Origin of the sequence: Acetobacter sp., from assembly GCF_047723915.1 — a bacterium.
In the GTDB taxonomy this organism is placed as follows: Bacteria; Pseudomonadota; Alphaproteobacteria; order Acetobacterales; family Acetobacteraceae; genus Acetobacter.
In genome coordinates this window covers 1-115,343 of the sequence record NZ_JBDOBQ010000005.1, presented here as the reverse complement: position 1 = coordinate 115,343, position 115,343 = coordinate 1, and the positions used below count along the sequence as shown (strand labels likewise).

The window sequence follows — 115,343 nt, the reverse complement described above, 5'->3', positions numbered from 1 at the left end:
ACATGCTCAACCGGTTGCCCCCTGTTCTGCCACCGGAGAATCAGGCCGGCCTGCCCTGTTTCAGCAAGATCGGTTTCGGCGACGACATCAAATGGGGTCAGCGTGACTTGTTTGTCCACACCGTCCTCCCCGATGAACACCAAGCCGCTTTTCTTCATCTTGTAGCCATCTGGCATGATAGTAAACGGCCTGAAGGCGTGCTCTGGAGGAGCAGGGCGCTGCACGAGCGATACTATGTCGATACCCAGATCGTCCGGCGTTGAAACACCGGGGTTCCACCAGTCGGGAAGGTTATCCGGCAGATCGATACCGCTTACCTGGCCGCCGCATTCTCCAGTCATGTATTTGCGTTTCTTGATGTCAGCAGCGACATCCATCGCCTCGTTGATTCCGGCTTCACCCGCGTTAGGCCAGATCGTGACATCTCGGGCGAGGAGAGGTTCGATGCACGTCTTCGCTCCGACAGCCACCACAACGTGGTCAGGCAATGCTGCCTGGACGATGTCGGCAGCATATTCGTCGAGCATGCAGATCACAGGGGCATCGGGCTGTGATGTCAGTTTATCTAGCCGATAAAGAGGTATCCCGCCTCCCGTCGCCTTGCGGACTATCTCAAGGGCTTCGTCCTCAGAAACGAGATGCCAGCGTTCCCTGCCGCCGCGCCGCCCGAACACGATAGCCTGCCGCCGCATTATGCCGGTTTCGTCTGGAACCCGCAGGATGCCGAACAGCGGGCGCGATCTTTCGCTATAGTAAACGTGAATGGTCTCGGGGGCTGGCGTCATAAACGAGAAATCGTCCAGCGAAGGCACGCTATCGGGCGCCGACGGGACTAGCGTCTGATCGTCGCCTGGATGCACCGGTGCTACGGAACTATCCGTGTTTATCGGAACTATAACAGCGCTACGCCGTGTCTCTAGCGTCGGGTTGCTAGTCGCGCCGGCATCAACAGGTGTCGTCGTATTCATCGTCATCTCCATTTTTCTGGAGAAAACGCTTGACCCGCCGCCCGAAGAACCCATATCGTTAGCTATCAATCTTCGATATGCGTTTGCGTGTGCAGTCGTGTTCTTCGGGCGCTGGTCTATCTCTGTGGCGGAGATGGGTCAGCGTTTTCTTTTTGTCTGATTATCAGGTGTCAATCGGCGAGAATCTCAGACCTGACATCAGGGTAGATTTCTCGTGCGGCGCGGATCAGCTTCGACAGGGTAATGTCCGGCTTCCAGGAGCGTGGGCCGCGCTCACAGACCCAGGCTCTCATGACAACATCACGAAGCATCTCTTCTGCTATAGAGTGTGCATCTCGGCGCCAGGCCAGATCAGGATGCAGCTTGCAGAATTCATCGGCGCACATGACCGAGAGAGCATCGATTAGATCATTGATCGTATCATTATCGTCGTCGTCGATGCGGCTAATATCGATGCTCCACGTTCCGCTGCCGGTCGTCAGAACCAGATCGATGATCGCTGCCTCTGGCAAAAAACCAATCCACCAGATCGGATTTTCGTCAGATCGATATGATGGCAACCGGAGGCCGGATGCGACGGCGATACCGATCAGCCGTCCGAGTTTGTCAGGAGCGGGCGTCACCCGGTCGGTGAGAAGGATGAAATCGTTGTTCATGGGGATCGTTCCTTTCTGGGATCACTCACTTTCAGGCTGCCGCTGCGCTGGCCCGCTCCGTTTTGCGAGGGCGTCCGATCTTCGGGGTTGATGCGCTGGGACGAACGACCTGCTTCTCGATCCAGGCGTCGAGGTCAGAGCGGCGATAACGGACAGACTTCCCCATCTTGATCCAGGGCGGGCCAGCGCGCCCCTTCCGTCCGCTTACACGCAGATGCTGAAGAGTGGAGGGCGAGATTTGAAGAATATCCGCTGCCTGCTCCTGAGTCAGAAGCTGGCATGAGTCACTAGCGTTGAGAGTCATGTCTCACTCCGATCCAGTTTAGAGTTATTGGTGCAGGTTGATGCTTACACATGCAGCATGCGATACCTGAGGTCATGATGGCGTAAACCAGAAATAAAAGTAAACGACATATGTTGTTCATCTGATGATACAAAAGTGGCTCATCTTATAGTTCAAATATGCTTCAGGCTTGACGCTTTCCTTGTTGCGCTCTTTTTGCATCCCATCAACGCATTTCGAAAAACGGCAATAGAAACAATCAACTAACCAGATTTTATGTCGAAAGGGTGAAGGCACCCGCGCGGTATCAAATCGAATGGAATTTCACCCATTCCAGGCGATCTGTAGGCGGCTCGGTTTGTGAAATAAAATTCATAAACCGGCTTCTCGTTACCCTGGAGGGCTGGTGGCCGGGTAAAATTGGATGGTGGATGCAGTTAGGTGCGTCTCTAGTGCCGCTAGGAGCAGTTAGGTGCAGCTAGATGTCGTCAGTAACATCTGTGTGATGCTATCGTTTTTTAGAAGAACGGAAAATGAACATCTGAGATGGAATCTTGCGACAATTTGCGACAATCGACCTGCTAGGCAGGGGCAGTTCAGTCCATCTTGGTGCAGCTTGGCACAAAAAATATCGTTTCAAATCAACAACATGATAGGATAAGTCATTGATCGGAAAGGGGGCTATTTTTGGTTTGCTAAACCGTTGTACGGTGTCAAGCCGTACCGTGGGTTCGAATCCCATCCCCTCCGCCAATTTTTCCTAAAAATCATAGCAAAAATAATGACTTAAAGATTTTTGAGTGATCTTTATCTCCTTATTCCCCCTCTTAAAACGAACGCTTGGCCTGTCGTGGACTCTACAGGCATGCCTTTGAGCGCAATACGCACGGGCACGTAGGCGCGCCAGCGCCTGGAGCGCGGCCGCCTGTTTTTCTCGAGGTAACCAGCCAGTTCCTTTGTTTGCCCTGCCGGACGTCCAAGGCAGCTTTCACCCGCGCATGAAAGCGCCCTTGTCATGATACGTAGTTCCCTCAGGTCATGCCGGAACGTCTGTTCTGGGTCCGCAGGCAAAGCATGCCCCTCTGCCCATAGAACTTCCTGAGCAACACTCAATGAAAATGCAGCCTTTTCACCGTGCTGCCCGGAGCACGCGGCTAACGCCTTCATGGCTGGAGAAAGCATTATGCTCCCGGCCGGGCCTGTCACACCGCCATTGTCATGTCGAACGATATGGAAGCAATTGTCTTGCGAGACATGGCCATAGCGATGCACATAGCAATGAGGGGCCGTGAATACAGTCAGACAAACAGGCCCAGTATAAGAGCACTCTTTTCCGGTATGCGGGCAAAATCAGGGTCATGCGTCTCTGGCGCATATGCTCCGCAGAAAGAGCTGCTGAGGGTCTGTTCCGGCAACCGGTCATACATACCGTAGTATCGGGTGTGACCAGGTACCTGGAAAGCTGCCGGTCACACCAAGAGCGGGCAAGATCTTTATTGTGCGCCTGTACGGTGTAACGTCTGCAGGGATGGGCCACGGGCAATGACCTGCATATCCACCGCCGGGTCTGGTTCTGCCAATGTGCGCAATGCCTCCAAACCCTGATGGAACAGCCTGACGGTTACGTAAGGCCCGCTGGATGAGCGCCAGAGTTCAAACGCCAGTGTTGTATCGGGAGCGGTTGGATCGGGTTGGTCGGCAAAAGACCAGTTCAGCCCGTAGAGTGTTGCCAGCACATCCAGATTGGTGTCATGCCCGGAAAGAACGAGCAGTTTTGTCTGCTCTGTGGCTGCGGGCAACACGGTGCTGGGTTTGCCGGCCAGCACGTCCTGCACAACCGATGCCATGCTGGCCCCTTTGTGGGCGGCCAGCGTAGGCAGGCGACGGACCAGCCAGCTTTCCTGCGTATGGAGGGGGAAAACCTGTTCAATCAGGGTTGCAGGGCTTTGCTGGCCAAAAGGTTCAGCGTGCACGGACATCCCTTGCGTGTATTCCAAAAGCAGATTTTCCGCCGCTGTTCCACCTGTTGCAATACCCCCTTCAAGGTGAGGTTTGTCCTTTTTCCATACCAGTGTGGTTGTGTTGGCGCTGAGGCAACGGGGCTTGTCCGTGGTGCAGGCCGTGGGGGCCAAAACGGCCTGCAACGTGTTCATGCTGTGGCCAACAGCGGCGGGTATGGCGCTGACCCTCTGGTTGAACTCGCGCGTAATGGCGCTTTGCTCCTGCACATTCAGCGGTGTGGCCGGCCCCGCAAAAATGGGGTCTTCCTGTGCAGCCGCAAGGGAGAGGGACCGCTCCCCGCATGATGGCGCCAGATGTTCGGCCCATATGCCCCCACTCTCACGCGTGCGGTGGTCCTTGGCATCGGCCCATATGACTACGCTCCCCGGTGTTGGGCAGCCCGTCGCCGGGAGCAATCCCGCCTGAACATAGTGCTGGCGCACCATACCCACCATCTGCTCCAGTGCCTGCCTGCCGTGTTCCGTAAGCTCCCCCGGAGCAACAGGCCACTGTGCCCAGACATGGCCAGTCTGGCTTTGCAGGGTTTGCGGCGGCTTGGTTGGGCTGCGTATGCCATGGCGGGCAAGCAGCACGACCCGCTCCAGCACGGCCTCTTGCTGCGTGTCCGGGGCTGGAGGGGCGGCAAGGGCCGGTGAGCTTGCAAGCAGTGCGCATAACAGGGGCAGATATCTCATGGAATGGTCACCGCAAGGTTGAAGAACGCGCTACGTCCGGGATTACGCCAGTAAAGAGGGGCATCGCCATAGCTCTGGTTGCCCGCAAAATTGCTGATGGCCCGGTTATTGAACAGATTGCCAATTTTAAGGCTGGGCGTAATTTCGCGGAAGATGCCGCCAACATTGCGGATGCGCCAGCCCAGAGCAAGGTCGGCGGTCACGTTGCTGCCAATTTTATACTGGTTGGCAAACTGCGTGTTGCCTGCTGCATTGGTGGTGCTGTCCAACCCCCAGTGTTTGCCCACATATTTGCCAATAATGGAAAAATAAGCCCCCCGCTCGTTTTCGTAGAGCAGCCCAAAGGAGGCCAGCATGTTGGGACTGGAGGCAACATGTACATCGGTATGTTTGTACTTCGCACTGTTGACACTGTAATTTCCGTAAACTGACAGGCCATGGCCGATAACATATTGCGCTTCCAGTTCCAGCCCTTTGTATATGGCACCGCCGCTGTTCACATAGGTTGATGTCGTGCCATAACCCGGCACGGAAATCTGCGCTGCTGCAATATAGTTTGAAAAATCGATGTAATAGGCATCTGCCGCCATCATCCATTTTTTATCCCGGTAAACGGAACCGACCTGATAATTCATGGTTGTTTCGGGCTTTACATTGCCAACATTCCCGACCTGAAAAACGGAGATGGGAGGTGCCAGAAAGCCGCGGGCAATCTGCCCATACGCACTCCACTGGTTCATAATACGCTGGTTTATGGCAATGGATGGCTGCCAGGATGTAAAGGTCTGCGTGGCGTTCAGGGGCTGTTTGGTGGATTTGTTCAGTGCTGCATCGTAATCGCGGTGAAAGTATGAGTATTTGATACCAGGCTTAATGGTCATGCCCCGAAGCGGGTGTATGTCCAGTTCCAGGTAAGGCTGGAGCGTGGTGTTGGTGTCCGAAATATTGTAGCTATACGGGCTGCCCGTTTTACCTGGAACCGGGATGGCTCCTTTGGAAAGGTCCACGGCATAGCTTATACGCCTGTCTTTCTGCACATCGGCCCAGACACCAAGCTGCACGTCCACATAATGTGTTTTTGCAGTCAGGTTCAGCGTATCCCCATAATTGCGGAAATGGGCATCGGCATATTTTCCGGGAATATCCGATTTATACGTTGCCACTTTTTTGCCTGCGGCGTTGTAAAAGGTCACGCCATTGGCGTCGAGCGAGCGTTGGCTGGAATCGGTTGATTCCGTATATTCGTGCTCAAACCCGGTTGTGTAGACTGAATTTCGTAGACTAAGCCAGTCACTCAGCCGGGTTTTAAGGGCAATATAGCTAAAGTCAGAAGTATAGGTACTAGGGTTGTAACCATAATAGCACTGTCTGGTCGGGTCTTTGCACAGGCCGTAGTTTTTACCGTATTTGGCATAATCTTCCAGCGTTGCCCCTTGAGTGGTGTACTGCCATTCCTTGTTGTAGGTCGTCTGAATGGTCAGGCTGGTCTCATCCGCCAGCTTAATTTCGTCCTTGAACAGAATATTACTACGTTTTTCATAGGAATTGGTCAGGTATCCGTCTGTCTCTTCATGCTGCATGTCCAGAACGGCTTTGCCAAAACGGGTTTTGCCGCTATCCAGTTCCAGACCGCCCGCACGGGTATTAAAGCTGCCATATGTGCCATAAAGCTGGGCACCCGCTTTGCTCGGTGGTGTTTTGGAACGGAAGCCGACCGTGCCGCCAAAAGTTGCGTTGCCAATGGTGGAGGCCGTGCCGGGGCCACGGTCAATCTGTGCCTCACCCAGAAAATGTGAGATAAATAAAGACGATGTCGTATGATGAAGGTCCGATGCATCTCCAAATGGAATGCCATCATACGTCATGTTGTACTGTCCGTCCTGAAAACCGCGCAGGCTCATGGTTTCAGCTTTACCCATGCCAGGACCATTGGGGTTTTGGGTCCATATGCTGGGTTGGAACTTGATAATATCATCCACACTGGCCAACGGAATAATATTGTTATTGATAAAATTGCTTTGGATGCGCGACGTAGGTTCCGTAATATCCAGAGGCACCACCGCAGGGGACAGGCGCATGGCCCGACCCAGAACCGTGATATGTTCGTCTGTATTCTGCTCTTTTTTTGCGCTGGCGCCATGTATTCTGGCTTTGGTGGGAACCGTGGCGGATTTGCGCACGATCAGCATGTTTTTCTGGTGCGCATCGACATCCAGCCCCGTGCCCTGCAACAGGTGGGTCAGGGCAGCATCCGGCTCCATGGTGCCATAAACCGGGGTGGCGGTGGCTTTGGCGGCCAGGGCGCTATCCAGTGCAACCTGCTGCCCGGACTGACGACTGAAGGTTACAACTGCCTGATTAAGAGGCCCCGCCGGAATGGCAAAATGAACCGGAGCCGCCAAAGCATAGGAAGCAGAAAGAACGGATACGCTGCACAGACACAGCGCAAGAGAAGAAACACGGACAGAAAAAAATCGCACGGTAGTCGCCCTGCTTGTGACGGAACATACCGTTAAGAGTCAAAACTGCCACGTTTTCCGCTGGTTTTTTTTGTGACACAAATAAGACAGAACAAAAAGCACCCCGCCCTTTAATAGAGCAAAAGGGTTTGCGGAGTTTGCGTTAATCTGACCCCCAGAATGGTTTGTGCCGCCATGGCAAAATCTTCCGGCTGGTTCAGACGGAAAACACCTGTCAGCTTACGGTTGGCAAGCACTGGGGAAACATGGATCTGCCTTTGGTTGTAGCGGTTGAATGTGCTGGCAATGCTGGCCATGCTCTCATCCCGCGCTTCCAGGCGGCCAATGCTCCATGCATTCTGTGCGTCCATTTCCTCAGGTAATAAACTGCGCACTTCGGGGGGAAGGTTTCCGCTCAGACTAATCTGAGCACCAGCGCTTAAGGTCCACCACTCATCCGAATGGTGCCTGCGTAAATGCACGGTGCCCGATATACTTATGGCCGTAACCTGCGTTGGGGAGCAGGTTAAAAGCAGGCACCCCCGTGGGGCAAAAATAAGGTTACCTGCTTTGATAATCATACCTGTACGGCCCAGCACACAGCAACGCCCGGCAACAAGGCGGCTGCTCTGCAACCCCATTTTAAGCGTGGAATAACAATCCAGCGTAATGGTGCCAAATGCCGTGTGCAAAGGGGCTGAAACAGCGTTGGCGGTTGCGTAAAGGCTATTGGCCTTGCCCTGCCGTTTGGGCGTGGCAAGGAGCAAGGCAGTTGCCGCTGCGGCTGCAAAAAAGCGACGACGCGGCAGGCCAGGCAAAGGCGTGGGATGGGCGATACCGGGGGCTGCGGGGCCGTGCAGCACTGCCAGCCTGCCACTTGCCTGCCAGACGGCCTTTGCACGCAGGAAGGCTCCCTTGTGTCGTCTATCCTGATCCAGCCAGTGTTGCAGTGCCTGCTGTTCGCTTGCGGAAAGGGGGCCTTTGTCTAATCTGGCCGTCCATCCTGCTGCCGCCTCTTCAGGACTGGCGCTTGCGAGAGTGGGCGAGACGCGGGCGTCTCTCCTCATCAACGGTCATCTCCCTCTCTGATTCCGAATATTCTTTGGACAGAAAAACAAGTGCGCGGGCAAGCTGTTTTTCTACAACGTTTTCAGAAATATTTAGGTGTGCGGCGCATTCCCTCTGGCTCAGGCCACGGGCCCGGCGCAGAATAAATATGTCCCGGCAACGGGCCGGCAGCTTTGCTATGGCTTTTTCCAGAAAGCGCATTTCCTGTCGGGCATGCACAACCCGCTCAGCCGAAGGCATGGTATCTGGCATGGTCTCGGCCTGCATAAGGGCAAGGCTTGTTACCGGCACCACGCGCGCGCTCCGGTAATGCTGCATAACCAGATTGCGGCAGATGGACATAAAATAAGCGCGCGGATTGCCAATACCCGCCCAGTCGGCCTCTGCTATGGTCACATAGGCTTCATGGATAATGTCATCTGCATCAATATCCGCATAGCGGCGGAGCCTTGCGCGGATATGGTTTTCGTGCGGGAGAATATGAGTGGCCAGCCAGATACTGCACTCGTCTGTATTGTTGAACAATCGAACCCTGTGCCCGCCAGTGTGGTTGATTGGCAGGCATGTAGCAAGTGCATGAGTTACGCAGTGTGACAGTTGCATGACAAAGGACCGAACGACCGCACCGGAACGCGTCGCCAATGAAGGCTACGGGCTCGACGGCATCAAGCACAATGGCTCTGCTTTGAGGGATGTTCGCCCTTTGTCAGGGTGTCAGGGTGTCAGGGTGTCAGGGTGTCAGGGTGTCAGGGTGTCAGGGAAAGAGCCACAGCTTTTTCCGCAACATCGACAATAACGTGAATCTTCATGATCAGTGCGCCGCAGGATCGTCCGATGGCCAGATCTTCATCCCTTTTTACGGATACCCGCGCTACACTGGTGAGCGCGGGTGATCGTGCTGTCGATCATCATGTATGCTTTGTCGTGATCGATGGCCAGATGCCGGAAAATCCGCTCGATCATACCGCTTTCTCACCGCCGACACAGTCGTCTGTGCACGTTTTTCCAGCCACCGAACCGAGCAGGAAGGTCACGCCAGGGAATACCCGCACGATATCCATACAGTACGGCTTCCACGAACAGATGGTTGTCCGCAATCGTGCCGCCGACATGACCTTCCCGACCGGGAAGAAAAGCCTTTATCCGCTCCCACTGGTCGTCGCGCAAACCGTATCGCCGCATCCGTCTGCCTCCCCAAAAGCCGGGAAACAGTCAGCACAGAGAACCAGAAATTACACCCCTCATGCGACACTCCCAAGGTTTAACTGACGACATGCCACACGACGACAATAATTTAGACAATCAATGCGCTCTCATCCGAACAGGGCTATCGTTACCTGGGTGTCGTCCGAATGATGATTACTGAAGGCGATCCCAAGCGGCATCCTATGGTTCCACCGACATTGAACTCGTAACGGCTCTGCACTTGTTATCTGAGCGTTTTAAGATTGTATCAGGTGGCCGACGAGATCATGAAACATATGCAATATTTCCAGAACAAAGCCATAAGGCTTGCGTCGAACCGCAGGCTGTCACGCACGCACGTTGTATGCCTTGCCTGTTGGTTACAGTCAGTTTCCGCTCCTGCATAAGCAGGGTGACAATTCCGCTGCCCTGTCAGCAGGAATCGCCTTCGTTCTGCTGGTAATGAAGGACGGATTTTTTGCACCAGAACCGGAAAAATGCTGTTTTCGGGTACGTGCCGCAGGTTGCATGCGCTTTGAGATATTTTTTTTCGATTAAACGTCATTCGCATAGATAATATAGAAACTTTCACAAAATATCAGGGCTGGAAATACGTTGCCCGGAGGCGCAAAAGCCGTGCGGGTAAGGATATTGCTGGGGTGTAGGGCTAGACAGGCCCACTGAAATCTTTCCATTTCGCTAATAGCGCACAAGCAATGCACCCAGAATATTTATGTATAAAGAGATAACAAGAAGCATATTATTAATTAAAAATCTTTATTATAAGTATTAACAACACATAAACATTGTTTTTTTGTCTTGTTTTGTCGATTTATCTCTCCCTTATTAGGGGTTCGGGATACGAGATGGAGCGTCAAAAATGACCACATGGAGAGGGCGCGCTTGCTCTTTTTTTATGTCAAAAAATAGAACCAAAACGGTACTGTTTTTTGAAATTCAAATAGTCACGCTTGCTGTATTCTCTGCCATGGAGATAAAAAGCCCGCACGCTTATGCACAGGCCACAAACCCCTATAGTGTAGCAGCAGGAACGACAGGATATATCGCTAAAGGCACAACAGTTCTTTCTGATTCAGTGAGTATTTATGGGACGTTGACTGTCGATGGTGGTTCTCTTCTTACCACAATCGACAATACAGGCAGCTATAAAGTTGGCCTTATTTACGTCAACGGAAGCCTTGCGGATCATTCCACAATCACAGTCATGAATGGCGGCTCCGTTTCCACCACGGCGAGGGGGAATATCGTGGCCGGTCTGGACATAGGCACGATTGGTACGCTGACAGTAACCGGCGTGGGTTCAAGCCTATCATCCGGCTTTCTCCAGGCCGGTAACAACGGTGATGGCACGATCAATATTCTTGATGGAGCAACGGCCAGGGCTACCGTAACCCTTGGTGCCAATTTCTCTGGTACCACCGGTGCGATCAATCTCTCAGGAGCCGGCTCAACCCTGACAACGGGCATGCTTTACATCAATGCTGATGGCGATGGCGTGGATACCATTAGTGATGGCGCGCGGGCTATTGTTAACACGCAGGTTGTTTTCGGGTCGCAGGGTGGGACATATGGTGAGCTGAATATCGATAGCGGTGGCACGCTGTCTGTCGGGGGTGTCAACCGTATTGTCGATAATGAAGGCGCGGGCGGCAGCTATCTGTTCAGGATCGATAACGGCACGCTGGAAAATATCCAGTCAGATCTTGTTACGTCGGTTAATATCAATGTCGTTAATACCGCAACCATCCAGACAAATTCTTACCTCACCGCTCTTTACGGTCAGATGTATGGCACGGGGAGCCTGAACAAGACGGGTGCGGGTACGCTGCTTCTGACAGCGGACAATACCTATGCGGGTGCCACCACCATTGCGCAAGGTGTGCTGCAACTGGGAAATGGCGGCACCACGGGTTCGATCGCGGCATCCTCGGCCATTCATGATAACGGCTCCCTGATTGTCGATCATAGCAATATGGTTGCCCTGTCACAGGTTATCGATGGCACCGGCAGCCTGACACAGAACGGTACAGGCACTCTGCTTCTGAGTGCGGACAATACCTATACCGGGGCAACCACCATTGCACAGGGTGGGCTGCAACTGGGCAATGGCGGCACCACGGGTTCCATTGCGGCATCCTCGGCCATCCATAATAACGGTTCCCTGATTGTCGATCACAGCAATATGCTGGTCCTGTCACAGGCTATCGATGGCACCGGCAGCCTGACACAGAATGGTACAGGCACTCTGGTTCTGAGTGCTGACAATACCTATACCGGGGCCACCACCATTGCACAGGGCACACTGCAACTGGGCAATGGCAGCACGACCGGCTCGATCGCTTCCACCGCCATTCATGATAACGGCTCTCTGGTTGTGGATCGTAGCGATACGCTGACACTCTCAGAGGTTATCGACGGTACAGGTAACCTGACACAGAATGGTACAGGCACTCTGGTTCTAAGTGCTGACAATACCTATACCGGGGCCACCACCATTGCACAGGGTGGGCTGCAACTGGGCAATGGCGGCACCACGGGGTCGATCGCGGCATCCTCGGCCATTCATGATAACGGTTCCCTGATTGTCGATCATAGCAATATGCTGGCCCTGTCACAGGTTATCGACGGCACCGGCAGCCTGACACAGAACGGCACAGGCACTCTGGTTCTGAGTGCGGACAATACCTATACCGGGACTACCACCATTGCGAAGGGCACGCTGCAACTGGGCAATGGCGGCACCACAGGTTCGATTGCGGCATCCTCGGCCATTCATGATAACGGTTCCCTGATTGTCGATCATAGCGACACGGTAACTCTCGCACAGGTTATCGATGGCACGGGCAGCCTGAGTCAGGCTGGCAGGGGTACAACAGTGCTGAGTGCCGACAATACCTACACAGGAGCGACAACCGTGGAGAACGGCACGCTGGATGTGGAAGGCTCCATTGCCTCTTCAGCCGTGACGGTGCTGCGTGGCAGCACGCTGGCTGGGACGGGTTCTGTAGGGAATACGCTGGTCGCAGCCGGGGCGACCCTTGCCCCAACAGGAGTTACTGGCGTGCTGGGCGTGCAGGGAAACCTGCAGATGGCCGATGGTGCAATCCTGTCGGTGCATGACAACCATCACCCTTCCGGCACGACAATGGTGGTGAACGGGCAGACCTATGAGCAGCTCAGCTCCGGCACGGTGGCGGTGACAGGTTCCACAGCGCTCACCGGTACGCTGAATGTGAACGTCATTCCCGGCACGTTCCTCAAATCACATCAATACTATACGCTTATTTCATCCACCGGTGGCTTTTCCGGCAAAGCGGATATGCTGCGGAGCAACCTCAACAATCTCTACACCTTTCTGATGCCAAGCCTTTATTACAGTGGCGATGATCTGGATCTGCTTATGTACCGGAATAACGTGACATTCTCCTCCGTAGTGCAGACCCGCAATCAGCGCGAGGTAGGGCGGGTGCTCGATACCCTGCCTGAAAGCAATGCTCTTGTACAGGGCATGGAAAGTCTGGACGCGGCAGGCGCGCGGCAGAGCATGAACGCCCTTTCGGGCGAGGTCTATGCCTCCGCCCGCACAGCGCTGATACAGGATAGCGTGTATGTCCGTCAGGCTGCGCTGGACCGTCTGGAGACAGCCGACTGCCAGGAGGGGGGTATGGGTGGAGCCATCCACACCGCGTCACTGGCAACAGGGCGTAAGGATGAAGGCTGCCTTGCCGGGCAGGCTGTGCTGTGGGGCGAGGCCTATGGCGGGCTCGGGCACAATAATGGCGATGGCAACGCCGCCAGTATGCACCATTCCACTACCGGTTTTATCATGGGGCTTGATACCCCCATCATGGATGGCCGGTGGCGGGTAGGAGGCCTGTTCAGCTATGGCCGCTCCATGTTCGATATCGGCAGCGGGCGCGGGTCTTCAGGGCATAGCAACAACATTACCGTCGGGGGGTATGCCGGCACGCACTGGGGCGCGCTGAGCCTGAAGCTGGGGGCCGCCTACACGTGGAACATGCTGAGTCTGCAACGCAATGTAGCGTTTTCTGACTATTCCAGCCGGCAGTCCAGCAGCTATTCCGGCGGTACGGTCCAGGCGTTCGGTGAGCTTGGCTACCGTTTCCACACCACGTATGGCACGGTCGAACCCTTTGGCCATGTTGCCTATGTCAACCTTGCGACCAATGGCTATCAGGAGGAAGGCGGGGCCGCGGCCCTGCAGGGGCGTGGCATGAATACCGGGGTAACGTTCTCCACCTTCGGGGTGAAGATGTTCAAAACCGTGCGGGCTGGAAACCTGCTGCTGCTGCCGCATGGCTCTCTGGCCTACCGCCGGGCATTTGGCCTGCTTACTCCCACCAACCACACCATGCTGGCCTCTGCTGGTGGAAGCGATATGGATGTGGCAGGGGTCGCACTTTCGCAGGATTCCGCCGTGGTGGATGCCGGGGTGAGCATCCGGCTGACGGACAGGATCGATATAGGGCTTTCCTATATCGGGCAGTATGGCAACCGGTCGGTTGAAAGCGGTGCTACGGGGAGCGCGCATTTCAGATTCTAGCAGATCAAGGGATCGAAGAACCGTTTCTTAAAATCTGTAACGCCTGATTTGTGGCGTTATGGATGATGATTTCAGTTTCTGTGTGGCGAGTTTGGCTCTGCGTCCGTGACCAAGCGAGGGGCATTTAGACATGGTCAGAGCTGTATGAGCAGGCGCATTCCCGCCTGTTCGTGCGACATGTCTCCGCCTTTGTTTTTCGGTTGCCGATGAAACGACCCGCCCTACCCGCCACCGCCCCCCCCAAAAGCTCGCGCACCAGACACGCAAAAGACGTGCCCGCACGCACGCGAACCCGGCCGGAAGGCGGAAAACCCCGCACCTCCGGGCAGGAGGAGCAGGCTGACAGGCGCCATGAAATTCTGGAAATAGCAGCAGAGCTGTTCGCCGAACGGGGCTACAGCGCCACATCGATTCGCGATATCGCGGAACGGGCCGGTCTGCTGGCAGGGTCGCTCTACTATCACATCCGCTCGAAAGAGGCCTTGTTCGTTGAAATCCACAATACGGCCCTGGCAGCGGCAGCCAGACGTATCCACAACGCGCTGGAGGGCGTAACAGACCCTTGGGCGCGCCTGCAGGCGGCCTGCCTGGAAATGCTGGAAATCCAGCTCAATTCAGGCTCCCTCACCCTGCCGATCATGAATAACCTGCGCAGCGTGCCTACGAGCGTCCGCGATGTCCTGATCCAGCAACGTGACGATTTTGAAAAAATCTTTCGCGGCCTGGTCGCGGATCTGCCCCTTGATCGCAATATCGACAAAAACCTTTACCGCATTCTCCTGCTCAGCCTGCTGAACTCGGCCGATGGCTGGTTCCGCGAAGGGCGTCTGTCGCGTGAGGAAATTGCCGTGCAGATACTCAGGATTTTTCGGCATCAGTCTCCGTCACCATGACAGAACCCCCAACCAGACCGGTGGGATGGCGAGGTCGAAGAAACGCCTGAAAAACACGGCGCCCTTGCCGCAGCGCTCACGCGTGCTTTGAATTTGTAATGGTTTTGTACCGGCCAGGGCGTGATGATGCCACTCATGCATGGTCTCGTCGGTTGCCTGATACGAGGTTGCAGCGCTCACACGACTGGCACAAAGCCATTACAAGTCCAGTTTACAGTAACCGACACAAGCAGCCCCCTCCTTGAGGGTGTCAGAGACCCTGCGGCCTGCTTTATGCGCCACCATTATTTTTAAGAATACTGGTATTGTTTTTTATTCTATTGGTAATTTCAGAAAGCTTGTTTGTATAGGCCTGCCTGACATTGGCAACCGCCCGGTCAACAGGTTCCTTGGGGTATTTCTGGCATTCATCACGGATCGCCTTGGACAGACCTTTTGTAACCTCGTCAGGCGAGAGGGATTCCCGCATCTTGTCCCCGGAATAGTCACCGTGTTCCGCATTAAGATAATCGATGCACGACGCATGGGCATGCGCCGTGGTTTTCTGCATCAGCGCCCGGTAATCATCGTCTTCTTCCTGTGCCACTGCGGCATGTGAGCCTATGCCAAAGCTTACGGCCGCAAGGATCACCATCAGTTTGCGCATTGCATTCGCTTTCCCTGTTGTGACGCCATGATGCCCGATCAGGAAGACAATGGCAAAAACCTGCGGGCAATACCGATCACGCACCCGCACGTCACCCCTACGCTTGCCAGACAGGCATGCAGTCCCGCATCGTTTTTTTGATAAAGGGCCTTACGCAAGTAAAACATGCGAATATTTTCAAATATTCACGTGCTATCGCTCTTATACGCTCACACTATTTTCTGCATCATCGGTCATGACTCCACAACATGGAAGCCACTTCGCCCTGCGAAATACCAGCCCACCAGGCCACAGGCGGTCACGAGGTTTTACTGGGCGTTTGCCAACCAGCAGACTCAATCATGCCCCCTTACCGTTAGGGCCGACCTCTGGAAAATCACTCTAACCGGTAAAGGGCAGACTCGCCGCCTGCCACCCAAAGTATTGGCGCGGCAGATGTCTATAGCCTAGCCCTAAACCAGTTAGGCCAGACTTTGATAAAATCGATCAGATATAGTCGGCAAGCGACATGTTCTTCATTTTCGCAATGAGCTGGTAAGACGCTTCCAGATTCGTGCTCAGTGCGGAGGATTCCGTCGCCACCTGTGCGATATCAGCCCCCTGAATGTCCGAAACCTGGGCTTTCAGCATGGTCTGCACACTTGTCAGCGTGCTCGCGCTGGATGTCAGCCCGCTCTGCGTCGTGCCAACCGTCGATTCCATTTCCACCAGTTGGCTGATGGTTGTCTTGAGCGAGCTATTCAACTGCGTGACGAGATCGGAATACCCGGCGCTGTTGGAAGACAGCCCGCTCATGGCAGACACGATCATCATATCGCGCATCAGATCGCGGATGGGCGACCCTGTCGACGTGCTGGACGCAGTGGAACTGGTGCTGTTCTGGGTGGCAACAATCCCCATCAGGGACGAAGTGCCGCTCCCTGTAATAACCGATGTCGCAAGACTGTCCGCGTCGTCGGAGGAGACGGACAAAGCGCTCGAAAATACCGACGTGCCCGAACTGTTATCCGCGGCGGCTGTCGTTGCGTTCTCCAATACGGTGGATGCACCCGACGTACCCAGCGTGGAGACCATGCTGGAGATCTGCGTTGCGAGAGAACTGGTGGCCAGGGACGACGCGCCACCGGGCACAGGAGCCTCGGACGAGTCCTGCCCGGCAAAAATATAGCCCAGACCGTTGGATGTGTTCAGCGTATTACCGAGCACGGTCAGGGCATTCTGCGCCTCTATCGCAACGGAAGTCACGGCCGAAGACTGCGTGGTACCCGTGATACTGGTCAGGTTCGTAGACAGGGCCTGAGCCTGCGTAACCATGCTGGTCAAGGCCGTTGCGGTAATGCTCAGATTGTTTTGCGCGGTGGAGATATTGCTCTGCCATGCAGTAATCTGGGTAATTCTGGGGGCAAGGGCAATAACGGTCGAACGCGACGCCCCAAGCCCTGCATAGGTCTCGGACAATGTACCGCCCGATTGCTCCCAGGTTATATTCTGCTGCTCCAGGGTCATCTGCTTGATGGCGGCGGACAGGATGATCGAGGTGCCGCTACTTCCGTACTGGCCGACAGAGGTGCTCATGACAGGACCTTCCCGTTCTTAGTTGATCGCATCCAGCAACGCGGTGAACATGGACTGCACCGCCGTCACGACTTTCGCATTGGCGGTATAGGCGTTTTGCAGCGCGACCACTTTGGACATTTCATCGTTCACATTCACCCCCGAAACATTCGACACATTGGTCTGAAGCACGGTCTGGGTGGTGGTGGCTGATGTCAGGCTGGTAGTGGCGCTGCCAATGGTCGCACCCTGGTTCGACGTCAGGGCGGTTGCCAGAGCCACCAGGCCCTGCGCCCCAGTATAGCCCGTAGACTGGCTTCCGTCTGGTCCCAGGCCACTGGACGGTGCTTCCAGCGTACCGCTGACAGCGGTCGAACCCGTTCCAAAAGTCTGGCTGAGCACGGTCGAGATCAGCGACGTGTCTCCCGTCTGGGTGGTGCCGTCCGAGGCCGTCGTGGTGGTCAGCAGCGATGGTTTGTCAACATAGGACTGGCTGACGCTGATAGCAGAGGACAGGTTGACAATACCGTCGGGCGTTCCCTTTGTCGTATCGGAAGACTGCGCCACCGTCGTACCCGTCGCATCGGTACCGTTCGAAAACAGGCTCATGCCAGCGCTCGAAAACCGGTTGATCAGCGTATAGGAAAAGGAATCGAGCTGGGCCTGCATCTGCGGGTATGTGGTGTCACGCAGGGTGATGTTCGCGCCCAGGGTTCCACCGGTCAGGGATGAGGTAATATCCTTGCCACCCAGCGTAATCCCCGAAATAGCCGAATCCGTGTCCCCGGCCTTGTAATAGGATTCCGCCGTGACGGAGGAATCCGAGGTGGAAAGCGGCCAGGTGGAACTGGGCAGTTTCACCGTATTGTCGTTCAGCCCCATCTGGTCGGGGCGGGTCGGCAGCTCGGTACCGTTGGCCGTGCGCACGACCATGTCGCCGCTTGAGGTCTCGGAAAATGTCACGGAAAGCTGGGACGACAGGCCGGACATCAGCTCAAGACGCTGGTTTTCCAGATCGGCCGTATCCACACCCGTGGATTTGAGCGTCATGATCTGTTTGGAAAGGGCCCCGATCTCGGTCAGGCTCGTATTGATGCTCGACACGCTTGAGACGACATTGTCTTCCGCGGTCTGGCGCTGCGTCTGATAGGTCTCGGCCAGTGTATGGATATTGGTGGTCAGGGACTGCGCGGCCGTAATCACGGCAGACTGGGCACCACTGTTCAGCGGGGTCGATGTCAGGGTGGTGAGATCGTCGCTGACGGTACCGAGCAGGTCGGACAGGGTATTCGAACTGCCCGAGTCCGAATCAGTGGTTGTGCCTTGCACGGCGGATACGGCGGAAAGCGACGTGCTCATGGCCGTGTAAGACGCCACGCTGGCGTTCTGGGTGTACAGGGCTTTCTGGAGCGCCGCATTGATGCTGAGCTGTGTCGCGGCAACCTTGACGCCATTGCGCTGGCCCGCAGGCACGTCGGAGACCACGTTGGAAATCTCGGCCACATAGCCCGTCACGCCCGAGTTCGAGACATTTTGAGACGTTACGGACAGCTGATATTCAAGCGCGTTCAGGCCGCCGGTCGCGATTGAAAGTGATGAAAGCAGATCCATTCTCAAATTCCCCGCGCGTGAGCACCAAGCCCACGGCTCCATATCACCCGACGACACTCAAAAAAAACTGCCGGCCCGATCCGGGCCATATAACCCGTCTGGCTATAGTCAAATAGTTTCCAGAAAGTTACCGAAACGGAAAAACCATTCCTGTTTCTCGCACATACCGGCGCAGGCGGGCAAGCCATTACGCGCCGCGTGTCAGGCCGGAATCAGGACGTCGGGTCGGTTGTGATCTTGTCGATCGCATTGGTCCGGCGCGTGGATTCCGTCTGCACCAACTGGAATATCAGGTCGTGTTCGCGCTGGATTTCGATCAGCCGCGTCGTTTCAGCCACCGTGTTGACGTTGCTCGATTCCAGCATACCCTGCCGGATTTCCTTGTTGACTACGGGGTGTGTCTGCGTGGTCGGCCTGAGCAGGTAGCTGCCCTCGGGCACCAGGGTGTTGATATTATCGACCGTCACAAGCCCGATGGAGCCGATCGCGCCATCCTGGGTCGAAATCGTCCCGTCCGACGCCACGGACAGAATGTCTTCCTGCGGCTGGATGACAAGATTGCGCCCGTTCGAGTCAAGCAGCGGGTTGCCGGACCCGTCGACAATGGTGCCATCCATGCGGCGGTGGAACTGGCCGTTACGGGTCAGCCGCACACCCTGGGTGGTACGCACGGAAAAATAGCCCTCATTGTTGATGGCGAAATCCGTCAGGTTTCCGGTCTGGCGCAATTCGCCCTGCAGGTGGTCCTGATAGGTCGCCTGATCCTGACTGAAGGATTCCTCCTTGCTGCCCGGAACGCCCTGTGCGTCCTTCTGCTTGACCAGATACTCGGAAAAAAGCTCCTTCGAGGCCTTGAAACCATCGACATTGGCATTGGCAAGGTTATTGGCCGTGACATCGAGCGCGCGTGACAGCGCATCGATCCGGGACAAGGCGATATAGGTCGTGTTGTCCATATTCTGTCTCCAGAAAGTGCGTCGGGCTGCCGCCGGCTCAACGCCCCTGCCCCGCCCCATGGGCTGGCGGAATGCAACAGGGCCGTGCTGCTATGAATATAAGGAATAGTCCAATAGCCCCGACACGGCAACCAATGCCGCAGGCTGCGGCCCTGTCCCATACAAAAAACTTGCCATCGGGCCGGCATCGTCTTACCTGTGGGGAACGAATACGCCTGCCATGCCGCAGACAATAACGCGGCAGGCACGACACCCTTGATCCACATCTGTCACGTTGGGCAGGCCGGATAATGCGGCCAACCCGGAGGACTGTCATCCGATGATGCGTTCCCTTGATATCGCCGGCACGGGCATGCAGGCCCAGACGACGAACGTCGAGACGATTTCCAACAACATCGCCAACATGACCACCACGGGTTACAAGCGGCGCCGGGCGGAGTTCCAGGACCTGATCTACCAGGACCTGCGCCGCGCCGGCACCATGAGTTCCGATACCGGCGATCTTGTGCCTGCCGGCGCGCAGGTGGGCCTTGGTGTCCGCACCGCGGGCATTTACCGGATCAACGAACAGGGCACGCTCGAACAGACCGGCAACGCGCTGGATCTGGCCGTTGAAGGGACGGGATATTTCCGTATCACCCTGCCTTCGGGCGAATATGCCTACACGCGTGACGGCACGTTCTCCCTGTCTTCGGACGGCACGATCGTCACCGCCGACGGCTACCCGCTGACACCTGACATTTCCCTGCCCAACAATGCCGAAAACATCACCGTCGACCAGACCGGTCAGGTGCAGTACACGGTTTCGGGGCAGACGACGGCGCAGGTGGCAGGACAGTTGCAGCTTGCCACTTTCCAGAACGAAAACGGCCTGGCCGCCATGGGCCAGAACCTGTTCACGGAAACCACGTCCTCCGGCACGGCCAATCTCGGCACGCCGCAAAGCGTGGGCTACGGGTCGATCCGGCAGGGATTTCTTGAGGAATCCTCTGTCAACGTGGTGACCGAAATCACGGACCTGATCACAGCCCAGCGCGCCTATGAAATGAACAGCAAGGTCATCACCGCGTCGGATGAAATGCTTCAGACCCTGACGAATCTGAAATAACCATGCTGTGGCGCGCTGCGATCGGGGGCATGGCCTTTATGGCCTGTGTGGCGCTGCACCCCGCCCCCCTGTCTGCGGCAACCCTCCGGACCGCCACAGTCATTACCTCCGACACCGTCAAACTGTCCGATCTTTTTGCCGATCTGGAACCGGGCCAGGACAAGGTTCTGGGCCCGGCACCCGCACCAGGCGCCAGCATTCAGGTCGGTGGGGGCCAGTTGATTGCCATTGCCGATCAGTATGGGGTCGACTGGCTGGACCAGTCCGCCTCGGCACTGGCAACCATTACCCGGGCGGGGCGGGTGCTGGACAAAGCCTATTTTGCCGATCTGGTTGAAAAAAACCTGCCCGATATCGGGGCTGGCGCTGTCTCGGTCGATCTTTTCGACTTTCACCCCATCATGGTGTCCCCCAGCGATTCCAAGCCGGTGGTGCTGTCCGACCTGAACTGGGACCAGCATAGCGGCCGGTTTTCCGCCACCGTCTATCGCGCACAGCCCACGGGCGACGTCACGCAGGATTCCTTCATGCTGACCGGGGCCATACATGCTGCGCGCAAGGTTCTGGTCTTCTCGCATGCCTTGCAGACCGGGGCCGTCATTACCCCGGCCGACGTGCAGATCAACGATTCCTATACCGGCACCCCGAACGCCAAAACCTACGCGAACGAAGCCGATGTGGATGGCATGACGCTCGCCAACACGGTTCTGGCAGGCGAGCCGGTTCTGGACCGGGACCTGCACCGCACGGTGCTGATCCACAAAGGCGATCCGGTTCTGATCGCGTTTTCCTCTCCCGGCATCCATCTGGCAGCAACCGGCCGTGCGCTGGAAGACGGCGGAGCGGGACAATATGTACGCGCCCTGAACCCGGCCACGGCCATGATTGTGACAGGGCGGGTCATCAACACATCGGAAATCGAGGTCGATGCCGGATCGACCGCCATTCCGTCCGATTCAAACACCCTGCGCCGCCTGACCGCATCTGCCCGCGCCAATTCGCGGTCAGACATGTCAGTGCGGTAGCCGTTCAATGCGTGGGAGCTGACCATTGGGTAAACACCGCCTGTCTGGTGCCGTTGTCACGGGGCTGCTGTGCCTGTCCGGCTGTTCGGGTCTGGCCGACCTGAGCGAAACCGGCCATCCACCGCGCATGACCAAGACATCGGACCCGACCCAGGCCCCCGATTACCGCCCCGTGACCATGCCCATGCCGCCGCTGCAGCCGCCACCTACGGAAGTGGGCAGCCTGTGGCGACCGGGAAGCCGCGCCTTCTTCAAGGACCAGCGCGCCTCGCAGGTTGGAGACCTGATCAAGATCAGCGTGCTGATCGCCGACAACGCGGCACTGACGGACAACACATCGGCTGCGGGCAGTGGATCGGAGAATTTCGGTATTCCCAGCTTTTTCGGCTATCAGGGGTCCCGCCTGAGCAGTTCGACGGCACTGGATACCAGCAGCGCCAGCGCGAACACCGCAGCCGGCACGATCCGACGCAACGAAACCGTAACCCTGTCTCTCGCGGGCACGATTACGCAGGTGCTGCCCAACGGTAATTTCGTTGTCGTGGCCCGGCAGGAAGTCCGGATCAATGGCGAATTACGACAGTTGATGGTCAGCGGTGTCGTCAGGCCGCAGGATATTACCGAAGACAATACCGTAACCCACGACAGAATAGCCGAAGCCCGGATTTCATACGGCGGACGCGGCCAGCTCAGCAAATTGCAGACCCCACGCTACGGCCAGCAGATTCTTGACAGTATCCTGCCGTTCTGAGGCATAATGGTTTTATGATGTAAGGTGGCCCGAGTTAGGGCCAGGCTGCCAAGGCCAGCGCCGCAGCGCCCGGCATGGCCAATCAACGTCCTGTCATTCCGAGCCGACCAGGCCCCGCAGCCATAACAGTTCTGCCCTACGCCGCGCCCCCCAATAAACTGACGCCGGAACAAGCCCAAATCCACCATGGGGGAACACCGTGCCGCTCGGCAGGCTGCGCATGCGGCCCGGACATTATCCCTACCCGGAAATACAACCCCGACCTTCTGTAGCAGATGAATACCCACGCGAATAATAAGGCTGGGACACCCGAGACTTCGCCCCCGTGTTGCAGGGCCGGGTATAGTGCAAGCGCACCCTTTCTCAGTCGTTTTTCGTCCCGCACCACCTGACGACCACTGTCGGGCTGCTGTCGCGCAAGACATAAAAAAATCCCCCCAGCCGAAGCTGGAGGGATTTTCTGCCTACACACCAGACACAAGGCCTGAAGTGTAAAAGCGCCTTACTGGAACAGGGACAGCAGGTTCTGGGACTGCGAGTTGGCAATCGCCAGCGCCTTGATGCCCAGGGACTGCTTGGTCTGCAGCGAGGTGAGCTTCGCGCTTTCGGCCGTCATGTCGGCATCGGTCAGAGCGCCCGCGCCAGAGGTCAGGTTGTTGGACAGCGTGGTGCCGTAAGCGGACATGCTGGTGATGACGTTCGCCTTCGCACCCAGATCGGAGGTGACGTTCGTCATGGCAATAATAGCCTGCTGCACGAGCGCGACCATGCCAGCCAGACCCGTCGTACCTGCAACGCTGAAGTTGTTGGTATTCAGGGTGCCATCGGCAGTCACGAACACGTTGCTGGTCGCATCCGCACCCATGGAAGCGCTCGAACCAAGACCCAGAAGATCGGTAAGAGAGTTCTTGGTGGAGATGGAAGATGCGCCGCTAACCGTCACAGAAGCAGAGGACAGCTGGGTCTTGTAGCTGGAGCCCAAGGAGGTTGTGGCATACCCGGTAATGGTCTGCTGGTCGCCCTGCAGGCCGGTCACGAAGCTCAGAGAGGAAGAGGAAATACCAAGACCATCGCTGGTGCTGGCGGACAGCAGGTTGACGCCGTTCAGGGTGGCGTTACGGGCAATAGTATCAATTTCAGCCAGATCGCTGGTGATCTGTGAGCTGATCTGCGCCAGCGAAGTAGCGGACTGGTTATCACCCAGCGAGGTGACCTGCTGCTGCACGTCCTTCAGCACGCTGAGGATGCTGTTGGCGGCGGTATTGGTGGAGCTGACGATCTGGGACGCAAAGGTCAGGCCATCGTTCACAGCGCTCTGGCCAGCAACGTTACCAGTCATCTGCTGCGCAATGCCGTAAGACGCGGCGTTGTCGGCGGAGGTGGAAACCTTCTGACCGGTGGCGACTGCGTTTTCGGTCTGGCTCAGGGCTGTCTGGGTCGCATTGAGGGTTTCAATGGCGATCATTGAGGAGGTGTTGGTGTTGATAGAAACGCTCACGGGGTCTTCTCCATGCTGTTGCGGACCGTTGGTCACGCCCGCTCAAGGCCCAATAGAGGCGCCAATGGCTAAGAGAAAGTTACCAGAACGCTTTTTTCGCTCTCGCCGTGAATTTTTTTGCCACTCCAGGGAACCGGGACACCCGGCCATATTCATGACACGCATATCGCCCCGGAAATGACCACGCTTCAGGGACGAAATGACGATCAGCGCCACGCATGCGTGGCATCAAAAACGACGGGAATCGGGTACGCAGGTCAATACGCTTGGTCTTCAGGACGCTCTGTCTTCAGGGCGCCCGAAGACAGAGGGACAGGCACAGCTTATTCCTGCGGACCATTGCTTAACCGCACCACCAGGGTGACGGGATTGCCCGCGGCATCCGTGCCCACGGAAAAACGTGACCATTTTCCCGGCGTAAAAACCCACGTGCCGGCAAAGCTCGCTACAAATGGGTGCGGTTTGCAGGGTGCTGCGGGCTGGGACCCATCCTGCTGCTGGGTATCCTGCTGGGCGCACTGGGCGATATCCATGCCCATGGGAATATAGATGTTGGCGTCCATCTGCGCGGTACGCCCGTGAATCTGGATCGTGCCCTCTACCCCGGTTTTTTCACCCGTGGCGGTCTGGCCGCTGCTGTCACCGGGTGTGCCGCGCGTTACGACATCGGTAAAACGGGTGGCATCCGATGCGCAGACCTCGCCCGAGGCAACGCCGGTTGAAAGACCGGCCCCCACCCCTTCGGCCTGCCCGGCATAGGCATGCACCTCCACAATATGAACCGGACCGGCAGGGCAGGGAATCCCGTCATCCCCTGTCTGGGCCAGACCGGTGCTCCGGGCAAACGCCACATGCGCGCCGGCCGTCATGGCCAGCGTGCCCCCCACCAGCACCATGACCAGAAAGATCCTGCGCAAACCCGGCAGCGCCGCAGTCCCGTGCACCCTGTGCGCCAAGCTCCGCATGTTCACCCTGTCGCACCCTTTATTCTGCTGATCGGCACGATCCGATCATCCGACTGAAATACCAACACCAGGCAGCACCCGCCATGGCCCCGGGCCGCCAGGGACAACCCGCCGCGCCAGATGCACCAGATGCCGGGTCTGCGGACCGGCCCCACGCCATGCGGCATGACATGGCCGGGCCGGGCCGGACGGAATGGCCGAAAATATACACTCCGTCCCGTCCGGACAGGCCTGTTCGCGCCTACCATTTCACGTCGTGGCAGGACCATCAACCGGCAGGCCCAAGATTCTGGCGTCACGCACCATGCGGGCGGAAAAGCCTCTGGCCTTATGGGGCCGCAATGCGTAAACTGCAAACCGGTTATAATCCGCCGCGATAACGCGGTTGTCCGGGTTTTCAGCCATCGGGCTGATGGTCAACATATTATAGAGTACCGCCATATATGATTAGCGATGTCACACGCAGTCTCGATGCGCTGAACGCCTACGGGCAGACCCAACAGAGCCTGCAATCCACCGGCACGGGGCTGGATACAGGCAGCGCCACCCAGACCCCCGATGCCGTGTCGGGCTTTACGGACGTACTGAACAACGCGCTGACCGGCGCCATCGCCACCGGCAAGACGGCCGAAGCCCAGACCGCGACCGGCCTGTCCGGCAAGGGCAGCCTGACGGATATCGCCACATCGGTCGAGGAAGCCAAACTGACCCTGCAAACGGTCACGACCGTCAGGGACAGGGTTGTTCAGGCGTACCAGGACGTCATGAAAATGTCGATCTAGGCCACGACATGCAGCATACGGTCGATGTTCATGAAATTTTGCGCCAGACGCTGCTTGTCGCGGTAAAAATGGGGGCGCCGTCGCTCCTGGCCTCACTTTGCGCGGGGCTGCTGGTGTCCCTGTTCCAGGCCATGACACAGGTGAGCGAGGCAACTCTCTCCTTCGTGCCGAAATTCGTGGCCGCCATGGCCGCGTTGCTCATGACCGGCTCGTTCATGTATTCGACCCTCAATACCTACGCGCATACCATTTTCGACCAGATGATTCTGGTTGGCGGGTCCTGATGACCACGCAAGTCCCGCAGTTACGCGGCACTGGTGGCCGCCTGCCCCGACGGATGGGGCCAGACAGCCGGGCCAGCACGCGGGAATGACCGGGGTGCCGTATATCCCCGGCGGGTCGGTCGCGGTTCTTGCCGCCTTGTTCCTTATCATTCTGTGCCGTATCAGCGCCCTGGTCATGACATCGCCGGGGCTGGGCGATACGACATCCCCCATGGTGGTCCGGGCCGGGCTTGCGCTCTGCATTACGGTAGCCGTGCTGCCGGTCCTGCAGGACCGGCTGATGGACGTGGCGACCCACGCCATCCATGTCCCGTTCCTGGCGGTTGCCCTGATCGTGGGCGAACTGCTGTGCGGGGCGTTTATCGGGCTGCTGGCCCGTCTGGTGTCCGAAGCCATCGCCATCGCCATGCAGATCATTGCCGTGTTTACCGGGCTGAGCAGCGTGCTTCAGCCAGACCCCGAACTGGGGGCGGCCAGCACGGCCATCAGCCACATGGCGTCATCCCTGGTGCCGGTCATTTTCCTGTCCACCGGGCTGTATGCACTCCCCCTTGCCGCCGTCACGGGGTCGTATGCGCTGTTTCCGCCCGGACATATGCCCATGATCAGCGACATGGCGCTCAGCGTCACGCACGCCACGGCCCAGACCTTTGCGCTGGGCCTGCAACTGGCCGGGCCGTTCATCCTGATCGGCACATTATGGCCAGCCATGCTGGGGGTGCTGAACAGGCTGCTGCCGGCCATTCAGGTTTATTCCCTCGCCATGCCGGCCCAGCTTCTGGGGGGTGTTTTTCTTCTGGCCATGCTGATCCAGGTCATGACAGGGGTATGGCAGGCAAGAATGGGCGACCTGCTGCTGGGGCTTCCCGGCATTGGCGCCGCCACACCCGGCCACTGAGGACACCCGACCATGGCCGAAGATGCGTCGGGGGGTGGCGAACGGACACAGGCCCCCACAAGCAAGAAACTGGAAAACGCGCGCGAGGAAGGCAATATCGCCCAGTCGCGCGAGGTGCAGATGTTCGCGGTCCTGGGTGCGTTCCTGCTGGTTTTCGCCCTGACCGCGGCCTCTACCGCGCGCGTTTTCGTCCAGAACATGCACGGTATTGTGGAACACTTCGACCAGATCCCGACCGACATGACCTCGATCGCCCGGGTGACGCGACAGGCCGGCCTTGAAGGCGTGAAACTGGGCATGCCACTGGTACTGGCAAGCCTTGTCACGGTGCTGGCATGCGGCATGCTTCAGACCGGGCTGCTGTTCCGCCCGCAGGGCCTGATACCCGATATCTCGCGCCTGTCGCCCATGAACGGCATCAAGCGGCTGTTCGGCATTACCAACGTGATCGAACTGATCAAGAGCATGGTCAAGTTCAGCGTTTTCGCCTTTCTGCTTTTTGGCGTGGCGAAAGGAACACTCGCCATAGCACCGCAGGCCGAGCGCTGGACCATGACACGCCTGACGTCCGAACTGGTGTCATGGTTCATGTACGCGACACTGACCGTGCTGCTCGTGCAATGCGCCATCGCCCTGCTGGACGATCTCTGGACGCGCTACCACAGGCTGAGCAAGCTGCGCATGAGCTTTCAGGAAATCAAGGACGAAACACGCCAGACCGAGGGGGACCCCCAGGTCAAGTCCCGCCTGCGGGTGCTGCGCCGCAAACGGGCGCGCCAGCGCATGCTCCAGGCTGTCAAGACGGCCACGGTGGTCATTACAAACCCAACCCATTACGCCGTCGCCCTGCTGTATGAAAACGGGGCCGACCACGCGCCCCGGATCATTGCCAAGGGAGCGGACGACCTTGCGGCACGTATCCGCCACACGGCCGAGGATGCCCGGGTGCCGGTCGTCTCCAACCCGCCCGTGGCCCGCGCCCTATACACCATGCCGCTGGATTCCGAGATCCCACCGGAATATTTCCAGCCCGTGGCGGCCATCATCGCCTATGTCATGAAGCTGAAAACCCCCGGCTCCCGCGCGGCACCCCGCCGCTGAATGCCCCGGCGGACCGGCACGCCTGCCCTACGCCGGAAACAGCCCGCCAAACCACCAAACAATGCAGGAAAACCTTGCGTTTCGTGCCGCACGTGCTAGTCAAAAGGGCAATAAGGCGTAGATGTCGCGTTGGGAATGTATTCAGCCGCCATTCCGTGCCGTAAGACGCTCGTCTGGTTCACCCCGAAACCGGGGAACCCGATGGCGGGACGGGACATACAGCAGCGCGCGCAAGGCAGGGATAACTCATGTCGGTCTTCAATGCCCTTTCCACGGCTGTCAGCGGCATCAACGCGCAGTCCACGGCGTTTACGAACCTCAGTAACAACATCGCCAACAGCCAGACCGTCGGCTACAAGGCCAACACCACGGCATTCCAGGATTTTGTGGCCGGGTCCCTGACAGGCGCCGCCTTCGCGGAAGGTGTGTCTGACTCGGTCGCCGCCGTTACTGTCCAGCACGTCAATAACCAGGGCACGGCCTCAAGCAGCACCGACACCCTGGCCATGACGATTTCGGGCAGCGGGCTGTTCGATGTCTCGAAGGAGACGGGTGCCACGACGTCCGGCACCACGCAGTTCCAGCAGCAGCAGTATTATACCCGCAACGGCGAGTTCTATGAGAACAACGCCGGGTACCTGGTGAACACCGCCGGGTACTATCTGGACGGCTATAACGTGGATGCCACCACCGGTGCGCTCAAGACCACGCTGGAGCCGATCAAGGTCTCGGACATCGCCTTCCGGCCGACGCAGACCACAACCCTGACGACAACGGCCACGCTGCTCTCCAAATCCGACAACAGCGGCACCGCCACCTCGGCCGTCGCCACGGTGTACGACGGCAACTACAACCAGACCAACCCCACAAGCAATTCCGGCGCCGTGCAACTGAACTGGACGCAGACCGGAACCAATACCTGGACCGTTACGGGTACGGCCGCGACCTCGCCCAGCGGTGTCGGCACCGTTACGGTCAGCAATGCAGGCCCGTATACCGTCACCTTTGACGACAGCGGCAGCCTGGCATCGATCACCGACAGCAGTGGCAACAACGTCTCCTCGACCCTGAGCGGCGCGGCCGCCACCATTCCCATGACCGTGACATATGGCGACGGTTCCGTGCAGTCGATCGATATGAACCTGGGCACGATCGGCGGCACCACGGGCACGACAGTGTCCACCACCACGACAAGCTCCCCCACGCTGGTCAGCGACAGTGTAACGAGCAGCAACTATACCGGCCTCAGCATCGAAAGCGACGGCTCGATCATGGCGTCTTTCGACAATGGCGACACGCAGCTTATTGCCAAAGTGGCGCTGAGCAACTTTGCCAATGTCAACGGCCTGAACGCCGTGGACGGCCAGGCCTACACGGCGACGGCTTCATCCGGCAGCGCCCAGACCGGCCTGATCGGCGAAAACGGCACGGGCACGCTTTCGGTCGGCTATGTCGAATCGTCCACCACCGATCTGACCAGCGACCTGTCCGCCCTGATCGTCGCGCAGGAAGCCTATTCGGCCAATACCAAGGTTGTCACGACCGCCGATAACCTGCTCCAGGCCACCATCGCCATGAAGCAGGGCTAACAGCTACGCGCTGGCCCGGCGGGGCTGCCTGATCAGGACAGGCCCCGCCGTACACCCGGACGAAAACCCGACATTCTGGACCGAGCGCCCTGCCCGCAGGCCTGCAGGCCCACATGGCTGGGTGCGAGGCGGTGTTGCGTGCGGATTTTCGTGGCATCCCGCTGTTTTAGCTGCCAAAAACCGGAATTCCCGCCTGCAGGCAGGTGCTGTCTGCCGTCCCCGCTCCCCCATGAACGGTTCCACCAGCCCGCAACTTTAGCCTGCGCCTGACAGAAACCATTGAGTAGGCGCGGTCCAGTAGCTAGACTGCGCGCTGGTGCGTTTATTCAACCATTCCCGGAGCCAACCAGACATGAGTGAGACTGTTACCGGCGGCGTGCCCGCTTCCTCCGCGGGGGAAGATCACAAGGAGACAGCGTCCGCTGATTCAGCCTCTAACCTGCGTAAACGCAAGGTCATGTTCCTTGGCGCGGTCATTCTTGCCCTTGTCGTGGCCGGGGTTGCCGTAGGCAAATTCACCAATCTGTTCCATTCCATCCGCAGCGATGTCACCAAACAGACAAAGGAAGCGGGCAGCATGCTGCACCCGCCGATTATTCTGGGTATCCCCACCCTTGTTTCCAACCTCGACAGCGGAGATGGACGGACAGTCTACGTCAAACTGACCGCCAAGGTGGAAATTGTCGGCGCGAAGGATGCCACGTCCCTTCAGGACAGCGTTCCCGTCATTCAGGATATTTTCCAGACCTACCTGCATGAAACACGCCCGCAGGATATTCGTGGCAACGGCATTTACAGACTGCGCGAAGCCATTTTGCGCCGCCTGCAGGCTGAACTGGCCCCCCTGCAGGTGACCAATCTCTATCTTGTCGAATTTCTTGTCCAATAAGCCCAGACGCCGACAGCCCCACCACCGTCGCGCCAGATCGGGAAATATTGCGGAAACGACATGCAAAGTACAGACGACAGGACAGATGATGCCGAACACGACGCCGACGCGCATTCGCCGGCGGATGCGGCCCATGACGACACCATTACAGCACCCCACAGCCCTGCCGGGCATGAGAATGATATGATGAGCGGGCACGTCCTGGACCAATCCGAGATCGACAGCCTGCTGGGCAATACCTTTGCCGGACTTCCCACCAAGGAAGAAACCGGCATGGAGCGCGTGATCAAGGCGGGGTTTGTGGCGTACGAACGCCTGCCCATGCTCGAGATCGTCTTTGACCGGCTGGTGCGGCTGCTTTCGTCCACCCTGCGCAGCTTTACGAACGACAATGTCGAGATCACCATGGAGAGCATGCGCTCCATGTGTTTTGGCGACTACATGAACGCCGTGCCGTCATCCTCCCTGTTCGCGGTTTTCAAGGCCATGCAATGGGAAAACTACGGCCTTCTGGTCGTGGATTCCTCGCTGTCCTATTCCATTATCGATATTCTCATGGGCGGGCCGCGCGGCACCGGCCATGTCGGGACGGAAACACGGCCACATACCGCCATCGAACGCGCGCTGATCGAAAAGCTGATCGTGCTGACACTGAACGACCTGTCGGCCGCGTTCAGCCCCGTCTGTGCGATCGACCTGTCGTTTGAGCGACTTGAAGTCAGTTCACGCTTTGCCGCAATCGCCCGCGCGTCGAACGCGGTGGTCATGACCAAGCTCCATATCGATATGGAAGACCGCAGCGGCAATCTTGACCTGATCATCCCCTACGCGACGCTTGAGCCTGTGCGCGACCAGCTGTCACAGCAGTTCATGGGCGAGCGGTTCGGTCGGGATTCCATCTGGGAAAGCCATCTCATTTCCGAAATTCTGGAAACGGATGTCGAAGTCTCCGCTGTGTTCGAGGAAAAGACCGTTGCCCTTTCCGAGGTCCTGAACCTTAAACCGGGCATGCAGATCACCTTTCCCCACCAGACGGGAACACCCCTGCATGTCAGGTTGCAATGCGGCCATACCCAGCTTTTCGAAGGTCGACTGGGGCAGCTCCATGGCAAGGCCGCCGTCAAGGTGGAAAGAAGACTTGTCCCCGCGGACAGCCCGCACAACCATACCGCGCCCGCAACCGCACCCGCGCCATCCGTACCCGACGCCCCTGCGGGCAAAGCCTAAAAGCACCCGCTTACCGTATTATAACCGGCCCGCTACGGCAGGCGGACCAGACTGGAGACCTTCAGGCAGATGCTGACACAGATTCAGATGATCATAGAGATCGTTCTGTCGTTCTTCCTGCTTTTGGGAATAATCTATAGTTTTTACCTCGGCCGCATTCTGTCCAATCTCAAACGGGACCGCGCAAGCCTGCTGGCTCTGGTCGAGAAACTGGAAAGCAGCGTAAAAAGTGCTGAGGAAGGGGTTGAAAAACTCCGTGTCGCGGGAGAAGTCAGCGGCCGCCCGCTCAGCCGCATGATCGAGCAGGCCAAGATGGCCGGGGTGGAACTCGACAGCGTTGTCAGCAAGGCGGACGCGACAGCCGACCGGATCGAAGCACTGGTCACCCAGTTGCCGTCGCAGGAAAAGCGGCTTGGCAACCTGATCGATCGGGCCAGTGCGATCCGGATCACACTGATCAAGGAAGCCGAGACCCTTCTGGCCGAAGCCGGGCCTGAAAGCGCCGACAACCAGCAGGACACCAACGCCCCGGCCGAGGACGACAGGACACGTCCCACCCCTCCGCAGACCGGGCATGGCGCGGCAGGCGCTGGGTCCGCGAACCCGCAGGCGCTTGCAACCGCCGACAAAACGGCTCTCTCCAACGCTCCCCTGCGCAAGGAACCCAGTATGCAGATGCTGGAAAAAAACTTTCTGGCCCGCACGGATGAGACAGAGCCCTCCACAGCGCCAATCCTCAAAGTCAGCAACTCATCCGGTCGGTCCAGAAACCGGGGCCGCCGCTAAGCCCGACCGAACGCTCTGGACATCATGGCCGCGAAAGACCCGGCCCTGAACAATGCTCGCAATACGCCCCCCAACGGCAGGGCCGCGCATGGTACCGGTACTTTTCGCTGCTTTGGGCAGAAGATGTCTGTTTAAAAAGCCGGGCTGACCGGATTTGCCCGGTCCTTGCAGATCAAGACCCAGGCAAACAGCGGTGACAGAGCATTTTTCAGGGCTATGGGCTGACCCACCTACTACACAACCTGGCCCTGCGCACCCTCGCTCCCCACGCGGCAGATGCCGCCTACCAGTACCCACCCGTGACATGCCTGGGCTGGCTGGGCCCCGGGTCCGCGGCGGATGACCAGGCGCTCCAGTCCCATGCGGCTGTATCACGCCTGTTTTCGGCCTCCATCTCGGGCATTTCGGGCACGGCAGAAACCACCTTTTTCCTGACCATGACCGTATCTATGCTTTGCAGGGCCCTGTAGGCGTTTTCCGACCCCATATAGACACAGCCGCACCCAATGGGGTCAGCGTAAAGATAGACCGGCCCCACGGAAGAGGGCCGGTACGTGACCATACCCGGCGGGAGCGTGTTCATCATGGCGTAGCGCGCTGTGGTATCAGCGGCATGTGCGATAAACCCGGCCTGCGCCAGTTTTCTGCCTTCGTCCAGATAGGGTTTTGCGGGTGGGGTGCAGCCAGCAAGTGCTACGCACAACGCCAGAGCCGCCCCCGCTCCTGCAAGACCCGGCACCCTGGCCATCCCGCCAGAAAAACGCTCATGTGCACGCAACTGACAGTTCTCCATGCCGGACATTAGACCGCTCTGCTTCGATGGACAGGCCCAGGCACCGTCAGGCCGGAAAAACGGACCGCCCGGGCCGTGACAGGTATAATCCCCGCGACCCCTGTCACAGGCGCCGCGTTATCAGACGTCACTACGCAGTGCCAGCGCACCATGGGCCTGAGTGTCCATGGTATACCGGCCCGACGCGCCGTAACCCGTCCCCGCATCCTGCACCGCGTCGACAACAATCAGCTTGAGCAGAGCGTTTTGGGTGTCGATGGCGTTTCTGAGCAGGACACGGTTCCTGCTTGCCAGATCCGCAAAACGGCGGGCGGCATCGTTTAATTTTGGCGAGCGGGCCAAAGCCGGTGAAGATGACGGCGCAAGCGCGTCCTGCGGGTTCCCGACGGCTGCAACTGCGACATCAACGTCCGGCGTACCCGTACCTGCAACCGTCCCGCGCCCTTCCGGCTGGGAGACAGGCGCGGCAGTATCCGCCGCCAGGGCATGCTCGAGTTTTTCCATATGCTGCTGCTTGGCTTTCAGCAGGGCTACGGCCTCGGACAGTTTTCCGTCCACCAGCAGGCTGTTCTCTTTCTCGATCACCTGACATGCATCGTCGAAGCAGCGCAGAAGCCGGGCAGACGCCTTATCCAGATCCCTGCTCATGACTGGACCTGCGAGACGGCGTTTGTCTGGTCCTGCGACTGGGGTGCCGATTGAATAGTCGACTGGACATTCGACTGGGAATTCGATTGGGCGCGCATGCGCACCGGCGAGGATGCCTGGGCCTGCTCCTGCATTTTCAGCATCTGGGTATAGAGCGTGTCAGCCATACCGATACCGCCGTTATGCGCGATCTGCTTGCCCAGTTCCGTGACCTGCAGGGAACGGAACTGCTTTTCCGCATCGCCCCCACCGAACACATCATCCGAGTTGTCCACGGTGTCGAACATGGGTTGCAGCAGTTCGCCTATGGTCATGCCCTCAAATTCGACGGCCGCCTTGCGGGCCTGTTCCATCTGGCTCGCGCTCAGCCCCGAGGACTGCGCGCCCTCAGCCTTGACCGCGGCGGAAAGAGAGGAGGTGACACTGTCTATGCTCATGCTCTTGCTACCTTACCTCAAGATCGGCCTGGAGTGCGCCATCGGCCTTGATGGCCTGGAGAATACCGATCATGTCGCGTGGACCCATGCCCAGCGCGTTCATGCCCGATACAAGGCTGGCCAGTGTCGGCCCTTCGCGCAGGATACCCAGACGGTGCGAATTATCCGTACTGGCATTGATCTGGGTTCTGGGCAGCACAACGGTCGTACCATTGGAAAACGGCCCGGGTTGCGAGGCAACCGGGGTTTCCGTCACCTGAATGGTCAGGTTGCCCTGGGCAATGGCCACGGTACTGATACGGACATTATCACCCATGACGATGGTGCCGCTGGCTTCATCCACAATGACCTTGGCCATGGTATCGGGCTCGACCCTCAGATCGCCAATACGGTAGAGCATCTGTGCCGCGTCGCGCCCGGACAGGTCCACTGCGATGGTGCGCGGGTCGTCCACGCGGGCAATCCCCCGGAGGATGGAACGGTTCACGGCGTCTGCAATGCGACTGGCCGTGGTGAAGTTGGGGTTATGCAAAGACAGGTGAATGACACCGTTCGACCCCAGCACCACCGGCACCTCACGCTCGACCACCGCCCCGTTGGCAATATGCCCGCTTGTGGGAATATTCTGCGTGACAGTACCGCCAGCCCCACCCGCCGAAAAAGCATTCGTCACCAGCGATCCCTGGGCCACGGCGTACACTTCACCATCGGCCGCCTGGAGCGGCGTGACAAGCAGGGTGCCGCCGGCAAGATCACGCGCGTCACCCACGGCTGAAACCGTAACGTCAATCCGCCCGCCCCCGTGCGAGAACGGCGGCAGGGTTGCCGTTACCATGACAGCGGCCACGTCATGGGTCTGGAGCTGGATTTCGCGGTCGCGAATGTTCACGCCCAGCCGGTTGAGCATGCCGATCAGCGTTTCACGCGTGAAGATGGTGTTGGTCAGACGATCGCCCGTACCCCGCAGGCCGACCACAAGACCGTAGCCGACAAGCTGGTTGTCCCGCACGCCTTCGTAATCGACGATATCCTTGATCCTGACGGGAGCGGCCCTGGCGGTATGGATACCACTCAGGCCTGCCAGCAGGCACACCGTCACAAGCAGGGCAAAGGCCCGGCGTGCAAGACAGGCCCCGACGGCGCGACCGACACGGATACTCCTGACATTGCGACCCGCACCCGGCAGGCCATGGCAACGCCGATCAGTACTCGCCTTGAGGCGATTCCTCATAAACAGACTACCCTTGCGTTCTCGCTGCATGGTCTGGGAACCACGCCACACCCTGTGTGCAGGATACGCCGACTGGCCCTGACATTCAATGCTCATGGCCATGCGGATCGCACCGCGCGGCCCGTACCGCCCGCAAAAGACGCGGGCCACGACAATAAGGCATATTCAGGATCATATGGAATTTGGTATGGAACATGGCGACAGACCTCTCCCATGGAGTGGCACCCCCGGGCCCGGCTCAGTCGAACAGCCCCGAACAGGCCGCCTCCAAGGCAGGATAATGACGACCATGACCGGCAAACCCCACTGGGCGGCGCAATGACCCGGCTCCACCCCATGTTGCATGATATGCCACACGGCTGAACGCGCGATGTCGTTTTCACCCTTCCCCCGCCGGGCCGGACCTCTGGGTCTGCTTGCTGTGCTGGCAATACCCATGCCGCAGGCTGTCGCCCGCTCGCCCGACGCGGAACTCTGTATTGCCGCGACCGCACAGGCCGAACGGGCCATGCACATTCCCGACGGATTTCTGGCGGCCATGAGCCGGGTAGAAAGCGGCAGGCCCGACGGCGGCGTGGTGTCCCCTTGGCCGTGGACCATCACGGCCGAAGGGGTCGGCCATTACTACGCCACCCGGCGCGACGCGCTGGACGCCGTGGAACTGTTCCACCTGCAGGGCATTTACTCGCTCGATATCGGCTGCATGCAGGTCAACCTGCAACAGCACCCCGATGCGTTTTCATCGCTCGACCAGGCGTTCGACCCCACGCGAAATGCCCTGTACGCCGGGAATTTCCTGCTTCAGCTACATAACAAGATGGGAAGCTGGCCGCGCGCCGCAGCGGCCTATCATTCGCAGACACCGGGTATCGGCACACCATACCAGTGGAAAGTACTGGAGGCATGGGCGGTGCCGCAGGACGGACGCGCCCTGCCGGACCCGCGCGCGAAAGACCACTCCCCCTTCGGCATGATGCCGCAGCACATGCCCACGAACACACTCCCCCCGACCCAGGCACCACGCCTTGCGCGGGCCATGCCGGCCAACGCCCCGCAGACGCAGAACCCGGTCATGGTAGCGCAGGCCCCCAGCGGAGCCGCAGCCGCACCCGTCATGCCGCCAAGAATGTTCCGCCCCTTTACGGGCACGCGCCATTACACCGAACCCGTCGCCCGTCGTCCCGTTACGGAAGGCACCCATGGGCGCACCCTGGCCTCTTACCGCGCCAACCCGGTGCAGCGGCCTGTCATCCCGCCTGTCCGGCAGGACGATGAATAAGCTCGAACCAGTCCAGACGACGGATACCCGGCCCAGAGCAGCCTGCTGCGGAACTCTCCGGGCTGCCTGACGCCACACATAAAACCCGGCTCCGAACCGGCGCGGGTCAGCAAAGCGGTATTCCTCCCGGCTGCGCGAGACGCGCCAGCCGGGAAAGCGCACAGATTTTATTTCAGTGACCGGCCTCGGTTTTCTTCCAGTCCGCCACCCATTGCTGCAGGGCCGCCCCAACTTTCTTGAGAACGGGCACAAACGATTTTTCCTGCGAGCGGAAAATACGCATGGTGGGGTACCAGGCCGAGGTCTCGCCCTCATCTCCCCAGCGCCAGCAGGCATCCCAACGGCTTACAAGCCACACCGGCCGACCCAGCGCCCCGGCAAGATGCACGGGAGATGTATCGACCGAAATAATCAGGTCCAGATTTTCCATGATGGCGGCCGTATCGGCAAAATCCCGCACATCCCCCATGAGGTCGAACACTGCCTGGCCATCCCAGCGTGCAAGCTCGCTTCGCGGAAAACCAAGCTGAAGATTGACCAGCGTAGCATCGACCGGGCTCAGGGCGGCACCCATGTCTGCCAGACTGGTCGAGCGCCGCATATCCGTCAGCACGTCCGATGATTTCAGGCGCCTGTCCCCCGCCCAGACAAGCCCGATCCGCGGCCTTGCGGGCGGCAGGACTGTCGCGAATCTTGCAATATCCTGCGCGTCCGCCCGCAGATAGGGCACATGCGCGGGAATATCCTGCTCGGTCTTCACGCCAGCCAGATACGGCAGATCCGGAATGGGGGTGGCACAGTCATAGGTCGCTGTTTCGTCAATATCCTCAAGGGCGACCACATTCAGATCGGGAAAGGACATGCGGAGCAGACGCACGAGTGTACGGAACACAACGACGGTAACCTCGGCCCCCTGCTCGTGCAAAAAAGAGACCGAGCGGATGAACTGCAACGTATCCCCGAAACCCTGTTCCTGAAAAACAAGGATTTTCCTGCCCGCCACTCTGTCACCCAGGTGCAGGCGCGGCAGGGCCAGCACCCAGTCCGGCATGTTTTTGGCCGCAAGTTCACGCCTGAAACTTTGCGCCCAGCCTTCCCCCAGTCGCCCGGACTTGAGCAGCGCAAAACCATGACCGATAACAAGAGCGGACATGCCAGGGTCGATTTCCATCCCCCTCCGGTACCATTCGATCGCCTGTTCGGACTTGCCAAGACGGATAAGCGCACAGGCCATGTTGTTCATGAGCGCGCCTGTCGCTGGGCCCTGCTCCAGCCAGTATGTCAGAATTTTCAGAGCTTCAAGCTGATATCCCGCATCCATGAGGGAGACAGAAACATGCTCGCACAGATTCACGCGTTTTTTTGGATATTTATTGATAAGATCAATAAAAAGCTGCATGCTGGCATTGACGTCGCCCGTAACCAGCAACGTGTCAGCCAGCCACATCGCGGCCTCCAGGTTCTGGGGCTCCCGCAGCACCACATTGCGCAGAAGTTTGACAACGATGTCATGACGGGCCGTATGCTTGACGATCAGGGCCGCAGCCACAAGACAGAGCGCAGTATCTTCCAGGTTCTTGGACACCACCTGCAGAAGAAGACGCAAAGCGTCGAGATGCTGCTCTTTAACAAAAAGAGGATCACAGACCTGAACCAGTTTCTGCGTCGTCGGGGCCTGTAGCAGGTCGGCTTGTGCAGCGTCGATGTCACCATCCGGCAGCCGTCCCGCATCTGCCTGAGCAGCCGGTATCGCCTGTGTGTCCTGCATTTCGCTTTCCGTGGTTGGCGCCATATCCTGCGTCAAAGCCCTGCCCCCTGTTTTTTACCTGCCGCACCATGGCGTCGGCCCTCAAACCACCTGACCTGCCGCACACCACTGCATCACGCACCTGCGCGGTATCGCAAGAGGCAAGTCGCCATGCCTGTCCGCTTATCGGTCATTTTCTTTCCTTGCTCAACGGTGGTGATACCAGTAATTTCGCGCTCGAATGGCTGGCCGCAGGCATGGCCAGCCCGCAGCACGCCCGACATCCGCCTTGCCCGACAGACAGCGGTGGAACGCCGCGCAACTAAAGACGCATGACCAGGAAGGAAGCGTGGTTCTTGAATACGGCTGAAGGCACATCAGGCAAAAAGCCGGGCGGCGGAAAGCTCGCTGAAACCACGGCTATGGCCCGGGGCAAGATTTCATCCGCGTCACGCAGCCTGACACAGTCGGCCGATACGCTGCGCGCGGGCGGATGGAAAAACGTGTCATGGCGCGGCATGCTGCCCGGCACCGACGTGGGCCTTGCCCTTGGCGTGCTGCTGCTGCTGTCCATCCTGATCGTGCCGCTGCCGACCTTTATCCTGGATCTGGGGCTTTCGCTCTCCATCACGTCCTCTGTCCTTGTCCTGATGGTGGCGCTTTTTCTCGAACGCCCGCTCGATTTTACGTCTTTCCCCACCCTGCTGCTGCTGACCACGCTGCTGCGACTGTCGCTCGAAATCGCGACGACACGCCTCATTCTCAGCCATGGCAGCGAGGGAACCTACGCCGCCGGCCATGTTGTGGCCGCCTTCGGCGGGTTCCTGATGGGGGGCGATGTCGTGATCGGCGGGATCGTGTTCAGTATCCTGCTGGTGGTGAATTTCATGGTCATCACCAAAGGGTCGGGCCGTATCGCCGAAGTGGCGGCGCGCTTCTTCCTGGATTCCATGCCCGGCAAGCAGATGGCGATCGATTCAGACCTGTCGACGGGCGCGATCAACGACCGCACCGCCCGCCAGAAGCGCAAGGATCTGGAGGACGAAAGCACGTTCTACGGCGCGATGGACGGCGCGGCCAAGTTTGTCCGTGGTGACGCCATAGCCAGTATCATCATCACCGGCATCAATATCGTGGGCGGGCTTGCCATCGGTGTCCTGCGCCACGGCATGCCGGTCAGCGAAGCCGCCAATACATTCACCACCCTGACAGTGGGCGACGGGCTGGTCTCGCAAATCCCCGCCCTGCTGGTCTCGACTGCCGCGGGTATCGTGGTGACAAAGGGCGGCACGGACGGATCTGCCGACGTCACACTGGTGCGCCAGTTGAGCGGCAACCCCAAGCCCCTGGCCCTGGCGGCCACGCTTTCAGCCATTTTCGCCCTTATGCCCGGCCTGCCGGCCCTGCCCTTCCTGCTGATTGCCGCCGCCGCCGGAACCGGTGCATGGATGCGGCATAAAACCCCGACCCAGGATACGGACGGCGATGTCACAGCCGTTGCCACGCAACCGGCCGCACCCTCCATTGCCGATGTGCTCAAGCTCGACCTGTTGCGGCTGGAACTGGGCTTTGGCCTTCTGCCCTTGACCAGCGGCGACGATTCGCAACTGACCGAGCAGATCAAGGCGCTGCGCCGGAGTGTTGCCACGGAAATGGGTTTCGTAACACCGCCCGTGCGCATTCAGGACAACATTCTCCTGCCCTCGGACAAATACGTCATCAAGCTAAAGGAAATCGAGATTGGCGCGGGGGAAGTCAAACCCGGACGGCTGATGGCCATGAGCCCGGCCGGCATGGCCCCGCCCCTGCCGGGCGACAAGACCACGGAACCAGCTTTCGGGCTGCCCGCCGTATGGATCGACCCGTCGCTGAAAGCCAAGGCCGTGGCGCTGAAATGCACGGTGGTGGACCCCGCCAGCGTTATCGTGACGCATCTGAGCGAACTGGTGCGCCAGAACCTGCCCGACCTGCTGACCTACGTGGCAACCCAGTCGCTGCTGGACGACCTGCCCCGCGACCAGCAGAAACTGGTCAACGATCTCATTCCCTCCCAGGTCACGCTCAGCACCGTGCAGCGTATTCTGCAATCGCTGCTGGCCGAACGGGTTTCCATCCGCGATCTGCCGACCATTCTGGAAAGTATTCAGGAAGCCGCGGGCCTGGGGCTGCGCGGCGTACAGGCGCTGACAGCCCATGTGCGGGTACGCCTGTCGCGCCAGATCTGCAACGCGCTTGTCGGGCCTGCGGGATATATTCCCATGATCACGCTTTCGGCGGAATGGGAGTCGGAATTCATCTCGCACATGACCGGCCCGGCTGAAGAACGCCGTCTGGCCATGCCGCCCTCGATGCTGAACCAGTTTGTCGTCAAACTGCGCGATGTGTTCAATACCGTTTCCACCAACGGGGAAATGCCAGTCGTTGTGGTCTCGACCCCTGTGCGGGATTCCATGTACGCCATTGTAGAACGCGTGCGCCCTGCCGTATCCGTTCTTGCACAATCCGAAATCTATCCGCGCGCACGGATCAAGACAGTCGCAACCATTACCTGAGACGCAACACCCACACCGCGACAGAACTGTCTTTCAGGAACCCGTATCCAAAACCAACCTGCAAAACATTCCACGGCTTTCTGCAAGTCTCTGGTGAATTTTTTCAAAAAAACCTGAAGAACACGGAATTTTTTAAAAAATCCACCATCCAGAAAAATTTCTGCTCTTTTCCGGTCCACTATTTTCTCACACGTCTCTGCGGTCTTCCGGCAAATAGGCACGGCCTATGCGGCACAACCCTGTCAGCCGAACAGGGCTTCGTCATCTCCGCCAAAAGCGTTCAAGCGGTAGGCCATTTCACCATGGCAGGGCAGGTCGAGACCTGTTTCCTCCACATCCTCTGCCACGCGCAGGCCGCCTGTCAGGGCCGCGACCTTCATGGCGATAACGGTCGCCACAGCCGACACCACAATGCTGAACCCCATGATGAAAACCTGAACGCCCATCTGCGAAACCAGTGTGCGGCCGTGCTCGTAACCGACACCGCCCAGCACAGGCCATGCAAAAACCGTTGTCAGCACCCCACCCACGATCGCACCCACGCCGTGAATACCAAAAACATCGAAAGCGTCGTCATAACCGAACCGGAGCTTGAGCGTATCCACCGCCCAGATACACGCCCCGCTGGTCAGCACACCCACCGCAATGGACCCTGCGGGGCTGACAAAACCGCAGGCCGGCGTAATACCGACCAGACCGGCCACCGCCCCCGAAACTATGCCGAAAGTGCTGGGCCGCCCACGGTGCAGCCATTCCATGACCATCCACCCCAGCGCACCGCCAACCCCGCCCAGCATGGTATTGACCACCAGTTCGATCGCATGGCCGCTGACCGCGTAATCGCAGCCGCCGCAAAAGGCCAGCCAGCCGACAAACAGCATGCAGCCGCCGGTATAGGTCATGGTCATGTCGTGCGGGGCCATGACCACGGTGCCCAAGCCACGACGCCGCCCGATCATGATGGAGGCCACAAGAGCCGCGACACCCGCGTTCATGTGCACGACATTCCCGCCCGCGAAGTCCTGCACACCCCAACCGGCCACCCAGCCGCCACCCCATGCCATATGGGCCATGGGCACGTAGTCGATCAGGAACCACACGCCCAGAAAGACCAGCACGGCGGCAAAACGCATGCGTTCGGCAAACGCGCCCACGATAATGGGTGGAGTAATGGCCGCGAACAGCGCCATGAAGAGGTAATACAGATATTCCGGCAGCACACCCACCGCGGTCTGCGGGGTCACTCCATGCAGCAGAATCTTGTGCAGCCCGCCAATAACCGGCTGGTACGGCCCCACGCTGAACGTGAGGGAATAGCCGATAACGGTCCAGAGCAGGATAACCAGACAGGCCCCCGCGAACACCTGCGTCAGCACAGACAGCACGTTCTTGCTGCGTGCCATGCCGCCGTAAAACAGGGCCAGCCCCGGCAGCATCATCAGCATGACAAACAGGCAGCACGTAGCGATATAAGCGGTATCTGCCAGCCCGTAAGCGGGGGCTGACACCACGGAATCCTGCGCAAAAGTCGGAACAGGGGCAAGCAGGGCAGCCATGGCGGCTGTCACCGGTAACAGGAGGGCGGTCTTCTGTCCTGACATGCAGCGTTTCCTATTCCGTTTCGATTCCAGATTACACGACAATCTGATTCGCGAAACGAAAGAGATACACCCCGCAAGGCCTGGCATGACCGCATTCCCGGCCCCCGTGCCGCAGCGTCGGGCCTGCCCGCCGCCGAAGCATGACCCGCTACGTGGCCGCAGCCGCCTTGCGGGCCGCCTGAAGCGTATTTTGCAACAGGCAGGCAATCGTCATGGGGCCGACCCCACCGGGCACGGGGGTAATGGCCCCGACATGGGGAAAAACCTCATCGAAGGCGACATCCCCCACAATGCGCGCACCTGCGGGTGTGTCCACACGGTTGATGCCGACATCGATCACGATCGCGCCGGGCTTGACCCAGTCGCCCCGTACCAGACCCGCACGGCCCGCCGCCACAATAAGAATATCCGCCCGCCGGGCCTCAGCCGCCACGTCACGCGTGCGCAGGTGGGTCATGGTAACGGTGCAGCCTTCCTGCTGGAGCAGGCGCGCCATGGGCCGCCCGACAATATTGGAACAGCCGATCACCACCGCCTGCTGCCCCGCAAGGTCGGGCCGCACGGACTTGATCAGCATCAGGCAGCCAAGAGGCGTGCAGGGAATGAACCCGTCACGCCGCCCCACCGCCAGCCGACCGGCATTGACGATATGAAAACCGTCCACGTCCTTTTCGGGGCTGATGGCGTCCAGCACCGCGTCGCGCCGGATCTGCTGGGGCACGGGCAACTGGACCAGAATGCCATGTACCGACGGATCGGCGTTCAGGGTGGCGATCAGGGCCAGCAGTTCGGCCTCGGACGTATCGCCCGGCAGGTGGTGCGCCACAGAGCGCATGCCCGCCTGTTCCGTGGCCCGGACCTTGTTGCGGACGTAAACGGCGCTGGCCGGGTCTTCCCCCACCATGACCACCGCCAGAGTAGGCACAACTCCGGTCCGGGCGTGCAGTGCCACAGCCTGTTCATGCAGGTCGTGGCGCAGGCGCCGGGCGAATGCCTTGCCGTCTATCAGTTTTTCATCTGCACGCATGAGAACAAACCCTTCGTTCTCAGGAGACGAAAACGATGGTCTTGCCGCCGTTCAGGATCGTGCGCATCTCGACATGGTAGCGCACGGCCCGTGACAGCACGCGACGTTCGATGTCACGCCCCTTGCGGATCAGGTCTTCGGGGCTGTCGGCGTGGGAAATACGCTCGACATCCTGCTCGATGATCGGCCCTTCATCCAGGTCGCGGGTGACGTAATGCGCCGTGGCGCCAATCAGCTTTACACCGCGGTCATAAGCCTGGTGGTACGGCCGCGCACCCTTGAAGCCGGGCAGGAAGGAATGATGGATGTTGATGCACCGCCCCGAAAGGGCTGCCGCCATCTCGTTGGAAAGGATCTGCATATAGCGCGCCAGCACCACCAGATCGGCCCCGCTTTTTTCCACCACGTCCAGAATCCGCGCCTCCTGCTCGGGCTTGGTATCCCTGGTGATGGGCAGGTAATGGAACGGAATACCGTAGAAATCGATATCCTTGTAGGTATCCAGCGGATGGTTGGCGATAATGCCCACGGGGTCGATGGGCAGTTCGCCAATCCGCCAGCGGTACAGCAGGTCCATCAGGCAATGGTCGAACTTGGACACCATGATGATGACCTTGGGCCGATAGGACTGGCAGTTGAGCTGGTATTCCATCTGGAATTCCGTTGCCACCTCGTCCACCAGCGCGCGTATTTCCGCTTCATTCGCCTTGCCGGTCACGATATCGAACATGATACGCATGAAAAAGCTGCCGCTTCCCATATCGTCATATTGCTGGGCTTCGGTAATGTTCGCACCCGCATTGTACAGAGGCTGGCTGAGTGCCGCCACAATACCCGGGCGGTTGGGGCAACTCAGCGTAAGAATATAACCCTTTGCGGTAGGGGACAGTGTCGTCATGCGATGAAATCCGATTGTTTAAGATGTGAAAGGCTGCGGAAGGGACGGGTCGGTCAGGCTGACCGACCTCCGGTACCGCCTCCCAGCCCGGTCATGGCGACGTGCAGATCATGGAACAGACTGGCCGCGAAACCGCGAAACACCAGAATTTCGCAGGCTTCGGGCTGATCGTCCAGACAGCGCAGAATAACCGGGATATGCCCTGCCAGCGTCAGGGCGACATCTCCCGCCCCGAACGCCTGCGGGTGCAGGTCCACGGGCACAAGGCGGGACAGGACCTCCCGCGTGCCGGGCCCCGACAGGCGCAGGACGGTGCGGCTGTCGCCCTGCGCGCTCAGTGCGCAGACAGCCCCGCACGACGCCTGCAACCGCGCCATGAGCCCCTGCCCGGCCGACGGCCCGGATGCTACCCCGGATGCAGCCTCGGCCGGAGCCAGCGCCAGCCATTGCGCCGGGCCGCACCACAGGAACGTCACCAGCCCGTCGGCCGAGGTCACGGCTTTTGGAGTCTGGGGCAGGTCCACCCCGAAGGCGTCGCGCACGCTGGCCAGCAGCGTGTCCCGCCGCGGGCCGGAAAACGCACCCAGACTTGCCGCCTCGGCCAGAGGGACCATGGCAAGCCGCACCCCATGCGCACTGACAGTCTCGGCGGTAATCGGTGCGGCGGCATAAAGCGTGTCAGCCATGCAAACGCTCTCCCTCGGGATCGACAAAAACAGGGGATACGACACGGGCGTTCACGACAGTGCCTGCAAGCGGATTGTGCACGGCAACCGTCTCACCCAGCCGGGCGGGGCCATTGGTCAGAAAGCCAAGTGCGATCCATGACCCGACCGTGGGCGACCACGCGGCGGAGGAAATCCACCCCTGGTCGGCCTCCGCACTGGCGGTGGCACCTTGCGGTAGCAGGTGCGCGCCCGCTGCCAGCACGTCGGTCGCGCGCAGGGGTTGCAGCCCCACCAGCGTAGGCCGGGCCGGATCGGTCAGCACCGGGCGCTGCGCCATGGTGCGGCCGATAAAGTCCTTTTTCGTGGACAGCATGCGGCCCATGCCCAGGTCGTGGGCGGTGGTCTGCCCGTTCAGTTCCGGGCCGGCGGGGTGGCCTTTTTCAATACGCAGCACACCCAGCGCCTCGGTCCCGTACGGGGCTATGCCGTAAGGAGCACCCACCTGCATCAGCCGCTCGGCCATGGCTGCCCCGTACCGCGCGGGCACGGCCAGTTCGTATGCGAGTTCGCCGGAGAAGGAGAGACGGAACAGCCGCGCCTCCTGCCCGCCGCAGACCGTGACCGCGGCCGCCCCCATGTAGCCGAACGCCTCGTTCGACAGGTCGAACGCAGGATCGACGATCTGGCGCAGCACATCGCGCGATTTCGGCCCCGCGACTGCGATCTGCGCCCATTCGTCGGTCACGGAAATGAACTGCACTTCCAGTTCCGGCCAGAGCCACTGGTGGCAGAATTCCAGATGCGCCATGACCCCGCCCGCATTGGCGGTGGTGGTGGTCATGACGTAATGGGTCTCACCCAGCCGCGCGGTGGTGCCGTCATCATAGGCAAAACCGTCCTCACGCAGCATCAGACCGTAACGGGCCCGGCCCACGGGCAGTTTTTTCCAGGCGTTGACGTAAACGCGTTCGAGAAACTCCGCCGCATCCGGTCCCTGGATATCGATCTTGCCAAGGGTCGTCACGTCACAGAAGCCCACGGCCTCACGCACCGTGCGTACCTCGCGGTTGACCGTTTCCTGCCAGTCTTTCTCACCCGCGCGGGGGTACCACTGCGCCCGTTGCCACAGCCCGTTGGCCGTGAACACCGCCCCCTGCTCCACCGCCCACTGATGGGTGGGGGGCAGGCGTTCGGGTTTGAAATGGCGGCCACGATGCGCACCGGCCAGCGCGCCAATGGCCACAGGCTGCGTGGGCGGGCGGATCAGTGTGGTGCCGGTCCGGGCAATGCTGCGTTCGGTGATTTCGGCCATCAGGGCCAGAGCGTTGACGTTGGACGTCTTGCCCTGGTCGGTCGCCATGCCCAGCGTGGTGTAGCGCTTGAGGTGCTCGACCGAGACAAAACCTTCCCGCGCGGCAAGGCCGATATCCTTGGCGGTCACATCGTTCTGGAAATCGACGAACGCCTTGCCCTTCCTGGCCGCAGCCACACCCTTGAGCGCATGGAACAGGGCGTGGATCGCATAAGATGTGGGTTCGGCACGGGGCAGGTCAGGCAGAGCAGCCTCGAACCCGCAGGTGGCCGCTGCCTCCTGCCCGGCCTGCGCGCCCTGCGCCAGCGCCCCGGCGGTGTCGAACATACCGGCTGCGGCCCCCACCACCACCATGCCCGGCGGCAAGGCGCTGGGTACGAAAGCGCAGATATCCTCCCGGTAGTCGGGGCGGGCACCCTGATGTGTTGTCAGCGCGATATTGGGCGACCAGCCACCCGACATGGCCACCAGATCGCACGGGATGCTGCGCGCCTGCCCGGCGGCATCGCGCACCAGCACCGACCTGACCCCCATGCGGCCATAGGTATCGGCAATGGACGCACCCGCAAAAAACGGTGCGCCGCAGTCCCGTGCCACCTGTGCGCCTGCCCCCGTGCCTTCGGGGCGGGAATCGACAATGGCTGCGACCTTCACACCCACGCGGTTCAGGTCCTGTGCGGTGCGCAGCCCGTCATCGTTGCAGGTATAGACCACGGCCCGGCGGCCCGGTGCGACGCCAAAGCGGTTCACATAGGTCCGCACGGCCCCGGCCAGCATCACACCCGGCCGGTCATTGTTGGGGAACACCACGGGCCGTTCGATCGCACCCGTGGCCACCACGCAGCGGCGGGCCACAATGCGCCACAGCCTCTGGCGGGCCTCGCCCTCGGCCGGAACGGGCTTATGGTCGGCCACGCGTTCGAGCACACCATAGGTGCCACCGTCATAGGTGCCGAACACGCAGGAGCGCGTCATGACCCGTACTTCGGGCATGGCGGCCAGAACCTGACTGGCCTGGGCCACCCAGTCTGTCGCCGGTGCGCCGTCCAGTGTCGTGTGCTCGGCCCGCAGGCGACCGCCCGGAAGGCTGTCCTCCTCGCACAGGATGACACGCGCACCCGCGCGGCCCGCCGCCAGAGCCGCAGCAAGGCCAGCCGGACCGCTGCCGACGACCAGAACATCGCAGAACGCGGTGGCTTTTTCGTAGTGGTCGGGATCGGCCTCGTCCGCAGCGCGACCCAGCCCGGCCGCACGGCGGATGGCGGGTTCGTACACTTTTTCCCAGAAGGACGCAGGCCACATGAAGGTCTTGTAATAGAACCCCGCCCCCAGCACGGAGGACAGCAGGCCGTTCATGCCAAGCGCGTCAAACGCCAGGCTGGGCCAGCGGTTCTGGCTGCGCGCCACAAGCCCGTCGAACAGTTCGGCCACCGTGGCGCGGGTGTTGGGTTCGCGACGCGCACCGTCGCGCAGTTCCACCAGCGCATTGGGCTCCTCCGGCCCGGCGGAAAGAATACCGCGTGGGCGATGGTATTTGAACGACCGCCCGGCAAGGTGGATACCGTGCGCAAGCAGGGCCGAGGCCAGCGTATCACCCGGGTGGCCGTTCAGCGTGCGGCCATCGAAAGTGAAGGTGATCACCCGGTCGGCATCAACGCCGTTGCCGCGTGCGACACGCATGGGCTGGGCACCCGCGCCGGGGTGTGGGGCCACGCCGCTCATGCCGCACCGTCCGCACGTTCGGCCAGCGCCACAGCGCGGGCGGACCGCACGGTCTCGACCCGGTGGGTGCGTGTATCGCGCGTGACCACCAGCCAGGACCGGCAGCCCACGCCGTGGTACCAAAGCTCGTCATGCAGCCCGGCGGGATTGTCCCGCAGGTAGACATAATCGGTCCAGGCCTGCGCGTCGGTCTGGAGAGTGGTGGTGGCAGCAGGGCGGCGCACCGTGGCATCGCCCCGATAGGTGAATTCCTCGAGCCCGCGAGAGCCGCAGAAAGGACAGGTCAGACGCATGGAAACCTCAATGCAGGTTGGGCTGTGCGCCCATGCCTTTTTCGTCAATCACGGCGCCACGGGCAAAGCGGTCCAGCCTGAAGGCGACCGCCACCGGGTGCGGTTCGTCCCGCGCCAGAAGATGCGCGAAGCACAGGCCCGATGCCGGCGTGGCCTTGAACCCGCCGTAACACCAGCCCGCGTTCAGGTACAACCCGTCCACCGGCGTATGGTCGATAATGGGGCTGCCATCCATGGACATATCCATCAACCCGCCCCAGTGCCGCAGCAGGCGCACCCGGCCGATACGCGGCATAAGCGCCATGCCGCCCTCGCACACATCCTCGATCACGGGCAGGTTGCCGCGCTGCGCGTAGGAATTGTAGCCGTCGATATCGCCACCGAACACAAGCCCGCCCTTGTCGGACTGGCTGATATAGAAATGCCCCGCCCCAAAGGTTACGACACAGTCGATGAACGGCTTGAGCCCTTCGCTGACGAAAGCCTGCAACACATGGCTTTCGATCGGCAGGCGCAGCCCGGCCATGGCCGCCACGCGGGAGGAGTTGCCCGCGCACGCCAGACCGACCTTGCCCGCCCCGATAAACCCGCGCGAGGTTTCCACCCCCACGGCACGCCCGTGCTCGATACGCAGGCCCGTGACTTCGCAGTTCTCGATAATATCCACGCCAAGCCGGTCGGCGGCGCGCGCATAGCCCCAGGCCACGGCGTCGTGCCGGACCGTGCCGCCACGCGGTTGCAGCAACCCGCCCTTGATGGGAAAGCGCGCGTCATCGAAATTCAGGAACGGCAGTTTTTCACGCACGGCGCGGGCGTCCAGCAGTTCGGCATCCACCCCGTGCAGGCGCATGCCGTTACCACGCCGGATATAGGCGTTACGCTGGGCGTCGTTATGGAACAGGTTCAACACGCCGCGCTGGCTGACCATGGCGTTGTAGTTGATGTCCTGTTCCAGCCCTTCCCACAGCTTCATGGAACATTCGTAAAACGGCTCGTTCCCGGGCAGCAGGTAGTTGGAGCGGACAATGGTGGTATTGCGCCCCACATTGCCCCCGCCGATCCAGCCTTTTTCCACCACGGCGATGCGCTGCCCGCCATAGCGCCGGGCCAGATAATAGGCGGTTGCAAGGCCATGGCCGCCACCGCCGACGATAATATAGTCGTACCGCGCAGCAGGGGCCGCCTTGCGCCAGGCCGGTTTCCAGCCTGTGTTGCCACGCCAGGCTTCGCGCAGCAGCGAGAAAAGGGAGTAACGATCGGTTTGCATGGTTAATCCGCTCTGTAATCCTGATTGTCATCTAAGGGCCGATCAGGCTTGAGACACAATAAATTTTTCTTATAATAGGCCCATGGCGATCGTGGACCTCCCCTTCGAGCTTTCATCGCTCAGCGTTTTTCTGGCAGTCTGCGACAATGGCAGCATGGCTGCGGCGGCACGGGCGCTCAAGGTCACGCAGCCCGCCATATCGCAGACCATTGCCGACCTGGAAAGCCGCCTGGGAGCAACCCTGTTCGACCGCAACGTGCGCCCGCTGGCCCTGACCGCGGCGGGCACGGTACTGCGCCAGTACGCCGCCACCATGCTGGCGGAAGTCCGCCATATCGCCACCAATATTCAGGAAATACGGCTGGGCCATGTGCCGCAACTGCGCATGGGCGTTGTCGATTCGCTGTCCCGCGCCATGTCGGCGCATATTTCGCGCTACATGTACGGACGCGTGGGGCGGCTTATCATTCATGCTGGCCTGACCGAAACCCACGCCACCGCCCTGCTGACCCGCCAGATCGACTTCGTGATCGGGGTGGACGACATGGAAGACGTGGCCGGGCTGGAGCGCTGGCCACTGTTCGAGGAACCCTACCTGCTGCTCTGCCCACCCGACATGCCCCCACCCCGCACGACACAGGAACTGGGCGCATGCCTTGCCGGCCGACCTTTTATCCGTTTTTCGCAGCGTTCGCGTACGGGGGGCGATATCGAACGGTTTCTGCGCCGCCTGAAGATCGACGTGCCGTTCCAGCAGGAATTCGACCTGCCCTATGACGTGTTCGCCGCCTGCCAGGCGGGCGGTATTGCCATTACAACCCCGCTCTGCCTGTACGAAGCCGGTTACACGGACGGCTGTGGCCTGACATGTCACCCGCTACCGACAGGGCAGTTCCTGCGCCGCCTGACGCTGGTGGTGCGCCGACGCGAGTTCGGGCGCTTTCCCCTCGACTTCGCGCTGTTCCTGCGCGACTCCATGACGCAGACAGCACTCGCCAAGCTGAACACGCTTTTCCCCGATTTTGTACAGCAGATGCGTGTCCTGTCCTGACCGTCAGCTATGCCATCCCTTGCGGCGCTTCGGTCGAGACAATGCACCGCGGGAATAAACGGTAGAATAAAGGCCCGCCAGACCCTTTCCAACTTGGAGAAGCATCCGGGTAACGGTAGAAGAACAATAACTTGGACAATAGCCTAGCTCAGGACATCTCCCGTGGATATTAAAGTCTATGTCTGTCACCACAAGCCATGGTCAACACTGAAAAACGAGGTGTTCGAACCCATCCAGGTCGGCCGCAGCCTTGCCAAGACCACCTTGCCGGGGATGCTGGGCGACGATACGGGAGACAATATTTCCCACAAGAACAAAGAATGGTGCGAACTGACCGCCCTGTACTGGATATGGAAAAATACGTCCCATGATTATGTCGGGCTGATGCACTACAGACGTTATGTGTCATTCAACCCCGATATACGGCACGATACGTCCATAAACGGCATCAGCGCCGAAGACATCAAGCGCAACATGTGGACACGCGACGGGCTGGCCGCGACCTTCAGGACCCATGCGGTCGTAACATCCCCCATTTACAGTATTCATCCCATCAACCTGCCCCTCATGATCCAGTCTTCCTACGAGCATTACTGTGGGGAGCACTATAAAAAAGATATAGACACCATGATGTCTATTATCAAAACGAAATTTCCTGAATACTATATCGACGCCCTGCATTCCATTTATGCGCAGAAGTGTTTTTTTGGCAATATCGCCATCATGCGGCGCGATATTTTCAATGATTACTGCTCTTTTCTATTCGGCGTGCTCAACGAAGCGGAACGGCAAATCGACGTTTCTTCCTATGACACGTATCAGAAAAGACTGTTCGGTTTCCTGGCCGAACGGCTGAGCAACGTCTTTTTCGAACATCTGCAGTCCAGAGACAAAACGCTCAAAATCCATCATGCACCCATGGTGTCTGTCGGCGAAGAAGACCCTGTTTTCGATTCTGGCTCCATCGCCCGACGGATCATGGAAAAAACACCACAGGAACAGGATATTTCCTTTGGTGGCACCATCAACATCGTTATGTCATTCGACGACCGCTACGCCGATCACGCCCAGGCGACAATCGAATCTCTGCTGGCCCATACGCACAATGGCAACAGAATTCACTTCCATATCATCCATGATCAACGGCTGTCCCGGGACAAGATCCATCACCTTGAAAACAGATATCGCGGGCTGACACAGTTTTCATTCTACATCGTGCAGAACACGTTTATAGAAAAATTCCCTCTCAACAGAGATCATATCAGTATCAACACCTATTACCGACTGGTCATGCAGGATATTCTGCCCGCATCCGTCACCCGTGTGATCTATCTTGATTCCGATATCATTGTTTGTGACGATATCACGACATTATGGAATATCGATCTTGGCGAAAAAATTATCGGAGGCGCCCTGGACGAAGGCGGCGTTCTGCAATCGCGCCGTCTTTTCGGGAACAAGGCCAACAGCACCTATATCAATGCGGGTATCCTGATTTTTGATATTGGCAAAGCCGTTGAAAAATATACCAACCTTCCTTTTTACTATTCGGAAGTCTTTTACAGAAACCAGCCGCTCATTACATTACAGGATCAGGATATCATCAATATCGCCTACAAGGATGACCTGCACATCATCCCCCTGAACTGGAACACGAACTCCCGCATTTACTCCGCCAACGATCTGGATCGCGCCTATTCCAAAGACGCGGAACAGAACGCCCGTGAAAACCCCTTTATCATCCATTTCACGGATAGCAGAAAACCGTGGAAATTTTCCTGCCTTCACCCCTTGAAGCAGTTATACTGGTTTTACAGAGAAAAGGCGGGTCTGGGACAACCTTCCTTTTACGAACGGATCTCTAAAAACAACACAACATTCAGGATCAGGAGCGACGCAAAGACGCTTTATGTCAGTTCCGACCGGATCAACATAAAAATTCCCAGGAAAGCAGCCATTCAGATCCTGAAAGTTCTCAGAAAATAAAGCCAGAGCCAGAGCCAGAGCCAGAGCCAGAGCCAGAGCCAGAGCCAGAGCCAGATATCGTGCGCCTGTTTCTCCCTCTCTGGAAGGGCGCTTCCCTTCCAGACACCGGCAATATCAAACTGGCTTTTCAGCCCCTCACCGCAACCGGCAGACACCGCCTGACGAAGACAGCACGCAGGCACTTTCTCCCATAAGCGGGGTGGGGCAACACGAACCGTCCTGCACCGCCACACCTGCGGCCCATGCGCGCGTCAATGAGCGAGATTCGCCCTGTACGGCCGGATCAGAAGAGACACCGCTTTTGAGCGCATATTTTGCCGCATATTTTCAGGCGGCCGGCACCTGCATAGGGCGTATGAGCAATGCCAACCGACGCCAGATCACGGCACCGTCACATTCTGTACCCTCTCTCGCAACAGTCCGCCAAAAACGTCTGACAGATCTGTCAACATTCAACCCTATGCAGGCTCTTATGCTTTCTGTTCCTATATGGGGAGCGGTTTAGAGGCAAACAGTTGACCAAGATCATTTACCGGTCACCACGCATTCCTTAATTTCCCGCCAGAGTAAATGAGACTGCTGGAGGGCTGCAGAAATGAGTGCTCTCGACAAGACCGATTTGTATAAAAAAATTTGTTATTTTTGTATAAAATCTTATGAAATATACATTACGGGCATAAATTTTATCTCTAAAAGGGCGTTCGGAGGATTTGAGCATGCCTGATAACGAAAACCCGGAATGGAATGAAAAAACGCTTCCTCCCAAGGATTTACCTCTCGAAGCCTTCATTCATGGCGCTGCCAGCGTCGATCGGGGTCATGGTTTCCGGGTTGGGGAAATTGTAGGTATTATCGCTGACCTCGCGGGCATTACATCCCTGGACCGGGACAAGCTGAAAATGGCCGGAACCATGCATGACGCAGGGAAAATCCTGATCCCGGCGGAAATCCTGCAAGCTCCGCGCAGCCTGACAGCAGACGAACGCAAAACCGTTCAAAAACACCCGTTGCTGGGTCTGGCCATAACCCAATGGTATAATCACGATTTCTGCCAGGAAATACGCGACGCCATGCTGATGCACCACGAACGCTGGGACGGTACCGGCTACCCGTTCGGACTGAAAGGGGAAGAAATTCCGCTTCTGGTGCGGATTGTGACCCTGGCCGACACGATTGACGCCATTGCCTCCCGCCGGGATTACAAGGCCCCGTGGAAAGCGGATTTTGTGCTGACATTTTTAAAACATGAAAGTGGCAAGATTTACGATCCCGCCCTGGCCAAGGTCTGTATCGATAATCTAGATAAAGTGCTTGAGCCTGTTAAAAACTGCAAATTTTCTCAGTAGCGCCCCTGTTGGACCCGACAGCCGCGATCAACTGTTTGCAAGCTCCCGGAAAGCCGTTCCTGTCATTATTCCTGCCGGTATATAATGTCGGTACAGATCAGAAACAGAGCCTCAGGCACAAGAACAACGCAGCACCTGCCGGCCTGCTCTGCGGCTTACGATACCCCGGCATGACGGCGCGCGGGGTCTCATGGTTCGGGCAGACCTCCGACACGTATGGCATCTTCTGACGGGGTAGAGGTCACAATACGATTCCGCCCCTGCCGTTTGGCTTTATACAATGCCTGATCGGCCTGGCTTATCAGCACCTTTACATTCGTCTTTCCATCAAAAAACGTGAGCCCCCCCGAAAGGGTAACGCCAATTGTCTCGCCCGAAGACAGCAGCAGGGGCTTGTTTTCCATGTTGACGCGCAGGCGCTCGGCACATTTCAAAGCCTCTCTGGAGGTCATTTCCGTCAGGATAATCAGGAACTCCTCGCCCCCGTAGCGGAAAATATAATCATTGACCCGCAAAAGTGCGACCAGTGTATTCGCCACAAAACACAGAACATCGTCACCGACAAGATGCCCATATGTATCGTTAATGCTTTTAAAGTTATCAATATCGAACAGAATAATACTGAATTTTTTGTCTTTTTTCAAAGCGTAGGAAATTTCGTTTTGCAAGACAGCATCCAGAAACCGTCTATTCAGGACTTTTGTCAGCGGGTCCTTGCCGCTTTCGACTTTTTCTATCTGATGAAAACTGTTTTCGGCCAGGAAATTGATTTTTCTTATCGACCGATAGATTTTTTCCGAAAACCGTTTCGGAATATCTCCCCCATCCTGAACCAGGGCGATATCGCTGTCGATTTTTTCAATTTCTTTCTGGATCGTATCGAATTCCCGGGTTCCCTTGAACAGGTTCCGCCCTTTATGGGTGAACCACAGTCCAAAATCGGAATCCTCGACCAGTTGAATTTCGCGGGCCTTATTCTCACACAAAAGGGTCAGGGTTTGCGTGCTCCATGCAAAAAAGGTCCTGACCTGCGTTTCCCGCTCGAAGGCGAGATCCTGACCCAGCGACACCATGCGCAGGACTTCCTTGTCCTCCACCGCCTTGCGAAACCTGGAATCATAAGCACGCATGACAAACTTGAACGAGAAATCCATCACCGAGCCGATGTAGACGATCAGGGTCGATCTGTCGAAAGGGTCGGTTTTCTTTGCCAGAAACAGGGATATGATTTCCCTTTTGATAATAAAAAAACCATAGGCAATCAGATGGGCCGGTATTTCAAGTCGCGCATAGGCACTTCCCATACGCTTCTGCAATATACAGACATGCTCGACATTGTCGGGAGAAGCGGCAAAAACCGCTTTCAGGTAGAAATACAGATTTTTCCGCAATTTGCGAAGTAACGCCTCTTTCCGCAGAAACTCCGCCGCACTCTCATGCTGGAAAATGGCCTTGATAAAAAGGTCTATACACGCAACAGCGTTGTCTTGAATAACGGTCCTGACATACTCTCTCTGCCCTGAGGGAGCTTGCGTGATAATATCTTTCCATTGCTCCTTCGGGCTTAAATAAATAAATTTTTTATCCATTCCCTACATGTCCCTAGAAACTCAGGAGTCAAAAATTTACGGTCCGTCAACACTCCTGATGCATAGTCAATGTGTTGCGTCGGTTCCCTATCACCCTTATTCCAGCCACCATTCAGCGCATTGAGCAGGTTCTGTAATTATATGATCGCTGTTCCTCTGTAAAGAAGAGGGGCCGAACATGCAACTTTTACTCTAAAGACAGTCCTGCTTCTGACGGATTTTACATCGTCGACCTATTCAAAACAGATATATATACTCGCAAAGCTTTCCCGACCATGCCGGGTCATACTCCCATGCCGTGCCATGACACCCTTCTCCCAACATTCCGGCAATCAAAATCACCGTATCCGGGCAAGGATCGTGGCATGCTGCACGGTATATTGCCCAGCCGGTCGCGGCACGGATAGCACCCGCCCACATGACGCCCCCCTCCTGGAAATATGACTGACTGGCCCATTCCGGGCACCACACGGTTCGCCCCGGATCATGCAGCCAGTTACAGGATGCGATATCAATGCGCGCGCCCTGAACGCTGTCTCTGCCCCCGTCAGCAGCAGGCAAGCGGGTCATGTCACGTAGCAAATAGATAAGATGATATTAAAACAATTGACCTGCAACACGCTGGACCTGCCCTAAAGCAAAACCCGAAAAGACATATTTCAGAACATTGATCATTTATGAATGATGCTTACGATATTTATCGTAATTGTTATTTGCTTTCATGAAAAATATTTTTTATTCTCTCACCATCACGGAACACACCGCGCCGCCGGCATTCGCATTGTATGGAACGCCGTCATCGGGGGGTCTCTCATCTCCCCAGGGGCGCAGGCCACTGCCTGGGGAGACTTTTCCATGACAGAAGCATTGCGTCCCGGATTGCCCTTGCGGGACCAGGGGTCCGAGGCACGGCGCCATAGTCCCGCGCCACGGGCCGACTGGCTGGCGCATGGTAATTCTCCTCTGACCGGGGCCAATCGCCGGCCAGCAACAACTGCTGCGGCATGTCCAGCACCTGCCTCCACCCTCCCGTTATCAGGCCGGGTACGGCGAGGGACCGGCGACAAACCTGGCCCAAAATACGCCCTATCCCCTTGGGCCAGATCATCAATTGCAACGTTGGTATTGCCAAATCTGATCTTTTCCATCCAAATACCGCAGGAATTTTTTACAGAATCACCACGCGACACACCCCCGGACGGGGAATCGCCATCGCCAGGGAAAGGAACTTCAGAGCGGCGGCGACGCACGCGCAGCCTGTGATAACGATCTCCCGCACGCACGGACGATCCTTGGCGGCGCAACAATAAATTCATGCGACAATTATGATGCTTTACGTTTTATGAATGCTTTTTAAGATTCCAAACCTCCACCGAATCAAGGCGGAATTCCATCATGCGGCTTTTTATATGCCATCCTGTCTTCGTCTGAGGCGGCCATGCGCGATCACCTAGCACAACGACGGATGAGAGACATTGCCGTTAACGTGCCATCCGTTTCGTCGAATGAAACGGGTGCGAATATCTTTGCCCTGTTCCAGGAAAACACGGACCTTTCCGAAATTCCTGTTGTCGATGCGCATAATCGCCCGGTCGGTATTATCGGCCGGTGGACCTTTCTGCTCCGTGTGGGCCACCGGTTCGGCTATGAAATATTCGCCAACCGTTCCATCTCCCTGCTGATGGACCGCAACCCCATTCTGGTCGATGCGGATGAATTCGTGTCCGATTTTGTGGATACCATTCTCAATACGCACTTACTGAACCAGTTGACCGGGTTCATTATTACAAAAAATCACGAATATTACGGCGTCGGGTCTACCTTCAACCTCACCAAGGCCCTGCACGCCCAGGCCGTGGATACGATCAAGGAACTGCGCCAGACCACGGGTGAGCTACGTCAGGCCAACAAGATTATCCTGCGGGACAAGCTGTTCATTTCCACCATCATCGACAACATCCCCACCGCGATCCAGGTGCGTGACGTCAGTACCGGCGACACCATCATTCACAACAGGGCCGCGGAGGAAGTTGGCCTGTCCTCCCACTCCTTCACCCTGAACGGGCTGGACGACACAATCCCCGACATGCCTTCCGCCCTGACCGAGGACACCGCATGGCAGGGACGCGTGGGCAAATCGGAACAGACGCTGACAGACCGCAAGGGTATCGAGCGCATTCTGTCCAAAAGAAACCTGCTGATCGACGATGATGACGGCAATCGCCGCTGGGAACTCTGCGTCGCGGATGACATAACAGAATACCGCGAGGCCCAGCGCAGCATAGAACAGCTTGCCCATTACGATAACCTGACCGGCCTGCCCAACCGGAATTATTTCAGCTCCCGGCTACATGCCATGTCCAATCAGGAGGATTTCGAATTCTTCCTGCTCTATATCGATCTGGATCACTTCAAATCCATCAATGACATGCACGGCCACAGCGCGGGCGACGAACTGCTCAGAAAAGCAGCGCTGAGACTCCAGACCTTCTGCCGTCAGGACGATTTTGTAGCCCGCCTTGGTGGCGACGAATTCGCGATGATATGGCCATACTGCTCCGCCACCACCCCGATCGAGCCCCGCCTGGCGGAACTGATCAAACTCCTGAGCGCGCCCTATACAATCCAGAATAATGAAGTCGTGGTGGGGGCCAGCATAGGGGCGGCCCATTTCCCCGGTCAGGCGGAGGACAGCGCAACCTTGCTGCGCCACGCCGATATGGCTCTTTACAAAGCCAAGTCTCTGGGCCGCTGCCAGTACAAGCTGTTCGACAACGACCTGAGCCGCGAAATCAGGGACCGGGCCGAACTGGTCGCGGCCTTGCATAAAATGGTCGACGGCGAAGGACTGAGCCTGCACTACCAGCCCATATTCTGCCTGACCACCAACACCATCCGCTCTTTCGAGGCACTGGCCCGCTGGCACCATGCCGAACGCGGGACAATTCCGCCGGACGTGTTCATCCGTCTGGTCGAAGACACCGGGCTGATCCACGAATTTGGCGAACGCGTGCTCCGCATGGCCTGTTCCCAGGCCCGGACATGGCCCGAAACCGTGACCGTATCGGTCAATGTTTCCCCCCTGCAGCTCAAACGCCGCCAGTTCCCCGACGTCATCCGGGCCATACTGGCTGAAACGGGACTGAAACCCAGCCGGCTGGATCTTGAAATTACGGAAAGCGTCCTGATGGACGAATATGAATACAAAAATTCCATCCTGAACGATATCCGCGACATTGGCTGCAATATCAGTATCGATGATTTCGGGACCGGGTATTCGTCACTCAGCTATTTGTGGAAACTGCCTTTCGACAAGATCAAGATCGATCGCAGCTTTGTTCAGGCCCTGCCCGACCCGACAGCTAAAGAAATCATTCAGTCCATTGTCGGCATTGCGAGTATTCGCGCCAAGACCGTTATTGTGGAAGGCGTTGAATCCGAAGTGCAGCTCAAGGCCGTGCGGGCCATGAAATGCACCGAAGCCCAGGGCTATTTTCTGGGCCGTCCCGGCCCGTGCCCGCTGGAATTCGGCAACGCCTGAAGGCGGCCTTCCCGCGGGCGCGCAAACCGGGCATAAACGGGGGCTTTTCTCAAGCGCAAACCCGTCTTTTCTGGGCTTTGCGCTTGAGAAGCGCCGCACATCCTCTTAGTATGCAACCCTCTGAAAGGCCGGCGCCCTGCTTGCCAGCCGTGCAATAGTAAAAAAAGGTGCCTGTGGATGGAGTGGACCGAAGAAATAATCGCCCAGTTGAAAGACCTGTGGGCAGAAGGTCTGTCAACTGCGGAAATCGGCCGGCGCCTCTCCATCACCAAAAACGCTGTCGTTGGCAAGGCACACCGGCTTGGGTTGCCGCCACGCCCATCCCCCATCCGGCGGGAAGGCAAGGCCAAGCCACCTGGCACGGAAAAACCCGAGAAAGCCGTGCAGCCTGTTGCCGAAGCACCGGCCGACGCACCCCATAGCGAACCGCCCCCGGCACCCGCCCCCCGTATGCCGCCTGCACACGGCAGCGGCGAACAGGGTCCGGCTGTTCCGTCTACCCCCCAGCCCACGGAGGCACCGGTTCAGGAAAAGGTGCAACCCAAGGAGAAAGTGGTGGCAAGCCCCAAGGCGGCTCCCAAGACCAAACCGGTCTTTCGCACCATTTCCGACGCCGAACCCCAGAAACGTCGCGGTCCGTCCTGCTGTTGGCCGATCGGAGACCCCGGCACGCCCGGCTTCCATTTCTGCGGTGCGACGCCCCTGCCCGGTAAGCCCTATTGCGAAGAACACGCCCAGATTGCCTATGTCAGGCTGCGTGACCGCCGCGACACCATGGCCTGAACCCATGACAGCCCCAGACCCGGGGCTGTAGCATCTGTCCAGCAGACCTGGATGCGCTGACTGCGCGCCCCCGAGAGGACAGACTGTTGAGCGCCCAAAACGGAAAGGGGCCGCACCTTACGGTGCAGCCCCTTTTTTTATCGATCCCGGTCACGGGTCTTTTTGACAAAACCCGATCCGCACCCGATGCGACATCAGGCCGCAGGGTCTGCTTCCGGCGCGGACTCTGCCGGTGCATCTGTCGCGGCAGCCGGTGTCGCACCACTTTCGGGCAGCATTTCCAGCTGGCCGGTAATCTGGCCGCCGTCATCCACCTTCAGACGATGGCAGGACGCCTTGCCCAGCAGGCGCCCCGTACCACGCACGGTCAGGCTGCCACGGACAATCAACGACCCGTCGACCGTGCCGGCAATTTCAGCATTCTCGACTTCGACACCGCCACGGAACAGGCCGCCCGGCATCACCACCAGTTCCTTGGCGTTGATCAGGCTGGATTCCACCGTGCCTTCAACCACCAGACGTTCGGCATCCTGAACCGAACCCTGCACGCTGATACCGCGCCCGACAACCAGTGTACGCTGCTCGGGCACGTCCTTGCGACCGGGCGCCTGCTGGGGCGGCATGCCGCGCGGGGCTGCACCCGGAATAGGCGGAATGCCAGCGCCCGAAGGAAGGGGGGAACCGGAGGGAAGAGGCGCACGGCCCATGAGCGAGGTCTCCTTGAGTGTGTCAGGACGAGAAGTGGCCGGGCCCGTTACGGATGCTCCCGGCCGCCCTGCTGTGGATGAAAAACTGGACTCCGATACCCCTGCCGGGCGCGCGGGCGCCGACGGACTGGCAGCGGAGGTCTGTTCCGATGGTCGTTTGTCTTCAGGCTTTCGTCTTCTGAACAAGAAATTCCCCCCGCCAATCAAAACTATCTGTCGTTCAGGCAGCAATCCCGCCCCTGCGGGCCGCCGCGCGCGCCCCAGGCCGCCTGCTCAGGATCGTTCCGATTCTATACAGGCGTCGTGTCCTGGGGCAAAGCTTGCCTACACGCTACTGTTGCCCTTTTTATGGCAGCGCGCTAGCCAAACAGCCAGACAGTTTCATTTTTAAAAGAAGTTTTCGCCCATATGACAGCCACCGACACAAAATACGATATTCTCGGGATCGGGAACGCCATTACCGATATTCTGGCCAAGGTCGACCCCGCCTTTCTGGAAAAACAGAACCTGACACCGGGCAGCATGACGCTGGTGGATGCGGACCGCGCCCACGCCCTTGAAGCCGCACTGACCCCCGAGCAGGTCATGGGCGGCGGGTCTGTCGCCAATAGCTGCGTGGTGGCGGCGCAGTTCGGCGCCCGCGTGGCGTATCTGGGCAAGGTCGCGCGCGATACCGCGGGGCAGAAATTCGTGCAGGACCTGCGCGATAACGGCGTTGAATTTCCCTCCCAGCCGCTGAATACGCAGACCTTCGAAAATCTGCCGACAGCACGCTGCATTGTCATGATCACCCCGGACGGCCAGCGCACCATGGCCACCTATCTGGGCGCGTGTTCGTGCTTCACCCCCGAAGACGTTCTGCCCGATATCATTACCGCATCGCGCATTGTCTATCTGGAAGGCTACCTGTTCGACCCCCCCCACGCGCAGGAAGCGTTCCGCCATGCCGCCGCCATTGCCCATGCGAACGGGCGGCAGGTCGCCCTGTCCCTGTCGGACCCGTTCTGCGTCGGCCGCCACCGTGACGCGTTCCTGGACCTGGTGAAGGGGCATGTGGATATTCTGTTCGCCAACGAGGACGAAATCTGCGCCCTGTACGAAACCGAAAGCTTTGACGAAGCCGCCCGCAAGACCGCCCATGACACCACGTTCGCAGCACTAACCCGCTCCGCCTTGGGCAGCGTGGTCGTACATGACGGCGCTTTTACGCAGGTTTCTCCGGTGCCGACGCAGGTTGTGGACACCACCGGCGCGGGCGACGCCTATGCCGCAGGCTTCATGGCCGGGCTGACATCAGGCCGCAGCCTGCCCGAATGCGGGCGGCTGGCTTCGGTCGCGGCGTCGGAAATCATTTCCCATTACGGGGCCCGCCCGCTTTCCAACTTGTGGGAAGAAATGGGTTTCTGAAACATCCCCAAGGGGCAGGCAGGCGCACAGGCCGTGGCCTGCCTGCTCCTTGCCCCCGTGCGGGACCGGCCATGATCCAAAAACCCATGGCCGATCGACAAGGGCTTTCAGCCTGCGTTGGACAGTTCGTTGCATGGCAGGGTCTCAACCTTGCCATCCCGGATACACAGTGCCACCTGGCCAGCACACAGGGCGCGTGCCGTCTGGCCGAACACCCGGCCACGCCAGCCACCCGAAAGCGGCCCCGGCTGTTCGGGATCGAGCGCGAAAGCCTCCAGATCGTCCTGGGAAGCAACAAGCCTGGGGGCTACGTCATGCTCCTCACAGCAGGCCGCCAGCAGCACTTTCAGCAATGCCACAAGCGATGCAGGAGGGCGCGGCGCGTCCTTGTTGCGGCCTTTGGGCAGTTTGGGCAGTTCGCTCTCGGGCAGGGCCTGCGCCTGCTTCACGGCCTCCAGCAGCGCCTGACCCACGCTTCCTTCCGCCAACCCGCGTGACACGCCACGCACTCTGGACAGCGCACCAAGAGTGACAGGGGTCGTTGCCGCGATTTCAAGCAGGCTTTCATCCTTGATCAGGCGCTGGCGCGGCACGTTGATCCGCTGGGCCTCGCGCTCGCGCAGGGCCGCCACGGCCCGCAGTACCGCCAGCATACGCCGGTTGCCCGTACGGGCGCGCAGACGTTCCCACTGGCGTTCCGGGTCGGGCAGGAACGTCTCGGGCGTTTCCAGCTCCGCCATTTCGGCCGCGACCCAGCTCAGACGCTTTTCCTGCTCCAGCTTGGCCACAAGCCGTTCGTAAACCACACGCAACCAGGTGACATCTCCCGCCGCGTAACTGAGCTGTGCGTCTGACAGCGGGCGGACCGACCAGTCCGTAAAGCGATGGCTCTTGTCGATGACATACCCGGCAAGGGATCCGACAAGGCTGTCATAGCCCACCTGATCGCCAAAGCCCGCCACCATGGCCGCGACCTGCGTGTCGAAAACCGGCGTGGGCAGCGCACCGAACAGATGCAGGAAAATTTCCAGGTCCTGCCGCGCGGCATGAAAGACCTTGAGCACGGCGGCATTGGCCATCAGCGCTGCCAGCGGCGCCAGATCCAGCCCTTCCGCCAGAGCATCGATCAGGATGACCTCATGCGCGCCACCGATCTGCACCAGGCACAGTTCCGGCCAGTAAGTGCGCTCGCGCATGAATTCGGTATCGACCGTGACAAACGATTCGCCATGCAACGGCGCAAGAAGCGTTTCAAGCTCCTGCGTGGTGGTGACAAGACGCGGCGTGGGAAAAACGGGGGAAGGGGATCTGGCCATGGTTTTCCCATACACCAGCTACCCTGAAAACGACAGCCACGCTCCGCCGAATGTTCCACACAAAGCTTGACTTGCGCGTCCACCATCTGGACATGAGCCATAAAGAGTCGATGGGAGACACAAACATGACCAGACCCGATAACGGCAGCCAGGGCCTGACGCAGCTCGGCCGCCTTGTCGCCGCCCCAGCCAGCCCCGAAGAGGCCATTCTGGAACGCGTACCCGCCCCGCATCAGGGCAGGCAGTATATGGTGCGCTTTACCGCGCCCGAATTCACGTCCCTCTGCCCCATCACCAGCCAGCCGGACTTCGCGCACATTGTCATCGACTACGTGCCGGACCAGTGGATTGTCGAAAGCAAGTCCTTGAAACTGTTCCTGACCAGTTTCAGAAACCACGGCGCGTTTCATGAAGCCTGCTCGCTCCAGATCGCAACCACGCTGGTCGATCTGCTTGCCCCGCTATGGCTGCGCATCGGCGCCTACTGGTATCCACGCGGGGGCATGCCCATAGACGTGTTCTGGCAGACCGGCGAACCGCCCAAAGAGGTCTGGATTCCCGGGCAGGACGTGCCGACCTATCGCGGCCGGGGCTAGGCACCGCACGCAACGCGCCTGCCGGCATCGAGACCGCCGGAGCTGAATAACAGGGCATAAAAAAAGCCACCCGATGGGTGGCTTTTTTCCAGACCGGATCTTGCGGCCCGGCAGATCCGAAGTCAGTTCGCGCCGGAACCGGCTTCGATCTCGGCGCGGACAGCCAGAATCTGGTCCTGCAATACGCTCAGACGGGTCGTATCCGTCTTGTCGGCCTTGTCCCACGCTTCGGACAGGGCTTCGAGCTGGGCCGTAGCGTTGTCGATAGAAATATCGCCAACCGGCACTGCCTTGTCCGCAAGAACAGTGCAGCGTGTGGGCGTGATATCCGCAAAGCCGCCGCCCACAAAGTAGCGGTCGGTCACGGTGTCGCCCTCGTACAGGGCCACGACGCCACCGCGCAGCAGAAGCATCATGGGCGAATGCTCGGGCATGGCGGCGATATCGCCCTCCATGCCGGGCAGGACGGCCATGTCAACCTCGCGCGACACCAGAACCTTCTCGGGACTGATAATCTCAATCTGGATCGGCATCAACGACGCTCCTTCCCGAAACCGGCGGTCAGGCCGACTCCCTCATTTTTTCTGCCTTGGCGACTGCTTCTTCGATGGAACCCACCATGTAGAAGGCAGCTTCGGGCAGGTCGTCATATTCACCCGCACAGATCGCCTTGAAGGACCGGACCGTGTCGGCCACGGACACCAGCTTGCCCGGCGCACCCGTGAACACTTCGGCCACGTGGAACGGCTGGGACAGGAAGCGCTGGATACGACGCGCGCGGGCCACGATCTGCTTGTCGTCCTCGGACAGTTCGTCCATGCCCAGAATGGCAATGATGTCCTGCAGGGACTTGTAGGTCTGCAGGATACGCTGCACTTCAAGTGCGACCTGGTAGTGTTCTTCACCCACGATCTGCGGGTCCAGCGCGCGGGACGTGGAATCCAGCGGATCGACCGCCGGGTAGATCCCCATTTCCGCGATGGAGCGGTTCAGCACGGTCGTCGCATCCAGATGCGCGAAGGTGGCTGCCGGCGCCGGGTCGGTCAGATCGTCGGCGGGCACGTAAACGGCCTGCACGGAGGTGATGGAGCCCTTCTTGGTGGAGGTGATACGCTCCTGCAGGGCGCCCATTTCCGTTGCCAGCGTAGGCTGATAGCCCACGGCGGAAGGAATACGGCCCAGCAGTGCCGACACTTCCGAACCGGCCTGCGTGAAGCGGAAGATGTTGTCCACAAAGAACAGCACGTCCTGGTTTTCTTCATCGCGGAAATATTCCGCCATGGTCAGGCCGCTCAGCGCCACGCGGGCACGCGCACCCGGCGGCTCGTTCATCTGGCCGAACACCAGGGCAACCTTGGACCCGTCGGTCGCGCCGTCCTCGGCCAGCTTGATCACGCCGGCATCCTGCATTTCGTAATACAGGTCGTTCCCTTCACGGGTACGTTCACCAACACCCGCGAACACGGACACGCCGCCATGCGCCTTGGCGATGTTGTTGATCAGTTCCTGAATAATGACGGTCTTACCCACGCCGGCACCACCGAACAGGCCGATCTTGCCGCCCTTGAGATAGGGGCAGAGCAGGTCGACAACCTTGATCCCGGTCATCAGGATTTCGGACGCGGCGGCCTGTTCGTCGAACGCAGGGGCATCGCGGTGGATGCTGGCGCGGCGGGTGGTGCGCACGGGGCCTTTTTCGTCGATCGGTTCACCGATCACGTTCAGGATACGGCCAAGCGTTTCCGGACCGACAGGCACGGAAATCTGGGCGCCGGTGTCCACGACTTCGGCGCCACGCACCAGACCATCGGTCGAGTCCATGGCAATGCAGCGCACTTCGTGTTCGCCAATTTCCTGGGCGACTTCCAGAACCAGGGTCTGGCCGTCCAGCGACACGTGCAATGCGTTGAGAATCTTGGGCAGTTCACCCTGGAACTGCACGTCAACGACCGGACCTCTGATCTCGGTAATGCGACCAACTGCGTTGGTCTTAGTGGCCGCAGGGGCCTGGGTCTGGGTTGTGGTATCCGACATGGGGTCAGCTCCTGCGGGCATGCGGGCGGGCTCAGACAGCCTGGGCGCCCGAAATGATTTCGATCAGTTCGTTGGTGATATTGGTCTGGCGGGTCCGGTTATAGACCTGCGTCAGACTGTCGATAGAGCGGCCCGCGTTACGCGTGGCGTTATCCATGGCCGTCATCCGGGCGCCGTTCTCGCCCGCTGCCGTTTCCAGCAGGGAGGCGTAAATCTGCACCTGGAGGTTGCGGGGCAGCAGCATGGCCAGAAGCGTTGCTTCATCCGGCTCGAACTCGTACTGCGCGACGTCGTTGGCGGGTTCGGCTTTCACCGTATCGTCAACCACCATCGGCACAAGCTGCTGGCACACGGGCACCTGGAGCATCGCGTTGCTGAACTTGTTGAACACAAGCGTGCAGACGTCGATTTCTCCCGCTTCGAGCAGGGTGTTGATCTTGTCGCCCAGACCGCTGGCGACCGAGAACGGAACTTCCTTGCCGCTGACACCGATCACGTGATCGACGATCAGGTCGGCATGCTCGCGCATGAAGAAGTTCAGCGCCCGGCGACCGACCGGCAGCAGCCTGACGGTCTTGCCTTCGGCCTGAAGGCGGCGGATGGTCTGGACCGTAAGACGGTGCACGTTGGAGTTGAACCCCCCGCACAGCCCACGGTCACTGGTCAGGGGCACCAGCAGATGCACCTTGTCCTGACCCGTTCCCGCCAGAAGACGGGGAGCCCCGTCCTCACCCTGGGTCGCGGCAGCCAGTTCACCCAGCATGCGGCGCATGGCCGCGGCATAGGGGCGAGCCGCTTCCGCGCTGGCCTGTGCGCGCCGCAACTTGGCGGCCGCCACCATTTTCATGGCGCTCGTGATCTTCCGTGTCGACTTGATACTGCCGATGCGGGCGCGAAGTTCCTTGAGGGAGGCCATGGGCGCTGGTGCTCCCTCAGCCCGCGAAGTTGCGGTTGAAGGTGGTCAGGTATTCCGTCAGCCGGGCTTCCAGTTCCTTGGAAAGAGCCTGTTCCTTGCCCAGCGTGTCGAGAATGTCCTTGCCAGCGCTACGGATATCGTCCAGCACCGCGCGTTCCCAGGCCACAACCTTGTTGACCGCGATCCCGTCAATGAAACCACGGGTGCCCGCGAACAGCAGCACAACCTGTTCCGCGACCGAAAGCGGTGAGGCCTGCGGCTGCTTGAGCAGCTCCACCAGCCGCGCACCACGGGCCAGCATTTTCTGCGTTGCCGGGTCCAGGTCGGACGCGAACTGCGAGAACGCTGCCATTTCGCGGTACTGGGCCAGTTCCAGCTTGATCTTGCCTGCGACCTGCTTCATCGCCTTGATCTGGGCGGCGGAGCCAACGCGGGAGACCGAGCCCCCGACGTTCACGGCAGGGCGGATACCCTTGTAGAACAGGTCGGTTTCAAGGAAGATCTGGCCATCGGTGATGGAAATGACGTTCGTGGGAATATAAGCCGCGACGTCACCTGCCTGGGTTTCGATCACCGGCAGGGCGGTCAGCGAACCGGCGCCGTGGGCGTCGGACATTTTCGCCGCACGTTCCAGCAGACGGGAATGCAGGAAGAACACGTCGCCCGGATAGGCCTCACGGCCCGGGGGACGGCGCAGCAGCAGGGACATCTGGCGGTAGGCCACGGCCTGCTTGGACAGATCGTCGTAGCAGATCAGGGCGTGCATGCCGTTGTCGCGAAAATATTCGCCCATGGCGCAGGCAGCATACGGTGCGAGATACTGCAGCGGAGCCGGGTCGGACGCGGTGGCGGCCACAACGATGGAGTATTTCATCGCACCCTTGGCTTCGAGCAGACGCACGAGCTGCGCGACGGTGGAACGCTTCTGGCCGACTGCGACGTAAATGCAGTAGAGCGACTTCTTGTCGTCGCCGGCATCGTTCACGGCTTTCTGCGCCAGAATGGTGTCGGTCAGGATGGTGGTCTTGCCGGTCTGGCGGTCACCGATCACGAGTTCGCGCTGACCACGGCCGATCGGCACCAGGGCGTCGATCGCCTTGATCCCGGTCTGCATGGGTTCATGCACGGACTGGCGCGGCATGATGCCGGGCGCCTTGACTTCGGCACGGCGCAGTTCGACGTCGACCAGCGGCCCCTTGTCGTCAATGGGGTTACCCAGCCCGTCTACCACGCGGCCCAGCAGGCCCTTGCCGGTCGGAACACTGACCACCATGCCCGAACGGGTCACGGTGTCACCTTCGCGGATGTTGGTGTCGTCACCGAAAATGACGATACCGACATTGTCGCTTTCGAGGTTCAGGGCCATGCCCCGCTGGCCGACGGAGGGGAACTCCACCAGCTCGCCCGCCATCACATTCTGCAGGCCGAAAACGCGGGCAATGCCGTCGCCAACGGACAGAACAGTGCCGGTTTCGACAACATCAGATTCCTTGTCAAAAGAGGCAATCTGCTGCTTGAGGATATCCGAAATCTCTGCGGGACGGATTTCCATCACGCGGCTCCCTTCATGGCGTAATGCAAACGAAACAGGCGGGTCTTGAGGCTCGCGTCATACAGCTTCGCCCCTACACGCACGACAAGGCCGCCGAGCAGGGAAGAATCGACACGCTCACGAATAGTAATGCGGGAATACCCGGCCTCGGCCAGGCGCGCCTGAAGCTGGGCGCGCTGTTCGGCCGAAAGCGGTATGGCGCTGGACACTTCGGCCACGACCTCACCCCGGCGGGCAATGGCCAGCGCGTCGAGCGCGGCCAGGATACGGCGCAGCACGGGCAGACGGCGGTTATCGGCCACCACACCCACGAAATTCTGCAAAAGCTTGCCGAAACCCTGCGCCTCGAGCACGGCCTGCAAGGCCTTGCGAGACACCAGGATATCAAGCCGCCTGTCTTCGAGAACGGTGCGCAGCGGCGCACTTTCATCGATCAGGCGGGCCAGGGCCTCGCCTTCATCCAGGACGGCATCCAACTGCCGCTGCTCGGCTGCGAGATCGTAGAGTGCCGTCGCATAGCGGCCTTCCAGACCGTTGGCAGCAAAAGCAACCGGTTGTGCTGTCGTTACGCCCGAGGCCACCACTCTTTGGTTCTTTCCTTCTGTGCGCGCCGGCATTCCACACTGAAACCACACCCCGCCGACCATCCTGCGGACGAACCGGTTCGAGGCATCTATCGGCGCGGCCTCTAGCATGCCCGTAACAGCCACGCAACCGGCACGAAGACCCAATTTTTATCGCGGGGCCGAACACGCGCGTTTTGGCCGCAGGGCCGAGACATAAAAATGGCCCCGAACGGGGCTAACACGAGACATAAAATACCTAGCCGGCGCAGCAGCGCCAACAGAAGAGCCCAACGACCGCACCGGGGAAGAAGATGAAAACAGACGCGACCGGCAGGAAAAAACTGGAGCGGGCAGAGGGAATCGAACCCTCCTCGGTAACTTGGAAGGCTACTGCATTACCACTATGCTATGCCCGCGCGCCCTGCTGGCTTCATACCCTCAAACGCCAAAAGCGCGCAAGCCCTCCAGGCTGTGGGCGATGCGGCATCCGGGCGGCGACCGTGCCACACCCCGCGTTGCGCCGTGGCGCTGAACGCCAGCACACCGCCACGACGGCACCTGCCCGGCCGATCCGCCATGTGCTGCCCGGCGCGATATTGGGGCGCATGCTCCATAACCGCCCCGCAGGTGCGTGGTCCGTAAGGCGGAATGGGACATAAGGACCGGACGAAGACCGCAGGGTGTCGGATGCGGCGGCCGGTTCGGGAGCCTGTTGCAGGCGGTATTGTGGATCGTGCCGGAGGCGTGTCGGGGGCCGGTTCAGGCAAAATCAGTCGTGGCCTCTTGACTTTGGGCGCGCAACATATTTTGTTCCGCCTCCTGCGATGGTCGCTTAAGTGGCTGGTCAGACCCATAGCTTTCCGTTATAGGTCTTCCCAGCCGTGGCGGACACGCTGCAGGGGTGTAGCTCAATTGGCTAGAGTGCCGGTCTCCAAAACCGGAGGTTGTGGGTTCGAGACCCTCCACCCCTGCCAGTTTTTTCTGGTGCCGTACGAGTAAAAATCCCGCTTCCTTCCTGATAGTGTGGTTTTTCTTGCGATGGCCATGCGAAGTTCAGGGCCGCCTCCAGTTTCAGCGGAGCAGGCAGAGAAGAGAGGTTGGTTCGTGTCGCTCAGTCCCGGTAAGTTCCTGCATGACGTGCGCGCCGAGGCGGAACGGGTCACATGGCCCTCCCGCCGGGCGACGCTTGTAACCACCGGGGCCGTTCTGGCCATGGCGGGCATGGCATCCATCTTCTTCTTTGTCGTGGACCAGCTGATCGGCCTGGGTCTGCGCCAACTTTTCGGGCTGGGAGGCTGAGGAAACGACATGGCCAAGCGCTGGTATGTGGTTCACGTCTATTCGGGCTTTGAAAAGAAGATCGCCCAGTTCATCCGCGAGGAAGCGGAACAGAAAGGGCTGAGCGACCATATTGACGAGATCATGGTTCCTTCCGAGGAAGTGATTGAAATGCGCCGTGGCCAGAAGGTCAGTACCGAGCGCAAGTTCTTTCCGGGCTATGTTCTGATCAAAATGGAAATGACCGACGAAACCTGGCATCTGGTCAAGGATTCGCCCAAGGTCACCGGCTTTCTGGGCACCCGCAACCGCCCCACCCCGATTTCCGCGGCGGAAGCGGAACGCATTATCCAGCAGACGGAAGAGGGCGTTCAGCACCCCCGCTCCGCTGTTACGTTCGAAGTGGGCGAGCAGATTCGCGTGGCCGACGGACCGTTCACCTCCTTCAACGGTATTATCGAGGAAGTGGACGAGGAAAAGGGCCGCCTGAAGGTCAGCGTTTCCATTTTCGGGCGCTCCACCCCGGTGGACCTGGAATTCAACCAGGTAGAAAAGCTGTAAGCGCTTTTCACGTTTTCGCACATTTTTTCAAGGCGGCCTCGGGCCGCCTTTTTTTATGCCCATGCTTCTCCCGGTTCTGAAACCCTCGCCACGCAGCCCGTGTTTGCAGTGTGGGGAGGCGTTACAGCCTGCCCGTTCAAGGAGTCGTCATGTCATCCGCACTACATCCCAAAGGCCTGGCCCTTCTCAACAACGCGCGGCTTAACAAGGGCACGGCCTTTACGCAGGAGGAGCGCCGCCTTTACGGGCTGGAAGGCCTGCTGCCAACACAGGTGGAAAGCCTGGACCGCCAGGTGGAGCGAATCCACCGGCATCTGGACGCCAAGGACAGCAATCTTGATCGCTATATTTACCTGAGCGGCCTGCGCGACCAGAACGAAACCCTGTTCTACCGGGTGCTGATGTCCAACCCGGCCCGGTTCGTGCCCATTGTCTACGCCCCGACCCTTGCCGCCGTATGCCAGCAGTTCAGCCATATCTACCGGCGGCCAAGGGGCATGTATATCAGCCTGGACATGCGCGGGCGTATTCGCGACGTGCTGGAAAACTGGCCCGCGCGCGACGTGCAATTCCTGTGCGTGACAACGGGCGGGCGCATTCTGGGACTGGGCGATATCGGGGTGAACGGCATGGGCATTCCTATCGGCAAGCTGGACCTCTACACCGCCTGTGGCGCGGTGCCACCTGCGGTGCTGCTGCCCGTTCAGCTCGATATCGGAACCACGAACAGCGCCCTGCGCGCCGACCCGCTGTATCTGGGCCTGCGCCGCGAACCGCCCCCGGCCCACGAACTGGACGGTTTTGTGGAGGAATTCGTGCAGGCCGTGCAGGATATTTTTCCCCACGCCTGCCTGCATTTCGAGGACTGGAAAGGCACGGACGCCATCCGCTACCTGGAAAAATACCGCAACCGCGTGCTGTGCTACAACGACGACATACAGGGCACCGCCGCCGTAACGCTGGCGGGGCTGATCTCCGCCCTTGAAATCAAGGGCGAGCCCCTTGCGGCGCAGCGGTTCCTGTTTCTTGGCGCGGGGTCTTCGGGGCTGGGTATCGCGGATATGCTGGTTTCAGCCATGCGGCAGGAAGGGCTGTCGGAACAGGCGGCCATCGAACGCATAACCCTGATGGACGCGGGCGGCCTGCTTGAGACGTCGCGCACCGATCTTGCGCCCCAGCAGGCCCGTTTCGCCAAAAACATGCCCGCCACGGACAGCCTGCCGGACGTGGTGGACGCCGTGCGTCCGTCGGTGCTGATTGGCGTATCCACCGCGGGTGGCGCCTTTACCCGCCCGGTGGTGGAAGCCATGGCCCGCATTACCGAACGGCCGATTCTCTTCGCGCTGTCCCTGCCCGAGACCAACGCGGAATGCACGGCCGAACAGGCTTACGAATGGTCGAAAGGCCGGGCGCTGTTCGCGGCGGGCCTGCAATTTCCCGAAGTTACGCTGCACGGGCACAGTTTCTATCCGGGGCAGGCCAATAATTTTTATATTTTCCCGGCCCTGGGTCTGGCTGTCTATGCCACCCGCCCGAAACTGATGACCGATGACGTGGTGATCGAATCGGCCCGGGCGCTGGCGGGGCAGGTTGGCGCAACAGCGCGCGAACGCGGCAGGCTTTACCCCCCGCAGGACGATATTCTCGATGTCTGCGTGACGTCGGCGGCGCGAATCGCGGAATATATTTTCGACCGGGGCATGGCCACGGTGGACCGCCCCACAGATATCCGCGCCTGGATCGAAGGCCTGACCTACCGTCCGCATTACGAGACCTGACCCCGCCCTGCCCCGGCCCCAGAGCCCGGTCAGGCCCCTGGCAGGTTTTATGCAGGGTTTGATTCAGGCTCTGCCTCGGGCTGGTAGGGCGTAAAGCCGAAAACCCGGCCGTAGAACGCCAGTTCCTCCCCCAGTGCCGCGCGGATGGTGCTTTCCCTGCGAAAACCGTGTCCTTCACCGGGGAATTCGCGCAGGTGGCAGGGTGTGCCCACGGCCCGCAGCGCCCGGGCCATGGCATGGGCCTGCGAAGGCGGCACAACCTTGTCTTCCGCCCCCTGCAACAGCAGCACGGGAGATGTGATACGCCCCGCGACCGACAGGGGCGAACGCGCCAGATACACCGATTCGGCCTGTGGCCACGGACCGATCAGCCCGTCGAGGTAACGCGATTCGAACTTGTGTGTCTCCTGCGCCAGAGCGCGCAGGTCCGTCACGCCGTACAGGCTCACCCCCGCCGCAAACAGCCCGGATTCGGCCAGGGCCACCAGCACGGTCATGCCACCTGCGCTGGACCCCCGAATCGCAACCCGATTCGCATCCACCAGCCCGGCCTCAATGACGTGACGTGCGGCGGCTATGCAGTCCGCCACATCCACAACGCCCCACTGCCCCAGCAGACGGTTGCGCCATGCGCGGCCGAATCCGGTCGAGCCACCGTAATTGACGTCCAGCACGGCAAAGCCGCGCGACGTCCACCACTGCACCTTGAAGGAAAAACTGTCCTGCGCCCGCGCGGTCGGCCCCCCGTGTACCTGCACGATCAGCGGCGGGCGTTCACCCTCCGGCCCGCAAAAACCGGCATTGGTGGGCGGGTAGAAAAATGCATGCCCCCGCAGGCCGTCCGCATCGGAGCCCGCATCGGAGCCCGCTCCGTCGCCCCCCGGGTCACGATTGGGCGAAAAACCGGGAACGGGAAATGTCAGTGACACCGGGCAGGCAATATCCCGCACCGCCAGCACAGGTGGTGCTGCGCGACGCACGCATATCGTTGGGCTGCCTGTGCCCGACCCGACCACAACGGCAGGCAGCCCGTCCGGTGGCGCATCCAGCCAGGCAAAGCCGCCATCGTCCATCGGCACGGGGCATTGCTCGGGGTGGCCGGCAAAGGGCGCGGTCTGCCCGCCTGCACTGCGCAGGACACACTGCCCTGCCCCGTCGCGCACAGCCAGAAACAGGCAGCCCCCGTCAGGCAGGGGCATGTAGCTGCGCTGGCCGAACACCCAGGCAGGCTGGCCGATCTCGCCCTCCGGCGCCGGGTAGGGCCGAAGGCTTTCCGCCGCATTCCCTCCGTCGGTCGGGACGGCAGAGGGCTGGAGAGGAACCTCCCACACACCCCACGCACCTGCCCGGTCAGATACGACCAGCAACCGGCCGTCCTGCGTCCAGCGCGGCTCGCCCAGGGATTCGGCCCCATTGGCCCCGGCCAGCACGCGGGGCTGTTCCACGGCCTCGATTGCGCCATCCGCCCCGCGCAGGACAGGGGCCACGCACAGGCGCGTCGCATCCCACGGCATGGCGGGGTGGTTCCATTCCACCCAGGCCAGGGTTGCGCCATCGGGCGACAGGGCCGGAGATGCGTAGAAATCCGCCCCCTGCACAAGAACGCGCCCGGCGGCACCGGCAGCACTACCCAGCGCTACAAGACTGGCCTGCGGTTCGGGGCCGGTGCGGTGGTCTTCCCGTACTGCCAGCACCATGCCGCTTCGCGGATCAAGGCGCAGGTCTGCGAAGCGCAGCCCTTCGGCCCCCGCCAGCAGGACCGCAGGACCCTGCCCACCCGGTGCTGACATGCCGTGCGGCAATGCGGCGCCACTGGCCAGAAACCAGACCTGCCCCGTCCGCCGGTCGGAACAGGCCACGCCATGCGGACCTGCGGCATAGGCCCCGCCGCCATATTCATGCACCCGCGTGCCGACATCGACATCCTGCGGCACGGCATCGTGCGCGCCTTCGGCCTGCGTCCAGCGCATGAGCGCGGTGCGCCCGCCTTCCGCCGGGCGGCGCTCCAGCCAGTAGACGGTCCGGCCCACGGCACTGACTTCCGACAGGGTCAGCGTCTTGCCGGCCACAAGCCCGGCGGTTACGGGGGAGGGCCAGCTCCCGTAAGGAAGAGGCACGGGGCGCGAGGCATCTCGGTCATGTATCATGCGTTACACTCTAGCATGCCCGTGCTGGCAAACCCATCGGCCCGGGCATGCCTGTTCATCGGCCGCCGACCGGCCTGCCAACTGGACTGGCTACCGACCCGCCCAATGGCCTGTTCATCAACCCGTCTGCCGACCCGCCCACAGGTCCGCGGCCAACCCGGCAGCCGCCCGCTCAAGCCTGCCCGTGACAGCCCCGGCCGCTTTCGGGGTTGACAGCAGGGGAACGACACGGTTCCTCCGTGTCTGCGTCATGCGTTCTCACACCCTGAACTGGATCGTTCATTCTGGCACACGCTCTGGAAACCATCTTTTCGCTTGATTACCTGATCAGCCTGTTTGCCCGGTACGGCTACGGCGTGATCGGCGTGGTGGTCATGCTGGAAAGCATGGGCCTTCCCCTGCCCGCCGAAAGCCTGCTGATTACCGGCGCGCTGTTCTGCGCCACCACGCACCAGCTCCAGATCGAAGGGGTGATCATCGCGGGGGTGACAGGGGCTGTCATGGGCGACAACCTGGGCTACCTGATCGGCCATGCGCTGGGCCTGCGCCTGCTGGGCCGGTACGGCCCCAAATTCGGGCTGACCCCGCAAAGGCTGCTGCTGGGGCGGTACGTCTTTCTCAAGCACGGGGGGCCGGTGGTCTTTCTGGGCCGGTTTATCGCGGTGCTGCGCATGTTCGTGGCCCTTCTGGCCGGGGCGAACCGCATGCCGTGGCATTCGTTCCTGTTCTATAATGCGGTGGGCGGGCTGTTCTGGGCTGGCGGTTACGCGTTCTGCGCCTATATGCTGGGCAGCCAGATCATACGGCTTTCGGGCTGGTTCGCCCTGGCGTTCGGCCTGATTGCGGTGGTCCTTATTCTCACGGCTCTTGTGTTCTTCAAACGCAACGAGAAACGCCTGACGGAGGAAGCCATGAAAGCAGCCGAGCACGATGAACGTCTCAAGGTCCTGCCATCATGATCGGCGCCAGACAGGCGTGGCGCGTGGATGCCAGCCGCCCGGACCTGCGCGGGCAGGTCGCGCTGGTGACCGGGGCCAATAGCGGGCTTGGCCTGCAGGCGGCACTGGGGCTCGCACACCGGGGGGCCAGACTTCTACTACCCGTACGCGACACACGCCGGGGGCTGGCGGCACTGGATCAGATCCGCGCCACCTGCCCGCAGGCAGACGCGACACTGCTCCCGCTCGATCTGGCCAGCCTGCGTTCGGTAGCCGACTGCGCGGCACTGGTGGGCGAGCACACGGACAGGCTGGATATTCTCATCAACAATGCCGGGGTCATGGCCCCCACCCGCAGGCGTGAAACGGCGGACGGGTTCGAACTGCAGTTCGGCGTGAACCATCTGGGGCATTTCGCCCTGACCGGACACCTGCGCCCCCTGCTGGAAGCCGCGCCCCAGGGGGGCGTTGTCGTGACCGTGGCCAGTCTGGCCGCGGGGCGCAACACCATCCATTTCGACGACCTGCAAAGCCGCCACCGCTACAGCCCGTTCGGGGCCTACCAGCAGAGCAAGCTGGCCAACCTGCTGTTCACGCAGGAACTGGCCCGCCGCGCGGGTGAAAACGGCTGGAACCTGCATGCACGCGCCGCCCACCCTGGCTGGGCCGCCACATCCATCGTTCACAACGGTCAGGCCGCAAGCCTGCCAGCCCCCCTTGGCGCAATAGAAGATACGCTGGGCACTATCGTGCTGCGCGTGCTGGGCCAGTCGGCGGCACGCGGCGCGGAACCGCTGCTGTTCGCGGCCCTTTCCCCCACCGCGCGGGATGGGGATTATTACGGCCCGCAGGGCATGGGGGAACGGCGCGGCCCTCCGGGGCCTGCCCATGTGCCCGCAGCCGCGCGCAAGGCCAGCGCGGCCACCCGCCTGTGGGATGTTTCGGAACGCCTGACCGGCGTATTCTGACCCGGCGGGCCAGTACGCAGCGGGTCAGTCCGCAGCCCGCCACCGCTGCAGACCCTGTGCGCCGTCAGCCGTCACCCGGCCTGCCCCATGTCATGGCAGGAAGCAGCGGGCGGAGGGTTAGAATTTCTGCGTGCGCCGGGCGCGGCTCTGCTGGCGCAGAACGCTTTCGATCCAGTCGTTCAGGCGGCGGGTCGTGTCCTCGGCCTCTTCCCGGTCGGGGTAGAAGTCCGGAAAACGCAGGGCCAGCCAGCGCCATGCCACAAGACGCTTGTGGCGTTTTTCAGCCCGTTCCAGTTCCTCGCGCCCGGCCCGCTCGGCAGAGGGCAGGTGCCCGCTGCCCGGTGGCAGCACCTTGCGCCCCGCCGCATGGTCCGCCGCCCAGCCCACCAGACGGCGAATACCGTTGTCGCGGTCATCGACCGGGCACATGGCGTAGGCCCAGCGCATGGCAAGGTCCAGCCCTTCCACCCCTTCCAGGGCGGAGGCAATGGCAAAGGCCTGCTCCATGTCCGACAGGCGGTAATTGGGGTCGTCCTTGCGCAGAACCGCACGATGAATCCGGGCCAGCACCCCGTACAGGCTTTGCGAGCCGATTTCCGACGCCACGGCTTTGACGATATCCACATCCGGCTGCACGAAAGGCCGCAGGTCGGCCGGCAGTTCGGGGTCCGCCTCCAGCTGGCGGCGCACGAAGGAGGGGCTGCCCGCCCCGGCCAGCACGGCCACCACGCCGGTTTCATGCTTGCCGAAACGCCCCGCGCGACCGCCGATCTGCTTGACTTCCTGCACGGTCAGGTCCCGTGTCTGGCGGCCGTCGTATTTCTTGAGCGACGCGAACACCACCCGCTTGATGGACAGGTTCAGCCCCATGCCGATGGCATCCGTCGCCACCAGAATATCGGCCTGCCCGTTGTTGAACCGCTGGGCCTCGGCCCGGCGCACCTCGGGGCTGAGGGCACCATACACCGCCGCGACCCGCTTGCCGTGCTGCATGAGGGCTGCGCGCAGGTCCAGCACCTCGCGCCGGGAGAACGCGATCAGCGCATCGCCCGCACCCAGTTCGGCCAGCCTTACCGGCTGCGATGCCGCACGCAGGGGGCTTTTGCGTTCGAGCGAGATTTCATCCAGCGGGTCGCCACAGAGTTCGGCAATGCGCCGCACCATGGGAATGCAGTCCGGAGCACCCAGAACGTACAGGTGCCGCGCGGGCGCCCCCATGATGGCCGCCGTCCACGCCGCACCGCGGTCGGTATCGAACAGCATCTGCGCTTCGTCGATCACCGCCACGTCGACAGGATTGTAGAACGGACACATTTCCACCGTTGCCGCCAGATGGCGGCTGCCGGGCACCAGAATGCGCTCCTCCCCCGTGGACAGGGACGCCTCAACCCCGCGCGCGGCCAGCGCTTCGCGGAATTCGTGGGCCAGCAGGCGCAGGGGGGCCAGGGCAAGCCCGCTTTCGGCCTGGGCCAGGGCGTTCAGCGCCGTGTAGGACTTGCCGCTGTTGGTCGGCCCCGTCACCAGTGTAAGGCGGCGGTTGAGCGCGCGCGCCGTGCGGAAATGGGCCGCGTACCGATCCAGTGCCGCCACCCGCGCAATCACGGCATTTGCCACCTTGCGGCCCATGTCCGGGGCCACGGGTGCTGAACCGCCACGACCCGCACCCCCCGCCGGCCCCGGATTACCCTGTCCCGCGCCGCCCTGCCCTGCACCCCCCTGCGCGCCTCCCTGCCCGGAGCCACGCCGCCATTCGGGCAACTGGGTGCGCAGGGCCACCAGCGTCGCGGGGTCGAACTCCCACCGTTCCCGCCCACCGGATTCGAGCACCTTGCGGGCCACCGGCAGGCGGTTCTCAGCTATCCAGCGCAACGCCTCGCGCGGCGAGCAATGCAGCAGGCGCGGCACCTCGCTGAACGGAACAAGGCTTTCCTCCCATGTGCGCAGGTGTTCCTCTTCCTGCTCGCGCCGTTCGCGCCCGACTTTCTCGATCCGGCTGGTGGCGGTCTGCCGCTGGCTTTCCTCCCGCCTTGCGGTTTCCAGGAACGGGTCGTCGGCCCCCAGCCCGAACGCCACGGCAATGGCCATCAGCAGCAGGTCGGTCTGGGCGGGGGACAGCACACGCCCGGTATCCACCAGATCCGCCTGCACCGCCGCGAATACGGCCCGGGGGGAGGTTCCGTATTCGCGCAGCCGGGCCTCGGCCACCGGGGCCAGGGCGCGTTCAAGGGCTGCGTCATCCGCCTCGGGGTCCGTAATACCGGCCACGGCCTGTTCGATCTCGGCCCGCATGATCCACACACGACCGCTGCGGCGGGTGCGGTCGATCAGGCGCGAGATCCATTTCTTCTGGCGCACCACGCACAGGATCTGGCGGTATTTCTCATCCGGCACATCCTGCGTGCCGGGTTCGAGGGCACGGGCCAGCCGGCGCAGGACTTCGGGCTCCTCCCTGCTTTCGGGAACAAGGCCTGTGCGGGCCATGACATGGGCCAGGGCCTGCCGGGCGGGAGAGAAGGGGCGGCCTGCAATGGGATCGTCTGGAGTCATGGCCTACTCTTGCGTCATCCCGCACGCGGGAACAATGCCAAGCCGCCCCGGTCCCCAAAATTTAAGACAAACCGACGCGACGCAGGCAGGGGCGCACTGCCTTGCACCGCCTGCGCGGCCTTGTTAAAAATGCTGTAAATCCGGCCAAGGGCGACCCCCCGCGCCTGCTCCCCCCGGGGTGTTTCCCCGCAGGTGTTTTTTGGGGTGTTATCCGGGGGGCTTTCGCGGCCATGGTCCCCGGACACATGCCCCGGCCCATGATTGCCCGGGCATGCTCTGGGTATCGCCCCCGCGCCGGGTGGGTTAACCACGATTATTTTGGGGCATTTACCACGCGCGAACAGGTCCCGTGATGAATTTGCACTGGCGTTCCGGGCCACCGCCCCTTAAAAACGCCGCCAACGTTTCAAGAGTCTCCGGTGTCATGATGGTCCCGCGCCATGCCAGCCGGACCATTCCTTCTGATCTGCTACAAGCGGAGTACAAAGCGGTCCATGTCTGAAACCATTTTTGAACACGACGTTCTTCCCCGGATGTCCGCCTCTGAAGTGCCAAGCAGCCTGCTGCCGGTGGAAGGCCAGGACGGCGTGTGGCACCTTGCCCCGCCCACCAAGGAATACGGCAACCTGTATCCCGCCAAGGTGCTGAGCGTGCACCACTGGACCGACCGGCTGTTCACGTTCACCACCACGCGTGACCCCGGCCTGCGGTTCGAGAACGGGCAGTTCGCCATGATCGGGATCGAGGTGGACGGCAAGCCCCTGCTGCGCGCCTATTCCATTGCCTCGCCCAATTATGCCGACGAGATGGAATTCCTGTCCATTGCCGTGCCCGACGGTCCGCTGACCTCGCGCCTGCGCCACGTCAAGATCGGCGATACGGTGCTGATCGGCCGCAAACCCACCGGCACGCTGCTGCTGGACAACCTGCGCCCCGGCCGCAACCTGTATTTCCTGTCCACGGGCACGGGGCTGGCCCCGTTCATGAGCCTGATCAAGGACCCTGAATGCTACGAGCGGTACGAGCATGTGATTCTCAGCCACACGGTGCGTATTTCGGGCGAACTGGCCTATGCCAACCATATCCGCCACGAACTGCCCAGGCATGAATTCCTGGGCGAGGACATTGCGGGCAAGCTGCTTTACTACCCCGCCGTCACGCGCGAGGACTTTGCCGTAACCGACCGCATTACCAAGCTGATCGAAAGTGGCAAGATCTTCACCGACCTGAACATCCCCGAACTGGACCCCGAGCATGACCGTGTCATGATCTGCGGTTCGCCCGAGATGCTGGCCGATACGGAAGCCCTGCTCCAGGCCCGTGGTTTCGATGAAGGCAACATGTCCACCCCCGGCGCCTACGTGGTGGAAAAAGCGTTCGCAGAACGCTGAAGCCCCAGCCAGTGCGCGCCCGGTTCGTGACCTGCGGCCTTAACCCCCGCAGGCCGGTCCGGTCCGCGCGCAGCCGGACCCGCGTCCGGCCCGTTTGAACCCGGGCCCCCGCTACCACGGGCCTGCATCCGTCAGGTCCGTCATATTCGGGGCCCGTCATCCCCGGCATCACCCCGCAGCAGGAGTACGCCCGCTTGGCTTATGATTTCGATCTTCTTGTCATTGGAGCGGGGTCTGGCGGCGTACGCTGCGCACGCATGGCGGCCAGCTACGGCGCGCGCGTGGCCGTGGTGGAAAGCCGCCACTGGGGTGGCACCTGCGTCAACCTGGGCTGCGTACCCAAGAAGTTGATGGTCCAGGCCAGCGAATTTGGTGATCTGGTGCATGACAGCCATGGCTTTGGCTGGACCACCGCACCCGGCACGCATGACTGGGCCACGCTGATTGCCGCCAAGGACCGCGAAATTACGCGGCTGAACGGCATTTATGTTTCCATGCTTGAAAAGGCGGGCGTCACGCTGCTGACAGGCCATGCCCGCTTTGTGGACGGCCATACGCTCAGCATCGAGCCGTCCGAACTGGCGCCCACCGCCACACCGCAGACCGTCACGGCGGAACGGATCGTGATTGCGACCGGCTCCACCCCGTTCCGGCCCGATTTCACGGGTGTCGAACTGGCCATTACGTCTGATCAGGCGTTTCACCTGCCCGAACGGCCCCAGCGCGTGGTGCTGCTGGGCAGCGGCTATATCGGCATTGAATTCGCGGGAATTTTCGCGGGTCTTGGGTCCCGCGTGGATCTGGTCTACCGGCGCGACCTGCCCCTGCGCGGTTTTGACGAGGACATGCGCACAGCCCTGTCCGAGGCCATTGCCGTGCGCGGCATTACCCAGCACCGCCACACCAACCCCGTCAGCCTGGAACGTGACGGGGCCGATCTGGTCCTGGCGCTGGATGACGGCCGGAGCCTGCGCGCCGACTGCGTTTTTCTGGCCACCGGGCGGCGGCCCAAAATCGACGGTCTGGGGCTTGAGAACACCGATGTCGTCACGGTGGAGAACGGCCGCATTCAGGTGGATGACACCAGCGAGACGGCGCATCCCGGCATTTACGCCATTGGCGACGTGACCGACCGCATCAACCTGACCCCCGTGGCCATTGCCGAAGGCCATACCCTGGCGGACCGCCTGTTCGGCACCGCCCCACCCCGGCAGTGGTGTTACGCCACAACGCCCAAGGCGGTGTTTTTCTCGCCGCCGCTGGCCAGCGTGGGGCTGACCGAAACCGAAGCCGCGCAGAACGGCACGGTGGATATCTACCTGACGCGCTTTACCCCCATGCGGCATACGCTGGGCGGGCGGCGCGACCGCAAGACGGTCATGAAACTGGTGGTGGACCAGGCCAGCCAGAAGGTGGTGGGCGTGCATATTCTGGGTGACGACGCACCGGAAATGCTCCAGGCCGTGGCGGTCGCGGTCACGGCAGGGCTGACCAAGGCGGATTTCGACCGCACCATCGGTATCCACCCGACCTCGGCCGAGGAACTGGTGACCATGCGCACCCGCACGCGCGAAACCCTTAAAAGCGGCTGACCGGCAGACATATCCCCTTTGCCAGCAGCAGAGACGCAAGGACAAGAACCGTGGCATCCTCGACCAGCACCCCCGACCAGTCCTCCGACCCGACAGTCCATGGCGCGCATGATACCCATGGGGCCACCGGGCGCGGCCACGACCTGGCCCTGAAGAACGGCACCGTTGTCCTGCCCGACGGCACGGTGCAGACCACGGTTTACGTGCGTGACGGGCTGATCAGCGCCCTGGGGGGGGATGCCCCGGCCGCGCGCGTGATCGACTGCACGGGCCTGACCATTCTGCCCGGCGTGATCGACACGCAGGTGCATTTTCGCGAGCCCGGCGCAGAAGAAAACGAAAACCTCGAATCCGGCAGCCGCTCGGCCGTGCTGGGTGGGGTGACCGGCGTTTTCGAAATGCCCAACACCAAGCCCACCACCTCCACCCCCGAGGCCGTAGCCGACAAGCTGGCCCGCGCCCGGGATCGCATGTGGTGCGAGCACGCTTTTTACGTAGGTGCGACATCGGACAATGCCGATGACTGCGGCACCCTTGAAAAACTGCCGGGCACAGCCGGAATCAAGGTGTTCATGGGGTCATCCACCGGCAACCTGCTGGTGTCCGAGGACGCAATGCTGGAACGGGTTCTGCAATCCGGACAGCGCCGCGTGGCCATTCATGCCGAGGACGAAGCCCGGCTGAAAGCCCGCCTGGACGAACGGGTGGAAGGAGATGCCGCATCCCACCCTGTCTGGCGCGATGACGAAACCGCCCTGCGGGCCACGCGCCGTGTGCTGGCCCTGGCGCGCAAGACCGGGCGCCGCGTGCATATCCTGCATGTGACCACCCCGGCGGAACTGGAACTGATCGCCCAGCACCGCGATATCGCCAGCTGTGAGCTTACCCCCCAGCACCTGACCCTGTGCGCGGAAGACGCCTACCCCCGCCTGGGCACACTGGCACAGATGAACCCGCCCATCCGCTCCAGGGCGCACCGTGAAGGACTGTGGCACTGGGTCAGCCAGGGCCTGCCCGATGTCATCGGCTCTGACCATGCCCCCCACGGGCTGGAGGCCAAGGGTCGCCCTTACCCGGCATCTCCCTCGGGCATGCCGGGTGTGCAGACCCTGCTGCCGCTCATGCTCGACCATGTCGCCCACCACCGCATGACCCTGCGCCGCCTGGTCGACCTGACCTCCGCCGGGGCGCAGCGCCTGTTCGGGCTGGTGCGCAAAGGCCGCATAGCCGTAGGCTACGACGCCGATTTCACGGTCGTGGACCTGAAGGCCCGCTGGACCATCGAGGAAAACTGGCTGGCCTCGCGCTGCGGCTGGTCGCCCTTTACGGGCCAGAGCATTACGGGCCGGCCGGTCGGCACGATCATTCGCGGCCATCAGGTCATGTGGGAAGGCACACTGGCGGACAAGGCCATCGGCCAGCCCTTCCGCTTCGACTCGACCGACCGTCCCGCCTGAAAAAACGACCGGAAGCCTGAAAAAAGCGGGCAAAAAGGGCGGGCAAAGGTCCGGTAAAACCGGCCACCAAAAGCCCGCTGGTAAAAATCCTCTGGTAAAGCCTGTGGGGCACCGCATAGCGGACACACACCCTGCTGCAAGACCCAGCAGGCACTGTCCGCACGACGCCTGCTCCCGTATGCAGGTCCGGGTCCGGCAGGAGCCTAGGCTGGTCTGACAACCAGGCGGCCCCGGCCATGGGCTGCGCCACCAGCATTCCGGCGTTGGTAGAACCGGGGTATGGGCGTCGGGCCCGGACCGCGTACGCATCTGCCAGAGTGCGCGCCCGAGCGCGTATCAGAGCGCTGCCGGGGCGGGCGGGAAAAGAGGCCGCGCCAAAAACAGCATGGACGGGGCGTTTCCTCACCTTTTATAAGCATGCATCCTGCGGGCTGGGCCGACCGACACGTTCGGCCCAGCCCCGATCACCCGGCCCCCTCGTTACGGACCTGTATCCATGTCGTCTTTTTCAGCAACGGCGGTGCCATCGGCTGCCCTTTCACGCTCCCAGCTCAGAACCTTTGCCCTCGCCTCCCTCGGCGGGGCTCTGGAATTTTACGATTTCGTCATTTTCGCCTTTCTGGCCAAGCTGATCGCGACCCATTTCTTCCCCTCCAGCCAGAGCGAATGGCTGCGCCAGACCGAAGCGTTCGGGCTGTTCGGCGCGGGCTACCTCGTGCGGCCGCTGGGCGGCATGATCATGGCGCATTTTGGCGATATGGCGGGCCGCAAGAAGGTCTTTACCTTCAGCGTGCTGCTGATGGCCGTGCCCACGCTGCTGATCGGCCTGCTGCCCGGCTATGAAACCATCGGGGCCGCGGCGCCGCTGGGCCTGCTGCTGCTGCGCGTCATGCAGGGGGCGGCCATCGGGGGGGAAGCACCCGGAGGCTGGGTGTTTGTCAGCGAACATGCCCCGCCACACCGCGCGGGGCTGGCCGCAGGGTTGCTGACCGGCGGACTGACCGGGGGCATTCTGCTGGGTTCGATCGTGATCCTGACGCTGAACGTGGTTCTGACGCCCAAGGACGTGGCCGACTGGGGCTGGCGCGTACCGTTCCTGATTGGCGGCGTTTTCGGCCTTGGCGCCATGGTGCTACGCCGCTGGCTGGACGAAACCCCCGTTTTCCGCGAAATGCATGCCCGCGCCGAAACGGCCGAAACACTGCCCGTGAAAATTCTGCTGCGCGACCACCGCCGGGCCATTATATGCTCGATGCTGACGACCTGGACCCTGACGGCAGGCGGTATCGTGGTGGTGCTGATGATGCCCCCGCTGATGCAGAGCCTGCACAACATTCCCCCCGCCCAGACCATGCTGGCCAGCCTGAGTGCGACGGTCTGCCTGACGATCGGGGTTGTCACGGCGGGAGCCCTGACCGATTTTGTCGCCATGCGGAAACTGGCGGTTACCTGCGCTCTGGTGCTGATTTTCGGCGCGTTCGGGCTGTACGGCCTGTCGCCGCTGTTTCCGGGCACGCTGGTGTTCTGGGCGGGGCTGAGCGGGCTGTGCTGCGCCTTTATCGGGCTGGTGCCGGTGGGCATGCTGCGCGCTTTTCCCGCCAAGGTGCGTTTTTCGGGGCTGTCGCTGTCCTACAACCTGTCCTACGCGATTTCGGGCGGGCTGACGCCTGCGGCCATTTCGTCACTGACACTGCACACGCCTGTCGCCCCGGCCATTTATGTGGCGCTGACCGCAGTTATCGGCGGGATCGGCCTGTGGTTCTCGCCGCGTGAACGCTGAACGGGCACCCGTTCAGCAACAGGCCTGCGCGTGTAAAGCGGATGTCAGGCGCGCAGGACTGACCCGCACCCGTCGCGTGAACGGCCCTGACGAGTGAACGGCCCTGACGAATGGCCCGGATAAGCAGCCCCGGATAGGGTGGCCCCGACAGGATGCCCCGCGACGGATTGCACCGGAATGGACTGCCCCCGAAACTGATTGCCCCGTGCAGGCTGCCCGGGCGGGCCGACCGGGGCCAGACCGAAGCGGGGCACCCCGAACGATGACCGCCCGAGCAATAACTGCCCGAACGGGAACAGCCGACAGCGCTGGCAGGAGCAGGCAATGAGATGCCGGTAGGGCCTGTCAGTGGGGCCGGTCCGTGGGCTGGTCAGTCAGGCTGCCGATGAAGCCAGCGGTGGGCCCGCCACCTGCGGCGTTGGCGTCGGAACATCGTGCCAGCCGAGGGTTGGAACCCACGTGTTTCCCCCCGCCGTTACAGCACGCTGGCCGCACCGGCGAGGGCTGTCCGTATTACGGGTAGCTGGAATGATGATAGGGAAAGCGGTCGACGATCATCCGCAGAGGCGCGAACTCCTTGTTGGAGAAGCTCTGCGTATGCACCTGCGTGCCGTCGGGCGATTCCACGAACACGGTGGCGTTCCAGTCCGCGGCGCTGATGCCGGTCCATAGCGTCAGCACCATCACATCCTTGCCCTGCGCGTCCTTGAGCAGCAGATGCGCATCCCCCGAGGAGGGCGGGGTACGGCTGAGCGGCCCCCAGCCGGATTTATGGTGTGCGGTCCAGTCATTGACGGTCCTGATTTCATCCGTGCTCAGCGCGCGGGTGCGGTGCATGGGCCCCACATCCACCGACCCGGACACCACCTGCGGAAAAATGACAGGCTTGAAGTTGGGGATCGCGAATGTCCAGATCAGGGCCGCCGTGCTGACCGTAAAAACCACAAACCCGATAATAAACGCCGTTTCCTTGCGCATTCCCGATTATCCTTCCTGAGCACAGACAGCAGCAATAACCCGGGCCACGTCTTCATCCGTCAGTTCGGGGTGAATGGGCAGGGCCAGAATCCGTTCGGCCAGCGCCTCTGACACCGGCATGGGCGCCCCGTCGTGGTGGGGGCGGTAGGCCGGCTGCCAGTGCAGCGGCAACGGGTAATAAATGGCCGATGGCACGCCTTTTTCCTTCAGCCGGGCCTGCAGGGCGTCACGCGCGGCACGGTCCTTGAGCAGAATGGCGTAAATGGCCCATGCGCTGCGGCTGTCAGGCACGCGCACGGGCACCTGCGCCACACCGGCCAGACCTTTGTCATACTGGGTGGCTATGGCGTCGCGCCGGGTCAGTTCACGGGCGAAATCGTCCAGCTTGGCCAGCAGAATGGCCGCCTGCAACGTATCAAGGCGCCCGTTCATGCCCGTGCGGAGCACCTCGTACCGGGTCGTGCCTTCACCATGCGTGCGCAGGGACCGGTACAGGGCCGCGCGTTCGGGGTCATCGGTCAGGATCGCACCGCCATCCCCATAGGCGCCCAGCGGCTTGGACGGGAAAAAGGACAGCGTAGTGGCCGTGGCCTCGCGCCCCAGGGGCCGGCCATGCAGTTCCGCCCCGAAGGACTGCGCGCAGTCGGCCAGCAGAAAAAGCCCTTCCTCCTGCGCAATGGCGCGCAGGGCGTCCCACGGTGCGGGCTGACCGAACAGGTCCACCCCCACAATGGCGCGCGGGCGCAGCACGCCCGCCTCACGCACGGCGCGAATCCGCGCGCGCAGGTGTTCGGGGTCGATCTGGAACGTGTCGGGATCAACATCGACAAAAACCGGCACAGCACCCAGCACCAGCGGCACCTCGGCCGTGGCGGTGTAGGTGAAGGCGGGCAGGAACACCGCATCGCCCCGGCCGATGCCCTCCGCCATCATGACGATCTGCAACGCATCCGTGCCCGAGGACACGGCCACGCATTCCGCCGCACCGCTCCACTGGGCCAGCCGGCCTTCCAGTTCCGTGACCTCCGGCCCCATGACGAACCGGCAATGCGCCAGCACCGCGTCGATCCGCGCCCGCAGGGCCGGCCCCAGCCGTTGCTGCTGGGCTGCGAGGTCGAGAAAAGCAATAGGCCTGTTATCCGAACTGTTCATGACGCTACCTGTTCCGTGCCATCGGTACTGACTGAGGCAGCCTGCGCGCCCGGTGACGTGACGGGCTGGATGCCAGATTGTGTGCCCCCATGGGTGGCCCCATGAATCCCCTCGTGAGTAGCCCCACCGGGGGGCTCACAGGGGTGCTCCTGGGCGCCCGCATGTACGCCGCCCTGCGCACCATCCTGCACGGCGCCCTGCGGGTCGGCGGACTGGCCTGCGGCGGTACCGGCCACAGGGGTCGCGGGGGAAGAAGGGTCCATCGGGGCAACGGGAGGGGCGGCGGTCCGGCGCACCTCTCCGTAGGGGTTATGATCGAATTCCGGCACCAGTGCCGCCAAATCCCGCAAGGCCGCCTTGTTATCCCCCATTCTGGCGCTGCGGGTCATCTGTTCCACCACATGGCTGACTTCGGCCAGGTCCACCACGCGTGGCGTGGCCATGAGCAGGCCCGGCGCATCTGTGGGAACCGGAGCCTCGCGCCCGTGGAACAGTTCTTCATACAGTTTTTCTCCGGCCCGCAAACCGGTGAAGCGGATGGCCACGTCCTCTTCAGGGCGCAGACCTGCCATGCGGATCATCTGGCGGGCCAGATCGACAATCTTGACCGGCTCGCCCATGTCGAGCACGAAAATGCCGCCGTGGCGCAGCAGCGCATCCGTGCCCGAACCGTCGGCCCCGCCCGCCATGCCGCGCACGCTGGCCTGCAACACAAGGCCCACGGCCTCAGGCACGGTCATGAAATAGCGGCGCATGTCCGGGTGGGTCACGGTCAGCGGCCCACCGCGTTCAAGCTGGCGGCGGAACAGCGGCACCACCGAACCGGTCGACCCCAGCACATTGCCGAACCGCACCGTAATGCAGCGCATGCCGCCTTCGGGGCTGGTCCGGGCCTTGATATCCATGGCCTGGCAGTACATTTCGGCCGCCCGCTTGGACGCCCCCATAAGGCTGGAGGGATTGACCGCCTTGTCGGTCGAAATCACCACCATGGCGCGCACGCCATGCCGGGCCGCGCTATCGGCCACCACCCGCGTGCCGTGCACGTTGGTCAGAATCCCTTCCGCCGGGTTGGCCTCGACAATGGGAACATGTTTGAGTGCCGCGGCATGGAACACCAGATCGGGGCGGAAATGGCCCATGAGCGCATCCATCCGCCCGGCGTCGCGCACATCGGCCACCACCACCTCACGCGGGATATGCCCCGCTGTTTCGGCCAGTTCGACATCGATCTGCCAGAGAGCGAATTCCCCATGGTCGAGCAGGATCAGCCTTCTGGCGCCCAGCCGCGCGATCTGGCGCACCAGTTCCGAACCAATGGTGCCGCCGGCCCCTGTCACCAGCACATTCTGCCCGCCGATCAGGCGTTCCATGCCGTCCAGGTCAAGGGCCACCTGGGGACGGTTGAGCAGGTCCTCCAGCGGTACGGGGCGCAACTGCACCCGTTCGGCCGGGGCCAGGTCGGTCAGGACCGGCGCGCGCAGCACGGCAATACCGTGTGCCGCCGCCGCATCCAGCACCGCTGTCAGCATCCGCCCCCGAAACGCCGGGTCTGTAATAACCAGAGACTCGGGCAGGCCACCCGCCTTGTCCAGCCGGTCCAGAATGGCGGGCAGGGTATCCACATGGCCGAGAATGGGCACGTTATGGATACGCCGCCCGGCCTGATGCGTGCCCAGGGCAACCAGACCCACGATCCTGATCCCGCTCTGGCCCGCACGCTCCAGCGCGCGCATATAGATATCGGCCGCGGTATCGGCCCCGATCAGGACAACACGCTGCTGCTGGGCACAGCGCAGCCGCCGTCCGTGCGCCAGCCGGTAGGCCACGCGCAGCCCCCCCAGCGCCACCAGCAGCACCAGCGCGTATATGACAGGGAACGTCAGGCTGGGCAGGGGAAAACCCGTCACAACCAGCCCCAGCGAAAACAGCGTGGCACTGGCGATGGACGCGCCGGCAATGCCCATAAGGTCGGACATGCCCGAAAACCGCCAGTATTGCTGCGGCATCCTGAACGGCAGGCCGCTGACGACAAGCGTGATGGCACCCCCCGCCACAAACCAGAGCGGGTGCAGCAGCCCGTCCTGCGGGGCGGCCAGCCAGCGTGCGACAGGCGCCGCCAGCGCAGCCAGAACACCGTCGAGCAGGACGTTCACGGCTATTCTGTTCAGCGGCCTGAGCCGGGGATTACGATGCAGTGCCTTGGAGCGTTGCGATGCCATTGTCTTGCTCCTATAGCCTAGCACCTGACATCCTAGAAGCAGCACAAACCAGATAGCAGTCTTTCATGCCCTTTTCTTTGCCCGTTGTGGCGTTTTTCTGCCTGTTCTGCGCCGCTGTGGTATCGGGCGCACTTGTGCGCGGCATGATCCGCCTTGCCGTGCTCGACCACCCCGGCCACCGCAGCGCGCATGCCCGGCCCACGCCCAAGGGGGGTGGGGTCGGGGTCATGGCGGCCTTTGTGCTGGGCTGGCCGGTCGTGCAGGCCATAAGCGGGCAGGTGGTGCTGTCTTCCACCTCTGTCATGACCGGGGCGGCGCTGTTCGTGCTCTGCGGTGTGTCCTGGCTGGACGACGTATACCAGTGGCCGCCTGCCATAAAATTCGCAGCCCAATGCGTGGCCGCCGCCCTTGTCGCGGGCAGCGGCATGGCGCTTGCCTGGCCCACGCCGCTGGGCGGGGCCATTCTGTCGGGGGTGTGGCTGGTGTTTATCTGCAACGCGATCAATTTCATGGACGGGCTGAACGGGCTTGTCGCGGGCTGCCTGCTGGTCGCGGGCCTTGTGCTGGCCGCCAGCGCAACACCGCTGGGTGTGGGCGAGGCAGCATTGCCCGCCCTGCTGCTGGCCTTCTGCCTGGCGGGTTTTCTGCCTTTCAACTTCCCAAAGGCGCGTATTTTCATGGGGGATGTGGGCAGTCAGGGCTGCGGCCTGCTGGCTGGCGCCGCAAGCCTGTATGTGGCGCGCCACACCCCGCTGCCCTCGGGCTGGCTGTTCGGCCCTGCCGTGCTGTTCCCGCTGGCCTATGACGTGCTGTTCACGCTGGTCCGGCGCAAGCTTGGGGGGCATTCCGTGGTTCAGGCCCATCGTGGGCATCTGTACCAGATCCTGCACCGCAGTGGTGTGCGGGTGCCCGCGATCTCAGGCATGGAATGGGGGTTCACGGCATGGAGCGGATTTGCCGCCTGCGCTGTCGCCCCTCTGCCGCTGCTGACCGGTCTTCTTGCAGTAACAGCCCTGATCGTGCCACCACAACTGGCTTGGACAGCCTATGCCGTGGCCCGCACGCGCCGCCACCCCGTAGGCCCGTGGTAACGCACAGGCATACGGGCACACCTGCACGAACCGGCCCCGGCAGGCACGGCCCCTCCGGTGCGCCGCCCGGTGGCCGCGCCGGAGAACCGTTTTATTTCAGTTTGAAGGTCAGGCCCTGGGCCGAGCTTGCAAGCCTTGCGCCCTTGGTCACGGTCTCGATCTTGATCCGCACACCGTTCTTGTTTTCAAGCACAAGGCCGCCCACCCCTTCGCCCAGCGTGGCTTCGCCGTGGACTGCACCATATGTACCCTCGAAATCCTTGACCCGGTGCAGGTTATAGACCGTCCCTTTCCCAGCAATGGTGGAAAAGCCGACAGCGGCTATTGTCGCCCCGTCAACGGAAAACGGATAATTACGATGATTGAACCGTAGCTGGCCCTTGCCCCAGGTATAGCCGACACCGACATCGGCCGACTTGATTTCCATGGTCATGGTGCCGGTGGGCGCACCCAGCGCATCAGCCGCGTGGGCCATTGGGGCAGCGCTCAGCGAAACCGCGAGCACGCCTGCCCCTATCAAGGATGAAAATCGCATGACTGCCGTCCTTCTTTTATTTCTTCCTCCCTGGCACGACACCCTGCGCGCAGGGCATGGTCATGACCGGGATGGTTGAAAAAAGAACGCTTCAGCCTTTACGAAGTTGCCCGTAACCGCAGGTTTGCCCGGCAGGCAGGCCCGGTTGCGCGCATGGAACACAACCCCGGCCTCCCTGCCCGGCCCCTGCCGGCCGCAGATCAGGCTGCCGCGACGCGGCGCAGCCTGCGAACGGTTGCCGTCTTGTCTTCCTGGCGGGTCTTCTTGCCGGTTTCGTTGGCGGCGTCACCCATGACGGAACGGATTTCCTTGAGGTAGGCTGCCCCTTTGGGCGTACGCTGCACCAGCACGGAGCGGCGATCCAGCGGGTCCACCTTGCGGCGTGTCAGGTCCAGTTCACCCAGACGGTCCAGCGCGCGGGTAATCGCGGGCTTGGACACATTCAGGCTGGCCGCAAGGCCACGCACCGTGTGCCCGCTTTCATCCAGGTAGCATGTCAGGAACACCGCCAGCTGGCGGGCGGACAGATCCGGCCCCGCGCCCTTGACGAGAGAAACGATCGTATCACGCAGGGTCCGTACAAGATCCTCTGATTTTTCTACAGTCTGAACCATAACTCCACTTTCCTTTCCGGACCGGCCATCCGACTGTTCGGGGGCTGCCCAGTTTCCTTTTCCGGCCCGGATTAAAGCCAGATCATCCATTACTCCGGTTTATATAGGAACCGAAACAACTTAATTAACCCTCTAATACAGAAATAGTTTCGCTCATTCATGTGACGACTTTAAGACACAGGGTCCACCCCAACGCCTAACAGCCTGCACACAGCCCCGAAAGATGCCCGAACCCCAGGAGAATCGCCACCTTCAGGGCGGCCGGGACGGCTGGTATCGTTCCAGGCGTAACTGTCGATATGCACCCAACGCTGATCAGGCTTTACAAAACGCGCAAGAAACAATCCCGCCGTAATGGCCCCGGCCATTGGTCGGGAAGCAATATTGTTCAGGTCCGCTACTGGACTGTCCAGCCATCTGGCGTATCCGGGCCATAGCGGCAGACGCCATAGCGGGTCCGATTCCCGCATGGATACTTCAAGAAAAGTCGCGGCCGTCGCGTCGTCATTGCAGAACAGGGCGGGCAGGTCCGGCCCCAGCGCCACGCGGGCGGCACCGGTCAGGGTCGCGACATCGAGCAGCAGGGCCGGGTCCTGTTCGCAGGCCTCATGCAGCAGGTCGCACAGGACCAGCCGCCCCTCGGCGTCGGTATTGCCGATTTCCACGCTCAGGCCTGCGCGGCTTGTCACCACGTCCAGCGGGCGCATGGCCCGGCCCGAAACACTGTTTTCGACGCAGCCCAGCCGCAGCTCAAGCCGTACGGGCAGGTCGCGCGCCATGACAAGGCGCGCCAGGGCCAGAACGGTGGCGGCCCCGCCCATATCCTTTTTCATGCGCAGCATGCCGCCAGACGGCTTGAGGTCATACCCCCCGCTATCGAAACACACACCCTTGCCCACCAGCGAAAGCAGGGGAGCATCCGCCCCGGCCCCCGAACCCTGCCAGCGCGCCACCACCACACGCGGCCCGCGGTCCGACCCCATGCCGACATGGGCCACCAGCGGATAGGCCCTGGCCAGAGCCGCCCCTTTTACAATATCGACCCGCGCGCCAAAGGGTTCCAGCACGTCGCGGGCCGCCTGCGCCAGGTCGGACGGCCCCAGCAGGTTGGCGGGGGTGTTGATAAGATCGCGCGCCAGCCAGATGGAGCGCGCCTGTTCGACCGCCAGCCCTTCGCTCTCGGCCCGGCTTACGATCAGGCGCGGCCTGCCCGCCGTGGAGCCTGTGTCCCGCAACGGATTTTCTGCGGTGTTTCTGCTTTTCCGGCGCCCGGACCCGGCCCCGGCCGACTTGTCGCCCGATTTCAGGCCATAGCGATAAGCCCCGAGGCAGAACCCCAGAATGACATCGTCGCGCGGGACGTCGTCCGGGGTTTCCACCCGCCAGTCCCCCGCGGGCAGGTCACGCGCCAGCACCCCGAACGCGAACGGGTCACGCGGCAGCTGGTCTTTTTCGGCAATGCCCAGAACGGCCTGCACGCCCCCGTTCTCGCCCGGCACCAGCACAAGCTGGCCCGCCCTGGCCGTAAAACCGCAGCCCTGCGCAAAGGCCGCCGCCTGATCGCCGATCCAGGTTGCCAGCAGGTCACGCTCGGACGGGCGCACGGCATGAACGACATTGGGCATGCCTGCGGGACGCCCATCGGCTGTGGCGGTTTTCTTGCGCCGTGGTGCAACGCTCAGGCAGTCTGGCTCACGCATGGGTACCCTCCCTTTTATCCTGCCCGGCACAGTGCGCCGCGCAACCGGGCAATGCAACGGGGTGGAAACCGGAACAGAAATTCAGGACGACGGCTTGCTTTTCTACCCGGCGCGACAGAGCATGGCGGCATGACGGTTTCCCTGCGCCCGATCTCCACCCCGCCTGCGCGAGACGCCACATGGGTCGCACCCGTAAGGGCCATTTTAGGCCCCACCAATACCGGCAAGACCCATCTGGCCCTGGAACGCATGCTGGCCCATGCATCCGGCGTGATCGGCTTTCCGCTGCGCCTGCTCGCGCGGGAAAATTACGAACGGATGGTACGGCTCAAAGGCGTGCGGGCCGTGGCGCTGATTACGGGGGAGGAAAAAATCATCCCGCCCCAGGCGCGCTGGTTCTCCTGTACGGTGGAGGCCATGCCGATGGACCGGCCGGTCGATTTCGTGGCGGTGGACGAAATCCAGCTCTGCGCCGACCCCGAACGTGGGCATATCTTTACCGACAGGCTGCTCAACGCCCGTGGCCTGGCCGAAACGCTGTTCCTGGGCTCGGACACCATAGCGCCGCTGCTGCGGACCCTGGTGCGCGGGATCGAGATCGAAACCCGGCCCCGCCTGTCAAACCTGACCTGTTCGGGGCATAACCGGCTGTCCCGCCTGCCGCCGCGTTCGGCCATTGTCGCGTTCTCCATGGCCGAGGTGTACGCCATTGCGGAACTGATCCGGCGCAAGCGCGGTGGGTGCGCCGTGGTCATGGGCCAGCTTTCGCCCCGCACACGCAACGCGCAGGTCGCCCTCTACCAGAACAGGGAAGTGGACTATCTGGTGGCGACAGACGCCATTGGCATGGGGCTGAACATGGACATCCACCATGTGGCCTTTGCGGGGATGGCCAAGTTCGACGGGCAGCGCCACCGCCTGCTGAACGCGGCCGAGGTCGCCCAGATCGCGGGCCGGGCCGGGCGCGGCGCGCGCGACGGCACGTTCGGCACCACGGGAGAATGCCCGCCTTTTCCCGAAGCTCTGGTCGAAGCGGTGGAGGAACACCGTTTCGAACCCCTGTCTTTCCTGTGGTGGCGCAATGCCGTGCTGGATTTTGCAACGCCTGCGGCCCTGCATGCCAGCCTGTGCGTCAGGCCGCCTACCGCCTGCCTGCGCCCGGCAGAACCCGCCATGGACATGCAGGTGCTGCGCGCCTTCATGCACGACAGGGCCATAAGCAGCCTTGCCAGCACACCCGAACGCACGCGCCTGATGTGGGAAGTCTGCCAGATACCCGATTTTCGTAAACTGGGAGAAGACAGCCATATCCGCCAGTGCGCGCAGATTTTTACCCTGCTGGTACGGCAGGGCCGCCTGCCGTCCGACTGGCTGCGCACACGCCTGCACGGGCTCGAACAGACCCAGGGCGATATAGAAGCGCTGATGCAGCGCCTGATGGGCATCCGGGTCTGGTCCTATGTCGCGGCCCGCACGGGCTGGGTGGAAGACGCCGAAGAGTGGCAGCGCCACACGCGCCAGCTTGAGGATACACTGTCCGACGCGCTGCATGACCGCCTGACAGCCCGGTTCGTAGACCGGCGCGCCGCAAGCCTGGCCCGGCGGCTGGAAGAGGCCGATGGCAAACCCCTGCTGTCGGCCATGAACCGCCTGGGCGAGATCAGCGTGGAAGGCCATGCGGTGGGCCATATGCGGGGCTTTACCTTTGTCCCCGACCCCGAGGCCGCACGCACCGATCAGGCACTGATCCTGCGCGCCGCGCGCCGTGCCGCACGCGGGGAAATACCCCGCATGGTCGCCCGCTTCCTTCAGGCGGCGGATACGGAGCTGGGCCTGGACCTGCAAAGTGGCGCCCTGCACTGGCAGGACGAGACCATAGGCCAGTTGCGGGCCGGCCCATCGGTGCTGCGGCCCGCAATCGGGGTAAAGGACGCGGAATTTCTCGACGCGATCCAGAAAGAAAAAATCCGCCAGAAACTGGCTGCTTTCGTCACCACCCGGATCCGGCACGATCTGGCACCGCTTTTTCTGGCCGAAGAGGCAACCGCCCCCTACCCCGCCCTGCGCGGGCTGATCCACCGGCTTATGGAACATGGCGGTATTACGCCCTGCCCCGACAGGCCCCATCTGCCCCGGGCGGAAGCAGCGCTGCTGGCACGGCTGCACATTGCCTACGGGCTGGACACGCTGTTCTGCACCCGCCTGCTCAAACCGCACCCCATGGCGTTACGCCGCCTGCTGCTGGCGGTCGATCTGGGGCAGGCCATGCCCGACCTGCCCCCGGCAGGGGCCGTATCCTTTGCCCTGGAAAGCCCCCCGACGGCTGCGGAAAAAAAAGCCTTTCTCAGCCTGGGCTGGGTCTGTGCCGGCAGCTATGCGCTCCGACTCGACAGAGCCGCCGCCGTCAGCCAGGAAATGATCACGCTCGGCGCATCGGGGCCCAGACCCGTGCCCGATGCTCTGGCATCCCGTTTGGGGGTCACGAAAAAAAAACTGCCACTTGTGCTGACAGCATTGGGGGGGCGGGTTCAGGCACCCGTCATGCTGCCGGCAAACCAGCCCGGCCCACCACCACCTTTCATGGTTCTTCCCGCGCAGGCGCAAAAAAAACAGAAAAAAATCCATCCATTTTCGCACACAGCACCCGGACACGGTACCCTGAAAAGCGACAGTCCCTTTGCCGTACTGGCACGGCTGAAAGAACACCGCTAACTGCAGGCCCCACCCCTTACGACACCGCCCGCACCCATGCGAGGGACAGGCTATACCGCTAACGGGTTGCTATTGGGCGAAAAGCCCCTCATATCTGCGCCAACCCTTGTGGCTGGACCTGAAAAACGGTCAGCCCATCTGATCCCACCCGGCATGCATTCCGCAGCCGCCAGATAAATTCGGAGATGGCAATGACCTACGTGGTCACTGAAAACTGCATCCGCTGCAAATTCATGGACTGTGTGGAAGTCTGCCCCGTTGACTGCTTCTACGCTGGTGAGAACTTTCTGGTTATCAACCCGGACGAATGCATTGACTGCGGCGTGTGCGAGCCGGAATGCCCTGCCGAGGCAATTTTCCCCGACAGTGACGACCGCTCTGCGGCCTGGGCGGAAATCAACGCAAAATACTCGACCCAGTGGCCCAACATCACACGCAAAGGCACCCCCCCCGCCGATGCAGAGGAATGGAAAGACAAGCCCGACAAAACCGGCCTGCTCTCTCCCAACCCGCAAAAGGACTAAGTCCTTTTCCACATATGTGGCCTATGACAAATGGCACCGCGCAAGCTGGTGCCATTTTTTTATGCGTCATGCGCGCCTTGCTACCCCTGACCTTGCCCACGCGCCAGCGCACGCACAAACCTGCCGGGTATCGCACGCCACGGCCCAGACAGTGCCGCGGATCTGGCGGGCATGCCCGGTCCGGTAGCGCAGGCAGACAATGCCGGACCGGATCGGAGCGCAGGACACGCCCGCATCCGGCTGCGCTGTTTACGCATCCCAACAGCCGTGCCCCGGACCCAATCACCTGAACCAGAGCCCCGATCGGCTGAACTCCATCCCCCACCAACAGAAAAACCCCGGAGCACGGATGCTCCGGGGTCTTGTCCTGTACCCGTAGGCCAACCCGTTCGGGTCGGCCCCAGCTAAAGCTGATTAACGGGACATCATGTGTGCTGCGGTGTTCGTCATGATGAACACGGTGCCAACGATCAGGATGGCAACGAAGCTCACGGTGAACACAAACGCAATGTTGTTCCAGCGCTGTTCGGAAGAACCGCCCATATGCAGGAAGTAGTGCAGATGCACCAGAACCTGAACAAGAGCCAGCACCGAAAGAGCGCCAAGAGTGCCTGCCGGGGAAAGGCTGTGGGTGGAAACCACAGCAAACGACAGAACAGTCAGGATGACGGCAAGAACAAACCCGATAACGTAAGACGCTACGCTACCATGGCTCTCGCCCGAGGAGGATGTATGAGAAGTGCTCATCAGATCATGCTCGCCAGATAGACATAGGTGAAAACGCAGATCCAGACGATATCCAGGAAGTGCCAGAACAGGCTCAGGCAGGTGAGCTTGTTCATCATGCGTTCCGGAATTTCCGTCGTGCCCATCAGCTGGACGATCAGGGTGACAATCCAGATCAGGCCGCAGGTCACATGCAGACCGTGCGTGGATACGAGCGTGAAGAACGCGGACAGGAACGCACTGCGATCCGGACCGGCGCCGTCAGCGATCATGTGCGCGAATTCACGCACTTCCAGCCCCACGAACCCGAGACCCAGCAGGAATGTGACGCCAAGCCACATGATAACCTTACTGACTTCGGCCTTGTGGGCGGCAATCATGCCAAACCCATAGGTGATGGAAGAGACCAGCAGAAGGGCTGTTTCCAGCGCAAGTCCGCCGAACTCAAACAGTTCGTGGCCGGTCGGACCGCCGTTGAACTGATTGCGCAGGACTGCAAATGCGGCAAAAAGCGTGCCGAAAATAATGCAGTCCGTCATCAGGTAGACCCAGAACCCGAACACCACCGGAGACTCGTGGTGATGTTCGTCGTGGCCGTCGGTCTGAACAGTTGTATTCTGTGCCATTATTCAGCTGCCTGTGCCAACAGTTTACGGGTGTGCTCGTTCTCGATCCGGGCAACCTCTTCGGCGGGGATATAGTAGTCGATATCCTTGTTCGCGCTGCGAGCGATCACGGCGCCAATCACACCGATCAGGCCGACAACAGCAAGCCACCAGATATACCAGACCGCGGCAAAACCGAAGATCAGGGAGAACACGCCAACCGCAAGACCCGAAGCCGTGTTTTTCGGCATATGGATCGCTTCGTAATGCGCACCGGCCTGACGGGTATCGATGCCGTTTTCCTTGTCGTGCATGAACGCATCAAGCGACGTCACGTGGGGGACAATGGCAAAGTTGTAGATCGGCGGCGGGGAAGACGTGGACCATTCCAGCGTACGGCCGTTCCAGGGATCGCCCGTCACGTCGCGGTTTGCAGGAAGGTTGCTGTCACGGATGGAGACGTAAAGCTGCATCAGCTGGCAGGCGATACCCAGCAGGATCAGCACCGCACCCACTTCGGCAATCAGCAGCCAGGGATGCCAGGCCGGATTGTCGTAATGGTTCAGACGACGCGTCATGCCCTGGAAGCCCAGCACATACAGCGGAACGAACGCGATGAAGAAGCCAACCAGCCAGAACCAGAAGGCACGGATGCCCCAGCTTTCGTTCAGCTTGAAGCCCAGCACCTTGGGAGCCCAGAAGTTCATGCCGCAGATGTAACCGAAATACACACCGCCAATAATCACGTTATGGAAGTGGGCAATCAGGAACAGGCTGTTGTGCAGAACGAAGTCAGCGCCCGGGATAGCCATCATAACACCGGTCATACCACCGATGGTGAAGGTCACCATGAAGCCGACAGCCCAGTACATGCAGGCATGGTACTGAATACGGCCCTTATACATGGTGAACAGCCAGTTGAAGAGCTTAACACCGGTCGGGATGGAGATGACCATGGTCGCGATGCCGAAGAAGGCATTCACGTCCGGGCCAGCACCCATGGTGAAGAAGTGATGCACCCACACGACAAAGGACAGCACCATGATGGAGCAGGTCGCGTAAACCATCGTGGCGTAACCGAACAGCGGCTTGCCGGAGAAAGCAGGCACAACTTCGGAGAACACGCCAAAAGCGGGAATGACGAGAATGTAAACTTCCGGATGACCCCAGGCCCAGATCAGGTTCAGGTACATCATCTGGTTGCCGCCGCCGTCATTGGTAAAGAAGTGCATACCAAAATAACGGTCCAGACCCAGCAGGGCGACAGCCACCGTCAGGACGGGGAAGGACACCATGATAAGAATGGAGGAGCAGAATGCCGTCCAGGTGAAGACGGGCATTTTCATCCAGCTCATGCCCGGAGCGCGCATCTTCACGATGGTGACGAAGAAGTTCACACCGGTCAGCAGCGTACCGACACCAGAGATCTGGATCGCCCAGATATAGTAGTCAACGCCAACACCGGGGCTGAACTGCGTTTCGGACAGAGGCGGGTAAGCCAGCCAGCCGCACTGCGAGAATTCACCGATGAACAGGGAGATGTTCACCAGGATGAACGCCACAGCCGTCATCCAGAAGCTCAGGTTGTTCAGGAACGGGAATGCAACGTCACGTGCGCCGATCTGCAGCGGCACGACAAAGTTGAACAGACCGGTCATGAACGCCATGGCCAGGAAGAAGATCATGATCGTCCCGTGAGCCGAGAAGATCTGGTCGTAGTGATGCGGGGGCAGGTAACCGGGGTTACCGGCATAGGCCAGCGCAAGCTGGGTACGCATCATGATGGCGTCCGCGAAGCCGCGGAACAGGGCAACCAGCGCCAGTACGATGTACATGACAGCCAGACGCTTGTGATCGACAGAGGTAAACCACTCTTTCCAGAGATAGCCCCACTTGCCGTAATAGGTGATGAGCCCCAGCACCGCGATACCGACAATGGCCGCGCCGATGAAAGTTCCCACCAGGATCGGCACATCAAACGGGATGGCCGATAAAGATAGTCTCCCTAGCATAGATCCTATTCCTTCATATTCATGTCGGACATCGCGGACTGCTGCACCTGGATCATCTTGCCGGTGCTTTTGTCCATGACCATGCCGTTGTTGTATTTGGCAACGATCGTGTCGAACATGCTGGGTTCAACATGTGCGAAATATTCGACAGGGTTCGCTTCGCTGGGGGCGGCAAGCTTCGGATAGGTTTCCCCGTCCAGCTGTTCGGAAGAGGAACGCACCTTTTCCACCCAGGCATTGAATTCATCACCGCTCATCGCCAGCGTGTGGAACTTCATGTCAGAGAAGCCGCGACCGCTGTAGTTGGCAGATTCGCCCAGGTAATCACCCGGCTCACTGGCCAGCAGATGAAGCTGGGTCTGCATGCCCGCCATAGCGTAAATCATGGAACCAAGACGTGGGATGAAGAACGAGTTCATCACGGAATCAGAGGTGATATCGAAATCAACCGGCGTGTTCACCGGAATAGCCAGCTGGTTGACCGTGGCAACACCCTGTTCCGGGTAGATGAAGAGCCATTTCCAGTCGAGAGCCACCACCTGCACATGAAGCGGCTTGGTGTTGGCTTCAGCCTCGAGCGGCTTGTAGGGGTCCAGAGAATGACATGTCTGGTAGGTGATCACTGCCAGGAACAGAATGATCAGAGACGGAACGCCCCAGATCACCACTTCAATCGTGTTGGAGTGGCTCCATTTCGGCAGATATTCGGCGCTGGTGTTGGACTGGCGGTACTGCCAGGCAAAAACCAGTGTCAAAATAATGGTCGGAACCACAACGATCAGCATTGCGATTGTGGAGGTGGCAATCAGAGATTTAACCCCCTCCCCCACCGGGCCTTTCGGGTCCAGAACGTCCAGTTCGCACCCGGCAAGCAGCAACGCTGACGATAGGCCGCCCAATCGCGCCATTCTCGCCAGTAACTTGTTTTTCATCGCACGCCTCTTGGTTCTGACATCAACTTAGCCTCGTAAAGACTCTTGCCCTGCTGCCATAGAAGCCTAGCAACAGCAAGAAAAACCGCGCTCCGGCTTGTGTCGCGGCCAGTCTGTTCCGCACACAGTCCCGGCTCACCCCATAGGGGGGAAAACAGGGGCTGTCCACGCAGCAACGGTCTACAACATGAGGCGGAAACGCCATGGAGAGCACTTTATGCCCAACGGGCGGGATTCTCAAACGGCATAAAGGTTTCATCTGCCTTTCATCACAATCGGTTAGCCGCTTTGACTCGGCCCCAAGCCCTTTTTTTAGGCACGCGAATTGCTCTGGACGGACATCACGCACTATTACAAATTATTTCTGCGTTTCGAATAATGGCAAAATTTGGCCTTAATTATCATATCGTTAGCGCGCGGATTGCGGCTCACATTCCTGTTACATCATAAAAAAAACGCTATCAGGACCGTTTTGCTCCCTATTCTGGCTGAACATACCGGCATTCGGTCTGAACATGTCTTCAGGGCACAAAAAAACCCGGTCCTCTCAGACCGGGTTTTCGTTCGAACCGGGAAATATCCCGCAGGTGCATGTCGGCATCAGTCGCCGGAATTGCGCACACCCATGAACTGCAGAAGGAACTGAAACAGGTTGATGAAGTTCAGATAGAGGCTGAGCGCATCATAGACGCTGCGCTTGGCGGTCATTTCCGGGCCTTCATACGCGGCAAGCTGCGTGTAGGTGACCTTGATACGCTGGGCGTCGAACGCGCTGAACGCCGTGAAAATGACCACACCGACGATGCTATATATATAGTACACCGTGGGGCTCTTGAGAAACAGGTTCACCAATCCCGCGATCACCAGACCGAACAGCCCCATCATCAGGAACGAGCCGAAGCGCAGCAGGTTGGCCTTGGTCACATAACCCCAAAGAGAGGTGGCCGCGAACATGCAGGCCGTGACAAGAAAGACCCGCACGATGGACGTGTCGGTGTAAATGACGAAAATGCTGGCCAGACTGGCACCCATGGCCGTGCAGAACGCCCAGAACAGCCCCTGAGCCCCCTGGAGAGAAAGCCGGTTGATACCGAAGGACATGACCAGCACGAACACCAGCGGCGACAGCATGGCCAGATCGCCCAGCAGCGTCGGACGCGGCAGCGGACCAGCCGCTGTGTCCACCACCTGGAAAAACAGACCGCCCAGGGACGTGTTGGCAATGGCGTACGCGACAAGACCGGTCAGCAGCAGGCCGGAGGCCATCCAGTTATAGACGCGTAGCATATAGGCGCGCAGCCCCGCATCGATACTGGCCTGGGCATTCCAGTTCGTAGCCGTGACGGGGGAACGGTAGTCGCCACTAAACGACATGATCTTACACTCCTTGTCCGGGCTTGCCGGCTTGCTTTATAATTGGGGTTGCTCTGCCTTTTCGTCAAGGGTGGCACGCATGCCGCACAATCCCGCCCTTTGTTCCCCGGGCGCGACAGACCTGTTCGACAGGCCGGCAGGCCCGACCCGGATATGCCTTTTCGCACCCGACAGACCGCGACCGGATACCCGAACCATGTTCCTGATTGCCGGTATAACTCTCCCGCCCGAGATGAGTTTCTTTTTCCAGACCGTCCAGGGGCTGTTTCCGACCAAGGCGTGGCACCGCGTGCCATATCTTCATGTGCCGCTGGTGCCGCTGGGCAGGGCCGATACCCCTTTTGTTCTTGAAGAACTTGATCTTTCCCTTCTGTCCGTGCGCCTGCGCGAGCCGGTGGTGCTGCACCATACGGGTTACACGATCGTACAGCGGCGGAACCGAATCATGCTTGAGGCGTTATTCGACCCCGCCGGAATTGATCACCTTTCCGTGAAAATACGCCAGGCAGGGCGCCGTGCGGGACTGCCCGGCGGACCGGTCTGCACGCCTTTCGGCGCCGCTCTGGCAGACGTTACAACAGTCAGCGCGGAGGATGTCAGTCTGTGGCTCGGCATCCATCGTCAACTCTGCCCGCAGAGAGAGGAAATCTATAATTTTACCGTATTCAGCACCCAAAAAACCGAATACGGCCCCGGTGTAGAGGCCGAGACTCACTACCCGTTCACGCCCTATTCCCCACCGCCGCAGACCGAGTCCGAGGGGTTTGCCCCGTGGTGAGAACACCCCTTTCGTGAGCACGGAAATCGAGCCTACCACTCTGTAATAACAGAAAGTTATCCGCCAGAAATGGGGCAGCCATTCACGACACGTGATTGACATCGCACACCGGCGTTGGCTCATGTGTTTGAAACCGGACCACCGGCTTTTTTTCCTCAATACTAGTCGAGGACATGAACGCATGACCCGCCCCGCCTCCACCAAGAGACGTTCGCTGCTAGGATTTCTCGCGGCTGGAACCATTTGCGCTGCTGCCTTGCCGTATACCGCAGTTTCCGCCCATGCCGCAGGGCAGGGTGATACGGGAGAGGCTATCATCCACGCGGATGAGCACCCCGAAAACTGGCTGTCCTACGGCCGCACCTACATGGAACAGCGGTACAGCCCGCTGGACCAGATCAACCGGTCCAATGTCGGCCACCTGAAACTGGCTTGGTATTTCAACCTGGACTCCAACCGCGGCCAGGAAGGTACGCCTCTGGTTGTCGACGGCATCATGTATGCCACGACCAACTGGTCCAAGATGAAAGCCCTGGACGCAGCCACCGGCAAGCTGATCTGGGAATACGACCCCAAGGTGCCCGGCAACATTGCCGACAAGGGCTGCTGCGACACCGTGAACCGCGGCGCGGGTTACTGGAACGGCAAGGTCTTCTTCGGTACGTTTGACGGCCGCATGATCGCCCTGGACGCCAAGACCGGCAAGAAGGTCTGGGAAGTCAACACCATTCCCGCCGATGCCTCCCTGGGCAAGCAGCGTTCCTACACCGTGGACGGCGCAGTGCGCGTGGCCAAAGGCCTGGTGCTGATCGGCAATGGCGGCTCCGAGTTCGGTGCGCGCGGCTTTGTCTCCGCCTTCGATGCGGAAACCGGCAAGCTGAAATGGCGCTTCTACACGGTTCCGAACAACAAGAACGAGCCTGATCACGCCGCGTCCGACAATATCCTGATGACCAAGGCCTACAAGACCTGGAGCCCCACCGGCGCGTGGGTCCGTCAGGGCGGCGGCGGCACGGTCTGGGATTCCATTGTCTATGACCCCGTGGCCGATCTGGTCTATCTGGGCGTGGGCAACGGTTCGCCCTGGAACTACAAGTACCGCTCCGACGGGATCGGCTCCAACCTCTTCCTGGGCAGCATTGTCGCCGTCAAGCCGGAAACCGGCGAATACGTGTGGCATTTCCAGGAAACGCCGATGGACCAGTGGGACTACACCTCTGTCCAGCAGATCATGACGCTTGACATGCCGGTCAACGGTGAAATGCGCCATGTGATCGTCCACGCGCCCAAGAACGGCTTCCTGTACGTTCTGGACGCCAAGACCGGCGAATTCATTTCCGGCAAGAACTACACGTATGAAAACTGGGCCAGCGGTCTCGACCCGCTGACAGGCCGCCCGGTCTTCAAGCCTGAAGGTCTGTGGACCCTGAACGGCAATTTCTGGTACGGCATCCCCGGTCCTCTGGGCGCGCATAACTTCATGGCTATGGCGTACAGCCCGAAGACGCACCTGATCTACCTGCCCGCGCACCAGATCCCGTTCGGCTACAAGAACCAGCCCGGCGGCTTCAAGGCGCATCCTGACTCCTGGAACCTGGGTCTGGACATGACCAAGAACGGTCTGCCCGACACGCCCGAAGCGCGTACCGCCTACATGAAGGACCTGCACGGCGAAACGCTGGCATGGGACCCCGTGAAGATGGAAACCGTGTGGAAGATCGACCACAAGGGCCCGTGGAACGGCGGCGTTCTCGCCACCGGCGGCGACCTTCTGTTCCAGGGCCTCGCCAATGGCGAATTCCACGCCTACGACGCGACCAACGGCACCGATCTTTACAAGTTCAACGCCCAGAGCGGCATTATCGCATCACCGATCACCTACAGCGTGAACGGCAAGCAGTATGTCGCGGTCGAAGTGGGCTGGGGCGGTATCTACCCGATTTCCATGGGTGGCATGGGCCGGACCTCGGGCTGGACGGTCAACCACTCCTACATCGCGGTGTTCTCGCTCGACGGAAAGAGCCAGCTCCCCTCAATGAACGAACTGGGCTTCCTGCCAGTCAAGCCGCCTGAGCAGTACGACAGCAAGGTGGTCGATAACGGCTACTTCCAGTACGAGACCTACTGCCAGACCTGTCACGGCGACAACGCGGAAGGTGCGGGCGTTCTGCCAGACCTGCGCTGGTCCGGTTCCATCCGCCACCAGGACGCGTTCTACAACGTGGTCGGTCGCGGCGCGCTCACGGCTTACGGCATGGATCGCTTCGACACCAGCATGAAGCCTGACGAGATCGAGGCAATCCGCCAGTTCCTCATCAAACGGGCGAACGAGACCTATCAGCGTGAAGTGGAGGCCCGCAAGAATGACAGGGGGGTTCCCACAAATCCGACACTCGGCATTACGCCCCAGTAATCCGGCAGTCATGACGTCATTCGGCTCACAAGCGATACAGTGGTAAAAATGATGATGAACAGACTCAAGGCCGCTCTGGGAGCGGTCACTGTCGGGCTTCTGGCAGGAACGTCCCTTGCTCATGCGCAAGGGGCGGACGAAGACCTGATCAAAAAGGGTGAATACGTGGCACGGCTGGGCGACTGCGTAGCCTGCCATACCGCCCTGAACGGTCAAAAATTTGCAGGCGGGCTGTCGATCAAGACCCCCATCGGCACGATCTATTCCACCAACATCACGCCAGATCCCACATACGGGATCGGCACCTACACGCTCCAGGAATTTGACTCCGCCGTACGTCGTGGCGTGAAGAAGGACGGCAGCACGCTTTACCCGGCGATGCCCTACCCCTCCTTCGCGCGCATGTCGGAAGACGACATCAAGGCCCTGTATGCATATTTCATGCATGGCGTGGCCCCCGTCGCCCAGAAAAACCGCGACGAGGATATCACCTGGCCGCTGTCCATGCGCTGGCCGCTGGCAATCTGGCGTTCGGTCTTTGCTCCGGCCCCCAAGGCTTTCACACCTGCGCCGGGCACCGAGCCCGATATTGCCCGGGGTGAATACCTGGTGACGGGTGCGGGCCATTGCGGCGCGTGTCATACACCGCGTGGCCTGGGCATGCAGGAAAAGGCGCTCGACGCTTCTGGCGGGGCCGACTTCCTGGCCGGTGGCGGCGTGATCGACAACTGGATCGCGCCCAGCCTGCGGAACGACCCCGTGGTGGGGATTGGCCGCTGGTCGGAAGACGACCTGTACCAGTTCCTGAAATCGGGCCGCACGGATCATTCCGCCGTGTTCGGTGGCATGGCCGACGTGGTGAGCTGGAGCACCCAGTACTTCACCGATGCCGACCTGCACTCCATTGCCAAATACCTCAAGGCTCTGCCGCCGGTACCGCCGGCACGCGGGGACTACACCTACGATGCCTCCACCGCGCAGACGCTGGATTCCGGTAACGTAGCGGGCAATGCCGGGGCGAAGATCTATGTGGAACAGTGCTCGGCCTGTCACCGTAACGATGGTGGCGGTGTGGCGCGCATGTTCCCGCCGCTGGCCGGGAACTCGGTTGTCGTGACCGACAATCCGACTTCGGTTGCGCATATCATCGTCGCGGGTGGCGTGCTGCCTCCCACCAACTGGGCACCGTCCGCCGTGGCCATGCCGGCTTACAAGCGCTTCCTGTCCGACCAGCAGATTGCCGATGTGGTGAACTTCATCCGCTCGGCCTGGGGCAACAAGGCGCCTGCCAACGTGACGGCGGCCGATATCCAGAAGCTTCGTCTGGACAACGCACCGATCCCGACCGCGGGCTGGGCTAACGCCACGTCCCAGACGGCGACCTGGGGCCTGTTCATGCCGCAGCCTTACGGTGCCGGCTGGACCTTCGCACCCCAGACCCATGTGGGTGTGGATGCGGCCCAGTAAGCAAAGCCAATGGGGCGCTTAGAGCCCCATGGCTGACCGGCCCGCCCTGGCGGGCCCGGTCCACAGGGTTGAAAAACACCGTGGCGGCAACGCCACGGTGTTTTTTTATGCCTGACACCCAATGGCTCATGCCGGGATCAATGCCGGGCTACGGGTACCAGCCCGACTGCGTTGCCACCCTGCTCAGACCCTGTGGACTCAGAAAAACACCACGAACGGGCAAGCACCCCGGCCCACAACCCGAACCCGGACAGCAGCCGAACCTCTTTCCAGCCCAGACCGGTTCCGCCAGCCCCACGCGGGCAGGTGCTGCTTCGGCCTGTCCCTATCCCCTTCATGCCATTGCGGGAGCGGGCCTTCGGGGTCATATCAGAAGGCGTCATGCCATCGTCCCTCCCCCAGCCGCGGGCACACCCGGCCCCGTCCTGCCCCACACAACAGGTGTCGGGTCCGCAGGACGATCTTCAGCCTCTTGTCGATGCCATTCGCGCCTGTTCGGCCTGCGCACACAAGCTGCCACTGGGGCCAAGACCGGTTCTGCATGTCTCGCCACGTGCACGTCTGCTGATCGCAAGCCAGGCTCCCGGCACCCGGGTGCATGAAACCGGCATTTCGTTTAACGATGCCTCCGGCGACCGGCTGCGCACATGGCTGGGCATGAGCCGGGAGGAGTTTTACGATACGGACCGTGTGGCCCTTGTGCCGATGGCCTTCTGTTATCCCGGCGTGCTGCCCAAAGGAGGCGACCGCCCTCCTCCGCCCGAATGTGCCGCCCTGTGGCGCGACCGGCTGCTGGCCCGGCTGCCCGCCATACGCCTGACCCTGCTCGTGGGCTCCTACGCCCAGAACCATGTGCTGGGTAAGGGGCCGGTGTTTGACCGGACCCTGAATTTCCAGCAGTTTTTACCCGACTATTTTCCCCTGCCGCACCCGTCCTGGCGAACCGGACAGTGGGAACGCGCAACCCCCGCTTTCGGGCAGGTCGTGCTGCCGGCCCTCAGGCACGAAATTGACCGCGCCCTGAACGGCTGACATCTGATCCGCACCAACAGCATGCGCCCCCGATACCCTTTGCGGCCCCGGAATCATGAGACCACCGGTCGCGACAGGGGCTTGGGCTTGGGCTTGGGCTTGGGCTTGGGCTTGGGCTTGGGCTTGGGCTTGGGCGGCTATCTCAAAAGAACGCCTGCATAAAAAGCCCAGAAAACCCTTCGGGGACCGCCTTTTTCCAAAACGAGGTGACAGTCCCCAGCGCGTCTGCACCCTTGCTGGAGCTTGCACAGGCAGCGTTTTTGCAGTCACCTCCCCACCAGATAGCCCTGCCCCACCTGTTACCCCGTCTGCCACCCCGCAGGTGAAAAAGACGGAGTACAAGGGGTATATATGCTGCCCTTTCAGGTAAAGGCCTTGTCCAGATAGGGGGTGGAGGCATCGAAAAAGAGTCTGTTTTCGCGCAGTTCGGTTTCTATCACCCGCAAGCTGGCCAGGGCGCTCAGCATTTCCTCACGCACCGAAAGATTGGTCTCCGCCTGTTCGCGCCGGATCAGGTAGCGCACGGCAAGGCCGGCGGCACGGGCCGTACGGCCGTACTGGCCCCCGTACCGGCCCGAAAAACGCTGCATGCGCGACATCATGACCTCGATGGCCCGCATGGCGTCCTGCGGCAGGACATGACGGGCAAGAATGGCTTTAAGGCGCAGCAGGTTGATTTCGATCGTCATGGCCGACAGAACGCCCCCAAGGTAGCGTTCCAGCACATAGGGCTTGCCATCGGCCGCAGCCGTCGTGGACAGGCGGACAAAAGCTTCGACATTGCGGCCGATCACCTCCGTCATGGGCACGGCCACGCGCGGCCGGGCCAGACGGCGCAGGCGGCGCAGGATATCCACCCGCATGTCCCACCGCAGGCCGTCCGGGTCCACGGGCAGGAAGACGCGGTACATCCACATACAGAACGCAATGGAAAGAAAAAGCGGCAAAGCGGTGTTGAAATACATGACCTCGTTCATGCGGGCCTGATTATCCGGCCCGAGCAGAATGGGCAGAAACAGGTTGTACGCCACCGCCGCCAGCGCCAGAGGTGGCCAGGCAAAGGCCATGCCCCCCACCAGCATGGGCACGGCCAGGGTCATGGCCAGCATTTCGTACACTGTGGGCTGGGCGATCACCCACAGGTCAAGCAGGCAGCACATGCCGATCACGAAGATGGTGCCGCGCAAAAACGCCTGTGTGGCCAGGGCCGGCTGCTCCAGCGTGGAGAACAGCGCGCAGATGATGGCGGCAAACATCATGAAGGTCAGCCCGTCGGACCAGCCTGTCGCGATCCAGACCAGACCGGACACGAATATGGTAACCGACGCCCGCAGGCTGTTGACGAAAGCCATGCGCCAGTCGCGGTAGCTGCGCATGGGGTAGCGGAACGTATCGTGCGGCTGGGGGGTGCGGCTCATCTGGAACTGTTCGATCGCCAGTTGCAGTTCGTCGAGCAACGCCCCGAGCTTGTGCAGCAGTTCTCCCTGCCGTGAAAGCCGTGTTTCGGCCACCAGATCGACCGGCGGATGGGTGGCGGCAATCATTTCCTGCTCAAGGCAGGTGGCGGCCAGTTGCCGGCAGGTCGCGCGCAGTGTGGTCAGCTCGGCCATGACGGGCGCCAGCGACTGGTCCTCCTGCCCCAGCCTGCCAGGCAGGCCCTGCAGGAAATCCTGCACGCCTGCCGCCACCCGCAGGTAGTCCGCGCCAAGGCTGAGCGGCACGTCAACCAGTGCGCCAAGATCCAGCCCGCGCGACATCAGCACCGTAATGGCCGCAAGGGCCGCACGGGCATGATCGCCTTCATGCTGGTGCTTGCCCATTTCAATTTCCGCGAATTCGACCTGGTCGCTCAGGGACGCGATGGTGGAAAACACCTCGGGCGAGGACAGGATCGCCCGCCTTTCTCCTGCGACAAGGCGCTTGAGCGTGGGCACGGCGCTGCGGAGCGCCTCAATGAAATTGGTCGCCAGCCTGTTTCTGGCCCGGGTGCCAAGCTGGTACTGGAACAGGGAGGACACCGTGGTTTCCACAACAATGCCCAGCGTGATGTAGGTGGCACGCGCCATGGCGATATGGAAAATCTGGTCAGGTGCGGCGGCCCCGTCCAACGCGATGATGGCGTAGGTGAACCCCGACGCCCGCATGCCATGAATACGGTAGTTGGTCATGGTGGCGGGGCCGGGCAGCAGCGTGCCTATGAAACAGAACGAGCCAATGCCCACCGCCACCCAGAAAATATACAGCAGGGGCGACTGCGGCATGACGCCCACAAGCACAAAGGCGCAGACAATGCCGAACACCATGCCGAACATGTGCCAGCGCGCCTTGGCAATGGATTTGCCGCGCGTGCCCTGCGCCACCATCCAGACCGTAAGGGCCGCCCATTGCGGGCTGCCCAACTGCCACCACAGGGCAATGCCAAGTGCGATGAGAGAGGCAAAGGTCGTGCGCAGCGCATAACCGAAGGACAGCAGGTCCGGGGCGAACAGCCAGCGCAGGTGGTCGAGCCTGCGTGGCGGCCCACCGCCAAGGAGCGCCTGCCTGGCAATAATCCCGACCGAACGGCACAACGCGCCTGTGCGAAGAACGGCCTCTTTCATGGGCCTGCCTGCGCAACCGGTCTGGTCTGGAATACTGCCATACGCTTCTTTACCTCAAGGGCGTGCAAAAGCGTATTCACGGCTTGTATACCCTGTTCTGCGCCCACCGCCCCGAGCGGGAGAAGAACGGGTAAAATGGGGCCAGCAGGCGGGCCCCACCGCCCGAACCCTGTCAGTCCTCGTAGGACAGCAATGTGGTGACGGGAATGCCGTCCATCCTGTCGCGGCCACCAAGCCCGGTCAGTTCCACCAGCACGGACGCGGCCACGACTTCGGCCCCGGCCTTGCGCAGCAGGGTGGCCGAAGCCGACAGCGTGCCGCCGGTCGCCAGCAGGTCGTCCATGATCACGACGCGCTGGCCGGGGCTTACCGCGTCTTCCTGGATTTCGAGCGTATCGCTCCCGTATTCCAGGTCATAGGTATGGGACACGGTGCGACCCGGCAGCTTGCCCTTCTTGCGCAGCATCAGCATGCCGCATCCCAGCCGGTCGGCCAGTGGGGCCGCCGTCAGGAACCCGCGCGATTCCACCGCCGCCAGAATATCGGGCTTGAAAGGCGCAACTTGGCGGGCAAGACGGCCCATGGCCATCTGCCAGGCATCGGGGTTCCGCATCAGGGTGGAAATATCGTAAAACAATATGCCTGGCTTGGGAAAATCCGGAATATGGCGGATATAGGCTTTAAGATCTATGTCCTGTTGTGCCGTCATGATGCTGTACAATCCTTCCTGCCCGCGCGCCCTGCCGGGTTGCTGATGGCCGCCCCCATACAGGGTACGTGCATGTTTTACCTTATGGTCCCGCTCTATCCCGCGACGCGGCGTTCGGCAAGGGCCGCGCCATTTGCCGGGCAGGGCCTGCAAGCTGCCCGACCGGCCCCCAAAGCCGCCGCTAACTGCCCGCGCGCGTGCTCAGGGCGTTTGTCACGGCCTCCATCAGCCCGTCGCGCCGGAAAGGCTTGGCCAGCAGGCTCGCCCCGTTGACCCCCGCGCGCGGCGGCGGGGAATCCGCCGTCAACTCACCTGACATATATACCACCGCCAGCCCCGGGTACCGCTCCACCAGCACGCGCGACAGGGTAACCCCGTCAAGCGGGCCGGGAAGCTGGATGTCGGTCACAAGCAGGTCGAGCGGACCTTCCACACTGGCTGCGACATCGAACGCCTGTTCGCCGTCTCCGGCCTCGAGCGCGCGGTGCCCGGCCATGCCCAGAATGGTCACGACAATATCGCGAATAACCGCGTCGTCCTCCACCACCAGAACCTGAAGACTGCGTTCGGGCTTTCTGGCGACGGGGGGTGTGGGCCGGGTCTCCGCCACGGGCGGGGTGGGGGCTTCCACCTCCGGCAGGGCGATCGCACGGGGCAGCCAGAGAGAAACCTCGGTGCCGCTGCCGCGCCCTGTAGCCACCACCACACGGCCGTTCACCTGCTGCGAAAAGGCCAGAACCATGGCCATGCCCAGCCCCGTGCCAGCCCCTTCGCGCTTGGTGGTGAAGAACGGCTCGAACAGGCGGGCCAGCACGTCCCGCGTCATGCCGAAACCGCTGTCGATCACGTCCAGCCGCACCCAGTCGCCCGCAGGCAGGGGTGTCGTATCGGACACCACACGCATGTTGCGTCCACCTTCGACCGGCAGGCTCATGAGGTCGGAATTGACCGAGAACGTGACGTTACGCGCCACAATACGCAGGCTCCCGCCCGAGGGCATGGCGTCGCGCGCGTTGATGGCAAGGTTGAGCACCGCGCTTTCCAGCTGCGCGGGGTCCACCCGCACCGGCCACACGTCCCCCACATGATCGCATTCGACCACAATGCGCGGCCCGATCACGCGCCCCAGCAACCCGCCGAGGAAGGAGAACAGGTCGGACAGGTACAGGCAGTCGGGCGCGCCGGACTGCCTGCGCATGAAGGACAGGAGCTGGCCGGTCAGCGCTTCGGACCGGCGGCCGGCATGGGCGGCGGCGGACAGATATTCCTGCCGCTGTTCCACCTGGTCGTCCTGGTCATGTTCGGCCGCCAGTTCCAGGTTGCCCAGAATGACGGTCAGCAGGTTCTTGAAGTCATGGGCGATACCCGCCGTCAACTGCCCCAGAGCGCGCAGCTTCTGGGCTTCGCCCAGGGCGCGCTCGCTGCGCAGGCGCATGGTGATGTCGGCTGCGGTAAGAACAAAGCCCCGGCGGTCCATGGGGCCGTCGGGGGCGAAAAACACGGTGCGGCACAGTTCCAGGTCAGCCCCGTTGGTGCCCTTGCATTCCACGACCACGGGTGCATCGGGCTGCGGCTTGGCCAGACTGGCCTCGATATGTTCGAGCGGTTCCAGCAGGGCCACGCCTTCCACCATCAGAACCGAACTGAGCGTGTCATACGGCAGGCCAGTGCGCAGGAAGTCCTTGTCCAGCCCCAGTACCACGGCAAGCTGTTCGTTCCAGTGCCACAGGCGGCCATCCGCCCCGAACACCGCAACCCCCATGCTCAGGCTGTCCAGCGTGGCACGCAGCCTGAGCGCCAGATCGCGGGAGGACGCCTCGGCCCGGGCCGCCACGACGGAGGACCGGTCCAGCACCCAGCCAGCCGAAACCAGACTGAACACACCCGTCAGGATTCCAAGCAGGGCCAGCCTGCGCTGCCAGCTTGTGTTGCGCAGCATGTTGGCCACGCGGTCCGCCTGGTCCATGGTGCTGACACGGCTGAGCACGGACAGATTCTGGTCAAGGCTTGCCAGCACCTGCGCCCCGCCGGCGGGCATGGCGTCCACATGGGCGGGCCATGCGGCAATGGCGGCAAGCTGTTTCTCGACGGTCTTGAGCGGTTCGACACGGCCACCCTGTTCGCGCGCTTCCACGGCCCGGAACGATTCGAACTGCCTGCCACCGTCTGAAAGCTGCTGGATAGCCTGTTCGTAACAGGTCGCGTCTTCGGGCAGATGCTGGGCAAGCCACGCATAATGGCAGATGCGCGCGTCACTTGTCGCATGGTGCAGGCCGCGCAGGAACGTGCCCGCCGCAGTGCTCTGGCGGTCCATGTCGCCGTGGCGCGCCATTTCATTGCCAAGCTCGATGCCCATCGCCCCGAAGGTCACGATCAGCAGGCCAGCCCCGATAAGAGCCAGAACATGAGCCCATCTTGCGGGATGCCGTGGCATGTCAGACATGCTCCTTCCTGTCCGCCGTCATCAGGACCGCATCCGGTTTTTCCGTCAAGGTCATACAGCGCATACGCGCCTCCTTACTGTCGCGGACCTTCCCCGCCAGGCGTCCGGAAAACAGCGATCATTCCTGCCTGTTTCGCCAACATACCATTGGCGCCATGCAAAGGCGAGGCTAGCTGTGCGCAGGCCCCACACGGCTGTATCGCCACAGCCACAGCCCTACCCCGGCCGAAAGCGCAAACAGCGCCCCCCCCGCGCCAAACTGCCACGCGGCCCCCACCCGCACGCCCGAACCCAGCAGAACCGCAATCAGGTTCTGGGGCAGCGCGCCCAGAACGGTTGCCGCGACAAAGGGCCACACCCCGACACCCGACAGACCGCCCAGCAGGTTCAGCAGCAGGGCGGACCCCACCGGCAGCAGGCGCAGCGTCAGGATGCTGAGAAAAGGGCGCTGCGTCAGCAGCGTATCGATCCGGGCAAAGCGGTTGCCAAGGCGCTCCTGCGCCCAGGCCCTGCCCCCCCAGCGTGCCCAGAAAAACCCCCCAAGGCACCCCAGGGTAGAAACCACGGTAATGGCGGCCAGGCCGCCCCACACGCCATAAGCCAGCCCCGTGGCAAAGCCCGCCACCTGCCGGGGCAGGCCGACCGCGCACCACAGCATGGCTCCTGCCAGAAAAACCACATGGCCAGACACGCCGCGCCGGGCCATATCCGTACTGTCCAGCATATGGTGCAGGAATGGCATGTGCCGCAACCACACAGCCCCCGCCACAAGCACAAGCAGCATGATGAGCGGGCGGGCCAGCGAAAGCACCGGCCGGGCAGGCGGGGGAGAGGCAGGTTCCATCCCGCCTGCTGGTACCATCTTCTTGCAGCGCGCCGCAAGCTGGCTGTAAACCCCAACAGCAACACACCGCCCACCCCTGCGCACCCCCCGTGCGCCAACCGCCACAACCCCGAAG

At 61.0% G+C, this 115,343-nt stretch carries 92 protein-coding genes, 2 tRNA genes and 1 pseudogene (1 of these 95 running past the window's edge); 40 read left to right on the top strand and 55 right to left on the bottom strand.

The features are described from left to right. The 8 genes and pseudogenes from ABF990_RS05120 to ABF990_RS05085 form a co-directional block, all read right to left on the bottom strand. Positions 1-968, bottom strand: partial view of a DUF927 domain-containing protein gene (locus ABF990_RS05120; RefSeq protein ID WP_415499868.1) — the 5' end (the start) only. Its footprint begins 1,627 nt before the window's first position; only the first 968 of its 2,595 coding nucleotides appear in the window; the start codon lies at positions 966-968; its stop codon lies off the left edge, out of view. Positions 969-1,138: 170 nt separating this feature from the next. Next, positions 1,139-1,624: a hypothetical protein gene (locus ABF990_RS05115; RefSeq protein ID WP_415499869.1), complete on the bottom strand. Its 486-nt coding sequence runs from the start codon at positions 1,622-1,624 to the stop codon at positions 1,139-1,141. A 31-nt stretch (positions 1,625-1,655) separates the two neighbouring features. Further along, positions 1,656-1,928 carry a helix-turn-helix domain-containing protein gene (locus ABF990_RS05110; protein ID WP_081797657.1) on the bottom strand — a complete coding sequence of 91 codons (273 nt, stop codon included), beginning with the start codon at positions 1,926-1,928 and terminating at the stop codon, positions 1,656-1,658. Between the two features lie 1,472 nt (positions 1,929-3,400). Then, positions 3,401-4,603: a histidine-type phosphatase gene (locus ABF990_RS05105; RefSeq protein ID WP_415490909.1), complete on the bottom strand. Its 1,203-nt coding sequence runs from the start codon at positions 4,601-4,603 to the stop codon at positions 3,401-3,403. Beyond that, entirely contained in the window at positions 4,600-7,083 is a 2,484-nt protein-coding gene (locus tag ABF990_RS05100; RefSeq protein ID WP_415499870.1) for a TonB-dependent receptor domain-containing protein, read from the bottom strand. Before ABF990_RS05100 ends, ABF990_RS05105 begins: the two co-directional genes overlap by 4 nt. Positions 7,084-7,193: 110 nt before the next feature. Then, positions 7,194-8,129, bottom strand: coding sequence for a DUF4880 domain-containing protein (locus tag ABF990_RS05095; RefSeq protein WP_415499871.1), 936 nt, complete (start codon positions 8,127-8,129; stop codon positions 7,194-7,196). Continuing rightward, entirely contained in the window at positions 8,080-8,655 is a 576-nt protein-coding gene (locus ABF990_RS05090; protein WP_415499872.1) for an RNA polymerase sigma factor, read from the bottom strand. The genes ABF990_RS05095 and ABF990_RS05090 overlap by 50 nt, the downstream gene beginning before the upstream one ends. A 224-nt stretch (positions 8,656-8,879) precedes the next feature. Then, positions 8,880-9,312: pseudogene (locus ABF990_RS05085) on the bottom strand (IS5 family transposase); the annotation flags it as partial. 1,099 nt (positions 9,313-10,411) lie between these two features. On the opposite strand from ABF990_RS05085, the gene ABF990_RS05080 reads away from it, so the two are divergent. Continuing rightward, positions 10,412-13,900, top strand: coding sequence for an autotransporter domain-containing protein (locus tag ABF990_RS05080; RefSeq protein ID WP_415506488.1), 3,489 nt, complete (start codon positions 10,412-10,414; stop codon positions 13,898-13,900). Positions 13,901-14,106: 206 nt separating this feature from the next. Further along, on the top strand, positions 14,107-14,793 hold the full coding sequence (locus ABF990_RS05075) for a TetR/AcrR family transcriptional regulator (RefSeq protein ID WP_415499874.1): 687 nt from the start codon (positions 14,107-14,109) through the stop codon (positions 14,791-14,793). Positions 14,794-15,064: 271 nt separating this feature from the next. On the opposite strand, the gene ABF990_RS05070 is transcribed toward ABF990_RS05075, so the two are convergent. The 4 genes from ABF990_RS05070 to ABF990_RS05055 form a co-directional block, all read right to left on the bottom strand. After that, positions 15,065-15,439, bottom strand: coding sequence for a hypothetical protein (locus tag ABF990_RS05070; RefSeq protein ID WP_415499875.1), 375 nt, complete (start codon positions 15,437-15,439; stop codon positions 15,065-15,067). Between the two features lie 486 nt (positions 15,440-15,925). After that, positions 15,926-17,014 carry a flagellin gene (locus ABF990_RS05065; RefSeq protein ID WP_415499876.1) on the bottom strand — a complete coding sequence of 363 codons (1,089 nt, stop codon included), beginning with the start codon at positions 17,012-17,014 and terminating at the stop codon, positions 15,926-15,928. Between the two features lie 18 nt (positions 17,015-17,032). Continuing rightward, positions 17,033-18,604 carry a flagellar hook-associated protein FlgK gene (gene flgK / locus ABF990_RS05060; RefSeq protein ID WP_415499877.1) on the bottom strand — a complete coding sequence of 524 codons (1,572 nt, stop codon included), beginning with the start codon at positions 18,602-18,604 and terminating at the stop codon, positions 17,033-17,035. A 212-nt stretch (positions 18,605-18,816) separates the two neighbouring features. Next, entirely contained in the window at positions 18,817-19,560 is a 744-nt protein-coding gene (locus tag ABF990_RS05055; RefSeq protein ID WP_415499878.1) for a flagellar hook basal-body protein, read from the bottom strand. Positions 19,561-19,882: 322 nt separating this feature from the next. Here ABF990_RS05055 and flgG point away from each other — a divergent pair, with 322 nt between their 5' ends. Genes flgG through flgH form a run of 3 tightly spaced genes read left to right on the top strand, consistent with a single transcriptional unit; the run spans position 19,883 to position 22,444 of the window. Beyond that, positions 19,883-20,668 carry a flagellar basal-body rod protein FlgG gene (gene flgG, locus ABF990_RS05050; protein WP_415499921.1) on the top strand — a complete coding sequence of 262 codons (786 nt, stop codon included), beginning with the start codon at positions 19,883-19,885 and terminating at the stop codon, positions 20,666-20,668. Positions 20,669-20,670: 2 nt separating this feature from the next. After that, positions 20,671-21,693: a flagellar basal body P-ring formation chaperone FlgA gene (gene flgA / locus ABF990_RS05045; protein WP_415499879.1), complete on the top strand. Its 1,023-nt coding sequence runs from the start codon at positions 20,671-20,673 to the stop codon at positions 21,691-21,693. A 25-nt stretch (positions 21,694-21,718) separates the two neighbouring features. Further along, complete coding sequence (gene flgH, locus ABF990_RS05040) at positions 21,719-22,444, top strand: flagellar basal body L-ring protein FlgH (RefSeq protein ID WP_415499880.1); 726 nt, start codon at positions 21,719-21,721, stop codon at positions 22,442-22,444. A 502-nt stretch (positions 22,445-22,946) separates the two neighbouring features. Here the strand turns inward: flgH and ABF990_RS05035 are convergent. The 3 genes from ABF990_RS05035 to ABF990_RS05025 all read right to left on the bottom strand — a co-directional run bounded on the left by ABF990_RS05035 (position 22,947) and on the right by ABF990_RS05025 (position 25,330). Next, positions 22,947-23,942, bottom strand: coding sequence for a flagellin (locus tag ABF990_RS05035; RefSeq protein ID WP_415499881.1), 996 nt, complete (start codon positions 23,940-23,942; stop codon positions 22,947-22,949). A gap of 323 nt (positions 23,943-24,265) precedes the next feature. Beyond that, a complete protein-coding gene (locus ABF990_RS05030) occupies positions 24,266-24,859 on the bottom strand; it encodes a hypothetical protein (RefSeq protein WP_415499882.1) in 594 nt (197 codons plus the stop codon). Between the two features lie 297 nt (positions 24,860-25,156). Next, positions 25,157-25,330, bottom strand: coding sequence for a hypothetical protein (locus ABF990_RS05025; RefSeq protein WP_415499883.1), 174 nt, complete (start codon positions 25,328-25,330; stop codon positions 25,157-25,159). Between the two features lie 20 nt (positions 25,331-25,350). Between ABF990_RS05025 and ABF990_RS05020 the strand changes: the two genes are divergently transcribed. The 8 genes from ABF990_RS05020 to ABF990_RS04985 all read left to right on the top strand — a co-directional run bounded on the left by ABF990_RS05020 (position 25,351) and on the right by ABF990_RS04985 (position 32,463). Then, the gene (locus ABF990_RS05020; RefSeq protein ID WP_415499884.1) at positions 25,351-25,689 is read left to right on the top strand and encodes a flagellar hook-basal body complex protein FliE; all 339 of its coding nucleotides are present in this window, start codon (positions 25,351-25,353) and stop codon (positions 25,687-25,689) included. A gap of 8 nt (positions 25,690-25,697) precedes the next feature. Then, on the top strand, positions 25,698-25,973 hold the full coding sequence (locus tag ABF990_RS05015) for a flagellar biosynthetic protein FliQ (RefSeq protein ID WP_415499885.1): 276 nt from the start codon (positions 25,698-25,700) through the stop codon (positions 25,971-25,973). 85 nt (positions 25,974-26,058) lie between these two features. Then, positions 26,059-26,871: a flagellar biosynthetic protein FliR gene (locus tag ABF990_RS05010; protein WP_415499886.1), complete on the top strand. Its 813-nt coding sequence runs from the start codon at positions 26,059-26,061 to the stop codon at positions 26,869-26,871. 12 nt (positions 26,872-26,883) lie between these two features. Next, positions 26,884-27,972: a flagellar biosynthesis protein FlhB gene (locus ABF990_RS05005; RefSeq protein ID WP_415499887.1), complete on the top strand. Its 1,089-nt coding sequence runs from the start codon at positions 26,884-26,886 to the stop codon at positions 27,970-27,972. A gap of 248 nt (positions 27,973-28,220) precedes the next feature. Next, positions 28,221-29,561, top strand: coding sequence for a flagellar hook-basal body complex protein (locus tag ABF990_RS05000; protein ID WP_415499888.1), 1,341 nt, complete (start codon positions 28,221-28,223; stop codon positions 29,559-29,561). Positions 29,562-29,913: 352 nt separating this feature from the next. Then, positions 29,914-30,450, top strand: coding sequence for a flagellar basal body-associated FliL family protein (locus ABF990_RS04995; protein ID WP_415499889.1), 537 nt, complete (start codon positions 29,914-29,916; stop codon positions 30,448-30,450). Between the two features lie 60 nt (positions 30,451-30,510). Next, positions 30,511-31,677 (top strand): flagellar motor switch protein FliM, encoded by a 1,167-nt coding sequence (fliM, locus tag ABF990_RS04990; RefSeq protein ID WP_415499890.1) that lies wholly within the window; start codon positions 30,511-30,513, stop codon positions 31,675-31,677. Between the two features lie 69 nt (positions 31,678-31,746). Beyond that, positions 31,747-32,463 carry a DUF6468 domain-containing protein gene (locus tag ABF990_RS04985; protein WP_415499891.1) on the top strand — a complete coding sequence of 239 codons (717 nt, stop codon included), beginning with the start codon at positions 31,747-31,749 and terminating at the stop codon, positions 32,461-32,463. 283 nt (positions 32,464-32,746) lie between these two features. Here the strand turns inward: ABF990_RS04985 and ABF990_RS04980 are convergent, their stop codons facing one another. From ABF990_RS04980 to ABF990_RS04965, 4 genes are all read right to left on the bottom strand, one after another. Next, complete coding sequence (locus ABF990_RS04980; RefSeq protein WP_415506487.1) at positions 32,747-33,265, bottom strand: hypothetical protein; 519 nt, start codon at positions 33,263-33,265, stop codon at positions 32,747-32,749. A 111-nt stretch (positions 33,266-33,376) separates the two neighbouring features. After that, on the bottom strand, positions 33,377-33,904 hold the full coding sequence (locus ABF990_RS04975) for a hypothetical protein (protein ID WP_415499893.1): 528 nt from the start codon (positions 33,902-33,904) through the stop codon (positions 33,377-33,379). Continuing rightward, a complete protein-coding gene (locus ABF990_RS04970) occupies positions 33,901-34,341 on the bottom strand; it encodes a rod-binding protein (protein ID WP_415499894.1) in 441 nt (146 codons plus the stop codon). Before ABF990_RS04970 ends, ABF990_RS04975 begins: the two co-directional genes overlap by 4 nt. 7 nt (positions 34,342-34,348) lie before the next feature. Next, complete coding sequence (locus ABF990_RS04965; protein WP_415499895.1) at positions 34,349-35,572, bottom strand: flagellar basal body P-ring protein FlgI; 1,224 nt, start codon at positions 35,570-35,572, stop codon at positions 34,349-34,351. A gap of 370 nt (positions 35,573-35,942) precedes the next feature. Between ABF990_RS04965 and ABF990_RS04960 the strand changes: the two genes are divergently transcribed. Next, a complete protein-coding gene (locus ABF990_RS04960; RefSeq protein WP_415499896.1) occupies positions 35,943-36,851 on the top strand; it encodes a transglycosylase SLT domain-containing protein in 909 nt (302 codons plus the stop codon). Positions 36,852-37,023: 172 nt separating this feature from the next. Here the strand turns inward: ABF990_RS04960 and ABF990_RS04955 are convergent, their stop codons facing one another. Further along, positions 37,024-38,643, bottom strand: coding sequence for a glycosyltransferase family 9 protein (locus ABF990_RS04955; RefSeq protein WP_415499897.1), 1,620 nt, complete (start codon positions 38,641-38,643; stop codon positions 37,024-37,026). Between the two features lie 473 nt (positions 38,644-39,116). Between ABF990_RS04955 and flhA the strand changes: the two genes are divergently transcribed. Beyond that, positions 39,117-41,150: a flagellar biosynthesis protein FlhA gene (gene flhA / locus ABF990_RS04950; RefSeq protein WP_415499922.1), complete on the top strand. Its 2,034-nt coding sequence runs from the start codon at positions 39,117-39,119 to the stop codon at positions 41,148-41,150. A 242-nt stretch (positions 41,151-41,392) separates the two neighbouring features. Here flhA and ABF990_RS04945 read toward each other — a convergent pair whose 3' ends face one another. The 7 genes from ABF990_RS04945 to ABF990_RS04915 all read right to left on the bottom strand — a co-directional run bounded on the left by ABF990_RS04945 (position 41,393) and on the right by ABF990_RS04915 (position 49,938). Then, positions 41,393-42,751, bottom strand: a complete 1,359-nt coding sequence (locus tag ABF990_RS04945; protein ID WP_415499898.1) for an ammonium transporter — start codon at positions 42,749-42,751, stop codon at positions 41,393-41,395. Positions 42,752-42,899: 148 nt separating this feature from the next. Continuing rightward, positions 42,900-43,778, bottom strand: coding sequence for a bifunctional 5,10-methylenetetrahydrofolate dehydrogenase/5,10-methenyltetrahydrofolate cyclohydrolase (locus tag ABF990_RS04940; protein ID WP_415499899.1), 879 nt, complete (start codon positions 43,776-43,778; stop codon positions 42,900-42,902). Positions 43,779-43,797: 19 nt separating this feature from the next. Beyond that, the gene (gene purU, locus ABF990_RS04935; RefSeq protein WP_415499900.1) at positions 43,798-44,676 is read right to left on the bottom strand and encodes a formyltetrahydrofolate deformylase; all 879 of its coding nucleotides are present in this window, start codon (positions 44,674-44,676) and stop codon (positions 43,798-43,800) included. A gap of 53 nt (positions 44,677-44,729) precedes the next feature. After that, on the bottom strand, positions 44,730-45,362 hold the full coding sequence (locus ABF990_RS04930; protein ID WP_415499901.1) for a sarcosine oxidase subunit gamma: 633 nt from the start codon (positions 45,360-45,362) through the stop codon (positions 44,730-44,732). Next, positions 45,355-48,378: a sarcosine oxidase subunit alpha family protein gene (locus tag ABF990_RS04925; protein ID WP_415499902.1), complete on the bottom strand. Its 3,024-nt coding sequence runs from the start codon at positions 48,376-48,378 to the stop codon at positions 45,355-45,357. The genes ABF990_RS04930 and ABF990_RS04925 overlap by 8 nt, the downstream gene beginning before the upstream one ends. Beyond that, positions 48,375-48,671: a sarcosine oxidase subunit delta gene (locus tag ABF990_RS04920; protein WP_415499903.1), complete on the bottom strand. Its 297-nt coding sequence runs from the start codon at positions 48,669-48,671 to the stop codon at positions 48,375-48,377. Before ABF990_RS04920 ends, ABF990_RS04925 begins: the two co-directional genes overlap by 4 nt. A 7-nt stretch (positions 48,672-48,678) precedes the next feature. After that, entirely contained in the window at positions 48,679-49,938 is a 1,260-nt protein-coding gene (locus tag ABF990_RS04915) for a sarcosine oxidase subunit beta family protein (protein WP_415499904.1), read from the bottom strand. A gap of 82 nt (positions 49,939-50,020) precedes the next feature. On the opposite strand from ABF990_RS04915, the gene ABF990_RS04910 reads away from it, so the two are divergent. The 3 genes from ABF990_RS04910 (at position 50,021) to ABF990_RS04900 (ending at position 54,321) form a co-directional block, all read left to right on the top strand. After that, positions 50,021-50,989: a LysR family transcriptional regulator gene (locus tag ABF990_RS04910; RefSeq protein WP_415499905.1), complete on the top strand. Its 969-nt coding sequence runs from the start codon at positions 50,021-50,023 to the stop codon at positions 50,987-50,989. A gap of 162 nt (positions 50,990-51,151) precedes the next feature. Beyond that, positions 51,152-52,975, top strand: coding sequence for a DUF4422 domain-containing protein (locus ABF990_RS04905; RefSeq protein WP_415499906.1), 1,824 nt, complete (start codon positions 51,152-51,154; stop codon positions 52,973-52,975). Between the two features lie 716 nt (positions 52,976-53,691). Continuing rightward, positions 53,692-54,321, top strand: coding sequence for an HD-GYP domain-containing protein (locus ABF990_RS04900; RefSeq protein WP_415499907.1), 630 nt, complete (start codon positions 53,692-53,694; stop codon positions 54,319-54,321). Between the two features lie 188 nt (positions 54,322-54,509). Here ABF990_RS04900 and ABF990_RS04895 read toward each other — a convergent pair whose 3' ends face one another. Beyond that, entirely contained in the window at positions 54,510-55,910 is a 1,401-nt protein-coding gene (locus ABF990_RS04895; RefSeq protein ID WP_415499908.1) for a GGDEF domain-containing protein, read from the bottom strand. Positions 55,911-57,375: 1,465 nt separating this feature from the next. On the opposite strand from ABF990_RS04895, the gene ABF990_RS04890 reads away from it, so the two are divergent. Further along, on the top strand, positions 57,376-59,451 hold the full coding sequence (locus ABF990_RS04890) for an EAL domain-containing protein (RefSeq protein WP_415499909.1): 2,076 nt from the start codon (positions 57,376-57,378) through the stop codon (positions 59,449-59,451). 177 nt (positions 59,452-59,628) lie between these two features. Further along, the gene (locus tag ABF990_RS04885) at positions 59,629-60,234 is read left to right on the top strand and encodes a GcrA family cell cycle regulator (protein ID WP_415499910.1); all 606 of its coding nucleotides are present in this window, start codon (positions 59,629-59,631) and stop codon (positions 60,232-60,234) included. A gap of 194 nt (positions 60,235-60,428) precedes the next feature. On the opposite strand, the gene ABF990_RS04880 is transcribed toward ABF990_RS04885, so the two are convergent. Continuing rightward, the gene (locus tag ABF990_RS04880; protein ID WP_415491229.1) at positions 60,429-61,127 is read right to left on the bottom strand and encodes a polymer-forming cytoskeletal protein; all 699 of its coding nucleotides are present in this window, start codon (positions 61,125-61,127) and stop codon (positions 60,429-60,431) included. Between the two features lie 222 nt (positions 61,128-61,349). On the opposite strand from ABF990_RS04880, the gene ABF990_RS04875 reads away from it, so the two are divergent. Further along, positions 61,350-62,348: an adenosine kinase gene (locus ABF990_RS04875; RefSeq protein ID WP_415491228.1), complete on the top strand. Its 999-nt coding sequence runs from the start codon at positions 61,350-61,352 to the stop codon at positions 62,346-62,348. 107 nt (positions 62,349-62,455) lie between these two features. Here ABF990_RS04875 and rnd read toward each other — a convergent pair whose 3' ends face one another. Beyond that, a complete protein-coding gene (gene rnd, locus ABF990_RS04870; RefSeq protein ID WP_415491227.1) occupies positions 62,456-63,664 on the bottom strand; it encodes a ribonuclease D in 1,209 nt (402 codons plus the stop codon). A gap of 125 nt (positions 63,665-63,789) precedes the next feature. Between rnd and queF the strand changes: the two genes are divergently transcribed. Next, positions 63,790-64,260: a preQ(1) synthase gene (gene queF / locus ABF990_RS04865; RefSeq protein ID WP_415491226.1), complete on the top strand. Its 471-nt coding sequence runs from the start codon at positions 63,790-63,792 to the stop codon at positions 64,258-64,260. A gap of 122 nt (positions 64,261-64,382) precedes the next feature. Here the strand turns inward: queF and atpC are convergent, their stop codons facing one another. The 6 genes from atpC to ABF990_RS04835 form a co-directional block, all read right to left on the bottom strand. Further along, the gene (atpC, locus tag ABF990_RS04860; protein ID WP_415491225.1) at positions 64,383-64,793 is read right to left on the bottom strand and encodes an ATP synthase F1 subunit epsilon; all 411 of its coding nucleotides are present in this window, start codon (positions 64,791-64,793) and stop codon (positions 64,383-64,385) included. Positions 64,794-64,821: 28 nt separating this feature from the next. After that, on the bottom strand, positions 64,822-66,294 hold the full coding sequence (gene atpD / locus ABF990_RS04855; protein ID WP_415491224.1) for a F0F1 ATP synthase subunit beta: 1,473 nt from the start codon (positions 66,292-66,294) through the stop codon (positions 64,822-64,824). A gap of 31 nt (positions 66,295-66,325) precedes the next feature. Next, on the bottom strand, positions 66,326-67,210 hold the full coding sequence (locus ABF990_RS04850) for a F0F1 ATP synthase subunit gamma (protein WP_415491223.1): 885 nt from the start codon (positions 67,208-67,210) through the stop codon (positions 66,326-66,328). A gap of 16 nt (positions 67,211-67,226) precedes the next feature. Continuing rightward, on the bottom strand, positions 67,227-68,762 hold the full coding sequence (atpA, locus tag ABF990_RS04845) for a F0F1 ATP synthase subunit alpha (protein WP_415499911.1): 1,536 nt from the start codon (positions 68,760-68,762) through the stop codon (positions 67,227-67,229). Further along, a complete protein-coding gene (gene atpH / locus ABF990_RS04840; RefSeq protein WP_415491221.1) occupies positions 68,762-69,379 on the bottom strand; it encodes an ATP synthase F1 subunit delta in 618 nt (205 codons plus the stop codon). Before atpH ends, atpA begins: the two co-directional genes overlap by 1 nt. Positions 69,380-69,670: 291 nt before the next feature. After that, positions 69,671-69,744, bottom strand: a tRNA-Gly gene (locus ABF990_RS04835). 481 nt (positions 69,745-70,225) lie between these two features. Between ABF990_RS04835 and ABF990_RS04830 the strand changes: the two genes are divergently transcribed. From ABF990_RS04830 to ABF990_RS04815, 4 genes are all read left to right on the top strand, one after another. Further along, a tRNA-Trp gene (locus ABF990_RS04830) sits at positions 70,226-70,302 on the top strand. Between the two features lie 130 nt (positions 70,303-70,432). Continuing rightward, positions 70,433-70,627 (top strand): preprotein translocase subunit SecE, encoded by a 195-nt coding sequence (secE, locus tag ABF990_RS04825; protein WP_207845290.1) that lies wholly within the window; start codon positions 70,433-70,435, stop codon positions 70,625-70,627. 9 nt (positions 70,628-70,636) lie between these two features. Then, positions 70,637-71,167: a transcription termination/antitermination protein NusG gene (nusG, locus tag ABF990_RS04820; RefSeq protein ID WP_207845289.1), complete on the top strand. Its 531-nt coding sequence runs from the start codon at positions 70,637-70,639 to the stop codon at positions 71,165-71,167. A gap of 149 nt (positions 71,168-71,316) precedes the next feature. Continuing rightward, the gene (locus ABF990_RS04815; RefSeq protein ID WP_415499912.1) at positions 71,317-72,945 is read left to right on the top strand and encodes an NAD-dependent malic enzyme; all 1,629 of its coding nucleotides are present in this window, start codon (positions 71,317-71,319) and stop codon (positions 72,943-72,945) included. A gap of 47 nt (positions 72,946-72,992) precedes the next feature. Here ABF990_RS04815 and ABF990_RS04810 read toward each other — a convergent pair whose 3' ends face one another. Continuing rightward, positions 72,993-75,092 (bottom strand): prolyl oligopeptidase family serine peptidase, encoded by a 2,100-nt coding sequence (locus ABF990_RS04810; protein ID WP_415499913.1) that lies wholly within the window; start codon positions 75,090-75,092, stop codon positions 72,993-72,995. 117 nt (positions 75,093-75,209) lie between these two features. After that, a complete protein-coding gene (locus ABF990_RS04805) occupies positions 75,210-75,344 on the bottom strand; it encodes a hypothetical protein (RefSeq protein WP_415499914.1) in 135 nt (44 codons plus the stop codon). A gap of 113 nt (positions 75,345-75,457) precedes the next feature. On the opposite strand from ABF990_RS04805, the gene ABF990_RS04800 reads away from it, so the two are divergent. Further along, the gene (locus tag ABF990_RS04800; RefSeq protein WP_415491233.1) at positions 75,458-76,051 is read left to right on the top strand and encodes a DedA family protein; all 594 of its coding nucleotides are present in this window, start codon (positions 75,458-75,460) and stop codon (positions 76,049-76,051) included. Next, positions 76,051-76,998, top strand: coding sequence for an SDR family oxidoreductase (locus ABF990_RS04795; protein ID WP_415499923.1), 948 nt, complete (start codon positions 76,051-76,053; stop codon positions 76,996-76,998). The genes ABF990_RS04800 and ABF990_RS04795 overlap by 1 nt, the downstream gene beginning before the upstream one ends. 117 nt (positions 76,999-77,115) lie before the next feature. On the opposite strand, the gene ABF990_RS04790 is transcribed toward ABF990_RS04795, so the two are convergent. Beyond that, positions 77,116-79,545, bottom strand: a complete 2,430-nt coding sequence (locus ABF990_RS04790; RefSeq protein ID WP_415499915.1) for a helicase-related protein — start codon at positions 79,543-79,545, stop codon at positions 77,116-77,118. 494 nt (positions 79,546-80,039) lie between these two features. Between ABF990_RS04790 and ABF990_RS04785 the strand changes: the two genes are divergently transcribed. The 4 genes from ABF990_RS04785 to ABF990_RS04770 all read left to right on the top strand — a co-directional run bounded on the left by ABF990_RS04785 (position 80,040) and on the right by ABF990_RS04770 (position 85,765). Continuing rightward, positions 80,040-80,936 carry a ferredoxin--NADP reductase gene (locus ABF990_RS04785; protein ID WP_415499916.1) on the top strand — a complete coding sequence of 299 codons (897 nt, stop codon included), beginning with the start codon at positions 80,040-80,042 and terminating at the stop codon, positions 80,934-80,936. A gap of 194 nt (positions 80,937-81,130) precedes the next feature. Beyond that, complete coding sequence (gene gorA, locus ABF990_RS04780; protein ID WP_415499917.1) at positions 81,131-82,528, top strand: glutathione-disulfide reductase; 1,398 nt, start codon at positions 81,131-81,133, stop codon at positions 82,526-82,528. 143 nt (positions 82,529-82,671) lie between these two features. Continuing rightward, positions 82,672-83,985: a dihydroorotase gene (locus ABF990_RS04775; protein ID WP_415491231.1), complete on the top strand. Its 1,314-nt coding sequence runs from the start codon at positions 82,672-82,674 to the stop codon at positions 83,983-83,985. A 496-nt stretch (positions 83,986-84,481) separates the two neighbouring features. Next, a complete protein-coding gene (locus ABF990_RS04770; protein ID WP_415491215.1) occupies positions 84,482-85,765 on the top strand; it encodes an MFS transporter in 1,284 nt (427 codons plus the stop codon). Between the two features lie 513 nt (positions 85,766-86,278). Here ABF990_RS04770 and ABF990_RS04765 read toward each other — a convergent pair. From ABF990_RS04765 to ABF990_RS04755, 3 genes are read right to left on the bottom strand one after another with little or no spacing between them, the layout of a single operon-like run. Then, the gene (locus ABF990_RS04765; protein ID WP_415491214.1) at positions 86,279-86,743 is read right to left on the bottom strand and encodes a hypothetical protein; all 465 of its coding nucleotides are present in this window, start codon (positions 86,741-86,743) and stop codon (positions 86,279-86,281) included. A 6-nt stretch (positions 86,744-86,749) separates the two neighbouring features. Further along, positions 86,750-87,895 carry a DegT/DnrJ/EryC1/StrS family aminotransferase gene (locus ABF990_RS04760; RefSeq protein WP_415491213.1) on the bottom strand — a complete coding sequence of 382 codons (1,146 nt, stop codon included), beginning with the start codon at positions 87,893-87,895 and terminating at the stop codon, positions 86,750-86,752. Beyond that, the gene (locus ABF990_RS04755) at positions 87,892-90,117 is read right to left on the bottom strand and encodes a polysaccharide biosynthesis protein (RefSeq protein WP_415491212.1); all 2,226 of its coding nucleotides are present in this window, start codon (positions 90,115-90,117) and stop codon (positions 87,892-87,894) included. The genes ABF990_RS04760 and ABF990_RS04755 overlap by 4 nt, the downstream gene beginning before the upstream one ends. Before the next feature lie 65 nt (positions 90,118-90,182). Between ABF990_RS04755 and ABF990_RS04750 the strand changes: the two genes are divergently transcribed. Next, complete coding sequence (locus ABF990_RS04750; protein WP_415491211.1) at positions 90,183-91,208, top strand: UDP-phosphate alpha-N-acetylglucosaminephosphotransferase; 1,026 nt, start codon at positions 90,183-90,185, stop codon at positions 91,206-91,208. Positions 91,209-91,299: 91 nt separating this feature from the next. Here ABF990_RS04750 and ABF990_RS04745 read toward each other — a convergent pair whose 3' ends face one another. From ABF990_RS04745 to ABF990_RS04735, 3 genes are all read right to left on the bottom strand, one after another. After that, positions 91,300-91,743, bottom strand: coding sequence for a hypothetical protein (locus ABF990_RS04745; RefSeq protein WP_415491210.1), 444 nt, complete (start codon positions 91,741-91,743; stop codon positions 91,300-91,302). Between the two features lie 200 nt (positions 91,744-91,943). Then, on the bottom strand, positions 91,944-92,357 hold the full coding sequence (locus ABF990_RS04740) for a MarR family winged helix-turn-helix transcriptional regulator (RefSeq protein ID WP_415491209.1): 414 nt from the start codon (positions 92,355-92,357) through the stop codon (positions 91,944-91,946). A 170-nt stretch (positions 92,358-92,527) separates the two neighbouring features. After that, positions 92,528-94,057 carry a leucyl aminopeptidase family protein gene (locus ABF990_RS04735; RefSeq protein ID WP_415491208.1) on the bottom strand — a complete coding sequence of 510 codons (1,530 nt, stop codon included), beginning with the start codon at positions 94,055-94,057 and terminating at the stop codon, positions 92,528-92,530. Here ABF990_RS04735 and ABF990_RS04730 point away from each other — a divergent pair. The 3 genes from ABF990_RS04730 (at position 94,056) to fdxA (ending at position 97,293) form a co-directional block, all read left to right on the top strand. Further along, entirely contained in the window at positions 94,056-94,190 is a 135-nt protein-coding gene (locus tag ABF990_RS04730; RefSeq protein WP_415491206.1) for a hypothetical protein, read from the top strand. The two genes, ABF990_RS04735 and ABF990_RS04730, sit on opposite strands and share 2 nt — an antisense overlap. Then, positions 94,187-96,769, top strand: coding sequence for a helicase-related protein (locus ABF990_RS04725; RefSeq protein WP_415499918.1), 2,583 nt, complete (start codon positions 94,187-94,189; stop codon positions 96,767-96,769). The genes ABF990_RS04730 and ABF990_RS04725 overlap by 4 nt, the downstream gene beginning before the upstream one ends. Before the next feature lie 191 nt (positions 96,770-96,960). Continuing rightward, the gene (gene fdxA / locus ABF990_RS04720; protein ID WP_415491204.1) at positions 96,961-97,293 is read left to right on the top strand and encodes a ferredoxin FdxA; all 333 of its coding nucleotides are present in this window, start codon (positions 96,961-96,963) and stop codon (positions 97,291-97,293) included. A 414-nt stretch (positions 97,294-97,707) separates the two neighbouring features. Here fdxA and cyoD read toward each other — a convergent pair whose 3' ends face one another. From cyoD to ABF990_RS04695, 5 genes are all read right to left on the bottom strand, one after another. Beyond that, complete coding sequence (cyoD, locus tag ABF990_RS04715; RefSeq protein WP_415491203.1) at positions 97,708-98,040, bottom strand: cytochrome o ubiquinol oxidase subunit IV; 333 nt, start codon at positions 98,038-98,040, stop codon at positions 97,708-97,710. Then, positions 98,040-98,645, bottom strand: a complete 606-nt coding sequence (cyoC, locus tag ABF990_RS04710) for a cytochrome o ubiquinol oxidase subunit III (RefSeq protein ID WP_415491202.1) — start codon at positions 98,643-98,645, stop codon at positions 98,040-98,042. Before cyoC ends, cyoD begins: the two co-directional genes overlap by 1 nt. After that, the gene (cyoB, locus tag ABF990_RS04705) at positions 98,645-100,636 is read right to left on the bottom strand and encodes a cytochrome o ubiquinol oxidase subunit I (RefSeq protein WP_415506486.1); all 1,992 of its coding nucleotides are present in this window, start codon (positions 100,634-100,636) and stop codon (positions 98,645-98,647) included. The genes cyoC and cyoB overlap by 1 nt, the downstream gene beginning before the upstream one ends. 5 nt (positions 100,637-100,641) lie before the next feature. After that, positions 100,642-101,568, bottom strand: coding sequence for a ubiquinol oxidase subunit II (cyoA, locus tag ABF990_RS04700; protein ID WP_415491200.1), 927 nt, complete (start codon positions 101,566-101,568; stop codon positions 100,642-100,644). Between the two features lie 600 nt (positions 101,569-102,168). Continuing rightward, a complete protein-coding gene (locus ABF990_RS04695; protein WP_415491199.1) occupies positions 102,169-102,942 on the bottom strand; it encodes a Bax inhibitor-1/YccA family protein in 774 nt (257 codons plus the stop codon). 232 nt (positions 102,943-103,174) lie between these two features. Between ABF990_RS04695 and ABF990_RS04690 the strand changes: the two genes are divergently transcribed. The 3 genes from ABF990_RS04690 to ABF990_RS04680 all read left to right on the top strand — a co-directional run bounded on the left by ABF990_RS04690 (position 103,175) and on the right by ABF990_RS04680 (position 107,600). After that, entirely contained in the window at positions 103,175-103,720 is a 546-nt protein-coding gene (locus tag ABF990_RS04690; protein WP_415506485.1) for a hypothetical protein, read from the top strand. A 181-nt stretch (positions 103,721-103,901) separates the two neighbouring features. Next, a complete protein-coding gene (locus tag ABF990_RS04685) occupies positions 103,902-106,133 on the top strand; it encodes a PQQ-dependent dehydrogenase, methanol/ethanol family (RefSeq protein WP_415491197.1) in 2,232 nt (743 codons plus the stop codon). 48 nt (positions 106,134-106,181) lie between these two features. Beyond that, entirely contained in the window at positions 106,182-107,600 is a 1,419-nt protein-coding gene (locus tag ABF990_RS04680; protein WP_415491196.1) for a c-type cytochrome, read from the top strand. 137 nt (positions 107,601-107,737) lie between these two features. Here the strand turns inward: ABF990_RS04680 and ABF990_RS04675 are convergent, their stop codons facing one another. Beyond that, entirely contained in the window at positions 107,738-107,983 is a 246-nt protein-coding gene (locus ABF990_RS04675; protein WP_415491195.1) for a hypothetical protein, read from the bottom strand. 58 nt (positions 107,984-108,041) lie between these two features. On the opposite strand from ABF990_RS04675, the gene ABF990_RS04670 reads away from it, so the two are divergent. After that, positions 108,042-108,632 carry a uracil-DNA glycosylase family protein gene (locus tag ABF990_RS04670; protein ID WP_415506484.1) on the top strand — a complete coding sequence of 197 codons (591 nt, stop codon included), beginning with the start codon at positions 108,042-108,044 and terminating at the stop codon, positions 108,630-108,632. A gap of 362 nt (positions 108,633-108,994) precedes the next feature. Here ABF990_RS04670 and ABF990_RS04665 read toward each other — a convergent pair whose 3' ends face one another. The 4 genes from ABF990_RS04665 to ABF990_RS04650 all read right to left on the bottom strand — a co-directional run bounded on the left by ABF990_RS04665 (position 108,995) and on the right by ABF990_RS04650 (position 115,228). Beyond that, a complete protein-coding gene (locus tag ABF990_RS04665; protein ID WP_415492518.1) occupies positions 108,995-111,232 on the bottom strand; it encodes an FUSC family protein in 2,238 nt (745 codons plus the stop codon). A 172-nt stretch (positions 111,233-111,404) separates the two neighbouring features. Continuing rightward, positions 111,405-111,941 (bottom strand): adenine phosphoribosyltransferase, encoded by a 537-nt coding sequence (locus ABF990_RS04660; protein ID WP_415492517.1) that lies wholly within the window; start codon positions 111,939-111,941, stop codon positions 111,405-111,407. A gap of 181 nt (positions 111,942-112,122) precedes the next feature. Further along, the gene (locus ABF990_RS04655) at positions 112,123-114,375 is read right to left on the bottom strand and encodes an ATP-binding protein (protein WP_415499924.1); all 2,253 of its coding nucleotides are present in this window, start codon (positions 114,373-114,375) and stop codon (positions 112,123-112,125) included. Between the two features lie 178 nt (positions 114,376-114,553). Further along, complete coding sequence (locus ABF990_RS04650) at positions 114,554-115,228, bottom strand: TVP38/TMEM64 family protein (RefSeq protein WP_415506513.1); 675 nt, start codon at positions 115,226-115,228, stop codon at positions 114,554-114,556. Positions 115,229-115,343: the final 115 nt, after the last annotated feature.

Coding starts and splice junctions, on each gene's coding strand:
- ABF990_RS04740 (WP_415491209.1), bottom strand. CDS start 92,357: ATGGTTCAGACTGTAGAAAAATCAGAGGATCTTGTACGGACCCTGCGT.
- ABF990_RS05105 (WP_415490909.1), bottom strand. CDS start 4,603: ATGAGATATCTGCCCCTGTTATGCGCACTGCTTGCAAGCTCACCGGCC.
- fliM (WP_415499890.1), top strand. CDS start 30,511: ATGCAAAGTACAGACGACAGGACAGATGATGCCGAACACGACGCCGAC.
- ABF990_RS04910 (WP_415499905.1), top strand. CDS start 50,021: ATGGCGATCGTGGACCTCCCCTTCGAGCTTTCATCGCTCAGCGTTTTT.
- ABF990_RS04755 (WP_415491212.1), bottom strand. CDS start 90,117: ATGGCATCGCAACGCTCCAAGGCACTGCATCGTAATCCCCGGCTCAGG.
- ABF990_RS04675 (WP_415491195.1), bottom strand. CDS start 107,983: ATGACGCCTTCTGATATGACCCCGAAGGCCCGCTCCCGCAATGGCATG.
- ABF990_RS04945 (WP_415499898.1), bottom strand. CDS start 42,751: ATGTCAGGACAGAAGACCGCCCTCCTGTTACCGGTGACAGCCGCCATG.
- ABF990_RS04750 (WP_415491211.1), top strand. CDS start 90,183: ATGCCCTTTTCTTTGCCCGTTGTGGCGTTTTTCTGCCTGTTCTGCGCC.
- ABF990_RS04760 (WP_415491213.1), bottom strand. CDS start 87,895: ATGAACAGTTCGGATAACAGGCCTATTGCTTTTCTCGACCTCGCAGCC.
- ABF990_RS05010 (WP_415499886.1), top strand. CDS start 26,059: ATGACCGGGGTGCCGTATATCCCCGGCGGGTCGGTCGCGGTTCTTGCC.
- atpA (WP_415499911.1), bottom strand. CDS start 68,762: ATGGAAATCCGTCCCGCAGAGATTTCGGATATCCTCAAGCAGCAGATT.
- ABF990_RS04690 (WP_415506485.1), top strand. CDS start 103,175: ATGAGTTTCTTTTTCCAGACCGTCCAGGGGCTGTTTCCGACCAAGGCG.
- nusG (WP_207845289.1), top strand. CDS start 70,637: ATGGCCAAGCGCTGGTATGTGGTTCACGTCTATTCGGGCTTTGAAAAG.
- ABF990_RS04850 (WP_415491223.1), bottom strand. CDS start 67,210: ATGGCCTCCCTCAAGGAACTTCGCGCCCGCATCGGCAGTATCAAGTCG.
- ABF990_RS05070 (WP_415499875.1), bottom strand. CDS start 15,439: ATGCGCAAACTGATGGTGATCCTTGCGGCCGTAAGCTTTGGCATAGGC.
- ABF990_RS05115 (WP_415499869.1), bottom strand. CDS start 1,624: ATGAACAACGATTTCATCCTTCTCACCGACCGGGTGACGCCCGCTCCT.
- cyoB (WP_415506486.1), bottom strand. CDS start 100,636: ATGCTAGGGAGACTATCTTTATCGGCCATCCCGTTTGATGTGCCGATC.
- flgK (WP_415499877.1), bottom strand. CDS start 18,604: ATGGATCTGCTTTCATCACTTTCAATCGCGACCGGCGGCCTGAACGCG.
- ABF990_RS04930 (WP_415499901.1), bottom strand. CDS start 45,362: ATGGCTGACACGCTTTATGCCGCCGCACCGATTACCGCCGAGACTGTC.
- rnd (WP_415491227.1), bottom strand. CDS start 63,664: ATGGCCAGATCCCCTTCCCCCGTTTTTCCCACGCCGCGTCTTGTCACC.
- ABF990_RS04985 (WP_415499891.1), top strand. CDS start 31,747: ATGCTGACACAGATTCAGATGATCATAGAGATCGTTCTGTCGTTCTTC.
- ABF990_RS05015 (WP_415499885.1), top strand. CDS start 25,698: ATGCAGCATACGGTCGATGTTCATGAAATTTTGCGCCAGACGCTGCTT.
- ABF990_RS04980 (WP_415506487.1), bottom strand. CDS start 33,265: ATGTCCGGCATGGAGAACTGTCAGTTGCGTGCACATGAGCGTTTTTCT.
- ABF990_RS04765 (WP_415491214.1), bottom strand. CDS start 86,743: ATGCGCAAGGAAACGGCGTTTATTATCGGGTTTGTGGTTTTTACGGTC.
- ABF990_RS04805 (WP_415499914.1), bottom strand. CDS start 75,344: ATGACGCAGACACGGAGGAACCGTGTCGTTCCCCTGCTGTCAACCCCG.
- ABF990_RS04695 (WP_415491199.1), bottom strand. CDS start 102,942: ATGTCGTTTAGTGGCGACTACCGTTCCCCCGTCACGGCTACGAACTGG.
- ABF990_RS04995 (WP_415499889.1), top strand. CDS start 29,914: ATGAGTGAGACTGTTACCGGCGGCGTGCCCGCTTCCTCCGCGGGGGAA.
- flgA (WP_415499879.1), top strand. CDS start 20,671: ATGCTGTGGCGCGCTGCGATCGGGGGCATGGCCTTTATGGCCTGTGTG.
- purU (WP_415499900.1), bottom strand. CDS start 44,676: ATGACGACACTGTCCCCTACCGCAAAGGGTTATATTCTTACGCTGAGT.
- ABF990_RS04685 (WP_415491197.1), top strand. CDS start 103,902: ATGACCCGCCCCGCCTCCACCAAGAGACGTTCGCTGCTAGGATTTCTC.
- cyoA (WP_415491200.1), bottom strand. CDS start 101,568: ATGAAAAACAAGTTACTGGCGAGAATGGCGCGATTGGGCGGCCTATCG.
- ABF990_RS04745 (WP_415491210.1), bottom strand. CDS start 91,743: ATGCGATTTTCATCCTTGATAGGGGCAGGCGTGCTCGCGGTTTCGCTG.
- ABF990_RS04665 (WP_415492518.1), bottom strand. CDS start 111,232: ATGAAAGAGGCCGTTCTTCGCACAGGCGCGTTGTGCCGTTCGGTCGGG.
- ABF990_RS04810 (WP_415499913.1), bottom strand. CDS start 75,092: ATGATACATGACCGAGATGCCTCGCGCCCCGTGCCTCTTCCTTACGGG.
- ABF990_RS04885 (WP_415499910.1), top strand. CDS start 59,629: ATGGAGTGGACCGAAGAAATAATCGCCCAGTTGAAAGACCTGTGGGCA.
- ABF990_RS04815 (WP_415499912.1), top strand. CDS start 71,317: ATGTCATCCGCACTACATCCCAAAGGCCTGGCCCTTCTCAACAACGCG.
- ABF990_RS04875 (WP_415491228.1), top strand. CDS start 61,350: ATGACAGCCACCGACACAAAATACGATATTCTCGGGATCGGGAACGCC.
- ABF990_RS04785 (WP_415499916.1), top strand. CDS start 80,040: ATGTCTGAAACCATTTTTGAACACGACGTTCTTCCCCGGATGTCCGCC.
- atpD (WP_415491224.1), bottom strand. CDS start 66,294: ATGTCGGATACCACAACCCAGACCCAGGCCCCTGCGGCCACTAAGACC.
- ABF990_RS05075 (WP_415499874.1), top strand. CDS start 14,107: ATGAAACGACCCGCCCTACCCGCCACCGCCCCCCCCAAAAGCTCGCGC.
- ABF990_RS05110 (WP_081797657.1), bottom strand. CDS start 1,928: ATGACTCTCAACGCTAGTGACTCATGCCAGCTTCTGACTCAGGAGCAG.
- ABF990_RS05005 (WP_415499887.1), top strand. CDS start 26,884: ATGGCCGAAGATGCGTCGGGGGGTGGCGAACGGACACAGGCCCCCACA.
- ABF990_RS04940 (WP_415499899.1), bottom strand. CDS start 43,778: ATGCGTGCAGATGAAAAACTGATAGACGGCAAGGCATTCGCCCGGCGC.
- ABF990_RS04970 (WP_415499894.1), bottom strand. CDS start 34,341: ATGAGCATAGACAGTGTCACCTCCTCTCTTTCCGCCGCGGTCAAGGCT.
- ABF990_RS05055 (WP_415499878.1), bottom strand. CDS start 19,560: ATGGACAACACGACCTATATCGCCTTGTCCCGGATCGATGCGCTGTCA.
- ABF990_RS04955 (WP_415499897.1), bottom strand. CDS start 38,643: ATGGCGCCAACCACGGAAAGCGAAATGCAGGACACACAGGCGATACCG.
- ABF990_RS05065 (WP_415499876.1), bottom strand. CDS start 17,014: ATGAGCACCTCTGTCGGCCAGTACGGAAGTAGCGGCACCTCGATCATC.
- ABF990_RS04650 (WP_415506513.1), bottom strand. CDS start 115,228: ATGGAACCTGCCTCTCCCCCGCCTGCCCGGCCGGTGCTTTCGCTGGCC.
- atpH (WP_415491221.1), bottom strand. CDS start 69,379: ATGCCGGCGCGCACAGAAGGAAAGAACCAAAGAGTGGTGGCCTCGGGC.
- ABF990_RS04660 (WP_415492517.1), bottom strand. CDS start 111,941: ATGACGGCACAACAGGACATAGATCTTAAAGCCTATATCCGCCATATT.
- ABF990_RS04975 (WP_415499893.1), bottom strand. CDS start 33,904: ATGAGCAGGGATCTGGATAAGGCGTCTGCCCGGCTTCTGCGCTGCTTC.
- ABF990_RS04890 (WP_415499909.1), top strand. CDS start 57,376: ATGAGAGACATTGCCGTTAACGTGCCATCCGTTTCGTCGAATGAAACG.
- ABF990_RS05095 (WP_415499871.1), bottom strand. CDS start 8,129: ATGAGGAGAGACGCCCGCGTCTCGCCCACTCTCGCAAGCGCCAGTCCT.
- ABF990_RS05020 (WP_415499884.1), top strand. CDS start 25,351: ATGATTAGCGATGTCACACGCAGTCTCGATGCGCTGAACGCCTACGGG.
- ABF990_RS04655 (WP_415499924.1), bottom strand. CDS start 114,375: ATGCCACGGCATCCCGCAAGATGGGCTCATGTTCTGGCTCTTATCGGG.
- ABF990_RS04730 (WP_415491206.1), top strand. CDS start 94,056: ATGGGTACCCTCCCTTTTATCCTGCCCGGCACAGTGCGCCGCGCAACC.
- ABF990_RS04725 (WP_415499918.1), top strand. CDS start 94,187: ATGACGGTTTCCCTGCGCCCGATCTCCACCCCGCCTGCGCGAGACGCC.
- cyoD (WP_415491203.1), bottom strand. CDS start 98,040: ATGAGCACTTCTCATACATCCTCCTCGGGCGAGAGCCATGGTAGCGTA.
- ABF990_RS04680 (WP_415491196.1), top strand. CDS start 106,182: ATGATGATGAACAGACTCAAGGCCGCTCTGGGAGCGGTCACTGTCGGG.
- flgG (WP_415499921.1), top strand. CDS start 19,883: ATGCGTTCCCTTGATATCGCCGGCACGGGCATGCAGGCCCAGACGACG.
- atpC (WP_415491225.1), bottom strand. CDS start 64,793: ATGCCGATCCAGATTGAGATTATCAGTCCCGAGAAGGTTCTGGTGTCG.
- ABF990_RS04735 (WP_415491208.1), bottom strand. CDS start 94,057: ATGCGTGAGCCAGACTGCCTGAGCGTTGCACCACGGCGCAAGAAAACC.
- ABF990_RS05025 (WP_415499883.1), bottom strand. CDS start 25,330: ATGTTGACCATCAGCCCGATGGCTGAAAACCCGGACAACCGCGTTATC.
- ABF990_RS04960 (WP_415499896.1), top strand. CDS start 35,943: ATGTCGTTTTCACCCTTCCCCCGCCGGGCCGGACCTCTGGGTCTGCTT.
- ABF990_RS04915 (WP_415499904.1), bottom strand. CDS start 49,938: ATGCAAACCGATCGTTACTCCCTTTTCTCGCTGCTGCGCGAAGCCTGG.
- flhA (WP_415499922.1), top strand. CDS start 39,117: ATGCTGCCCGGCACCGACGTGGGCCTTGCCCTTGGCGTGCTGCTGCTG.
- ABF990_RS05000 (WP_415499888.1), top strand. CDS start 28,221: ATGTCGGTCTTCAATGCCCTTTCCACGGCTGTCAGCGGCATCAACGCG.
- ABF990_RS04790 (WP_415499915.1), bottom strand. CDS start 79,545: ATGACTCCAGACGATCCCATTGCAGGCCGCCCCTTCTCTCCCGCCCGG.
- ABF990_RS04770 (WP_415491215.1), top strand. CDS start 84,482: ATGTCGTCTTTTTCAGCAACGGCGGTGCCATCGGCTGCCCTTTCACGC.
- ABF990_RS04920 (WP_415499903.1), bottom strand. CDS start 48,671: ATGCGTCTGACCTGTCCTTTCTGCGGCTCTCGCGGGCTCGAGGAATTC.
- ABF990_RS04900 (WP_415499907.1), top strand. CDS start 53,692: ATGCCTGATAACGAAAACCCGGAATGGAATGAAAAAACGCTTCCTCCC.
- fdxA (WP_415491204.1), top strand. CDS start 96,961: ATGACCTACGTGGTCACTGAAAACTGCATCCGCTGCAAATTCATGGAC.
- ABF990_RS04965 (WP_415499895.1), bottom strand. CDS start 35,572: ATGAGGAATCGCCTCAAGGCGAGTACTGATCGGCGTTGCCATGGCCTG.
- cyoC (WP_415491202.1), bottom strand. CDS start 98,645: ATGGCACAGAATACAACTGTTCAGACCGACGGCCACGACGAACATCAC.
- ABF990_RS04895 (WP_415499908.1), bottom strand. CDS start 55,910: ATGGATAAAAAATTTATTTATTTAAGCCCGAAGGAGCAATGGAAAGAT.
- queF (WP_415491226.1), top strand. CDS start 63,790: ATGACCAGACCCGATAACGGCAGCCAGGGCCTGACGCAGCTCGGCCGC.
- ABF990_RS04925 (WP_415499902.1), bottom strand. CDS start 48,378: ATGAGCGGCGTGGCCCCACACCCCGGCGCGGGTGCCCAGCCCATGCGT.